The organism is Peribacillus sp. FW305-BF15, from assembly GCF_058783805.1.
In genome coordinates, this window is sequence record NZ_JBYSYV010000016.1 from 1 (window position 1) to 115,343 (window position 115,343).

A 115,343-nucleotide genomic window follows, 5' to 3' on the forward strand; every position below is an offset into this window, starting at 1 on the left:
CTCCTTTTGCCTACAGTCTTTTTTGTTTTAAAATAGAACTATTAAAACTTGAGGTGATGAGGATGCTTTCGAAACATCATTCTATTCAGCGAGATCAACTTGAAATGATTACTTTAGATCAACTGGTGCCGGCGAATCATTTGGTTCGTAAAATGGAGGCTTCCATTGACTTCACTTTCATTTATGATTTGGTGATAGATATGTATTCAGAGGTAGGACGCCCAAGTATTGATCCAGTTATTTTAGTTAAACTGACATTCATTCAATATACCTTCGGTATTCGTTCCATGCGTAAAACGATTGAAGAAGTTGAAACAAATATGGCTTACCGTTGGTTCTTAGGCTATGGTTTCAATGATAAAGTACCCCATTTCTCAACGTTCGGGAAAAATTATGAACGACGATTTAAAGATACAGACCTGTTTGAACAGATTTTCTATCGCATCTTAATGACAGCTGCTGATAGAAAGTTAATAAGTGCTGAACACGTATTCGTCGATTCCACACATGTGAAAGCCAATGCGAATAAGAGCAAATTTGAAAAGAAAATCGTACGCAAAGAAACACGAGCATTTCAAGGACGTCTTCAAGATCGTGAAAACCATGGAAAGAAGCCTTTTCCACCAGATAAATTTGATAAGGAAGAAACCAAAGCAATTAAAGAAAGTACTACGGATCCTGAGAGTGGCTACTATGTGAAAGATGAACGAACAAAACAGTTTGCCTATTCATTCCATGCGGCCGCAGACCGCAACGGTTTTGTATTGGGAACGATTGTAACACCTGGTAATACACATGACAGTCATATTTTGGAGCCACTTGTTGAGCAAGTGATTGAGAAAGTTGGAAAACCAGAAGCAGTTGCCGCAGATGCAGCTTATAAAACACCAGCGATAACAAGCTACCTATTTAACAAAGAAATAACACCTGCTTTACCTTATACACGTCCTCGTACAAAAGAAGGATTCTTTCGCAAACATGACTATGTTTACGATGAACACTTTGATTGTTACCTTTGCCCTTCGGGAGAAACTTTAAAGTACTCAACAACAAATAAAGAGGGCTATCGCGAGTACAAATCGCCAAAACAAATTTGTGCAACATGCTCATTTTTATCACGGTGTACTGAAAGCAAAGACCATCAAAAAGTAGTGACACGGCATATCTGGCAAGCATATGTGGAAGAAGCAGATCATCTGCGTCATCATCAAGAGGTAAAACCTATATATGCGAAACGCAAAGAAACGATTGAGCGTGTATTCGCGGATGCAAAAGAAAAGCATGGTATGCGTTGGACTACTTTAAGGGGACTTAAAAAATTGTCGATGCAAGCGATGCTTACTTTCGCTGCCATTAATTTAAAGAAGATGGCCACTTGGACATGGCAAGGTCCTAAAATGGCTTAACATTGTGGCTCGAAGAGCCCAAATCACTTAATTTTTGGTCAAAATTTCAAAGGAATTTCAAAAGGGGTTCGGAATTTTTTAATTCCGAACCCCTTTTGTCTACAAACTGAGACTTTCTACATTGTTTAAATGTAGGAAGTCTTATCTATTAAAGTGATTTCAAATGTTCAATACGTTTTTCTAATGGTGGGTGTGTAGAAAACAGTCTGGAAAATTTCCCTTTGCCACTAATTTTAAAGGCAGCAATAGACTTTTGGCTGTCATCAACCAAGTTCGTGGTATGTCTTAATGATTCTAAAGCGTGAATCATATTTGCCTTTCCACCTAAATCGGCAGCTAATTTGTCCGCTTTAAATTCACGTTTTCTTGAATGCCAAAAGATAATGGGACTGCTTAAAATACCGAATAGAATCTCGAAAACTATAGAAGATACGAAGTAAACAATACCGGCAACTTCTTCTCTTACAAAACTTGAAACGATTTTTGAAGCAATACGGGAGAAGAAAATAACGAACGTGTTAATCATTCCTTGCAAGAGTGTGGTTGTAACCATATCACCATTCTTAATGTGTGCTATTTCGTGTGCAATAACTCCACTAATCGCATTTCGATCCATTCTTTCTAACATACCGCTTGAAACAGCTACTAAAGAACGTTTTTTGCTCGGTCCAGTAGCAAATGCGTTGACCTCTTGTGAATGATAAATACCAACTTGCGGCATACCTTTCAAACCAGCCGTATGTGCTAATCGGTAGGTTTCTTCCAATACAAAACGTTCGTGATCGCCACGCGGGGAAAGTTCATCAATTAATTGAACACCCATAACCCATTTCGCCATTTTACGGGACATTAACAAAGAAATGAAGGAACCAGCAAAACCGGCGATGACGCTAAAGGCAAGTAGGGAACCGTAACCACCGCCACCAATATAACTTTCTACACCTAGTAACGTGGTGATCGTGGTAATGGTGATCAATACGAGAATATTAACGAAAATAAATAAGGAAATCCGTTTAAACAATTAAGCCCCTCCTAAAATATAATGAACCTTATCTTAATAAGGCGTTCATCAATAATGAAACAAACATTATAAAGCTATATACGAAAAAATAAAAAAAAAGTTTCAATAAAACTTCTCACCACTAAGAACAGAAAAAATTTTAGGCTATGTAACTTCATAGGGGAATTCAATTGCTATTCTTCGCCATTTCTCTTCCTAATTCGCAGCGAGAACCTTAATCCTTTGGATTTTAATGTATTTTTATCTAAAAAAATAAAAAAAAGAAACTTATGGAAATTCAGGTACTTATGTATTAATATAAGTGGAGTAAATAGTTCGTTATAACGAATTTAGGGGGACGTTTTGTGCGTAACAAAGGTATATTGTCATTGGTTTCTGTAGGTCTATTTGCTTCATCATTGTCTGTAGGTTTTGTTAAGGCAGAAGGAAACGATAACGGCTTGGCGAGGAAGGCCTTTGAAAGCCAAGTGGAAAAGCCTCTTGAAAAAGGTATTATTGATTCTAAAATGTTTAATCAACTTGAAAAAAAAATAAATGATTCTCAATCGGTTTCAGTTAAAGATTCTAACAAAATGGGTAGAATGAGTAGTTCTTCCAGTAGTAATTTTATTTTGGAAACTGAGCCCAATAACGACTTTGGTTCAGCAGATAATAGTTCTTATGAAAAATCATCTGTTGGTCAGTTGCTTCCTATGAATGATTTGGATTTACATAAAGTGGTTGTTCCTAGTGATGGAGTATTGTTAGTAGCAGGATTTACGGACTCATACTTTATTGATCTTGGGTTCGGGGCAGTTCAAAAAGATTTTGTTGAAAACAATAACTTAGAATATTTAGGCTATGAGGAAGATGAGGATGGAGTTGAAATACAAGCGTATCAAGCTAAGAAGGGCACATACTATGTGGGTGTCATAGACCTAGATAACGAATATATTGACGATAATACAACAGAAGACATATATGCTATCGGAACTGGATTTGTAGACAATGTTAAACCATCTAAGCCAACAGTTTATAAGATTGATAATAATGACAAAGTATTAACTGGAAAAGCAGAGGCTAGTTCTACTGTTACTGTTAAAAATGTAAGTAAGGTGTTAGGTTCAGCAAAAGCAACATCAAAAGGTACGTTCTCTATTAAAATACCTGTTCAAAAAGCAGGAACTAAATTGACAGTCACAGTTAAAGATAGTGCCGGCAATGTGAGTTCAAGTGTATCGGTAACTGTTGCTGATGTTGTCGCCCCAAGCAAGCCAACAGTAAATAAAGTAGATGATAACGATAAAGTTGTAAAAGGGAAAGCTGAAGCAAACTCAACTGTAACTGTTAAAGTAGGAAGTAAATCCATTGGTTCAGCAAAAGCTAGTTCTAAAGGGGTCTACTCAGTAAACATTAAAGCACAGAAAAAAGGAACGACACTCTCCATAACTGCAAAAGATAAAGCAGGAAATACTAGTTCTAAGAAAACGATTACAGTGGTAAAACATTAAATGGTGTATACACAAGTCGAGGCTAATTCCTCGGCTTTTTCTATAGGTTTTGGAATGATTTTCGCCACGATGGCATCTTAGGTGAATGATGCAGGAAAACAAAATGAATAATATCGTTAATAGCAATTAAATTAATAATTGTTAATAAGACAATGGAAGCAATGTTGGTCGTTTTATCAGAATTGATACCTATCGCACGGTTACATATCGAGCACGAATACCTGAAAAAGGTTGATGTATCTCTTCCGAAAGAAGCTTTTAATACTAGAATTCCGGATTGAAAAAAATTGTATATTTATCTTTATTAACTGTGACCTACCTATTATGAGAAAAGGGTCATACCTATTATATTTCTAATAGATATGACCCTTTTCTTATTTATTGAACTTATTAATTAACCATGATACCAACCTGTTTTATTATCAATAGCTACAAGCTGTTGCCATTTGCCTTTTCCATTGATTTGTATATACATAATGTACTGGCCTAGTCCGCCTTTTTCTAATTTTGTTTTATCTTTTTTTCCTACATAATTTTTCTTAATTTCATTAATAGTTTTTGTATATACTCCTGGTGACCATTGATATGGATCAGCAAAGTGTAATTCGTATGTTTTTACATAGGCATATTTGCCTTTGCCTTTGTATTTGATTTTGGACCAACCATATTGTTTAGCAGAAATCCATTTACCCTGATCCTTACCGATAAGTACACCACCATATACATTTACTATTGTACCTTCTTTAATTGTCCCTAATGTTTTATACGAAGTCCCAGGTGAAGATTTTACGGTAAGAGTTGTTTTAGCATAAGATTTGTCGTAGCTTGGGGCTTGAGATTCAGCCGAGTTGGATGCTACACATAACATCAGCAAACAAGCACCTACAAAAAGCGAAATCATTTTTTTTATTTTCATAGCACCTTATACATAGTCATAATTTACTTATTTTTATGAAAAATATTCCTTTTTAATCATATCATAAGGAGCTATATAAAACTATTATATTAATAAGGACGTGCCCCATCTCAAGGTTGATTTTACCATAATTTATGAATTTCATAAGCAAGCCGGGATGCTGCCCCTAAGCGCAGTGTATTCGTACTGCGTAGTTCGATATTTACACAAACACACTTATTTTTGTTAAAATTAGGTAGTGTTAAATTATATTAAGGGGCAATTGTTGTGCAAAAAATACCAGGACTTATATCTATTCTAATCCCGTCTGTTTTAACATTATTGATCATTAACTTTGTATTTGATATTGTATCCTTGAAAATTCAAGGAATGCCACTCGTACTTCCGTTTATACTGTGTCCAATAGGAGCTATATTGGGATTCGTAGGCTATGAAATGATTCGCCATAAACTTTCGTTAGTTGGAATAATTTTTAACACGTTTTTATTTGTGTTCCCAATCTTATATAACATCGTCGCTATACTTACACAAGGTCCATAATCTTTAGAACAAAAGGGTTGGATTTTTCCAATCCTCCGTTTTAAGAGATATATCGCCCAGTTTGTGTCAACTCTACAATAAGTCTTAAGAAACGAACGGGTGCGTTAGTTCATTACCCAAAAATGATCAATCTTTTTTATAAAAGAATAATCCAATTAAATATTATAAGGGCATGTTTGATTAATCTTTTTTCAAGACATACTCCTTCTATTTATTTATCAAGGTTTCTTGCATTAATTTGACCAAACTTTGTTTCAAAGCTACATCTACTTTCTCTTAAGGAGCTGAGACCTATGATTCTAGGTTCTTCCCAAGTTGTTAAAGGAATATCCGAAACTAGCGATTATGTAACTCCATTCACAGCCTTTGGCCCATGGATTGCCATTCTAATTATGGCTTTTATTGTAGGGTGTCTGTATTTAGGATTTAGAAGAAGATCTAAAAAATAAGTTGTGTTCGAACTTTTGTTTCATTGCCAGAATATTGTCTAAATCATCACTCTACCTTATTGATTTTTTGTAGATTACAGTCTAATATTGTAAGAAGCACCATAACATACTAGAGGAGGAAAATACTGATGAAGAAATTGTTTGTATGTTTATTTGGTTTTGCACTATTATTCACAGCCGCTCAAACTAATGCAAGTGCTGCTGGAGCTGGGGACAAGAACTGTGGAGACTTCTCATCTACTCAAGAGGTAATGAAATTTTGGAAAGATAACGGGTACAGTGCTTCTAATGACCCTCATGACCTTGATAGAGATAGCGATGGCTTACCATGTGAAGTTTCTCAAAGTGAGTATGATAGTTTCGTAGCATCAACAGACGATTCTAAAGAAGAAGATACTTCAGGAACAAAAGAAGATACTTCAGATACAAATGAAGATTCAGATGACAACTCAACAACTGTTACAAACGATGACACAAACAAAGATGACGATGCAAGCAAATCTGATGAGTCAACATCTACAACTTCTGACTCTAAAGAAGGCGAAAAATTACCAGAAACAGCATCTAACGCTGTTACAATGATGGGATTAAGTGCAGTCCTTCTTGCTGCTGGTTCTCTTCTAGTATTCCGTAAGAAACAAACTAACTAATTTATGCAGAGGACGACATAACCTGTCGTCTTCTTTTCCTTTAAGGTGGTAATCATGAGAAAATATCTAGGTTTTTTATTTATCATAATTGGATTAAGCATAGGCACCTATTATTTTATCGAATGGAACACCGGTCGTTCTGCTGCTGAAGAATTGAATGCAAAGGAAATTATTAAATACGAACAAATGGAAGTTAATGCAAAAGAAACCTCAGAACCAAATACGCAGCAGGAAAAAGAGACAACTATGAAAGGACCAGTTCCTCAAACTCCTTCCACCCAAGTAAATCATACAGAGGGAGATAAAATTGCCTATTTAGTGGTTCCTAAGTTCAAACAAAAGTATTCTGTTTTCTGGGGAGCAGATGATAAAGTGCTAAAAAAGGGCGTGGGTATGTTCGTGAGCGAGTTAACCACAGCTCCTGATGGAGGCGGTCATACAGTATTAAGCGGTCATAGAGATACGATTTTTTATAAATTGGATGAGCTAGAGACCGGTGACATGCTCAATGTGGAGTATGACGATAAAGTGTTTTCCTATTCCATCAATAAAATCTTCATAACGGACCCGGATGACCGGACAGTTATCGTAAAAAAAGATGCAGCAACATTAACGTTAACTACCTGTTACCCCTTTAATTACGTAGGTGACGCACCTGAACGATACATTATCCAGGCAGAATTAATCGACAGTGGCACTTAACAAGACAGCATTCAACTAGATGCTGTCTTGTTTTTATGTACGTTTTTCTTTCGAGTTCAGCCATATTAAAGAAAATCTCTTAAAATAGTGAAATTTTTGTCATCTCAAGGTTAATATTTGACCGGATATTTTCCTTGGCAGTTTTAATTTCTAAACTAATATTCTCCATATCTGTAGGCTTAGTAGAAAACTAAAAGTATTGTTCTAGATTATCTGAAAACGCCTCCCTTGGAAAGGGGGGTAGCTCCATCATTCACCCTCGTCAAGAATACATAGGCCGCATCATCGTTTGATCCCCTATAACGTTCCGATCGCACAGCTAGGTAATCTTTTATGTCCTGCATGGACGGGGGAGAGACTGCCACTACATCCTTTTTTCCACCCTTACGTAATACATGTATTTGTTTTTCCTCAAAATCCAAGTCTCGTAGCCTTAAGTTGGATAACTCATTCACCCGGATGCCGCTTTCTAAGAAGAGGGATAAGATCGCAAAGTCACGTTCCTTGTCCCTTTTAAAGTATATGAGTTTCCTGGACTTTTCAGGGAGCTCTCTTTCATAGTCATGCTTCACGAATTCAAGAAACCGAGCATCCTCATCATTGTGGAAAATCTTCGTCGATATTCTGGAAGCACGCGCGCCCAATGTTTCCTTCACTTTATTCACTTCAATTTTCAACATGACATTCCGATAGAAGTAAGGTTCGCCGTCTTCATTTTCCGTCTGGGTCGTTAAATACTTGAAAAGGGAACGTAATGCTGAAATTTTCCGATTGACTGATACCTTTTCCGCTTTTTTTGTTTCCTGCTTATTGATGGGAATATTTCTCCGTTCCAAAAATTTGATAAAGGATTGCGCTTCGAACAACTTCAACTTTTCCAGCACGGACAGGGGGATATCCTTAATATGCTCCTGCTCAGCAATGCCTTCAGCTATCAACCACTCCAAAAATAATTTATAATCAAGAACGTAATTCAAGAGGGTGGAGGGGGACCGGGTATCCAACTTATTGTCAACATATTCAACGATATAGAAAGGCATGGACTTAACCAGCTGTTCCAATTTCTGTTCATGGACTTGATGTTGTCTGGTATTGGCCATTGGTTTACTCCTTTTTAAAGTTTAATTTATGCGTAAAATTCAATTTTTACGCATAAATGGATACCTCTAATCAGAGTGATATTGAAATAGTTAGTTAAAACCTTTCAGAAAACCTTTGACTAACGGTACTTTAGTTCTATACAAAATGAGTGAAGACCACAAATCACAATAATATAAGACGGGGGAAGAATTGCTCGGGGTGATTGAAGAACAGCGAAATAAGTTTATAAAGCCCATCCAACAGGATCTGCTCAATGAAGCAATTTCCGAGGGATTTACATAAGAATAGGTTTTTTCGAGGTCCTCATTTTGAGGGCTTCTTTTGTTGCAAATATAAACACCCAATTAATTCTAGGTATTCTGGGAGTAATGAGCGTATATTGTATTGGATTCGCTTCAAAAGGATTATTTTAAAAATAAGACCATTTTACTAAGTTGGTTTGATATACTAGAAATGGAAAAATTGAGAGGTTCATTTTAATTAGTAGGGAAGTGTAAAAAAATGCTCTGGAAAATTAACTTTTGGCTAATTATAGCTATATCGATAGCTTCAATGTTTGTAGAAGCGGTTCATGGTCCGGTGATAGAAACTACTGATACTGTTATCAGTATTATTTCCACAATTGGATTATTTGGCTATGTATATAACAAACAATGGTTATCAAAGTCATTCTGGAAATTCGTATTTATAATAACTGTAATTGAAGTGCTTGCATACACAATGTTGGATGTGCTTAATGATCCAGAACTTGGAGTAGGGGGAATGATTTTCGTTACAGCTTTCACGCTTATCATAATGTATCCTTTCTTTCTAGGTTTATATAGATATGGATTCCGTAAGCAAAATTTAGCTTAGTGACTTCATAATAGCAGGTGCATTTGTTTGAATAAGGCATTAAAAAAGGAGACCATAAAATATGTTAACAGTCGATAATTATATTGATTCCATTAAAGCTAACCTTGAGGAACATTCAGATTTGTTAGTAGCTAACCTTAAAAATATCATTACATACAACTATTTTTCTGAAATAGATTTGTTGGATTTTACCGCATTTATTGAGCCTACAAATTTTGAAATTTCAATAAGGATGTTCTCTATGGATAGAGAAGCTAACGAAGTTTTCTATGAAGGTAATGACACAACAGTTTTTGCAGGTAGTGTTGATATAGTTCCTGATGTTACATACTATCAGTTAATCGACAATTCATTGGATGATTTTTTTGATAATTTTTACGAAGAAAACTATCCCGCAATATACGAATTAGAACAAAAAGCGTTTACAGATTGGTTTAGTAAATGTTGGAAAAAATCAGGTGGGGATATATTGAATTTACCATCGTTCTTTGTTTTCCACGATGATACTAAATCATATGAGTTAAAAAATAATCAATGGATTGATGATGAAGAAAAATGGTCATAAAAAACGATGAAGAATGCCTATATAAAGGCATTCTTTTTTAGTATCCAAATATCAACATTAACGATTAATATAACTTATATTTAAACATCTCAAATTTGCAACTGCTTTTAATTTGTCTTCGCGACGAGCGCCTAAAACAATTTTAGGTTTTTTTTCGCCAAGTATTTTGCAGTTACTTCTCCAATTCCTGATGAATCGCCAGTGATTAAAACTAATAAGCCCATTCGAGATCACTCTCGAGTAGGCTTATTTATTTTTACAAGCAACACCTTTACTTATGGTTCCCGTAATACATCTATGTCTTTATTTTCCCTTTATCAAACTATTAATATAACAATTCTTGTTTGATACCCTTTTGTTTATTTTTCGGAGGGGTAAGCTCTTTAGGAATTAGGGAGGTATACGTTTCCCCATCGAGTCTTTCAGCTAACTCTTTTTTAGCATTATCAAGTAATTCTGGGTTTTCAAGAGCCGAAATAGCCGTACATGCCATTGCTTTTCCAGCTAATAACATGGCATCATGGGCGTAGCTTTCTTTACCTTGCGTGACAGCCTGCCAAGTATGAAAGGGTGTTCCAAACGCCCAGGTGGAAGTAACACATTGTGCAGTTGGAACATTCCAGCTAACATCGGCAACATCTGTGGACCCTCCCATAAATGTTTCTTTTTCAGAAAAAGGAACGATAAAGTCGGCAATAGGTCGTTCTGCTAATTGAGAAGCTCCTTGTTTCCCAACTTGTAAAGCTGCCGTACGCTTCTCCTCGTCAGTCAACGTTTCATAGATTGTTTTTGCATAGTTTATATCCTGTTGAGTAGCAAGAGGTGCGCCTATTTCCTGCATATATTGGTGCATCACTTTTTCAAGGGTCAGATTTGGAATTAAATTATGGCAGGAACCTTGAATTTCGAAATCAACATTCGTTTGCGTCATAAGTGCCGCACCGCGGGAACAGTTAACTACCCTGTCATAAAGCTCTTTTACTTGATCTGGTTTCGGTGCACGGATTAAGTATGTCACTTCCGCCTCAGCCTGAACGACGTTTGGAGCCAATCCTCCTGTATTGGTTACAGCATAATGAATTCGAGCTTCATCAATCATGTGTTCCCTCAAATAATTGACTCCAACATTCATAAGTTCGACTGCATCTAAGGCACTTCTTCCTAAATGTGGTGATGCAGCGGCATGGGCACTTCTCCCTTTAAATTTAAAGTGTGCATGGATGACAGCGTTGGCAGTGGAGTTCATTACAGCATTCATTGTTGAAGGATGCCATGAGAAGGCAGCATCAACATCTTTAAAAAGACCGTCTCTTGCCATAAAGGTTTTCCCGTATCCACTTTCTTCTGCTGGACAGCCAAAATATTTTACTGTTCCACCAAGCTTATTTTCCATCAAATAATCCTTAACCGTAATAGCTGCCGCTAAGGAACCTACGCCCAGCAAATTATGTCCACAGCCATGGCCATTTCCATTTTTAATAATGGGCTCAGATATACCGATGCGTGCTTGTTGACTTAGCCCTGCCAAGGCATCATATTCCCCGAGAATCGCAATGACCGGATGACCAGATCCATATGAGGCAACAAAACCTGTTTCAAGACTAGCTATTCCCTTTTTTACGGTAAACCCTTCCTTTTCCATTGCTTCGCTAAGCAAATCAGCTGAACGGAATTCCTCAAATCTGGTTTCTGCAAACTCCCATATTTGATCACTTAGCTGTGTAAACAAGGTGCGTTTATTATCGATTAAATTTGTAATTTTTTCTGATAGAGTAGTCAATTTTTCCATCTCCTAAATTGCGTTATTTTTGAAAGAAGGAACCTCTTTCTTAGTGCGAATTAAAAATAAAGATCCCGCACACAATAGAGCAAACATAATCAGCATAATAAAAGCAACTGTATAAGAACCGTCAAAAGCATCGACTAAAAATCCTATTAACATCGGAGTAAGAACCCCAGCGAATTGGGCTCCGGTATTAATGAACCCATTTGCAGTACCTACAACCTCTTCAGACAGCATTTTTAATGGAGCTGAGATGATCAGAATAATATTAAACGACATGAATACAGTAACAACACTTTGATAGACAGCAAACATTGCTATATTTGGTGCATAAGCCATTAAATATAGAAAAACCGCCGTTAATACTGCAAATACAGCTGCAATTACCTTATCTTTCCCTTCAGGTAATTTATCCAAAATATAGCCGCTTACAATCATGGCAATAATTCCTGCAAACGCTGGAATAGCTGAAATATACCCGACTGATGTTAAGTCGAGATGTCGTTCCGCTACTAAATAAGTCGGCATCCACGCCATTAATCCCCATTGCACTGCATAAATGGCAAAATAGGCAATGAACAAATTCCAGATAATCGGAGTTTTTAAAACTTCTCTTAAAGGTGCTTTATTTTTCGAAGGGTTTTCACTTTTTCCTACAGTTGAATCTCTCCGCTCTTTTATGAAAAATACATAGAGGAAGGCAAAGATAATACCAATGGCTCCCGCAATATAAAAGATTGTTCTCCAACCGATACTTTGCATGGACTGGGTACCTATTATTGGTGTTATTACCCCCATAATTGTCCCAGAAGTGAGCATGAAGGACATGGCACGGCTACGTTCATTTTGTGGAAACCAACTCGCAATACCTTTTGACGCAGATGGAAAAAAGCTGCCTTCCCCAAGTCCAAAAAGAAATCGAATGAGGATTAAGGACATGAAGGACCATGCCATTCCTGACAAAATCGTGAAGACGGACCAAGCAAAAACAGCCATGATAATGATTTTTCGGAAACCAAACCGATCTGCGAGCCACCCCCCGGGAATTTGCATTAAGGCATAACCTGCAAAAAAGCTGCTTAAAACAATTCCAGTCTGGGAGGCACTTAAATGTAGATCCTCTGAAATACCTAAAATCGCATAATTCATAAAAAATCGATCAAAGTTTCCAATTGACCATCCTAAGAATAGCAAGATGATAATGACATACTTCCAGTTCTGCGACAATTTAGATACCATATAATTCCTCCTGGCGAAATTAGTTGAATTCTGTATAATTATAAAAAATTCTAACTATTCAAACAATGTTTGGTTCTATATAATAATTACATAAACTATGTGGAGGTCTACATATTCCTATGGAGGTTGTATAAAGTGGAAACATTGATGAAAATCAAACAATTTTTAGTGGGTGACTGTTGCTTTTCACATTTTCAGCTGTGGCAAAGCCTAAATGGATTAGATTTTTCACTTGTTTTATCTCATCATTTTGACAAAGAAACACCCATACCAGAAAGATTTTTCAATGAAAAAATTCGCACCCATGAAAATCACACCGATATTTACTATCATTATGTCAATCATACAACCATTGTCCTTAGGCTCAGCAAATCATCCGTATTAAAAATCGAAAGCAAGCAAAAACTTAAAACGATAATCGATTTACATTACTTGCAAGTAATGCTAGATAGAGAAAAATATATTAGGAACAAAATGATGGAGAGCATCCGTGATATATCAGTACACGAAGATTTAGATGATTTGCTAAAAAAAATATTAGAAAATGCCTTGTCTGTTATACCTGTAGCTAATATGGGAGTTTTATGGATATACGAACCAAGCTTAGAGGTGCTTTTTCCTAAAGCATGGACAGGCGGTCCTAATGAAGAAATTGGAAAAATGAGAATGAGGGTTGGGGAGGGAATTATCGGAAAAACCTTTAAAGATAATAAATCTTTTATTCTTACAAATATAGAGGGAATTCTCTCAGAATCCTCTAATATTTCACCAGGTAATCTTTTTCATTTGTATAACTCTGTCCAATTTGACGATTTACAATCCATTATTTCAGTGCCAATAAAGGTTGAGGAGAGTACTTTATGTGTTTTGATCATCTACCAAAATGGTACTTATCCGCTTTTAACGAAAGATGACCAACAACTGTTAGAAAGTTTTTCCGATCAGGTTTCTATTGTCTTAAGAAATTCGAATCTATACCAAAATCTAAAAAAACAAAATGACCTTTTAATTCAACGAGATACCATACACAATTCTTTAATAAAATTGTCTCTTCAAAGTAAAGGTTTACAAAAAATCGCAAATGAAATAAAAAAGATGATAAACCATCCATTAATGATAGTAGACTTAACAGATGATCAATTATATTCAAGTCCAACCCCATGGAAAGTGGAGCTTCCTTCAGAGCTGATAAAGATAAATACAAAATTACCAACTCAATCTTTTTTTACTGAGTCTTATAATAGTCAGTCATTGTATATTCACCCTATTATTGCTATCGATGTACCCATTGGAATAATGGCCGTAGAAATGGAGGAAGATGACCTTTTTCCTTTAAACAAAATGATTATTGAACAGGCAAGCTCAGTAATTGCATTAGAGATTATCAGAAAACAAACATTAGTTGATTCTTTTTATCAAAAAACAAATGATCTATTTAAAGATTTTATTGAGAGCCAAGAATATAACCTGATACGAAAGAAGGCCAGTGAGCTTAGAATTAATGATCATCCCTATTATATGGCAATCGTAATTCATCTACATCCTCATGCAGATTTCCATTTTGTTAATATGCAAATGCACAAACTTATTGCCCAAATTAAAAAGCAGTTAGGAATATTTGTTTCAATCGTTTTTGGTTATGGAAATAAAGTGACGTTGGTATGCCAATTTAATAACTTTGCAGATCAAGATTATGTTAAAAGGAGATTAGCGCTTATTCATTCCAACTGGATTAATGTGCATGAAGAATCGCTAAAAATAGGGATAGGTACCTGCTATCCAAGTATGGATAATATAGCGAAAAGTTACTCCGAAGCGGATAAAGCCCTTTCCTTTCTAATCTCGAGACAGCTTAAAAGTATCGTGAATTATCAGGATATTGGCATAAATCATCTGTTTATTCACCAACCCATTGATGACTTGAACTCTTTTGTAAATGAAGTTTTTAATCCCCTCCAATCTGATAAAGACGGTACTTTGGATTTAGAACAAACCTTGCTTGCCTATATGGAGAACGACCGTCAGGCTACACAAACAGCCAAAAATTTGCATATCCATGTTAATACTTTATATCAAAGGCTAAAAAGGATCGAAGAAAAGCTTCAAATTTCCTTTTCGAATCCAGAAGACATTTTAAAAGTTCAACTTGCATGTTATTTAAGAAATTCAATCGTCTCACTAGACTCGTAGCCTTAAGTGTATAACTCGTTTACCCGGATCACGCCTCCTAAGAAGAGGGATATTCCTTTTCTGAATTCACACCTTTTTATCCTGTTAATTGATAATATTGGAAGAAATATCGTCTTTTTTATGAGGGTCTTGGGAGTAAAAAAATTGAAAACATTGAAGTTAACATTTCCGGCAAGAAACTCAACGAATGTGTTTATGGATGGGATAAAATAGAGAAAACCAAACAATGCTCTTGAAAAATTTTAAAATGTTAAAATGTAAGTATAATCACATTATTTTCAGTTAATATTTTACACTACCCCTGGTTGCTAGGGGACATTGGTTCTCGTCTACTAACGTAGCAAGGGACCAATTAAACATTTTTAAAAATTTTGTACAAGGGTAAAACCGTTTGTAAAAGGCTTTAATACCTTAAGGAGGAGAAGAAGTGAGTCGAACGAAAAGCATCATTTCACTTAAAAATATTATCTGGAAGCGAAATGGAAAGCTGTTATTGAATGGGGTTTCATGGGAGGTCCAAAAAGGGGAACATTGGGCACTTCTAGGTCTAAATGGATCAGGGAAAACATCTCTTTTAAAAATGATTACAGGTTATCAATGGCCGAATAGTGGTGAAGTGTCCGTTTTAGGGAATCTTTTTGGAAAAACGAATATTCCTGAACTGCGGAAATCCATCGGCTGGGTCAGTTCCTCATTAGATCAGGAATATCAGTCACGCCCAAATGATACAGCACTTGAAGTAGTTTTAAGCGGAAAATTTGCTTCAATTGGATTATATGAGGAAATTACAGAGGATGATGTAAAGAAAGCAAAAGCATTACTTGACCAATTCAGAATCAAATTTTTGTCTAACCAATTTATCCACACACTCTCTCAAGGTGAAAAAAGAAAAGTAATGATTGCAAGGGCCCTCATGTCTTCACCGCAATTATTAATCTTAGATGAGCCTTGCAATGGACTGGATATTTACTCTAAAGAAGAGCTGTTAGCATCTATTGAAGATATGACTGCTGCACCCAACGGCCCGACCATTTTATATGTTACACATCATATTGAAGAAATCGTACCATCTATAACCCATGCTATGTTAATCAATTCGGGGAACGTTATGGGTAAAGGAGAAAAAAGGGACATATTAACCGAATCATTATTGGAAAAGACCTTTTGTGTCCCAGTCAAAGTAGAATGGGAGAATGAGCGTCCCTGGATCCGGATTAAATCCCTGTTATTTTCTGAGAAAAAATAAACCTAGTATGCTGAAGAGTAAAGTTAAGCATTCGTAATGGTAAAACTACAAGATGAATATAGATTGCTTTCCATTGGAGGGCCTAATCAAATAACTTGATTTAGTGAGGCATAATAGTCGTTAGGACATCTTAATTTATCCTAATATGTAGAATGGTAGGTGTCTGTTCTGGCTGTTATCATTTGACAACTCCTAAAGTTAATGTATTTTTATTTTTCTTAAAGGCTTTATTTTTGGTGAAAAGCGATTAAATCTGATAATAACGGAAGCAGGGGAACTGTTAGTATATTGCCCAGAAAATAAGAAGATATTATAATAAAGTAAGTATGCGTCTTTAAATATAATAGTTGTCTACTTTGTTTGTTGTACAATAAGGTAACGTTTAGACTAATATCCATTTATTTTAACAATATTAGATGTAGGGTGAGTAAAAGTAGGATAAAATGAGATGGAACTGTTTTATTTGACAATAAAATTGGATTGTAATTCAAACGTAAGATAAAAAAAATTTAAGAATGGGGTGTTTTCAATTAATTTCAATCCAGTCTCCAGTAAAAAGTTATATGTTCAAATTTATAATCAAATTCTTTCTAGTATACTTTCAGGAGAATTTAAAATAGGTGATAAACTACCAGCGGAGAGAGAATTATGTGAACAATTTGGTGTGAGCCGTGCACCAGTCAGACAAGCTCTTAGTGCTTTGGAACTGAATGGATTTATCTATTCTCGACAAGGCGAAGGTGTTTATATTCAAAGTAATCAACCTCAATCAGAGGATTCTAAATCTGATCACGTTTTAGATTCTATATCACCAGAGGATATTATTGATGCTAGAATGAATATCGAACCACTTATTATAAAATTCGCTGCTGAAAGAGCTACAGATGAAGATATTCAGGAGCTTCATACAATTATTAATAAGATGGAAGAAGAAACAAAAGCGGGTGTATATGTACCCGAAACAGATGAGGCCTTTCACTTTGGGATTGCAAAAGCAACACATAATGAACTATTTATTAAAATCATTTCAGACATTATTAGTTCGATGAAACAGCAAGAAATGTGGCAATTTATTCGTGATCGTACCGTTACTCGACCAGATTATCGAGATGTTAACTTTCGTGAACATCAATTACTGATTAAAGCAATTGAAGAACACAACCAAGAGGAAGCAGTGAAACTCATGACATCTCATATGCAAAATTTATATAACCGATATTGGATTGACTAATTAGATGAAATGTCTTTATGCTAAACCATTATATTTAACCTTAGAAAATTGAATTTCCTTTAAAAAAGAAAAGGCGAAGCCATGCAGTTGTCATTTACCTGCATAGACTTTGCCTTTTTTGTATTTTAGTTCAATTTTATGAATAGCCGATTTTCGTTAATATCAACAGGATTGCCCTATCAAAATGTAAATGGAGGTACTCAATTATATTTTTATTAAAAGTACTTGACGATAACCATAGATTGTAAGTAAACTGTTAATATAAGGTTACTTGTTAGACAAGTAGTAAAGACGCTAAGTAACAAAAAGCACCTTTTAATCAACATATTTAATGATTAGATTGTGTAAACTATAAACATTTAGTATATCCAAGCTTATACCATCTTTTTTAAAAGAAGTGTAAGCGCTTTAGGATTGGATTTTAGTGTTTATGAAAAGTGTTTTACATGTCTATTAAGATACTAAATGATGTTAAAGATAGGAGGGTCTATTTGAGAGCTGCAGTAATTGATAAACCATATTCTGTTGTAGTAAATCAGGTTGACACGCCCAATATCAAACAAAGCCATGAAGTGAAAATTCAAGTGAAGGTGACTGGAATATGTGGTTCAGAAGTACACGCTTATCATGGAACACACCCTTTTCGGGTTCCCCCAGTTATCTCAGGGCATGAACTAGCAGGAATAGTAGTGGATGTAGGGAATGAAGTATCGAGTGTTTCTATAGGTGATCGAGTTACGGTAGAACCCCATTACGGATGTGGTACTTGTAAGCGCTGTCGGTCTGGGGAATATAATATTTGTGAAAACAAAAAAGTATTAGGTACACAAGAATGGACAGGATCGTTCGGTGAATTTATAGTTGTTCCAGAAAGCACGGTCGTACCATTACCGAATAATGTGTCCTTTGAACAAGGTGCTTTGATTGAGCCGCTAGCGGTTGGTATACACGCTGTCAGAAAAGCAAAAGTCGGTCTTGGTGATAAATTGGCCATTTTGGGCGCGGGTCCAATTGGGTTAGGAATTTTATTAGCAGCAAGAAACTCAGGTGCAACAAAAATATTCATTACAGATGCATTAGAATACAACTTGGAAATTGCGAAGAGACTTGGAGCTACCCACCCAATTCAGACATCAAAAGTAGATGCCATTGAAACGATACTAAAAAAAACAAACGGAGACGGAGTCGATCATGTATTTATAGCCGTTGGAATCCAAGCAGTATTGAATGATTCTTTTAGGATAGTAAAAAGGGGAGGCAGGGTCTCCGAAGTAGCTCTATTTGGAAAGAAACCCGAAATTGAAATTTCCTATCTTCAAAATAAAGAAATCCAGATTATCGGCTCCAATATGTATACGAGGGATGATTTTGAAATCGCGGCGGATGCCATTGCAACTGGCATGTTTGATACCTCATTGTTTATTTCAAAGATATTACCCATCGAAGAGGCCAAGACTGGTATGAAGATTGTTGATGAGAAGCTCGAAGATGTGATAAAGGTATTATTAAAATTTTAATGATTCAATCCTTCATAGTTTCTATGAAAATAACAAAAAGTTAAAATTGTTCTACAATAATAAGAAGAATTTTCCTATATAAGAGGTAGATAAAATTGTAAACGTTTACTCCGCTATATTGCTATAACTATGAACAATGTACCATAAATAGTCCGGAACTAAGGAGTTGTTTAGGATGAATGCACATCAATTAGAACAATCTACTACCAAAAAAGTAACAATGAGGTTAATTCCGTTTTTATTCCTGTGCTTTACCATTTCAATTCTAGACCGGGTTAATATAGGGTTTGCAGCACTACAAATGAATCAAGATTTAGGGTTCTCAGATGCTGTTTTCGGTTTAGGAGCAGGAATTTTCTTCCTTGGGTATTTCCTTTTAGAAGTACCTGGAAGCGCTATGATGAGCAAAGTTGGAGCTAGAAAATGGATAAGCCGTATTATGGTCACTTGGGGGATTATAGCGGTCCTTATGGCTTTCATAACAGAACCTTGGCAATTCTATACTGCTCGTTTCTTACTAGGGATTGCTGAAGCTAGTTTCTATCCTTGTATGGTTCACTATTTAAGCGGTTTCTATCAATCTAAGCATCATGCTAAAGCCATTGCTGGATTTATGATTGCAATCCCAGCAGCAAATGCAATTGGTTCACCACTTTCAACCTTTTTTCTAGGTATTGATTGGTTAGGGTTCTCTGGATGGCAATGGTTATTTGTATTAGAAGCAATTCCTGCCATTATTCTAGGTGTTATTTGCTACTTCTATCTTGATGATACAATCGAAAAAGCAAACTGGTTAACAAAAGATGAAAAGAAATGGTTAATTGATGTTACAACTAAAGAACAGTTAGAAAAGCAGGCAGTTAAACACTATACTTTCACGCAAGCGTTAAAAGATCGAGAAGTTTTAATTTTATCTGTTGGATATTTTTTCTGGATGATTGGGTATTATGGAATTGTAATGTTCTTACCAACCATCATGAATGGACTGTCCGAGCAAACAGGCTTAAGCATGCAATCATTGGGCTGGGTAATTGGTGCTATGTACTTTTTCGCGATGATTATGATGTACTTTGTAGGAATCCACTCTGATAAAAAGAACGAAAGACGTTGGCATGTGGCAGCATGTTTATCTATAAGTGCGGTTGCCATGGTATCAGCTACATTTGTTCTAGAAACAAATGTATGGTTAGCATTTGGATTATTAACGATTAGTTTAAGTGGAGCGTTCGGTGCTTACTCCCCATTCTGGGCTATCCCACCTTCTTTCTTAACTGGAGCAGCCGCAGGTGGTGCGATTGCCTTGATTAACAGTATCGGTAACCTTGGTGGTTTCTTTGGTCCATATATTGTAGGTTGGATTAGAGATTTAACAGGTAACTTCCATATAAGTATGATTTTCCTAGGTATAAGCTTAATAGTAAGTGCCATCATCGTCGTTACTTTAGTTAAAGTATCAGGAAAGTCTCTAGTTAAAGGAGAAAATGCGTCTGTTGAAAAAAATATCGCTAACATGTAATCCGATTAGAGTCATCAATACAATTAAGAAACTACGGCGGATTGCTATATAGTTGCTGTATTTTCTTAAATCGAATTTTGATTATAAAAAAGTGAAAAGTTTTTCGTATTGACAGGGAAAACAAATGAGAAGCCTAGAAAATAGTTCTAAAAAAAGTTCTGAAGTGACAAACACTTAATGTAAAAATAAATAATTTGGTAGGAAAAGGGTCATTCATAAGTTGAGCAGTCAACTATGAATGACCCTTTTTATATTCAATCTTACTTATTTATGAATCTGGTAATAATTTATGGAAGTATTCTTATGATCCAAAAACAATATAATATATCAATACCCCAAAGAATGTAAGGGGATTATGGGTAGAGTTGCCGATTTAACAAGTTGTGGTGATGTATCAGGAATGAATGTAGCTATTCGTGCGGTAGTAAGAGGTAATGATTTTATATTTAAATAGTAGTGACATGACACCATAAAAGCGACAATGGACTTATTAGAAAGTCCATTTGTCATGTTTATGGTATGAAAAATTAGTAAATTAAAGTATTTGATATGGGTTGACACTATATAAATATAAAATTATACTTACGATATCTACTTAGTAGACAAGTTTACAATGAAATAGTCCTATAAATTAATATGTCTAGTATCTACAGGTGAAAAGGTTAATAGCTTACATCTTCTAATAAATAAAATGAAAGGGTTATCATCTCGTTGTATAGAGGCATTATGGAGGCTGCTAGGGAAATGATTAATTGTCTAAGTAAGTTTAAATGATTTATTAGAAAAGGGCACTTGAAAACAAACCTAAAAATTAAGGTAAGAGAAGATCATATTGCTGAACACAATGATTAAATGTTAATTGTGAATAACTATATCTGTGTACCATTTTCTCCGTTACTATATTAAAAATTGAAAGCGCTATATATGAAATTAATATCTAGATTCACAAACTAGAATATTTATATTAGAAGAGTATTTTACATAAATTAATAATAACGTGCATTTCTGGAAATGAAAGTTTAATCCTAACAATGAGTGGAATCAATTTAAGTTTAACTGGATGTAAATGAGGAAGAATGTTGAAATGATAGATTTGGAGGGTTATTCATGCCATTATTAATAACAGCTATTGGTGTTTTACTACTACTTATCTTAATAATGAAATTTAAACTAAATACCTTTGTATCCTTAATTATTGTCTCATTTCTTTTGGCTTTGTTCTTGGGAATACCACCGGAATCAATTGCTGCGACAATTGAACACGGTTTAGGAGGGACACTAGGTCATATTGGTCTTATCTTTGGAATTGGTGCTATGCTAGGAAGATTAATTGCTAATGCCGGAGGATCCCATCGTATCGCTGTTACTTTAATAAATAAATTTGGTAAAAAGAAAATACAGTGGGCGGTTGTAACTGCTTCATTTATCGTAGGAATCACATTGTTTTATGAAGTTGCCTTTGTATTGTTAATTCCGATTATCTTTACCATTTCAAAAGAGTTAAATATATCGATTGTCAAGTTAGGTCTCCCAATGGCTGCAACTTTATTAGTCACTCACTCTTTCTTACCGCCACATCCAGGTGCGACTGCTGTTGCAGCAGTATATGGCGCAGATGTAGGTACTGTATTAGTTGTTGGTACTATCATTGCAATTCCAACAGTTATCATTGCTGGGATTTTGTATCCTAGGCTTATTGGAAAACTAATGCCAGAAATATTCAAGAAAAAGAGAGAGCTTTCTCAATTAGGGGAACAAAAACATATTGATTTAGAAGATACACCGGGATTTGGCATTAGTGTTTTTACCGCTACCTTTCCCGTCATATTAATGGCTATTGGAGCTATTGTTAATGCAATTCAAGGAGCAGCAGGTTTAGGAGATAATTTATTTTTTATGGTGATTCGATTTATAGGTAATGCATCCGTAGCGATTTTACTTTCGTTCTTGTTAGCTGTTTATACAATGGGAATCAGAAGAAATATTCCAATTAAGAAGATGATGGATTCATGTGGTTCATCCATAAATGCCTTAGGATTATTACTTTTAATCATTGGTGGTGGCGGAGCCATAAAACAAGTACTTATCGATGGTGGTGTGGGTGATTATATTGCAGAAATATTCTTAGGTTCATCTATTAATCCACTAATTCTTGCATGGTTAGTAGCAGCATTATTACGTGTCGCGTTAGGATCTGGAACAGTTGCTACTTTATCGACTGCTGGTCTAGTTATGCCAATGTTAGCTCAAACTCCCGACGTTAACTTAGTATTAGTTACTCTTGCAACTGGTGCCGGAAGCTGTATGGCATCTCATGTAAATGATGCAGCCTTCTGGATTGTTAAAGAATACATGGGAATGGATATGAAAGAGACATTTGCAACATACAGTGTAATTTCAACTATAACTGCTATTGCTGGATTAATCTTTGTATTAATACTAGATATATTTATGTAAAAGTATGGTATCTAGACAAAGGGAATATAATTCATTTGTCTGGTACTACTATTAGTATATCAATCATTATAGAAAGCGTGATTTTAAATGGACCTGTATTGCAATAATCGTCATTAAGCAATGAAAGAAAATGATTGGATTAAACTTGATTATAATAACAAAATTTCACATTGTACTTGTAGTAGTTTACGTGCAGATAGAATCAAAGACATTGATCTATTAAAAAATATTAAAAATAGATATTTTCCTATTATGTTAGTAAAGCTGGCAAAATAATTGAATTGATAAAACTAATGAAAAGGTTTTCTTAAAATGTATTGACAAGGATAAACAATAGATTTATATTAAACCTGTAAGGTACTTAGTAGACAAGTAGACAACAATATAATAAGACAACTAGGAGAATTCTATAAAAAAACTTCCGAGGTGACAAAAATGAAATTAAGTGTTGAAGAATTAAAGCAAAAAGCCATCGAGCTTAGACAAACAGCACTAACAATGGTTTACGAAGCACAATCGGGACATCCAGGCGGATCCTTATCTGCTGCAGATATCGTTACCACTCTTTACTTTAGAGAAATGAACATCGACCCGCAAAATCCAAAATGGGAAGATCGCGATCGATTTGTTTTATCAAAAGGACATGTTTGTCCAATCCAATATTCTGCACTAGCTTTGCGGGGATTTGTACCATATGAAACGATTCATACCTTAAGACAATACGGTTCCCCTTTCCAAGGACATCCTGATATGAAGAAATGTCCTGGGATCGATATTTCAACAGGATCACTTGGTCAAGGACTATCTTGCGCAGTCGGAATGGCATTAGCTGGAAAGCGTGATGAGAAAGATTACCGCGTATTTGCCATGGTTGGTGATGGAGAAGCTCAAGAAGGTCAAATCTGGGAAGCCGCTCAATCAGCTGCCAAGTATCAACTAGATAACTTAGTTGTATTCGTTGATGACAATGGTCTTCAAATTGATGGTACAACCGAAGAAGTTATGCCAAACCACGATTTAGAAGTTAAATTTGCTGCATTCGGTTTTGAAACTAAGAGAATCGACGGACATTCAATGGAAGAAATCGGAGCTACATTAGATGAGATTAGAGGTTCAAAGAACGGTAGGCCAAAAGCGATTATTGCAAACACAGTAAAAGGCCGCGGCGTTTCATTCATGGAAGATGTTGTTGATTGGCACGGAGTTGCGCCAAACAAAGAACAATATGAACAAGCAATCGCAGAAGTAGCAAGGGGGTTAAGATAATGACAGTTTTAGCAAAAGACATCCAAACAAAAAAAGCTACTAGAGAAGCATTCGGTGATGAAATTGTAGAATTAGGGAAAAATAATAAAGACATTTATGTTGTGGATATTGATATCGGTAAATCATGTAAAACAACTAAATTTGCTAAAGAACTACCAAACCAACACGTAAACGTTGGGATCGCTGAACAAAACGCTGCAGGTTTAGCTGCAGGTCTTGCGGCAACTGGTAAAATTCCATTCATCAGCACATACGCTGTATTCGGTTCATTACGAATGACTGAGCAAATTCGCCAAGAAGCTTGTTATCCAAACTTAAACGTTAAAATCGCTTGCTCTCACGGTGGTTTAACTCCAGCGAATGACGGTGGGAGTCACCAAGCAATCGAAGATATGGGTGTATATAGAACAATTCCGAACATGACGGTGGTTATGGGTGCAGATTATAACTCTACTAGAAAATTAGTCGCTCAAGCTGCAGAAATCCAAGGACCTGTATATCTTCGTTTCACAAGAGACGCCATGCCATTCATCTATGATGAAAGCGAAGAGTTCGTAATTGGAAAAGCAAAAGAAATCCAAAACGGAACTGACGTTGCAATCATCGCAAACGGTGACACTGTTCGTCTTGCATTAGAAGCTACCAGAGAACTAGAAAAAGAAGGCATCTCAGTTAAGCTATTAGACATGCACACTATAAAACCCCTTGATAAAGAAGCTGTGTTAGAGTGCGTAGAAATCGGAAAAATCGTAACAGTAGAAGACCACAACATCCTTAATGGCCTTGGAAGTGCGGTAAGTGAAGTAGTAGCTGAAGCCGGTAAAGGAAAAGTAAAGCGTATCGGTGTTCAAGACCAATTCGGCCAATCAGCGCCTTATGAAAAGTTACTTGAACTAAACGGCATCACAGTAGAAAACATAGTTGCTAATGCAAAAGAACTTTTAAATTGAAACACGGAGACGGTTCTTGAGTTTCCAACAACATCAGAACCCTCTGTTTTACTAAATAAGAGTTTATAAGATTAAAATTGGAAACATGGGAACAGTCCCCATGTTTCCCTAACCTAGGAGGAATACATTAATGTTTGAATTAACTAATCGTGTAGCCATCGTAACAGGAAGTGGATCAGCAAAAGGAATTGGACGTGAAATCGCTTTAACACTTGCTCGTCAAGGTGCAGCAGTGGTTATTGCTGATATTAATATAGAAGGTGTTCAAGATACAGTGGACGTGATTAAAGAAGAAACGGGCGGACAAGTATTAGGTGTTCAGCTTGATGTGACAAGCAAAGAATCTGTAGATGCAATGGTTGAAGTGGTTCTTAAAGAATTTGGACGTCTTGATATCCTAGTGAATAACGCTGGTATTTCACAAAAAGTAACAGTAGAGGATATGACTCTAGATGATATCAAACGTATCTTCAATGTCAATATGTTTGGTTTATTCCTATGTTCTCAAGCAACTGCGAAAGTCATGAAAGAACAAAAGTACGGGAGAATCATCAACCTTTCTTCAGTATCTGGTAAGCGAGGCGGTGGAGTATTCGGTGGTGCTCACTACTCTGCATCAAAAGCTGCCGTTCTTGGTTTCTCTAAAAACATGGCTCGTGAAGTGGCACAAGATGGTATTACAGTAAACTCAGTAGCACCAGGATTAATCAACACTGAAATTTGGAAGTCGCTTCCGAAAGAACAAGCAGACGGCATTATTGCCAATATTCCAGCCGGAAGACCAGGGGAAACAAAAGAAATTGCAGCTACCATCGCTTTCCTAGCATCTGAAGAAGCAGCTTATATCAATGGTGAGGATATCGATATCAACGGTGGACAACATATGGACTAATCGCTTCGAATGATTAGTCGTACAGAAAACGATTGCTTCAAAAGTAGTTAAATATAAATGCAAATATAAATAAGTTTAATCATGAAAAGAGGCTGTTCTATAAGTCGAGGAGTCAACTTATAGAACAGCCTCTTTTACATTCAAGATTAAGGTTTATTACTATTAAAATTTATTATAAGTGGTAGAAATTGTACATTCTTGTGATCAAATAAAGACTTATCCGATTATATCGAATGAAAGAAGGCCGATTATGAGGAAAATTGCGGTTTTAACAAGCGGTGGTGATGCACCAGGCATGAATGCGGCTATTCGTGCGGTAGTAAGAAGAGGAATTTATAAAGGGATGGATGTATTTGGAATTCATAATGGTTATGAGGGTTTATTAGAAGGATATATCACTCCGATGACATTAGGAAGTGTAGGCGATATTATTCACCGCGGCGGCACGATTTTACGGACCTCACGAAGTGAACGATTCAAAACAGAAGAAGGACAAAAAACGGCTATTAATCAATTAAATAAATATGGAATTGATGGTTTGGTTGTCGTTGGTGGTGATGGTTCTTTTATTGGAGCTAGAAAATTAGGTAAAAAAGGTGTTCCAGTAGTTGGAATACCTGGGACAATTGATAATGATATTGCTGGTACAGAGTACTCTATTGGTTTTAATACAGCCGTCAGTACTGCAATTGATGCAATTGATAAAATTCGTGATACTGCCTTTTCACATGAGCGAACCTCCGTTGTAGAAGTTATGGGACGTGGAGCTGGAGACATTGCCTTATGGGCTGGATTATGTTCAGGTGCAGAATCCATTATCATTCCTGAAGCTTCCTATCGAATAGAGGATATTTTTGAAAGAATTACATGTGGGCGTAATCGCGGGAAAATGCATAGTATTATTGTCGTTGCCGAAGGTGTTTGTAGAGCTGAGGATATCAGCGTTGCATTAAGGGACCGATTTAAGTTAGATACAAGGGTTATTGTTTTAGGCTATCTTCAACGCGGAGGAACCCCAACTGCATACGATCGAATGATAGGTAGTCAAATGGGTGCAAAAGCTGTCGATTTGCTAATCGATGGACATGGCGGGAATATGGTAGGTATTAATAGTGGGAAAATTGTCTATAAATCTTTTGAGCAAGCTGAGAAACAAGTTCATGAAATTGATATGTCCTTGTATCAATTAGCACGAACTCTATCTATATAGTGGAAGAAGCAGAAATCTATGTAAATCATGATAAATTAGGAGGAAACATATCCTACCCGGCCGGGAGCGATTAAAGCTACAGTGGGTGAAAAAAATACTCTTTTTGGTTCTCGGAATCAAGCGCAGTAACTTAGGAGGAAGAAAATATGAAAGTAGTCATTGCTTCTGATCACGGTGGTATAAATATTCGTAAAGAGATTATTTCTCTGTTAAAAGAAATGAATATTGAATATGAAGATATGGGCTGTGAGTGCAGTACATCTGTTGACTATCCCGATTATGCCCTGCCAGTAGCTGAAAAGGTTGCAAAAGGAGAAGTGGACCGTGGGATCTTAATTTGCGGAACAGGTATTGGAATGAGCATTGCAGCCAACAAAGTAAAGGGAATACGTTGTGCACTTGTGCATGATATGTTTAGTGCTAAGGCAACGAGAGAACATAACGATACCAACATATTAGCTATGGGAGAGCGTGTGATTGGTCCAGGTCTAGCTCGTGATATTGCAAAAATATGGTTAACAACACCTTTTGAAGGTGGTAGACATAAAAACCGTATCAATAAAATAAGAACATATGAAGCTTAAGTTGAATACTGACATGTACTATGCATAGAATAGTTGCTTATAGAACACTGGCGAATACAATTATCGTATACAAAAAATTGGGATATAAGTTGTAAATAGTATGTATGATTGATTTACATAACGACCCTTACAAAAAATAAAAGGTTTGGGTCTATTATTAAGGGGGATATTAATATGGCTTTAACTTCAATGAAAGAGATGTTAAACAAGGCGTTAGTAGAAGGGTATGCGGTTGGCCAATTCAACATCAATAATTTGGAATGGACACAGGCTATTTTAGCTGCAGCTCAAGAAGAAAAATCTCCAGTTATCCTCGGTGTATCTGAGGGGGCAGCTCGTTATGTAGGTGGATTTAAAGTAGTAACTGCGATGGTAAAAGTTCTTATCGAGGAAATGAATATCACTGTTCCTGTCGCGATTCATTTAGACCACGGTTCTAGTTTTGAAAAATGTAAAGCTGCCATTGAAGCTGGGTTTACATCAGTGATGATTGACGCTTCTCACCATCCATTTAAAGAAAATGTGGAAATCACCAAAATGGTAGTGGAATATGCTCATGAGCGTGGGGTATCTGTTGAAGCTGAGTTAGGTACTGTTGGTGGACAGGAAGATGATGTGATTGCAGAGGGTGTTATCTACGCAGATCCACAAGAATGTGAAGAGTTAGTGAAGCTTACTAGTATTGATTGTTTGGCACCTGCGTTAGGTTCTATTCATGGACCTTACAAGGGGGAACCGAACTTAGGATTTGAAGAGATGAAACGAATTTGTAAAACAACCGGTTTACCTCTTGTTTTACACGGTGGTACAGGTATCCCAACAGATCAAATTCAAAAGTCAATCTCGTTAGGAACAGCTAAAATCAATGTAAATACAGAAAATCAAATTTCATTTACAAAAGTAGTGCGTGAAGTATTAAATGCAGACTCTGATGTGTATGATCCACGTAAATTTATTGGTCCAGGTCGTGAGGCGATTAAAGAAACAGTTATAGGCAAAATTCGTGAATTTGGTTCTTCAAACAAAGCGTACCAGTAACTTTATCGAGATTTACATTCAAAACTAAAAAAGAGAAGACTAGAAAAATCTTCTCTTTTTTCATTCAGTCCTTTTCAAGATAATTTGTTCTTCTCTCTACCATCTGTTTTGCGGCCTTTTTAGACTTCTCCTGCCCAGGGTTTGTATATAGTGCAGCCGTTGTGGTTGAAGTATGACCAAGTTGAGTCATCAACAAATGAATATCTCCTGATTGGTTCATTATATTCGTCCCAAAGGTTTGCCTAATTTTGTGGGAGGACTTGGAATTATTGGACTTAAAGGCTTTCGTGTATTTCTTTACTAAAGCCTAGATGGCGCGGTTGGAAAGAGGGGGACTCCATTATTCACCATAGTCAAGAATACATAGGCCCTATCATCGTTTGATCCCCTATAACGTTCCGTTCGCACAGCTAGGTAATCTGAGGAGTGACGGCCACTACATCCTTTTTTCCACCCTTGCGTAAAACATGTATTTGTTTTTCCTCGAAATCCAAGTCTCGTAGGCTTAAGTTGAATAACTCATTCACCCTGGTGCCACTTCCTAAGAAGAGAGATAAGATTGAAAAATTATGTTCCTTGTCCCTTTTAAAATATATGAGTTTTCTGGACTTTTCAGGTAGCTCCTTTTCATAGTCATGCTTCACGAATTCAAGAAAACGAGCATCCTCATCATAAGGTAATAAGACATCATCAGATAAATTAGCTCTTAAACTTTCAAGAGTTTTAGATGTAAGTATGGAGAAATTTTTTTGAAGAAGAATTAGAGCTAGTCTAAAAAACAGAAGAGTGGAAACTTGTGGGGTAAAAAACTTGGACAGTTTGACACAAGAACTCATAAAACCATAAATCCTATTAAGCTATGTGACAACGGGTTTGGAATAGCAGAACTATTTGCTAGAGGTTTGTTGATTTTATGGCCACCTATTAAAGAGGCTGAAATATAAAAAGAAGGCCCAATTTAATAGAAAGTCTATCAGTTCAAATGTACCAATGAAAAAGGAGTTGACCCCGTTAGGCCAACCCCTTGCAAACTGTTATTTTATTGTAAGCGTTACAGAATTATAGTTTTTCCCATTACTAAGTGGATTGTAGTTTTTCTCAATGTTTCCTGCGGCGTCCACAGTGAAATAATTGATGGTTGTAGTCTTTTCAATTTTTAATGTTTCTGCAAATTCACGGGTGCCGCTTAATTTAATTTTAGCTGATTGGAAGGTTGGGCGGCTGCCGTCAAGCGTATAATAAATCGTGGCTGGCTCACTTGTTTCAATCTTAACATCAACCGGACCTGTGTATTTACCGTTTCCAGGTGTAGCTTTTGAGGAAGGCGGCTGATGGTCTTTTGCACTGTTGTAGGCTACTTTCATTAAGCCAATCAACCCATTGGCAAATTCCATTGCTTCTTCATGACCTTCTACAAAGGCTGGCTGGAATCCAACTGCCTGCCATCTTTTTGTATCCTTATTCCATAAATCTGCCCCTACTTCGAAGTTCCAGGCATAAATCCCCTTTTCATACCATAGGTAGTCCGCAGAGTTACCTGCAGCAGAGTATAGTACGTCAGGAATTGGACCTGTACGGCTAGGTAGAATGACCGTTCCGCGGTGGTCTTGAATATCATTTAAGATGTTATCAGAAGCTGCCCAGTAAAAAGCTTCTTCACCAGCTGATGGGCGTGGCAGTGTTGTACGTTTTGAATCGTAAGCACCAGGGGACCACATGAAGTAGCCGCCATAACTATGAATATTCATTGCAAACTTAATATTTGGGTTTTTGTCAGCAAGCCAGACAAGGTTTCTTCCTTCAGGCTCAGAGTTTTTAGCTGGTCCAGCGTAAGTATCTCCCGTGCAACTTGTACCTCCGCCAATATAGCCATCAAAAACGGAACCAACAGAATGGTTGCGGTTAAGGTCAACTCCCCAATTATTACGGTACCCAGGATCAGAGGCAGTGGGACCACAGTGATTGGTCATATTCTTACGCTGCATATTGTAATCATTTAAGCTGTAATTAGCACCATCAGGGTTTACTGAAGGTACAAGGAATATATCAAGATTATCAACAATCTTTCTTGTCTCACTATCTTGATTATAGTTTCGCAGTAGTCTTTCCGCCGTTTCGATTGTTACGAGTGGGGTCACCCATTCACGGGCATGCTCCTGAGCATATCCAAGAACACCTGGTTTAGAACCGTCACGATGCTTGCCGATTCGGATCGCTTTTACTGTGAAAGGATCACGGGAAACGTCTGCCCCAGCTTTCAAGCCGTCAGTTAATATCGCAGCATTTGTGGTTGGTGCGACAACACCAGCACCAGTATTACCGCGGTATGTAGTCGCAGTGACAAGTTGGCTAGCATTCTCATTCAGTGCTTTAACCACTTGTGCGGCAGTACTTGTTGCCTTTCCTGACGAATCAGTAGCTAAATCTACTAAAATCTTGGTACCATCCACAGTCACTTTTAGTGGTGCATTATTGGTTCCCGGATTCTTGAATTCTACCGATACATCATTCCCGCCTTCATGTCCCCATGCTTTTGAGGAAACAACAACTGCGAGATTGGTCGTGCCGCCGATAGTTGCTTGGGCAAGACGTCTGTAACCATTTGTTTTATTTGGCATATCAATGATTTCTACCAAGTTCGGGAATTCTTTTGAAAGTTTTTCGGCACGTTCGTATAATTCATTTGGTGCCATATAGTGGTCAACAAAATCCGTAACATAATCTGTTTTTGGATGTTTCGGCTCTTTCCCTAACCATTCAGTAATGGTGCTCGTAGCTGTTCCTCCAAGATTACTTTCAATTTTAACAGATGAAGGAATGGCGCTAACTGGTAAAAGTAAATAGTGATATAAATATTCACCGTAATCTACCAATCTAGAAAGTGTAGCAGATTTTTCCTCACCGTTCTCGGTCCAAGTTGCTTTAAGTGCTGTGCTAGCAGTCGCACCGGCGCTTGATTTTACTTCGAGATATAGGAAGGTGCCTGATTGATTGGTAAAATGGTTTGCCCTAAGAACTTTAAGTGTATCCTCGGAAGCTGCCAGACTGGCTTGAAGCTGGACAGTAGATTGCCGCTCTGCCACGCGTGTGCTCCATTGATTTTCGGTGATCAGGGTCTCTTTTACATTGATGCCAAAGGTCTTTAACATGGCAATTTCTGTTGGTGTGACAACGGCATCCACTTCATAGACTCCGTCGTGTGCTTCGATTCTGTGGGTAAGGTCAATTCCAAGCTCAAGAAGCTTGTCCTTTGCCTTATCATTTGGTACGACAAGTTGAACAATTGAGACCGATTCTTTCTTAGGAATCGGCTGGTCAGGTTGTTCGACCGCTGCAACCGGGATACTTAGGCCTGTATAAAATGTAGAGAACCCTAGTCCGGTTATGGCAGTCATCACCACTAAATTCCTTTTCCATTTCTGCTTTTTCTGTTTTGTCAAAAACTGCACCCCCAAAATGCTAAAAATTTTAATACAAGCTTATTGTAAGTTGAATGTACTTAATATCTTGTCGTAAAATCAGGGGCAGTTAAAAATCCGCTCTACAAAAATTTTATTGGGGAAAATAATACTTTATTTTAGAAGATTGAATTTTAGACTGTTTTTCCTATTTAAAAAGTACTGCGCCACTCGAAATCCAGTAATTTCAGGAGTACAAAATTACTGGATTTTATTCCATTATAATTTATATAAACTGTATATTGGTAATCAACTGTTTTTATTGTTTAATATTGTTGCTGTTTGTCTAATTTTGTAAAAGGAAAGTTGTAATATATTTCATGTGAATTGCGGCTCTATTGTTAAAAACCATCAAATGCCTATCAACCTTTGTGCCAGTCCAACATTTAATAAAGAAACAAGAATTATTATGAATAGGAATGATGGGGAATGGCAAAAAGAAACCGAGGAAAATCAATCAGCTACTTGCCTTCAAATGGCAGAGGGAAATGCCCACTGTGTGAAAGAACAGGAGTAAAGCTTCTCTACCCGCACAAAACTGAAACATCCCAAACCATCAAAGTCTGCAAAAACTGCCGCCATAAATAAAAATCTCATAGTAAAAAATCACATTCAGCAAATGACCGTAAAAATTGAAACCATGGAAATGGTGGCTATTACTATGGTAAAAGTGCTACAAGCAAGTAACAACCGCACAGAAGCAGAATCTGCTATTAAAAAACCGAATATAGTCTATTACATGAGAATGCATGAAAATCTATTGAACTCTAGTAGATTACCATATATTCTCTTTTTAAGTATTACCCTGCCCTACCAGGGATTATTACATTTAATGATTGGGCGTGCTATATGACGAAGAATACAACAAATCCAATCCATCACATTAAGGAGGTGAACTATGACACATAGCAAAGAATACGCTGAAATTGGGGATATTGTAATAATTGATCATGGAATCCTTGGTAAGTATGGTTAAAAAGTAATCTACTATGAAGAGGGTTTGGAATTACCCATTGTTCTATTAGAAAGTATGACAGAGGTAGCTGAACAAGAAGGAATCAGTATGAGTAAGTGGAGCAAAAATTATCAGCCATACTTAGACTTTAAATAAAGACCTGATTTGAATGAGTTGTTTTTACCATTCATTATATACAGAGCAACTTCAAAGGCTTCAGTAAATTTGTTAAGGAAGGACGTGCTTTACATTATCATAATGAATGATAAAAATATTTACATTCTTTAATCCAATAGATCCACATAATATCAGTAATTACTTCAGTTTTCCAATCTTATTTCATGGTTTCAATCATAGAACTTTACCTAACAACAAAGTTGTATCAAAAAACCATCTAGCTGAAAAATGCCACAAAAGTCCTTGCAAACAAGTATACAAGGACTTTTATAAATTACATAAAAGAAATAGCACCACTAATAATAGCTAATACTGTTAAGATTAACGTTGTCAAGATGGCCCATTTGTATGCGAATTTCTGATATTCTCCAAGGTCTTTATCAACCATGCCAACTAATAGAATGGTTGATGCAACAAGTGGACTCATTAAATGAGCGGGTTGTCCCAATATAGAAGCACGAGCAATTTCCAATGGGCTAATACCATAGGCTGATGCTGCTTCTGCAAGAATAGGGAGAACTCCAAAATAATAGGCATCATTCGATAAAACAAAAGTGAATGGCATACTTGTAATGCCAACAATGACAGGAAAAAACTGTCCTAATGAAGCAGGTATTATCGCAACCAGTCCATTAGCAATAGCATCAACCATTTTTGTACCGGAAAAGATTCCTGCAAATACACCTGCCGCAAAAACTAATAGAACAACAATTAAAGCGTTTCCAGAATGTGCTAAGATACGTCTTTTTTGCATTTCCAGATTGGGGTAGTTAACCATTAAAGCTATAGCGAAACCGACCAAAAATAAAATGGGGGAAGGAACCAATCCCATAATAAGCATGACCATAATGCCTACCACAATTAATAAGTTAACCCACAAAAAACGAGGACGTTTAATGTCAATATGAGGAAATGTTTCAGTGGCTTCATTTTCAACAGTAGCAGCTATTTCATTTTTGAACTCTTCTATGTGTATTACACCAAGTCGTTTACGTTCTCTTTTCCCTAAAATAAATGCTACGAAAATAACCCAAAGAGCACCACCGATCATGGTAGGAATAAGTGGAACAAAAAATTCGGATGCATCAAGTCCCAATACTGCTATTGCTCGGGTAGCAGGTCCTCCCCAGGGGGTCATACCACTCATAACACTTAAAGCCAGCATGGCTACAGTGGCTAAAACCAATGGATTCATACCGATTCGTTTATAAAGTGGATACATAGCTGAAACAGTAATGATATACGTTGTTGTACCGTCTCCATCTAGGGCCACAAGTAATGCAAGAATTGTGGTACCCATCGAAATTTTGACAGGGTCTCCCTTGACAACTTCTAATAACTTTTTGATAAGTGGGTCAAATAAGCCCGTATCTATCATAATGCCAAAAAACAATATGGCGAATAATAATAGAGCTGCAGAAGGAGCGACTAGCTTAATGCCTTCCATCATCATAGTGCCAATTTTACTTCCAAAACCACCAACTCCTGCAAAAACGATCGGAACTAAAGTTAAAGCAACAATGGGTGATAAACGTTTGGACATAATTAAATAGGTAAAAACGGTAACCATGGAGATGCCTAAAATTGTAAGAAACATTATTAAATCCCCTCCCAAATATTGAATGCGCTTTCAATTGATCTCTGGATGACTAAGAATTAATTTCGTGACTCTTCATAAAAAATTAACTGGTAGATTAATAAGTTTTACATTATGCTTATGCGCTTTTCTTTATTAAAGGTAATACAGGGAGAACAATAAGTTAAATACATATTTTTTTTGTGTTGGTATCAAAATAATTTATTCTTAAAAAAAGATTGGAGGGAGGAGAGCAAAGAAAGCCAAAGGATAAGTGATACAATAAACAAATTTTTAAAAATTTAATGCTATTTTTTTTTAGTATGTAAAAAGAAGGTCATCATCTAAATAATGTGAATGATGACCTTCTTTTCTTTATAAATCAGACTTTTTCAGTGTCCTTGAGCAAAGCTCTCTCCTTTTTTAATTAACATTTAGTTTTAACGTTACTGTTCTTGTCTTTTTTTCTTAAACTTAATTTTAATACCAATCTTAGTAATGGAGGCACTGCGGCATAAATAAAAGCTATCCGAAATAGTTGATAGCTGGTAACAGTAGATACATCAGCATTTACTTCTTGTGCAATGATTCCCATTTGATCCATTCCACCAGGGGCTAAACTTAAAAAACCCGTAATAGTCGATAAATCATAATAATGGGTCAGTAGAAAACTAAAAAACATTGTTGCGCAGATCAAAATCAGTCCGTTCATCAAAGCAAATAATAAGGTTTTTCTTTTGTTGTCAAGTTGTTCCGGTTTTAATAGTAAACCGATATAACCGCCAACCATAAATTGAGATATATCAAGAAGTGAAGGAGGAAGTGGTGGTCCCTGCAAACCTAAAAGACCTATTGCAGCAGTAACAATTACTGGTCCTAAAAAGTAAGGAGCTGGTAATTTGAATATTTTACCTATTCTTGCTGCGAGAAAACAAATAAGCGCGAACAGAAAGATCAGAGGAAATAAATCACTCCACTCTGGAATAACGTTATCCATTATATTAGAGGAATCATTGGTACGATTCGCTGCAAAAATGGGACTGAAAATTAAAAGGGGAACTAAGAAAACAACCATTATCACTCTTGTAACATGGAAAAAGGTTACGGTCGTAATATCAATACCTTTCATTTCTTCTGCAAACACAACAATTTGTGACAAACCTCCAGGTATACTACTCGTTAAGGAGGTAGGATAGTCAATGCCGGAATATTTTGACATAACAAAAGCTGTACATACACACACAAGGACAATTAAGGTTGTAAGGATCAACATTGAGGGAAGGTGACTAATCATGTCAGACAGTGAGCTCCTGGTAAAAGAGATGCCAATTGAATAACCTACAATAATTAATCCAGTATTTCTCATCGAGACGGGCCAAATTAATTTAACGTTTTTGAAACGTGATGCAATTAATAGGGCTGCCATTGGCCCTAGAAGCCAGGGGATTGGCAACCTGATAAGAGAGAAAAGGCTGCCTCCAATAAAAGCAGTTAGAAGTGCAGCTGAAAATTGGATTGTCTTGCTTGCATCATTTAAATCCCACTTTTTCATGTTAATTCTCTTCCTTTGTACTAGTTTTATTTAGATTCGTCTTATTTCTATTGTTTAGAATCATTAAGAAAATCAATAAATGCTTTTACTTGTGCCAAATCCATAGTCACATCTCGGTAAAAAACCCAAGTTTCTCTAAGCAAAAAGCTATTATCGCTTAATACAATGGGGAAAGTATACAGTGGTTCATCATCTTTAATACAGATTTCTGGTAAAATGGCATATCCTAAACCATTAAGAACCAGTTCCTTACATGTTTCAATCCGATCTACCTCCATTGAAATCTTAGGTGGTACCGCAAATGTTTCCTGCCACCAGTTTTCAATAGTATTTCTTAACGATTGGTCTGTCTGATAATTAACTCTAGGAAGAAAAGGAAGTTCTTTTAATTCAATTTTTTTACTGGAGGCAATGCAAATCTTTTCTTCTTGAAACAACACTTTATTTTCCTGCCATTTGTAAGGACCTCTAACGATCCCGAGGTGTGCTTCTTCTTTTTGAAGCATCTGATGAATTTGAGAACTCCATCCAGTTTTCAAACTGATTTCAACCTCTGGATATAGGGTTAGAAATTCTTTTAATAATACTGGTAGTTTATATCGGGCAAACAAGCCAGATACACCCAAGCGTAAAGTTCCTTTTACTTTTTTATCCAAATTTGAAATGTGTTCTTTTGCAGCTCCTAATTGCTTACGCATATTCTTCGAGTATTGAACGAGGTATTCCCCTTCAACTGTAAACTCAACACCTCTTTTGCCTCTAGAGATTAAATTTGTTTTGAATTCTTTCTCCAGCTGTTTTATACGATAGGATAAAGCTGGCTGAGAAATAAATAGTCGTTGTGCCGCCTTGGTTATATTTCTTTCTTCGTAAAGAGTAATTAATATAAGCCAGTCTTTTTCATCCATAAAATTTTTCTCCTTTAACCATAAAAAATATTTATGGGTAATTATAAATAATGATAATTTATTTGATTTCTAAAAGTATAATACAACTATTGAAAAAAGAAATCTATCTTTTTATGTAAAGCAATAGACTCACTATAGTTTTGCGTTTCCAGCATTGCTTCATAAAATTTTTCTATGGCGATTAATAAAAAAACAATATTATTTTTATTCATTATTTTCCCTTATTATTTACATGAAGCGTTATCACTACTTAACAGGAGGGGTAAAGATGTCAAATACACGAAATTATGATGTAGTTGTAGTAGGGGCAGGAAATGCAGCTTTATGTGCCGCAATCTCAGCAAAAGAGGGAGGTGCTAGAGTTCTTGTATTAGAACGAGGACCATTGGAAAAGCGTGGAGGGAACTCTTTCTTCACGGATGGAGCCATTCGTGTTGCATACAATAATTTAGACGCAATCAGAAAAGTAATACCTGAATTAATAGATGAAGAATCCGAGTTAATTGTAATGCCTGAATACACGGAAACCGATTATTACAATGATTTAATGCGAGTAACAGGCGGACAAAGTAATCCTGAGTTAGCAAAACAGCTGGTTTCTAGATCGTATGAAACAATTGCGTGGATGCGTGATCAGGGAATAAAATTTGAATTGAATTATGAAAATCAATCATTCGTACAAGCTGGCAAGCGCAATTTCTGGGGAGGACTGCCGATCAAAACGGAAGATAAAGGCGTTGGCTTAATGAGACAGCTCTTTGCGCGGACAGAAGAAATTGGCATTGACGTTTGGTACGATTCACGTGCTGTGGAGCTCGTATCAAAGAATAACACAATATCCGGTGTCGTTGTTGAGAAGGATCAAACAATGGTAACAGTTCAGACATCCGGTGTGATTTTGGCTTGTGGCGGCTTTGAAGCCAATAAGAAAATGAGATGTGAAAATATTGGTGAAGAATGGGAAGCGGCAATTGTTCGTGGAACCGAGTTCAACACAGGAGACGGCATTTCCATGGCTATGGCAGTCGGGGCTCAAAAATTTGGGCAGTGGTCTGGATGTCATTCGATTGGGACAGATTATAACGCGCCAAAAGTAGGAGATTTCACGAAGCCGGGAGATATTTTTAAAAAGCATTCTTATCCGTACAGCGTAATGCTTAATAATGAAGGAAAACGGTTTGTTGATGAAGGAGCAGATTTGCGAAATTACACTTATGCCAAATACGGCCGTGAGGTATTAAAACAGCCTGGACATGTGGCATATCAAATTTATGATGCACAGGTACGCCCGATGCTGCGTAAAGAATATGACCTTGAAGAAGCGACTATTTATAAAGCAGATACACTTGGAGAGTTGGCTAGTTTACTGCCGGTCAATCAAACACAATTCCTTAAAACGATCGAAGAATATAACAGTGCCGTACAAGATGGCGAGTATAGACCCGCAGAGAAAGATGGCAAAGGAACGAAAGGAATTACCCCTCCTAAATCCAACTGGGCACTTCGAATTGAGCAAGGGCCATTCTATGCTTTCCCTGTAACGTGCGGAATCACCTTCTCGTTCGGCGGTTTGCATGTAGATGTTACGGGACATGTGTTAAACAAAGAAGAACAACCGATTAATGGTCTCTTTGCGGCTGGTGAAATGATTGGAGGGATTTTTTATGAAAACTATCCTGGTGGATCCGGGTTAATGTCTGGAGCAGTCTTTGGAAAATTAGCTGGTTCATCCGCAGCCCACTATATTCAAGAAAAGGTTGAAGCGGTCAATAATCATTGAGTCTTTTCCTTGAATGGTTAATTAGATAAGAATTCGTCCAAAAAATCTAGGGATACATTAAATAGAAGAATGAAAAACAGCCAAGGCTTTAAAAAGTTCTTGGCTGTTTGGTACTTCAAATATTAAAAGTCTTTATGCATTGACTAAAACTCATATCATATAGGGATATGAGTTTTAGAGTATAGCTTTAAGCGTCTTGATGGCCAGACAATATGATTTTTCTTCTATAATAGCTATTCAATTTTAGCACCAGTTGAATGGATCAGCTGGGCACTATCGCGCATGAAGTCAGCGCTGACTTATCAACAGTTACCAGATATCAACTATTTTGTATGATATATATTTATATAGCTGTTCTTCCTATGCTCCGATTGATGCTAAAATTGAGCCTGTGAAAAAGGATACTATTCAATAAATAATGGGTTGGTTTGTGGGTGTTTTTCCCTATAACAAGGATGATAGATAACAATTAGTTTTCTTTTTGGTTAAATACTCCAGTAACCATGAAAATCTGGATTCAGTATATCCTAACTTGTATAAGGGTGAGCGCTCCCCCCCGGAAAATTTTCATCTATTCTCAATCCTATTTTATAATTGAATTTTGTAGGCATCGGTTAGTTGGAGATACATTATAGTCTGGGCTCTATTGAAAACTCACTTATACAAAACAAGGATCATTGAAGTAAACTATTTCGGAAAGAATTTTAGTGCCTTTCATATTTTTGAATAGTTCTTTCGCTTCTTTTTCTGTGTCAAATTCAAAAATTTTAATATTTCCTTTTAAAAAGACAGTGATGACCCACATTGAAAAGCCTCCAAGTTTTAGATGATTTTTTTGCTGTAATTTGTAAATCAATTCAAATCAAGCTAATTGATAGGAAAGCTCGTAATTTTTTTTCGTGTACACGTATCCCTCCAAAATGATTCTTGCTGTGCGTACCACTTTAATAGCACGTATGTGTCCTGCCAAAAAATCAACTTTTGTTTCCATGATCCCTGCCGGGTGGGCTAATCGAAAAATTTCCTGTTTAATGTTCACCATCTCAGATAAAATCGTTTCCTGTAAGTAAGCTCCTGCAGTTGCACAGATGGCTCCTGTAATAGCAAGCGCTTGATGGGGCTTTTGCATCGACATCATTCTGATCATCAAATCCATCTCTGACGCTTTTCTTTCCGATCCGTTTAGGTCGACGTAATCCATAGGAGGAGCAATTAGGGTCATTTTAGGAACAGCAGGAGATTTGACAGTTGCTGATTTCTTATCGGAAAATTGACACATTTCAGCTGCAATCGACCGGATTTCTTCTAGTTCATTTAATTTTTCCTGTGAATAATCAGTGGGCAATTCGCTTCCGTTTAGACCAATATCCTGTGCCTTTACAAAAACAAGTGGATTGGCAACATCAATGATTGAAACTTGAATCAGTCGATCCTTCGTTTTAATCATGTCAATTGGATTTCCTGTAGGGAAAAGTTTTCCTGTAACTGCTCCTTCAGCACGAGTAAAAGAAAGATAGATAGGTGATCCTTTACCAGGCACGCCTGGAATTGAACAGCTGCCTTCTTTTTTCACTTGACCATTTTCAACCTCTACTTCTGCAATTATCAATTTCTGTGTATTCGTGTTAAAAATTCTCACCGTTGTTACAGGTTCTTGTATAGGAACTAATCCTTGATCAATTGCGTAAGGTCCTACAGCAGATGAAATATTCCCACAATTTCCTTTAAAATCAACCATTTGATTATCGATACTGATTTGCGCAAATGTATATTCCACATCGAATTCCGGTGAATCTGATTTTTTGATGATCGCTGCTTTACTTGTCAATGAATTCGCTCCTCCAAGACCATCGATCTGTCTCCGATCCGGACTGCCCATCACGTCAAGTAAGAAATCTTCCCAGAGTGAGCGATTCGAAGGCATATGTTCAAAGTTAAGGAACACACCTTTACTTGTCCCGCCGCGCATTACAACTACAGGTACTTTCATTGTATAACCACCTTTTCTCAAATCAATATTTATAGCACTACCGGTTCCTTTGAAAATATAGTATGATAAGTTCATTCATAAGTAAAATACATATTTTTTTAATAAAAATGATAAAAAAACTTATAATCTAAAAATCGGGGGATGGTTAAGTGGACGAAAAAGATTGGATTGCGATAAGGGTACTATATGAAGAAAAAAACATTAGCCGTGCCGCAGAGCGTTTATATATATCGCAGCCGGCGTTAACGTACCGGCTTAAAAATTTAGAAAAAGAATTTAGCACAAACCTATTTTTCAAAATAAAAGGAGGCATTGAGTTCACTTCAGAAGGGATACATTTAGCGGGTTATGCGGAAGAAATGGTGAAAAAGTTGCAAAAAACGAAAGATTATATGCTGAATATGAAAAATGAGGTAAGAGGAACGTTAAGGCTTGGCGTTTCCAGCAACTTTGCCCAATATAAACTACCAGAAATATTGAAAAAGTTTTCAACACAATATCCTCATGTACAATTTAATGTGAATACAGGCTGGAGTACTGAAATCATGCATCTTCTGGATTCCTCTAGTGTTCAATTAGGCATTCTGCGTGGAAATTATGAATGGTATGGAATCAAATCGTTACTGCATAAAGAAAGACTTTGTTTAATTTCTAAGAAAGAGGTAGACTTGGATAATCTGCCAGAACTTCCATTCATAAATTATAAGACCGACAGTTCTTTAAAAAACTTAATAAATGGCTGGTGGCATGATAGATTCCCAGAGCCACCATTTGTAACCATGGAAACGGATCGGCAGGAGACGTGCAAAGAGATGGTCAAAAATGATCTTGGTGTTTCTATTCTGCCGGAAATATGCCTGCAGCCTTCAGATAATTTGCATACATACGGGTTATCCTACAAAAATGGGAAGCCGGTGTTAAGAAATACTTGGTTAATGTATAATCAGGATTCATTAAAACTCTCTACTGTGAAAAACTTTATTGATTTCTTGAATAAAAATTCCAATCTTTAACGAAAAAGCACAATGAAATTATTGGAAATTTCATTGTGCTTTTTTGGATTTCTTAATTAATATAAAATGGATTATAAGTTTTTTTTTCGGAAAAGTAAAAAAAATATGTATTTCACTTATTTGATGATATGAACTATTCTAAAAATAGAAAATAAAGCAACAGGGAATCAGAATGATATGTAATATTTTTAGCATTTAAACTTCTCATCTGATTTGTAAGCGGTTTCTTTAATAGGAGGGATTCATATTCTTACGTTACTTGGAATTTCAATGGTCGTTGTCTTCACTTATTTAATCATGTCTAAACGGTTATCACCTGTTAATTCTCTAGTGGTCATTCCAATTATCTTTGCATTAATTGGCGGATTTGGTCCAGAGCTCGGAGATATGATGCTCGATGGAATAAAGGTTGTCGCACCTTCAGCCGCTTTGCTATTGTTCGCTATTTTGTTTTTCGGAGTTCTGATTGACGCTGGATTATTTGATCCACTCATTAAAACTATGTTGAAAATCGTAAAAGGGGATCCGGTAAAAATAGCGATAGGTACAGCAATAATCGCAATGACCGTTGCCTTGGATGGTGATGGTACCACGACTCATATGATTACGATTTCCGCTATGCTGCCTCTTTACTTACGCCTTGGTATGAATCCACTTATTCTTGCCACTATTTCTATGCTGGCTGTAAGTATTATGAGTGGGATGACTCCTTGGGGAGGACCTGCAACAAGAGCAATAGCATCTTTAGGTCTCGATGCAAATGAATTCTTTGTTCCGATTATCCCAACACTATTATCAGGAATAGCAGCCATTCTTTTTACCGCTTACGTACTTGGGAAAAAAGAGCGCAAAAGGCTTGGTGTTGTTCATATCAAAGCTGCACCTGAAATGAAAGGAGCTCTAGCTGAAGCAGCGGTAGCTTCCGCCATACAAGACGATTTAAAGCGCCCTAAATTAATATGGGTCAATCTTTTGTTGACGCTCACGGTTATGGTCATTCTTGTAATGGGCTTAGTGCCGGTACCTGTGTTGTTTCTAATCGGATTTGTGCTTGCTTCAATCATTAATTACCCTAATCTAGAACAGCAAAAAGAGCGAATCGTGTCACATGCAGGAAATGCTATTACCGTCGTCACACTAGTATTTGCGGCTGGTATTTTCACAGGGATCTTTTCCGGAACGAAAATGGTAGATGCCATTGCAAATTCATTAGTGGCCATCATTCCGGATTCTTTAGGCTCTTTTTTACCGATGGTCGTTGCGTTCACCAGCATGCCATTTACGTTCGTTTTATCCAATGATGCTTACTACTTTGGTGTTTTGCCAATTCTTGCCGAAGCAGGAGAAGCTTATGGGGTGAGTCCTTTAGAAATTGCCAGAGCTTCCGTACTGGGCCAGCCTGTACATTTCTTAAGTCCACTCGTGGCATCGACTCTTTTACTAGTAGGGATGGTAAAAACGGATATCGGGGAACTACAGCGGTATGCATTTAAATGGGCTCTAATTTGTTCATTAGTCCTTATCATTGTTGCTATCTTGACAGGGGCTATTATTTAAGTACAATGTTATCTAATAAATTCTTCGAACTTAAACAAAGTAGGGCTGTGCCAAAACCAATTATTATTAGTGGTTTTGGCACAGCCCATTCTTTTATTTAATTCCAGAAGTTTCGCCGCTAGCTTGAGTAATTATTTTTACGATTGTTTTCGCAAGGTTCATAACCGTGTATAGCCGAGTATCATTTAAAAATTGCATCGTTGGCAGCGGATCTATATAATTGACCATTCCTGTAATATGATAATCTCCAACTTCCGGCAATACTTTTTTTAAAGCTTTCCCAGGGACAAGAGGTCCATCCTTCAAAAAAACATAACCGACCTGGTTTTGATTCCCTAAACAAGCATCCACACTAAAAATAAGAGGCTTTTTGAATTGTTTTTTAATTTTTTTCAATGTGTCTTTTAAATTAAATGCATGAACGGGATTTTCCAAAGTACCGTAAACACGATAAGGCACCGTATGTTCTTTAAGCATTGTCCCGACTAAAGGGCCTAATGAATCCCCAACTGATCGGTCTGAACCAATGCACAGAAAGATTACATCTTCATTTTGACAACCAGAAGATTGAATAATCTCTTTGACTTTTAATGCTAAGCAGTTTATATCTTCGCCTTTTGTTTCCACAGAACAAATTGCTCCTCTTCTTGTAAATTAGACTCATCTTAATTCCCCTTTGTCCTATTATACGAACAAAAAGGACATCATGCATGTAAATATGAGCATATGCTTGGGAAAGATAGTTAACACTCTGAAAAATGGCAGTAATTCAAAACATCCCTTTTAATTTATTTGGCGAGGAAGTGGGAGATGGTTTACAACTAGAAAACGTAACGACTTAATTTTAAACTACAACCAAGTACACCAATATACAAAGTTAATTAACATAATCAGCGTTCTAGGAATCTATATTATTGATCTAGAGAGTAGGAGGGGAAGGCTCCTTTTTTATTATACGTTTTTTTAGATTACTTATATTATACGCCCTTTGTAAAGACCTATATCCAGGTGAAAGGGAAATGGATGTACCAGTATGGTGCAGTATATTCCGAAGGAAGCACTGAAATCTAATTTTTTTATAAATGGATAACTTTGGTAAAATTAGATTATTAAAATAACCAATGTTCTTAGGGAGGAAACAAATGAAGGTAAAAAAAATACATCATGTCAATAATTTGTTCCGATTATGAAAAATTAGGGTGTGATATCGTGAAGGAGACATATCGGTCAGATAGGCAGTCGTATAAATTGGATTTAATGGTCGGAGGGGAAATTTAGCTTGAATTGTTCTCATTTCCTGATAGCCCAAATCGTCCAGTTATCCTGAAGCAAGAGGGCTTAGACATCTTGCTTTTGAAGTGGAAGATATTAATCGAGCGATTGAAGATTTAGAAAAAGAAAACATTCCAGTCGAACCTATCCGTGTTGATGAGTTAACAGGAAAAAGGTTTACCTTTTTTTGTGATCTGGATGATTTACCTCTTGAAATATATGGAAAGTATTATTTGCAGTAGGGTTATGTATATTTTGATAAGAAAAGTCTTTCATGAAGGTGCCCTAAAACAAAATAGTACTCAAAACAAAAATGGAACTCATTTTGTGATTTCCATTTTTGTTTCTGTATTTTTTATGTCATAAAATCCGTATTATATATTAAGTTTTTTTCAACCTAGTACAATGGAATTTTTAATAACTGGATAAATGTAGGATTTAATATCTTCTCCAATAAATGCTTTCCAAATATTCAATTTTAATATACTTCCTTTTCATTGAGGTTATATAAAAAAATTCATTATTGTTATTGATAGGTTTTGTATTACCTAATCTATATATTCTTAGGCAGCAAGGCTCTTATCTTGTAAATTTTAAAGGAAGTTCTTTCACTCCAAAAACGAACGGACTTGGAATCGCCTCCAGCTCAGTCCCTTTTACACCTTCCAATTTTGCAAATGTACTTAATAGTGTCACGAGAGCTACTTCTGCTTCTAGACGTGCAAGCGGGGCACCTAAACAAAAATGAATACCAAACCCGAAACTCAAATGAGGATTTAATTTCCTTTCTAATGTGAACCGATTAGGCTCTGCAAACTTTTGTTCATCCCGGTTTGCCGAAGCGACCCAGCAAATTACTTGTTCCCCCTTTTGGATTGTTTTGCCCCCAACTTTGACTTGTTCCTTTGTAACACGGCCAATTGCCTGTATTGGAGGATAAAAGCGTAGTGTTTCTTCTACCAATTTTGGTATTAAAGGCAGATTTGTCCTAGCTTGTTCTTGAATGTTTTTATCTTCTGTCATATAGCGTACGGCATTTGTAATCAAATTAGTTGTTGTTTCATTTCCCGCAACTAATAATAAAACACAGAAAGATAGTACCTCTTCTTCTGTTAATTTTTCCCCATCAATTTTTGCTGCTAATAATAGCGAAATTAAATCTTCTTCTGGATTTACTTTTCTCTCTAAAATTATTTTTTTGAAATATTCTTTAAGAAACTCACTTCCTTCCTTACGTTTCTGTGCCATTCTTTGAAAGGCTTCATTTGAATTATCTTTGGCGCCTGCCACGAGAACATCAGAATAGGTTTTAAAAAGATCCCGATCCTTAGCAGGGACCCCCAATAATTCGGCAATTATTATGACAGGCAACGGACCAGCAAGGTTATGAACGATATCCATAGTCCCCTTCTCATTAACTTGATCGAGAAGGTAAAGTGTCACCTCTTCGATTTTATTTTTTAAATCCTTCACTGCTTTAGGAGTGAATGCCTTGTTCACTAAGTTTCTCATTTTTGTGTGTCTAGGAGGGTCCATTGTCAAAATGCTTCCTTGAAGAGTTCCAGACCCTCGTTCCGAAGAAAATAGTTTTGGATTTTTTAGAATATAATGAACGTCCTCATATCGAAACACATCCCAGCAGCTTCGAGCCTCGTCGTACCTTACAGGAGTTTTTTGTCGTAAACTATTAAAGATTGGAAAAGGAAATAATTGATCTGCGTTCGAAGCAATTTCACTCATGGGGATGAGATTAGCATACTGCTCCACTGCGCTTGTTGAGTTACGTACTTGTGTCATGGTTTCATCTCTCCTTTTATTGTGACTAATATTCATACATAAACTAGTCATGAACCGGTTCATTAACTAAGATAACAAACTCATAATTTGGTTTCAATTGACATAAATTGAGATATTTTTCAATAAGAAGAAAGTAATAACTTTGAATATTTGACTCACCACCTATTGAAAAACTCTTTTGAGTTTCATAGCTTCTCGTTTAAGATCATACCGGTACCCCAAATGGTCGGAGGGGAATATCAGCCGGAATTGTTCTCTTTTTTCTTATAGCCCCAATTGTCCAACTTATCCTGAAGCAAGAGGGCTTAGGCATCTTGCCTTTGAAGTGGGTGATAGAATCAAGCGATTGAGGAGTTAGAAAAAGATTATTGACCCTACAATAAAAGGTGGAAAGGGGACAATATTTAAATAGTCATTCACTTCTCCATAATTTTCTTTTGCATTTCCAATAATCCCCCAAGTTCCCAACAAGTCCACTTTATCAAAGTTGGGCTTCTTTTATTTTTCATGTACATAAAAAGGGCTGTTAGTAATCTATTAAGTACTATACAGATTTCCATGAAGCTTCATAGGATATAAAAAAGGAGGTACAAGCTATGAGAGAAAAAATAATTAACCCGGAAAATAACCGTTTCCGCTTAATAACAGGCACATTTCCGGATAAAGAAACTGCCGAAATAATGGCTGAAGAACTGAAAATTCGTTATGGCTGGATTGTGTATATAATTCCAGAACAAAGTGAAAAAGACTGGCAATAAAATTAGTTACCTCGGTGAAATAGGGAAATTAGTAGAGAGGATGACTGAATTGGAATTACAAGATATAAAAGGATCTTATGAAGCAATCATTAGCCTTGGCAGTTGGTGTGGACCTTCCCTTAATTTAAGGCGGTCTTCATTTCCCCTTGATTGGGTTGAATTTAATTCGCTCCCGGATGTAAGCAGGTTATTGAAGAACAGATTTGTCGGTTTTAGTTAAAAATATGAAGCAGGTAGATGGCATCGATTCTTATCTTGATGGTGGAGATGTGGTTTTTTCAGATGAGGGCGGCAAGCAACAAAAAGCGCATTTTATTCAAGATACCTATTATAATGTTATTTCAGTTCATGTTTTCCCTATGATACCTAATCAAGATTGGACTCATCTTTACCCTGCTTGAAAAACTCAATTACCGAATAAATAAGTATATTAAAATAATGTCAAATAGCAATTCCATCTTATTCGTTAGGTGGGGGCAGTTTCCGTTCACGAAGCAGTGGAATTACAATCCGTCTTGTCTTAATATCCTCTTCATTGATCCAATAGCAGGCTTGATAGGATGTTAATGAACAAGGGCATTTGTACAGTGCAAGTACCCAGCGACGGTCCTTATAATGATACAATGGGGGATTATGTGTATAATGGGTAACCTTAATAAAAACATATTCTAGTACTGACTTCGATTCTTATATTGCAATCTTTTTTAAATTGCTGAAGCATTAAGTTTTTCCCTTTATTTCGCAGAAAATTGCATCTCAAGAGTTAAAGGGCACTCATGATTTTAATGAGTGTTTTTTTGTGCAGTAATTTGCTTAATTATCTAAATATTCCAAAATTACAATTGACCCATAAGGGACAGCTGATTTAGAATTGATATGTATATGAAATTATGTTTTGTATATAAAACTAAAATAGAGGAGGAATATAGTTAGTTAGTGAATGAAATGTTAAAAATATTTGATTTAGGGAGGTAAGTAATATGTTTAAGAATAAATTGGCGTTCGTTCTGCTTTGTTTGGTGTTAATAGTATCTGCATGCGGTCCAAGTGACGAAACAACTACAGAAAACAAAGGGAATTCAGGAGGAAAAGCGGTTAAGCTTACTTTTACGGAACCTGCACGATTATTGTCGGTTGCCCCATTGTATGTAGCAATAGAGCAAGGTTTTTTTGAAAAGGAAGGAATTGAAGCTGAGATTGTTTCTGGTGGTGGAGGAGCACAAGTAATCGCTTCTGTATTATCAGGTGAAGCTCAGTTTGCGGTCTCGGGTCCTCGAAGTATGTTTACTCCTCTTGACAAAGGTGAAGATTTATTGGCAATTCAATCTTTAAATTCTGCGCTAACCTATCAAATTACACTCTCTAATCAATATCAAAAGAAAAAGAATGTTTCTAAAGACTCATCACTTGAAGATAGAGTGGCTTCATTGAAAGGCGCAACTATTGGTACAAACCTTGTTGGCGATTCTGGAGACGTATACACCCGTCATTTAATGCAAATGCATGGAGTTGATCCCAATACTCTTAAAACCGTCAAATTAGCAGGAGATGGATCGAAGATTGGCGGTATGCAGGAGGGGATTGTTGACGGGGGAATAGCATCACCCCCAATGGGTTTACAAGCGGAAAGTAAAGATATAGGAGACATTGTAATCAATACAAGTGAAGAGCCAATGTATGGGAATATGGTCTGGGAAGCTGTATTTGCTAAAAAAGAATACTTAGAAGAAAATCATGAAACATCATTGAAAGTAGTTCGGGCAATAGGGAAAGGTATGGAATTCACACGTAATAACCCAAGAGAGGCAGCCGAATCGATCGAATCTTATTTTGATGGAATAGATGTTGATATTCTAGAGGAATCATTAATCGGATTGAAAAACACTTTTAAAGGCTATGGAGAAATGAATCAAGAGGCTTGGGATAATGCCCAGGATCCATTAGTTGAATTTGGCAAGATATCAGGCGTTTCTACTAAACAGGATACAACTGAAGATGTTATTTGGACAAATAGTTATATAGAAGAGGCTTTTAAAAAATAATTAGAATGGAAAGGAGATGATAGGTAAGATGGAAAATGCACAACTGGAAAACTTTAAATTGTCTACTCGTTTTTTAGACGTTACTTACGTAAATAACAAAACTGGTGCAGAAGTGATCGCCCTGCAGAATATAAATTTAAACATTAAAGATGGTGAATTTATATGTATTGTTGGGCCGAGCGGCTGTGGAAAAACCACTTTTTTAAATACTGTAGTTGGATTGCTAAAGCCAAGTAAGGGAGAAATACTATTAGATCAGCAAAAAATTGATGGTCCCGGCAAGGACAGGGCAATGGTTTTTCAAAACCCGAGTCTATTACCTTGGAGAACTGTTTTGGAAAATGTTCTTTATGGAGTTGAACTGTTAAAGCAAATAACCGCAGAGAAAAAGAAAGAGGCCAAAGAATTTATTGAAATGGTCGGTTTAAAAGGTTATGAAAATCATTATCCACATGAATTGTCAGGTGGGATGCAGCAACGGGTAAACTTGGCTCGGGCATTAACGGTAAACCCATCATTAATATTATTGGATGAACCATTTTCGGCATTGGACGCACAAACTAGGGAATTTATGCAAGGTGAGTTACTTAGAATATGGGATGAGACAAAAAAGACAAGTCTTTTCATTACACACCAAATTGATGAAGCGGTATTTTTAGCTGATAGAGTTTTTGTTTTTGGGGCAAGACCAGGACGTGTAGTGGAGGTTGTTGATGTTGATATACCTAGACCAAGAGATCTCCATGTGAAGCGCAGCCCGGAATTTTTAGAGTTTGTAGATCATATTTGGTCCATTATTGAACAGGAGTCTTCTAAACAAGGTTTCGAAGAGAAATAATTAATGTGAAAGGAGAACACTATGACGAAGGGTATGATAGAACTTACACAATCAAAGCAAAAGATAAAAAAGGCGAAGAAAATGAAAAAAGAAAAAAAGTCATTTTTTATCAGTGTTGCTTCTGTTTTACTATTCCTGTTGCTTTGGGAAACTGCCTCTCAAAATGAATGGATTAATCCATTGTTCATAAGCTCACCAATTGAAATTGCACAAGCGGCAGTTTTAATGGTCCAAGAAGTTTCCTTTTGGGAAAATATGAAGGTAAGTGGTTACGAATTTGTTTCAGGCTTTGTTTTAGCCATACTTATTGGAATCCCAATAGGTGTGTTATCAGGTTGGAACTCTACCTTTAATGCAGTGGTTAACCCTTTCATTTCAGGATTATATGTAACTCCTAAAGTCGCCATGTTACCAGTGATCATCATTGCATTCGGAATAGGGCCAGCATCAAAAATTGTTATCGTATTTTTGATGGCTTTCTTTCCAATAGTGATGAGCGCTCAAAAAGCTATGTTAACATTAGATCAAAACTTAATAAAAGCAGCAAGGACATTTAGTGCAAGTGAATTTCAAATTTTTAAAACAATTGCATTGCCTTCGACGGTACCATTCCTTTTAAACGGTATTCGCTTAGGTATAGGTCAAGGATTAATTGCAGTGGTTGTAGGTGAATTATTCGCTTCGACAGCTGGTATCGGATACCAATTGACAAGCAATGGTCAAAATCTACAAACAGATCGCATGTTTGTTGGCGTGTTAGTCATTACGATTACGGGAATCATTCTTACTTCATTATTAGGCATTATTGAAAGACGCTTTTCATCTTGGAAACCTGAAAATAGTTAATTAAATTAATTCTGTATCCAAACTCAATGAAAATCGAGTTTGTCCGCGGTTTGAACGTTGATTTCCATTCCAGGCACTCGCTTTCCGCGGGCGGTCCGGGAGCCTCCTCGGCGCTCTTTGCGCCTGTGGGGTCTCCCTTGGCCTCGCTTTTCCCGCAGGAGTCTCGCACATCCGCTCCAATCAACTTGTTTTGACTATATAACTATTTTGTTTAGTATGCTTTTCAAACCTGATCCTTCTTTTAACAAAGCTCTCAAATCCAATCCCAAATGGAATAGAATTTCTTCAGCGATGGTTACAACTCAGAATGTACTTAAATTCGTTATTTTACTGTGACACTTCACAGCGAGATAGAAATTATATTGAAGTTCTCACGTATCCATGATACCTTCAATTTATAGGGATGGTTGGGAGGAATAGGTTTTGAACACAAAGGCATTTTTATTGGCATCTATAACAGTAATTATTTGGGGCTCTACATTCGCTGCTATTCGTGCAAGCTTGCATGGCGGATATTCAGCCGGTCATTTGGTACTTGTTCGTTATCTTATAGCATCAGGAGTTTTTATCCTTTATGCTCTCTGGCCTGGGGTGAAATTTCGACTCCCGAAAAAAGAGGATTTGTTGAGGATTTCGATCCTTGCATTTATTGGCATTAGTATTTACCATATCGGGGTGACATTCGGGGAACAAACGGTTTCGGCGGGAACGGCTGGAATGCTGATCGGTTCAGCACCTGTCTTCATCGCAATCATTGCTGCGTTCGTTTTGAAAGAGCGCCTCGGACTATACGGATGGATTGGTTTAGGAATTGGATTCACAGGGATCACCTTAATAACATTAGGTACCGCAGGACCTTCCCTGAATATTTCTGAAGGAGCTTTTTTAGTACTGATGTCAGCTATTGCTTCTGCGGTGTTTTTTGTTTTCCAAAAGCCACTGTTTAGCCGTTATAATCCGATTGAATTGACAGCTTACTTCACATGGATCGGTACAATACCCTTTTTTATATTTTTTCCTGGGCTATTTCAAGAAATTCAACATGCTACTTTGGAAGGTCATTTATCAGCGATTTTTGTTGGTATTTTCCCTGCGGCCATCGGTTATGTAACTTGGGCAGTCGCTTTATCATTAGGAAAAGCCAGTTCCGTTTCCAGTTTGTTGTACATTGAACCTGTGATTGCCATTTTCGTCGCTTGGGTTTGGCTGCAGGAAGTACCTAGTACCCTTTCAGTCATTGGCGGCAGTATTGCGATATTGGGGGTCCTTGTCGTTAATGGTTTCGGAAAGTATAAATCAGTGGTGAAAAAAGCAGCATGAAAACTAGAAAAAATAGCAGCATCCCAGATTATCATGAATGAACGTATATCCTTCTTGGACGACTGAGCATATAGGAGGGCAGCCTAATAAAAGGAATTCACCCAGGTTGATGAGGTTAATCAGATACACCTGGGGAATTGGATTTTTCCGCCCTGTTCATTACCTGAAATTAAATCTATGTTTAAAGTCCCATTCCAATTTAAATGAATTATTTTCACCTGTTAAAAATTTATAATCAATATAGGACTTTTCTTTCCTAGTCATTCCGTCAACATATGGGGAATAAGTACGGATTAATAATACATTTTTCTTTTCATCAAATTCTACAAGTCTTAGCCAGCCATTTCCCCCTCGATAATTCGTTTGGTAATTGACCAGCATTTGAATGACATCATTTCCTGCTGAGTTTTGTTTTACCCGATGCGCTATCCCATAAAAATGTCCATTAACCGTCATGAACACTTGATTATGGTTCTTTACAAGTTCATCCCATATCAGCCGGCCATTGGACGAATCGGCGGCAATAGTTTTATCATCTTTAACTTTCGGAAAAATAATATCATGTGAGACGAGGATTGTCGGTTTATCTTTATGCCGTTCCAGAACTTTTTTTGACCATTCCAAGTCCTTATGCAGGTTTTTCATATCCACGATTAAAACTAAGTATTCATAACTCCCTGCCTTAGCGATTGCATATGAGCTATACCCAGAGGGAGCCGACCCCTTATAGTAGTTTTTATTCATAAAACGCTGTGGCCCATAATGTGTTAAAAAAGGATCTCCGGCAGCATAGTCATGATTCCCAGCCGCCATCATATATGGAATTTCCTTTTTATCCAAAAGGGAAATGGCTCTGAGCGAATTCTGCCATTGTTTTTCTGAATCACTATCGACAATGTCACCAACAAATGTACTCATGATAATATTGTTCTTCTTGGTGTTATTGGATATCCAGTTCATTTGGCTATTGAAAATCTCAGGATTTTGGCTTGAATATTTCTGGGTATCTGGAATAAAGAGGAAATTATAATTCTTCTTATTCGTTAGAATGGGGAAGGACTTGTTTGATCCTTCAAAGGGTTCATCGTCACGAGCATCCTGTACTAGCCATTCTTTTTCAGTTAATGCCTTGTTGGCAATTCGTATTTCCTGGATATTCCCTCCGAAAAGCGCATCCAACTTATTTCCCCACTCTGTTGCACCGATATTCCAGCCTTTACCTTTTAATGCTGCAATACCTATTGCCTTTTCTGATTCTCCATAATCACTAACGCCATTTAAAGTTAGAGTCGTTGTGCTACCATCATTAACAACTGCCAAATGGTACCATTCACCAGCATTTAAAGAACGAGACCAATTGCTTACATTATAGTTTAGATTGGATGGATGGCTTGTCCAGTGCAATTTTTGATCACTGGATATAGATAAAGCAGAAAGGATTTTTTTCTCACCTTCCATTTTATTAAGATCTGCCGCCTGTCCTTGTCTTGAAAAAAGCCCCATGGCACTTTTGGGTTTCCTTGGCATCTTAAATACCAATTCAATGGTAAAACCCCTATCGAAATTCTCTGAATTGATAGGTGCATCCCGTATGGTTTTAAAATATCTTCCTGCAGGGGCGTTTTCGTAATTGGCGAATTTCAAGCTATTAACTTTATCTTGAGCATAATAATCTTCTTCAGACCATTTCATCATATTTTTTAATTCGGGTGATGCAGGGTCACCTATCGTCACTAACTCTAAATCATTTCCTTGTTTGGTTGTATCTTCAATAATTAAATTACCTTTATCGATTGAACCGCTTTTAACATGTTGTTTTGTGAATTTCCAATTTGCAACGATACTGCTCCGATCATTTTCAGCAACGGAATTTAAAGAATCGGCTGACTTGGCAATACCAGGAACAATCATACATAAGAGTGAGAGACCTATAAATGCTTTTTTCATTCTCATAATATATTCACCCCTTTAAATTAGATTAAGCAATTTAAGAATAATGGTTAAACATATATTCTTTACTTACTACCTGGGTAATTTTTGAGAAATAAGCCTAGGTAGGGGAGATTCCGTATAAGCTGCAATAAGGTATAGTTTGCTTATCTTCTCGATAACTTATTAAGGATGAGTAAAAAAGACTTATTACTAAAAAAGACATTAGGAGATAAGGCCTAATGCCTACAATTTGAAATCAAGGATAACAACTAATTTGAAGTATTTTGTTCTTTAGGTGGGAGGGTAGGAAAACAAGCAATGTGTTAGTATTAGGACAGTGATCCATCAAGATAATGAGGTGAAAAAAATGGTGAGAAGGAGATAGGTAGCCTCCTGTAATAGATGTGGTATTAATCTTAGGAGGCTATCTTGAATTATAGGAGATGTATGAGTTTTGAAACAAAACAAATATGATGATGCAAATTTCTTTTCTGCGTATGAGCAAATGCCACGATCAGTCAAAGGACTCGAAGCTGCCGGAGAATGGCATGTATTAAAAGAGCTAATGCCAAATCTGCGTAATAAAACGGTACTTGATTTGGGCTGCGGTTTCGGCTGGCATTGCCGATTTGCCCGAGAGCAACAGGCAAGTTCCGTCGTTGGTGTGGATATTTCCGACAATATGCTTCAAAGAGCACGTGAAAAAACGGATGACCCTTGTATTTCATATATTAAAATGCCGATTGAAGATATCGATTTTTCCGGATCTGAATTTGATGTCGTTATCAGTTCATTGGCTTTTCATTACATTAAGTCATATGAGGCAATCTGCAAAAAGGTCCATGATTGTTTAAAGCCTGGAGGCACTTTTGTTTTCTCTGTTGAACATCCAATCTTTACTTCTCGCAACGAACAAGCTTGGTATGACGATGACCACGGCAATCATCTGCATTGGCCAGTTGACAACTATCAGTACGAAGGTGTAAGAGAAACAACCTTCTTAACCGAAAACGTAGTAAAGTATCATCGAACGATTTCAACATATATGAATGACTTGATTGATGCAGGTTTCAGCATAAAGGCAGTAAAGGAACCAATGCCTTCTGATGACATGTTAAAAAGTGTTCCTGAAATGAAAGATGAAAATCGAAGGCCCATGTTTTTAATGATCTCAGCAGTAAAGGAACCGAAAATAATGAAGTGAAAAGCAAGGACTGTCAAAAAGTTGCGACGCGGCATATCTGGCAAACACATGTGGAAGAAGCAGATCATCTGCGTCGTCATTAAGATGCAAAACCAATATATGCAAAACGTAAAGAAACGATTGAGCGTGTATTCGCAGATGCAAAAGAAAAGCATGGTATGCGTTGGACTCCTTTAAAGGGACTTAAAAAATTGTCAATGCAGGCGATGCTTACTTTCGCTGCCATTCATTTAAAGAAGATGGCCAATTGGACATGGCGAGGTCCAAAAATGGCCTAACATAGAGGCTCGTTGAGCCCCAATCTCTTAACTTTAGGCGAAAATTCAAAGGAATTTCAAAAAGGGGTCGGAATTTTTTAATTCCGAACCCCTTTTGTCTACAAACTGAGACAGCCATAAGCTGTCTTTTTTTTCACCATCTACAAATCCAATTCCAACCAAATCCGGGAACCCATACTCTCCTACAGCGTGGAATCCATTGTCCGTGTTCCCAATGACCGCCACCGTGTCCGCCCCATTGACCGCCGCCATGACCGCCACCGTGTCCGCCCCATTGACCGCCGCCATGACCGCCACCGTGTCCGTTCCATTGACCGCCGCCATGACCGCCACCGTGTCCGTCCCATTGGCCGCCGCCATGACCACCACCGTGTCCGTCCCATTGACCGCCGCCATGACCGCCACCGTGTCCGTCCCATTGACCGCCGCCATGACCGCCACCGTGTCCGTCCCATTGACCGCCGCCCGGGCCAGGTATTCGTTCTCCATCTATATAATAATGCACATTATTAGGGTAGTAAGTGTAATTATACATTCAAGAAATCCTCCTTTTTTTGTTTACCCTTTCAGACTATGTACAAAGGGTGGGAAGGGTCCTATATGGACAATGATGGACAACAAAACAGGGCTGCCCATTTATTGTTGTTAAAATAAAAGACAACAATATTAATGGCTGTTTTTTTTTTGCCTCATATTGAATTTTTGTTCAGCATTAAGGTAGTAAAGGAACCGATGCCTTCTGATGACATGTTAAAAATTGTTCCTGAAATGAAAGATGAAAATCGAAGGCCCATGTTTTTAATGATCTCAGCAGTAAAGGAACCGAAAATAATGAAGTAAACGAAAAAAGGCGTTTCTACGAAAGTAGGGACGCCTTTTAGTTATTAACATTAATTTTTAAGCAATAATGCGTTGATTATCGACTTTAATTAGGTAATGATTAAATAGTTAAATATGGAAATGGGAGTTTGGAAGGGGGAAATTGAATGGTGAAGGTATTTCCGGTTATTGAAACCAAACGATTGATATTAAGGGAAGTGACACTGGAAGATGCGGGTGACATGTTCAAATATCTATCTGATACAGATGTGGTGAAGCCAATGGGGTTAGATCCATTCGAGACAGTAAATGATGTATGGGATGAAATTAAGTGGTATGAATCTATTTTCGAAAAAGGTTCGGGAATTAGATGGGGAATTACATTAAAAGATTCCGGTAAGGTTATAGGAAGTTGTGGTTTTCTGAATATGGTAACCAAACACCATCGTGCTGAAATTGGATATGAATTAAGTAAAGACCATTGGGGAAAAGGCATTGCGAGTGAAACATTGGAAGCCGTTGTTATGTATGGTTATCGCCACTTTCACTTGGAAAGGATTGAAGCTTTAATTGAACCTGATAATCACCCATCCCAAAAACTAGTGGAAAAACAAGGATTTAGAAGAGAAGGACTTCTTAGGCATTATGAATTTATCCATGGCAAATTCGATGATTTATACATGTACTCACTCATAAAGGAAGATCTTAACGGCAATTCCTTTTAATTGATTCATTATGAAGATCGTTTAAGAAGCGGTCCCTGTTTGTCGACAAAAGTGGATTTCGGAATGCACTCATTGCGAAGCCCTTTTACGATTTTACTGAGGGAATGATTACCAATTGGGATTTTAGCGGTCTGAAGACAAACTCAATGGAAAACTAGTTTGATTTCAGTTAAAAAAAGTTCAAACCGCAAGCGGCTTTGGTATCTGAAAGTTACTCTCCAAGGGTATGGTGAAATTGTCGAATTTAATAAGTGTTTCACAAAACAGTAAAAATTCATAATGGGAATTAGTCTTGAACATGGTTTTGGATGAACATCCTAAAGTGAAAAAAAATCTAGTTGATTGAAATGGAAGGTACGAGACTCCTGCGGGAAAAGCGCGTCCAAGGGAGACCCCACAGGCGCGAAGAGCGCCGAGGAGGCTCCCGGACCGCCCGCGGAAAGCGAGTGCCTGGAATGGAAATCAACGTTCGAATTTAAAATCCAAAATAGTAGAGCGGTTTTTTTATAACTATATATTCATAAATCTTAGTTTACTCATTTGCTTGTATAATCTCTTTCAACCTTACAAATTCGGGTAGTGTATGACGAGTACCAATCTTTCATACCTTTTTCTTGTGCCTTTTTGTGAGCGGCATTTTCCTTCCAAAGCTTTATGGCATCCAAGGACTTCCAATAGGATACGGTAATTCCTAACCCGTTTTGATCTCTTACGCTTTCGACTCCTAAATAGCCATCTTGTTGAGCGGCAAGTTCATCCATGAATTCTGCGGTTGAATTATAGCTTGCGGCATCCTTATCGCTTCTTTGCGAAGTAAAAATGCAAGCGTAATAGGGCGGTTCGGGAGTATTTGCAAATAACATGAAATGATGCCTCCTTTTAACTTAATATTCAAAATAATACCACATAGGCGAGAATGAGGATAGTTGCCCGGTAAAGAGGTACTCAGCAAAGAAAACAAGGAGGTAAAAAGCAGTATATATCTCTGACACGGCAATTCTGCTAAAGGGATTTTATTCTGATTCACGAATATATATTACTTTGACGGCTTTACAAAAAAAGGAGATGGTCTTGTGTGCGGGATTCGTTAGCAAACATATAGAAAGAGATGCATATTTACCGAAACAACGCGATATTCTTTTGGAAAATGCATTAAAAGATTTATCGGCAGATCCTGATGTTTTGGCTATTTACATTGCTGGTTCATTAGCAAAAGGAAACGATGATCAATACTCCGATATAGATTTGCACACCATTGTTAATCCAAAACGTAAAGCAGAATTTTTAGAGGGAAAAAGGGATAGAGCCAATAATTGGGGAGATGTTTCATTTCACGAAGACTGCAATCCTTATTCACCGTATGTCGTCACTCATTATAATACCTTTGTAAAAGTTGATAGCTGGTATCATGCACCTGAGGAAATTGTTCCCTCCATTTGGTTAAAAGAGGTAGAAGTCATCTATGATCCTTTTAATATTATGAGTCCTATTATAAAAGAATCGGCAGAGAAAGTGTATAAACCTACACCTGATGAAGTTGAGCATTGGAGAGGAAAGCTGCTTGCATTTGTCCATGAAACCTACAGGGCCGTTATGAGAAGAGAAATGCTATATGCACTATCCAATCTTGATAGGATACGGTGGCTGATTGTGTCTGGTTGGTATATGGAAATGGAAGAGCATTTAGATATTCCCTATGGAGTATGGACAAAAATTGAGGGCAATAGAAGTAAGTTAGCTGGAAAGCAGTTATCCCTGTTGGAAAGTTGGGATTGTGGCCGCAATTCAAATGAAATTATTAAAACGTTGAGACGTATGATCCCAGAATTCCTCAGACTAAATGAATACCTATGTACTCAATTGGGTGTCGAAACAAATGAATACCATATCAAAAGAATAATCGATATGGCTATCTGATACCATATGAGGCTAATGAGGTAAAGTACGTGTAAAATGTGTAATTTCTATTGGAGGGATGCTAAGTGGCACAATTGGTATATCATGTAGCCGTTTCACTTGATAATTTCATTGCAGACCAAGCAATGTTGGAAGGGGATATCAATCATTCTTTTTTCTTATTTGAAGGAGATCATGTCCCGGACTTTTTATCCGATATCCAGCAATATGAAGCGGTATTGATGGGAAGTAAAACATATGAATTTGGATTTCAATTCGGAGCCAAACCGGGTGAACCAGGTTATAAGGGTTTGAAACATTATATATTTTCGAGCTCCCTTCAGTTTGAATCGAATGAGGAGGTAGAGCTTATCGAGGGAAACGCCGTTGCGTTTATTGAAAAACTCAAACAGCAAGGTGACGGAAAGCTATGGCTTTGCGGGGGCGGAGAACTGGCTGGATCGTTATTGAAACATAAACTCATTGATCAATTGGTGCTGAAAGTGAATCCAGTCATAATCGGTGAAGGCATCCCTCTTTTCGGCAGTGTTAAGCCAAGTCTAAAATTGGACTTAGTTGAAATGAAACAATATCCAAACGGGGTGATTAAACCGACATATAATATTATTTATGCGTAGGAACTTCATTCCCTAAATAAGTTGTACTTCTACTTAGCTGTGAGGGTTGTGTTACCGCAACCCTTTTCTAATGCAACAAATCTTCTTTCGGAGGGGAATTTGCAGCATAAGGGCTTTTCCTATAATAAAACTACCATAAATATTATTCTATTCAGATAGTTTGCCATATGCAACATAGTTATCTATCTCTTACTTATATAAAGCGATACAAAAAGGTTGCTATAGACCCACCCATTTTTAAGTTGATATGATATTCAGGTACTTAATTGTGGGGGGAAGTTGAAATGGAAGAACAAAAATATAATGACCTCAAATTAGGCGAACGTGGTGCAATCATCAGTATTATTGCTTATATTTGTCTATCAATTATAAAGCTGGCTATCGGATACATAAGCGACTCAGCGGCTTTAAAAGCGGATGGGTTGAACAACACGACTGATATTATCGCGTCCCTTGCCGTATTGATTGGTTTAAGGCTAGCTCAAAGACCCCCCGATAAAGATCATGGTTATGGTCATTGGAAGAGTGAAACGATTGCATCAATGGTAGCTTCATTTATCATGTTTGCCGTTGGTGTACAAGTATTGATAGATGCTGTTGCTTCCATGCTTAAAGGTGGAGAGGAATCACCTGACATTATTGCCGGATATGTAGGTGTTTTATCAGCAATAGCTATGTATTTTGTATACCGATATAATAAAAAGCTTGCTATGAAAATTAACAGTAAAGCCGTTATGGCAGCTTCAAAAGATAATATTTCCGATGCTTGGGTAAGTATAGGAACAGCTATAGGGATTTTCGGATCCCAATTAAATATGCCATGGCTTGATCCCCTTACGGCCATCATTGTTGGATTATTAATATGCAAAACAGCCTGGGATATATTCAGTCAAGCCTCACATGAACTTTCTGACGGTTTTGATGAAAATAAAATTCATCTATATAAGGATGTAATTACAAATGTGGATGGAGTCAAGGGGATAAAAGAAATTAAAGGAAGAAATTACGGGAACAATGAAGTGATTGATGTTGTGATCCTTGTCAATTCTACCTTGGATATTAAAGAAGCACATGATATAGCGACACATGTAGAAAAAGTGATGATGAAAGATCATGGAGTGTATGATGTTCATGTCCATGTAGAGCCCAATTAAGGTCTAAATCTGCTTTACAAACATATGAATGATATGTAATCATTAATTCATTACATTGGAAGGAAAAGGTACCTTATACAATGAAGCAGTAATCTTATCAAATAAACAGTAAATCTGAATCAATTTCAATGGGTGTAATCGGTTAGATATGTTCAATGCAAATGCTCCGTCACTTTGTTTGCTTACCGGATTTATCGGTAAGTAAAGTGAATTCATTTTTTCATTTGAACAAGAATCTTTTTAGATACCCATGTGAGGTTTTTAATGATTATGTTTAGAGATGGGATTCGTCTGTTCGTTTATAGGTACTAATTCATATACAATTACTTTTTCTGATATCCAATCAGATGAGGTATATTTGGTTTATGTATATTAATTTAGTAACAGGCGATCTCTCTCTAGAAAAATGGAGGGGGATTTTTTATGTTATTTTTAAAAGCGAATGATTTAAAGAAAAGCTACGGAAGCCGTGAAGTTCTTTCTGTTGATACACTTCATCTTTACAGTCATGATCGTGTTGGTTTGGTTGGCAGGAATGGAGAAGGTAAAACGACCCTGCTTTCTATACTAGCAGGAGTGAGGGAACCCGATTCCGGTCATATCGAGAGCTATGGAACAGTCAGCTATATCCCGCAGATGGAAGAAACTGAACAAGAAATAAGCGGGGTATTAACGAGTATATGGAAACTGCCCGATGAGAATCAAGAAATCATAAGCGGCGGTGAACGAACCCGAAGAAAAATCGCCGCAGCCCTTTCTTCCAATGCGGATGTATTGATCGCGGATGAACCTACCAGCCATTTGGATATATTCGGAATTGAACAATTGGAAAAAGATTTAAAATCTTTTAATGGCGCTATTTTGCTTACTTCACATGATAAAGCATTCTTGAATCATCTATGTACAACAATATGGGAAGTTGAGCAAGGCAAGGTAACGGTATATGAAGGGAATTACGAAGCGTATATAGAACAAAAGCAGGCAAAAACAGAAAAGGAAAATAAGCAATATGAAGAGTATACCCGCGAAAAGAACCGGTTGAAACAGGCTGCACAAAACCTCCAAGCCAAATCCGATTCAATTAGGAAAGCCCCTAAACGAATGGGTAATTCAGAAGCAAGGCTGCATAAACGGAGCTCCGGGAAACAGAAGGCGAAATTGAACCGTTCTGCTGAAGCGATCGAAACTCGAATCGAAAAATTAGCAAAAAAAGAAAAACCGAGGGAAGATCCCCCCATCATCTTTGATATTTCAGAATTTCCATCTTTGCATAGCAAAAGGGTCATTCGATTTAATGGCTGTTCCCTGAAAGTCGGGTCACGGGTGCTAAAACAACATATTTTTGGAGATGTCCCCTTAGCTTGCAGACTCGCCATCAATGGTCAAAATGGTTCAGGAAAAACGACATTATTGAAAAAGATAGTGGAAAGGCACCCAGATTTATATGTAGCGATGCCAGCAAAGATTGGATTTTTTGCCCAACAACAAGAAAATTTAAATGAAAGTAAAACGGTTCTCGAAAATATATTGGAGGACAGTCCCTACAATCAAGCCTTTATTCGTACACTTTTATCACGATTAGCTTTTAAAGGAAATGACGTTCACAAACAAGTATCACTTTTAAGCGGTGGGGAAAAAGTCAGGGCTTCCCTAGCAAAAGTTTTTTTGGGAAACTATAATGTACTGGTTTTGGATGAACCTACAAATTACCTGGATATTAATACTAAAGAGGCTTTAACAGAAGTGTTAAAAGCATATCCAGGAACGATCGTTTTTGTGACTCATGATCGTTCATTGATCGAATCTCTTGCAACACATTCACTTTCATTTGAAAAAGAACCTCCGAGAGTATGTGCTATAAATAAGGAATCAACAAAATCAGCCACTCGCAAGGATGGCCTTGAAGATAAACAGGCTGAGCTTCTTATGATTGAAGTGCAAATCATCGAGACACTTGGTAAACTGTCCAGTGTTATGAAGGAAGAAGAAAAAGCGGAATTGGATAGGGAATACCTCCAACTCTTGAACAAGAAAAAAGAGCTTGAAGAATAAGTGCAATCCATAAAAGGCGCTTCTCAATCGAGAGGGCCTTTATGATTTAGTTTATTTTACATTTATTAAAAGACCAATAAAAAGGATTAAAGTAAATTCATCCTGATTGGAGATCAAATGAAAATTTGATCATTAAATGGCTATGGGGAGCTAAGATTAAGGCAGCCATCGTTACTGTTGAAAACAAAAATGACTCCAGGCAAAAGTGTTCTATCTAAAAGGTAAGACAAAGTTGATTGGAACGGAAGGTACGAGACTCCTGCGGGAAAAGCGCGTCTAGGGGAGACCCCGCAGGCGAAAGCCGAGGAGGCTCCCCGACCACCCGCGGAAAGCGAGTGCCTGGAGTGGAAATCAACGTCCAAATTGTACAAGGCATAAAAATAGACAAACTCGATTTTCATCGAGTTTGTCTACAGTCTGAAGCCCCTTACTCATATAAGTAGGGGCTTTTTTATGTTTCAAGTACATTCACTTAACAAGTGCATATGATAATTTTAAAAACTGTGAAGGGTTGAGAAAAATGTACTATGCTCCTTATATCCATCCACATCCCTATCAATATCAAAATTCTTATTATGTTAATGAACCAATGTATAACCATTTAAGAAATCCTGATTATTGGAGTGTAAATAATGTTAACCATTTGGGCTATTTACAATCATCAAATGGAAGAAATAATATTGAGGTAAAAGATTATGGACCTAAGCCATTTGTATTGAATATCAATGAGGGTACGAAACAAAACACAACCTACCGTACCGCCTTATGGACAGGAAAACATTTGCAAGTTACATTGATGAGTATTAAAGTTGGTGAAGATATTGGTTTAGAAATTCACCCAAACGTTGACCAATTTTTACGTATTGAACAAGGTCAAGGGGTTGTTCAAATGGGCAATAGAAAGGATAATTTAAACTTTGTAAGAAACGTCTATGATGATTATGCGATAATGATACCTGCTGGCACATGGCATAATGTAGCCAATACAGGTAATATTCCTCTAAAGCTTTACTCGATATATGCTCCTCCTAATCATCCATTTGGTACTGTTCATGTTACCAAAGCAGATGCAGTGACTGCAGAAGAAGTGCAACGATTATGGCAATAGATCGTATATGCTCCAGAAAGTAAATGTATATATAGAGCAAAAGTATGCAGATAGGGTTTTGACAGATTGGCTGACCCTTTTTATTTTGTAAGGTGAACAATATCTCCAAGGTTCCTCCATCTTTCAAAGCCCACCCTTATAGAGGGTCTTTTTTGTTTTTAATGATCAATACAAAAGAATAACGTGGATACCCTGCACCTATTTTTACTGCGAAACATTGAAAAGTCCCTACTTGCATTGATTGGGGATATTTTTTTTGATTCCATAAAGATAATGTAGGTCAACGGCTCAAGATCTTTTTAAATTTACAGGCAACGCTTGATATTTGAGCTACCCGCCATTTTTAATTTTTAGCATTAAATATAGTCTTGGAAAATTAATATTGAATTCTTTTTAATTGTTTCCTAGCACTTTATTTATGAAGAAAATAATTATTTTTAATAAAATATATATTGTACGAATGCCGTCTCACTAACATCCTATGTTAATGAAACTTCGACGGTCTCCAATATAAAGGGGGATTTGTGCCCCTACATAAACAACTGTTATTCGGCAGAGAACCTGTACTTGTTGTAGTGAAGGGTGATTGTATTACGATAAAAAAGGAATGCCAATTATTATGAGCATTCCTTTGCATTCAGATTTTGTTGCTGTTGCTCTCGTTTTCCGGTTTCTTTATGATTGCGTATGCTAGGTATCCTATTAAGCCAATAAATAATCCGGTGCCGCCTACAATATAAATCATTGTAAACACTTTTCCTAATGTTGTCTGCGGTTCAAAGCTGGGATGCCCAACCGTGCTAAGAGTAACAACACAGAAGTAAAGGGAATCAATCACAGTTAGACCTTCCTGCTTAACATAGAAAATCGTGCCGGAAAATAACATAACGAGGACCAAGACGAAAAGAACCTGGAAGTTTTTCAATTTAAAAGCGGACCAGAGCGCTTTTAGAAAACGTTTCAAGGTGAGGATAAATGAAATCATTGGTAATCGAATTTCCTTTCGGTTCATTTCATTTTAAGTAAAGTGAATGAGTAAATCCTGATATTCGAGCTTGATCAGTTAATCATTCTACTATACATGAATTCAGTTTAGATTGACAAAAAAACCTGTTTATTTTGATCTGGCTTGAACTAGAAGCGTTGGTAAACAATAGAAGGAGAAACTAAGTAAGAAGGGGGACAATCATGAAGCCACGTATTACTGTCATTACATTAGGTGTGGATGATTTGGAAAAATCGCTGGAATTCTATCGGGATGGCCTGGGATTTCAGACAGAAGGAATAGTGGGCAAAGAATTTGAGCATGGAGCCGTTGCCTTTTTCGACCTGCAAGGTTGCTTAAAGCTTGCCATATGGAATCGAAGGGATATAGCTCATGAGGCCAAGGTTCCTTTGTCTCCGGCAAGCCCTACTGAATTTACCCTTGGTCACAATGTAGGCAGTAAAGAGGAAGTGGATATTGTGTTGGAAAAAGCAAAAAAAGCTGGAGCGATCATAACCGATCCGGCACATGACACTTTCTGGGGAGGATACTCTGCACACTTTCAAGACCCTGATGGACACCTTTGGGAGGTCGTTTGGAATCCGCAGTGGGATGGTGAATAGAATCATGATTAGAGATCATTTCGATACTCTAGTTTTATTCATTCCATGAAGATCAAAGTCTAGGGGAGACCGCGCAGGTTTAGAGGCGCCGAGGGCTGTCCGCCCGCGAAAAGCGAGTGCCTGGAGTGAAAATCCAACGTTCAAATTATAAAAACCATAAAAAACTGTAGGCAAAATCGATTTTCATCAAGTTTGCCTACAGTATGAAACAAGTACTTTACCTAGGGGTTATGTGCTTGTTTTTTATTTATGAACTCCCTGCTTTTTGCAATCAATTCATTATTCTTTTCAATCGCTTCGTTATTACTGTATTTCACCTGATTAACGGTATCATTATCTTCCATGTATTCAAGCAGCAAGTCTACCGCTTTATCCATCAGTCTTTCGATGGGGATACCTCTTTCTTCAGCCAAATTAGCGAGTCTATTATTCAAGTACGGATTGAGGGTAATGTTTATTGGTTTTCTCGTTTCAGAATTGATAGGCCGTTCCACCTTCAGTCTTTTAATCTATCATATACCTTTAATTGAGGGTTAACAAATATAGTGTAGGGAAATGTATGTAGGCTTTGGTTCATCTTTGCACTCAATTCTGGAAGTGAAAAGTGATTTCAAAAAAGAAAGCAGGAAATTGGCAGTGATCAATTTTCCAGTTTTCTTTTTTTTGTGCACTTGGGGAGTCACGAGAAGGGTTTCCACCTCTTTTATCAACAGCGGATTTATAACTACACTATGTATTCTTGGATTTCAAAGTTAATAACATAAACCATATTTTAAATAAAAATATTGACATAATGAATATAACGTTATAATGTTTATTTATTGTAATTGTGTGTTTTTTCAGACTTTTAATCAAAAGGGGGAAAAGTTATTGAATAATTTTATGGGGATACTCGAAATGAAAGTGCTTCCAGTCGCAAACAAAATTGGTTCACAAAGACATCTGCTGGCAATCAGGCACGGGGTTCTGGCAACACTTCCACTGACGATCATTGGATCATTCTTTGTTATTTTGTTGAATTTTCCAATCAATGGGTATGACGAATGGATTGCACCTTATCGTGCCGCTTTGGATGTTCCGTTTCGGTTTACGGTCGGAGCAATGGCTTTATATGCAGCTTTTGGGGTGGGGTCAGCGCTTGCAGGACATTATAAATTAGATCAGCTCAGTGCAGGCCTTCTATCAGTCTTAGCTTTTCTGATTACATGTGTTGTGCCTACCCAAGTCATGGAATCCGTTCCAGGAGTAATAGAAGCCGGTCGCTGGTTACCTATCAGCTCTTTAAGCGCAGCCTCTTTATTCGGTGCAATAGTAACATCCTTGATTTCAGTTGAGATTTTTCATTTTTTGATTAAACGCGATATAAAAATCAAATTACCGGAAAGCGTTCCGCCAATGGTTTCGAATTCCTTTGCAGCCCTGATTCCAACATTGGTAGTGGTCCTTCTTTTCTGGGGCATTCGATATGGTTTGGGCTTTGACATTAACTCGATCATCACTACTTTGGTGTCACCTCTTAAAAATTTATTGGTTGGCAATAGTTTAATAGGAGGTTTGCTTACAGTCTTTCTCATCGTTTTCTTTTGGTCTCTTGGTATTCATGGACCGGCAATATTGGGTCCGATCATACGGCCGATGTGGGATTCGGCGATTCTCGAGAATATGGATGCATTTGCAAGAACGGGTAATGCGGCGAATTTGCCCAATCTATTTACCGAACAATTCATTCAATGGTTCGTCTGGATTGGCGGGGCGGGATCGACATTATCACTTGTTGTACTATTCCTATTTTCAAAATCGAAGTATTTGAAAGAGCTTGGTAAACTGTCCTTTGTTCCAGGGATTTTTAATATTAACGAACCTATCATTTTTGGAGCGCCGATTGTCATGAACCCCATTTTAATGGTTCCATTCATTGTTGCCCCTTTGGTAAATGTCATCGTCTCATATACATTCTTTCAATTAGGGTTAATACCGATGATAATGGCTAAACTGCCGTTTACGGTCTTTAGTCCAATTGCCGCTGTCATCAGTACAAATTGGACAATCATGGCCGGGGTTCTCGTTTTATTGAATTTTGTCATCTCATTAATGATCTATTTTCCATTTTTCAAGATGTTCGAGAAGCAGCATCTACGTGATGAAAATAAAATAGAAGCTGGACCGGAAGAAAAGAAAGCGGGCATTAAATATGCTTGAAATAATATTCGCCATTCTATCATTTGTCGGGGCGCAAATCATTTTTTCCCGTACTCGGCTAGGTGAAAGTTTAACACCATGGAAATCGGTTGGCCTGTCTATTTTAATCATTAGCTTTTCAATCTTTCTATTTACCGCAATGGGATCGACTTATTATTTGATTGTCATTGTACCAACGATTATTTGTTCTGTAATGGTATCCTCCCGCTACCGTGACTATTTAATGGGATTACAAACTAAGCGGGCTCAATGGAAAGAAAGTAGAAAAGGAGTGAATGATAGCTTATGAGAAGATTAGGTATTTCAATTTATCCGGAACACTCTACACCGGATAAAGACAAGCAATATATTAAACTTGCCCATAGTTATGGTTTTGAACGAATATTCACGTGTTTATTATCGGTTTCAAAACCATATGAAATTGTCATGGAAGAATATAAAAATATTATTTCTTATGCGAAAGCGCTACATATGGAAGTCATACTTGATGTTGCTCCAGCTGTTTTCGATAAGTTTGATATTAGCTATGATGATTTAAGTTTTTTCGCAGAAATGGGAGCTGACGGCGTTCGTCTGGATCTTGGATTCGATGGCTTGAAAGAAGCTAAAATGACCTATAATCCTTATAGATTGAAAATCGAATTGAATATGAGTAATGATGTTGATTATTTATCGAACATTCTGACGCATCAGGGCAATAAAAATCAAATCATTGGCTGTCATAATTTCTATCCCCAAAAATTCACAGGTCTTCCTTACGACTTCTTCATCGCCTGCAGTAAACGGTTTAAAGAACATGGCATTCGTACAGCTGCATTCGTTACTTCACAGACCGGTGATATAGGTCCTTGGAGTATAAATGATGGATTATGCACATTAGAACAGCACCGTGAACTTTCAATTGATGTACAAGCCAAGCATCTATGGGCAACAGGTTTAATTGATGATGTCATCATTGGGAATGCTTACGCTAATGAAGAGGAACTAAGAATGCTGGGGGCCTTACAGCGTGACATGATCGAGTTGAAAGTGGAACTCCATTCGGATGCGTCACCAATTGAGCAAAAAGTTGTACTGGATGAATTACACCTTCGCCGTGGTGATATCAGCGAGTATATGGTCCGTTCAGTGGAGGTCCGAAAAAAATATGCGAATGAAGATTTTGCAGTCCGGGAAAGTATCCCGCAGCGCAAAGGGGCCGTTTTCATCGGCAATGATTCTTTTGGAAAATACAAAGGCGAACTTCAAGTCATCTTAAGGGATATGCCATTGGATGAACGTAAAAATGCAGTCGCCCATGTTGTAAAAGAGGAACTTTTTTTACTGGATTATATTAAACCATGGGGCACATTTAGATTGATTAAATAACCTGACCCTAATTTATAAGGAGGAATAATGATGAATATTTTATTATGCTGTTCTGCAGGTATGTCCACTAGTCTTTTGGTTAATAAGATGGAGAAAGCAGCGGTGGAAGAAGGATTGAGCGTGAAAATCCAGGCTGTTGCCACTATGGAAGTAAGAAACCATATAAATGAGGTGGATGTTATTCTTTTAGGCCCACAAGTTCGGTATCAACTTAATGATATAAAGAAAATAGGGGATGAAAAAGGAATACCTGTAGATACGATAAATCCAATGCATTATGGAACTTGTAATGGCAAGGAAGTATTGCGTACGGCCCTCCAATTAATTTCGAAATAGCATACTATCAAAAGGAGTGGTAAAATGACGAAAACAAAAGAGGATCTATCAGAATTATCATTTCAATTAATTCTCCATAGCGGGAATGCCCGCAGTTGTGCAATGGAGGCCATCGCCTTGCAAAAACAAGGTAAATCAAGCGATGCCCAGGATAAATTAAAGGAAGCGGAACATGAGTTTGTTGCTGCACATAAAATCCAAACCGCATTGATTCAACAAGAAGTGAATGGTGAGAAATTCGATATTCCAATGCTCTTGATCCATGCTCAAGATCACTTGATGACTTCCATGACAACAAAAGATTTAGCGATAGAAATCGTGGAATTACACAAGAAAACACAAAAGAACTAACAATATTCAGGAGGTTGCTGCGGCAGCCTTTTTCTTATGTTCATAACGTGAGAACTTCAACGAGAAGGGGGATATCCTCCTTCATGAACCTAAGTTAAATGAATATGGCAGATAAGGGTCACTCAAGATTAGGATTCTCCGAAAATTTAAATTATACTAGGTTCATGACAGTAGCAATAGATGCTGTCACTGATTAACGAAGGGCAGTCATGATAGAAAAACAAACGACTAATTAGCAAGCGCAATCATTTTTATAAAAGGGGAGAAAAACATGCAAAGAGTCAATCTAACTGAAGATCTTAGTCTTTCACGCATTGTACACGGTATGTGGAGATTGGCAGATTGGAGATTTTCTGCCGAGGATATCCTATCTCTTATTGAACACGGAATGGATCGGGGCGTCACTACATATGATCACGCCGATATATATGGAAGCTATACGTGTGAGGAGATTTTTGGGAACGCACTTTCATTAAAGCCTTCATTACGCGATAAAATGGAGATCGTTACGAAATGTGGCATCGTTCTTCAATCAGAAAACCGTCCTTCCCATAAAAGTCACCATTACGATACTAGTAAAACCCATATCATAAAGTCTGTTGAACAATCCCTTATGAATCTTAAAACGGATTATATTGATTTATTACTTATCCATCGTCCGGATCCCCTGATGGACCCGGCGGAAACGGCTGAGGCGTTTAATCAATTAAAGGAATCAGGAAAGGTCCGGAACTTTGGAGTATCGAACTTCAAAAAACCGCAATGGGATATGCTCCAATCATATCTATACTATCCGCTTGTGACGAATCAGCTAGAGCTTTCGGCATACAATCTTGAAAACTTCGAAGACGGAACCTTGAACTTATGTCAGGAAAAGGGCGTTGCGCCTATGGCATGGTCACCGCTTGCAGGAGGCAGCATCTTTGAGGAATCGAACGAAAAGGCTGTCCGTTTAAGAAAAACGTTAGAAACCGTGAAAGAAGAAATCGGTGCCAATGGAATAGATGAAGTGATGTATGCCTGGCTGTTGAGGCATCCCGCAAAAATCATGCCAATCGTTGGGTCCGGTAAGAAAGAACGGTTGGACAGCGCCATCGATTCACTAAACTTAAGCATGGAAAAAGAGCAATGGTTTAACATTTTAACTAGCTCGATGGGACATGATATTCCGTAATGAATTGTACCTTTGAACAAGAAACCTTGCCTTCATTAATGGGGACCTCCGTAAAGAGGTCCCCATTCTTAAATTTCAAACAGAGACGAGATGGACTTTCACTTTTCAAAGCATGATTTTTGGTGAATTTTTTAAGTGCTAATAAGATTTTGCCATATAATAAAAATACTATTTGATTTTCGAGGTGAAACAACATGAAAATCGGGGTAATAGGAGCAAAGTATTTTGTTGGAATCCATATCAATCCACTTTCCCATGTTTCCCAAACCATTCATTTCCGTTCAATATGATATGTGGAAGAAAGCAGTCTATTAATAGAAAATGCGGGAAAACAAACCGATCTATTACCGTTTTCAGTTTCCATACCTTTTTTATTGATATGAAAAGGTTAAAAGAAGCTTAATAGAAACTATTTATGTCCCATCTTCTGGACTTTCAGATAATTCTTGCTCCATACCTTCTATTTGACTTTCACTAACTGTGGTCTTGGTGAATTATAATAATCGTATTTTGCATCAAAACTCGTGTGACAGCCGTTTTTCCATTTCTGTTATTGAAGGGCGCGCAGGCATTTTCAATGATGGAACCTCCTGATCATTCAAGCCAGTAGCAATGATAATTACTATAATTTCATCTTTTAAGTTTTCATTAATAACAGAACCGAAAATCATATTTAACTCTGAGTCTGCCTCGGAAGTAACAATATTTGCTGCCTCTTGTACTTCATATAGACTTATATTGGCGCCTGTGAGTTTCATTAGCACACCTTGGGCTCCGTCGATGGAAGTGTTAAGTAACGGACTGGAAATGGCTTTCTTTGCAGCTTCCGCAGCGCGATGTTTACCTGTTGCTCTGCCAATGCCTATTAAGGCAGACCCTTTATTGGACATGATTGTTTTCACGTCTGCAAAATCAATGTTGATTAAACCTGGTACAGCAATTAAATCCGATATACCTTGGATACTTTGACGAATAACATTATCCGCTTCAAGAAATGCTTCAAGCATTGGTGTATTTTTATGTAAAATCTCCAATAAGCGATCGTTTGGAATGACAATTAATGTGTCCACTGCTTTTTTCATTAAGGAGATCCCTCCTGCTGCTTGTGTTGCACGCTTATTGCCCTCAAACGCAAACGGAAGTGTTACAACGCCAATGGTTAGTATGTCAAGCTCACGGGCAATTTGAGCAATGACAGGGGCAGCACCCGTTCCTATACCGCCGCCCATTCCGGCTGTAATGAGTACCATGTCTGTACCTTTTAATGCTTCTTGGATCTGCTCTTTGCTTTCTTTAACTGCTTGTTTACCTACCTCTGGATTTGCCCCTGATCCTAAACCTTTTGTCAATGTTGCACCGATTTGTATCTTGCTCTTTGCTTTTGATAAATTAAGAGCTTGTGCATCTGTATTAACAGCTATAAATTCTACACCTTTAACTCCATGTTCGATCATACGGTTAACGGCGTTATTTCCTCCGCCGCCAATACCAATTACTTTAATGTTGACGGATGAGTTTACACTTGTAACAAACTATAGGACCTCCTAGGCATTGAAATTACCTTATTTCAAATTATTCAAATAAATAGCGGAAACAACACTCATTCTTTTATTAGAAATGTATTGTCTTTCATATATTCAGATTTAGTTAAAGAAAAAGGCATTGTCGTTAGCAGTCCCGTAAAGGAGACTTCTACCGACAATGCCTTTCATTGAACCCTTCCATTCTTTGCTAAAGGTGGGTGGGTTCGATATCCTAAAAAGGTAATCTTTGTTTTAATTCTAAGGTAATTCCACTTTTAAATCAATATATACACATTATTATAAACAAATACGTATTCATGAAGATGGCGACGACCATCTCATTAGAAATTATTTACAGTATGTAACCCAATAAGGTTAAAGATAATGATATCTTTAGGAGTTTTAAAAGGTGAAACTAACTGAGTTAAATTACTGTGCTGTATGCCTTTAATTCATGAACTAGTAAAAAAGATAAGCAAAGATGCACCACTACATCTCATCTTTATTTTGTATATTTCCTACCGTCTGCACTCTACACATATAGTATGTGGGAACATAGTTTACACCTTCAATGTTGTGAAAATTCAGGGGTGAAATGATTCTGATTCTTATTTTGAATAAACTAAAACAGACAGGAAAATATTTATCCTGTCTGTTTTTTTTGCCTCTTAAATAACTACGGTGAATCGTACCATAAGTAATATAATGAGGCTTTTACGCATATAAAGAAAAAACACTATGTTCACTTAATAGTCCATACAGCAAATCCTTCCTCCGCTTGTGCTTTTATTGTGAGATTTAAGAAAAATGATAGGTAGAAGGTGACGAAAATGGAAGCAATCGTCCTAGCTGCTGGATATTCCAGCCGAGCGAATGCATTTAAAATGACTTTGCCGATGGGGCAAATGAGCGTGTTGGAGCAAACGATCTCTAAATTTGAAGGATTATGCAGCAGGGTCATCGTCGTAGCTGGATTTCAAGCGGAAATCATCCAAGAGGAAATTGCCAAAATCATCAGTGAAAATGCCTATTCATTTCAGATCGAGTTTGTTTATAATGAAAACTTTGACCAGGGAATGTTTCATTCCATTCAAAAGGGCTGTAACGAAGTGAATGCCCCAACCTTCTTTATAACACCCGGCGATTGTCCGCTTGTAAAAAAAGAGACTGTTCAGCTACTAGCAAAACACAAAGGAAACGTGGTTATTCCCAGCTTTGACTATAAAGGCGGCCATCCCATTAAATTATCGAGCGAAGTGAAACAGAAAATTCTCGAAACCAATCCAGAAAGTAATTTGCGTGTGGTCCTGGACGGTTACGAAAAGCAATACATGAATGTAGATGATGCGGGAGTATTAATGGATGTTGATACACCGGAGGATTACCAAAAAGCCATTGATTATGATAATGCTTTAAATTTCTCGAAGTAAAAATAAAAATAAAAACCACGAAAATCTTGAATAGAAATGAATCATAAAAGATCAAGCTCATTGATAAAATCATTGGAAGAGGTTTCTATTCAGAATATGTCCCATTAAAAAAATGAGTCGAAGGGTGTTGTTGCAATGAATCTCAAAGACATAAGCACCTCAGTGCCCAAAAAGGACCATAAAGGTAAAGTCTCGGGCCAGTTGCCCTATATTAGTGACGTAAAAGTGGAAAATATGGTTTATGGTGTTTTGTATCGATCGCCAATTGCTTATGGGAAAATCATATCCATTCAATTACCTAATCTTCCGGAAGGGTATGAAGCTGTTGGAGCAGAGCATATCCCCGGACCGAATTATGTGAAAATTATCAAAGAAGATCAGCCCATTTTTGCCAATGAGTGGGTCAATTATATTGGTGAGCCAATTCTCATGCTCACGGGCAAAGACCTGGATATCCTGTACAGTTTGTTAAATGAAGTGAAGGTTGAATTTGAAGAACATCAGGCTATCTATACATTGGACGAAGCGATCAAGCAAAAATCAGTATCCTTAGTTTTGGCAAGCTATGAATTTGGGGAAAGCTTAGAAAACATTTCAGCTATCGAGCAGGGAGCCCATCAAATCATCGAAGAAGAATATGATACGGGTTATCAGGAGCATGTCTATCTTGAGCCGCAAGGAATGCTCGCCGTTTATAAGGATGATGAAATTGTCGTCCAGGGATCGATGCAATGTCTTTATTATATAAAAAATGCATTGCTAAGCGCATTAGCCTGTGGTGACGATGAAGTCAGGGTTGTTCAAAGCCCTACCGGCGGAGGTTTTGGCGGCAAAGAAGATTATCCTTCAATGATGGCTTGTCACGTAGCCGTTGCCGCAAGAGCAGTAAAAAAATCGGTAATGCTCGTGTTCGACCGTTCTGAGGATATGCTGGTAACGACGAAAAGGCATCCGGCCAAACTCAAATATCGGACGGCCCTTGATAAGGAAGGAAATATTTTAAGCATGTGTGTTGACCTCTTTCTCGATGGAGGGGCAAATGTTGGATTGAGCTCTGTCGTGCTGCAGCGCGCATTATTAAACAGTGCTGGTGTTTATAAAATTCCGCATTTTCATGCAAAAGGCTATGTCTTAAAAACCAATACCGTTCCGAACGGCGCCTTCAGAGGCTTTGGTGCTCCTCAAAGCTTTGCCGGAATCGAAAGTCATATTGGACATCTTAGTAAACTGGCAAAAATCGACCCGCTTGAATATAAACGAAAATACCTCGTCAAACAAGGAGATCCCACCATCACCAAAGGTAAATTCCGCGACCCGATATTAGTGGAAGATATGATTGAGGACGTACTCAACGTGTCAGAATACTATAAGAAAAAAGAAGACTTTCAGCGCTTAAATCAACAAAATCAGCGCTATAAAAAAGGGATAGGAACTTCGCTGTTCCTCCACGGCTGTGGATTTACTGGCAGTGGCGAAAGAGATCATATTAAAGCAAAGGTGAAACTGGTTAAATCAAAGGACGACCAGGTATCACTAAAAATCTCAAACTCTGATATGGGACAAGGTATTTTGACGACGTTGTGTAAAATTGTCGCCAAAGAACTTAACCTCCCGTTCGAAGATATTTTGTACCCTTATCCCGACACAAAAGAGGTTCCCGACTCGGGTCCGACCGTAGCTTCCAGGACGACGATGATTGTCGGAAAATTGCTTGAACGGGCCGCAAAAAAACTTAAGGATCAGTGGCAAACAGGGGTGGAACAGGAAGTGGTTGAGCACTATGTTCACCGTGAAATGATTCCTTGGGATGAGAAAACCTTCACTGGAGATGCGTACCCGGCTTATTCATGGGGCGTTAATATCGTTGAAGTAGAAGTTGATACGTTAACAGGTAATTTAAAGTTAGAAAAAGTATACGGCAATTATGAAGTTGGGAAGGTCATCGATGAACGGATTATGAAAGGCCAAATTGACGGTGGTTTGGCTCAAGGGCTAGCATACGGTTATCTGGAAAAGATGACGTCAAAACAAGGTAGAATCCAACAAAAAAGCATATCGGATTATGGACCGCCGACTTCCTTGGATATTGTTTCAATTGAAAGCAAGGTCTTTGATAACCCTTATGCTGATGGTCCATACGGGGCGAAGGGCGCAGGTGAATTGACTTTAATCGGAGGCGCTCCAGCAGTCCAAGCTGCGATTGAGGATGCCCTGCACACTTCTTTTCAGCAAATTCCGATTACACCGGAAGTCATTATTGAAAGTCTTTGGATGAAAGAAGGTGAAGAGGGTTGATTACTTTCACACTAAATGGAAGAACGGTAGAAACTGACGCCCCTGCTACAGCAAGATTACTAGATTTATTAAGAGATGAGTTTGAGTTAATCGGAACAAAGGAAGGCTGTGGTGAAGGGGAGTGCGGAGCCTGCAGTGTTTTTGTGAATAACCTCCTGCAAAACAGCTGCCTTATTCCAATTGGCTCGATTGCTGGTGCCGATATTCAAACGATCGAAGGCATCATTGAAACGGAACAATTTAAAATTTTAGATGAAAGCTATTCCATAGCCGGGGGAGTGCAATGCGGCTATTGCATACCGGGAATGATTATGGCAAGTGCAGCTTTGTTATCTGAAAATCCTCATCCTTCAGAGGCTGAAATTCGTGAGGGCATCTCCGGAAATCTGTGCCGCTGTACGGGCTACAATATGATTGTTGATGCGATTAACCTAGCAGCTAAAAAAGGTGATGGCTTATGATAGAGAAAATAACAGCGTATCGCTTCGAGCGTTTAGACGAAACTTTGAGCCAATTGAATAGAGAAGATTGTGCAATCATAGCCGGAGGCACCGATGTTATGGTCCTTCACAAAAGTAGAAGGGGAGTACCTCCAAAAATCCCTAAACCGATTGTTTTCATTAATCATCTTTCCGAATTAAAGCAGGTGTATCAACATCACAAGGATCTCCACATCGGGGCCTGCTGTACCTATAGTGAATTACTTGAAAATCCGTTGATTCCTTTTGCTTTAAAGAATGCAATTAAAAAAATTGCTGCCCCGGCAATTAGAAACCGGGGAACATTAGGCGGTAATATATGCAACGCCTCTCCAGCCGGTGACATGCTTCCTTTGTTATATGTATACAATGCAAAGCTTCTGTTGCGCTCCGTAAATGGTGATCGCATGGTCGCGATTAGCGATTTCATTCAAGGTCCACGACAGGTTCAACGCTTTCACAATGAAATGGTAACGGAGATTATTCTGCCGTTTGTATTAGGAGATTCACATGTCGTTTTCGAGAAAGTCGGCAACCGCAACGCAGATGCCATTGCCAAAGTATCGTTTGCGGGTTTCGTCCGGATAAACAAAGATCGAATCGATGACATTCGATTTGCCTTCGGGGCGGTCGGACCTACGATGGTTCGTTCCATTGATATTGAGAGGAAACTGGTTGGAAAAACGATACCATTAGCCGATGCAGACATCGCTGAAATTGTGGCAGCCTTCGATAAGATCATTAGACCAATCGACGATCAACGCTCCACTGCGGCATACAGAAAAACCGTCGCGTTACATCTTTTACGTTATTTTCTTAGCATGAAGCAATATCAACCGAATTAATGTTTAAAGATAGGGGGGAGCTTTTCATGCAGCTGATGGAAAAAGTGGCCATGCTGACGCGCCAAAACGAAACCTTTGCTTTAGCCATGATTATTGAATCAAAGGGCTCGACTCCCAGGCATGTTGGAAAAATGATTGTCTACCGGGATGGTACCATTGAAGGGACTGTCGGAGGGGGCTTGGCTGAACACTATGTGATCGAAGATAGTGTAAAGGCGATCCAAAATGGACAATCGAAAATCGTTGAATATAAATTGAATAAACATGCAAAAGACGGAATTCAGATGAATTGTGGCGGCACGTTACGGGTCTTTATTGAAGTCTATAAAAGCAGGCCTGAACTCATTCTGGCTGGGGCCGGTCATTTAGGCCATGCGTTGGCAAAGCTTGCTGATTTCCTTGAATATCCTTATTGCATTGTCGATGATCGCGTTGGTTATTGTACAAAGGAACGCTTTCCGAATGCGGCAAACCTTTTTGTGAACGAGGATATTGGAAAGGCTTTGCTCGCAGCCAACCTAAATGAAAAATCATATGTGGTAATTGTTACAAAAGATTGTGATGATATTGTATTAAAAACGGCACTGCAATTTCCGATTGCATATGTTGGGATGGTAGCCAGTAAACGCAAGGTCATAAGCATATTTGAAAAGTTAAAAAGTGAAGGGGTCACGCAAGAACAGTTGGAGCAGGTCCATTCTCCAATCGGTTTGGAAATTGACTCGGAAACATCAGAAGAAATTGCCATCAGTATTATCGGTCAAATCATCAAATTAAGCAAGGAAAAAAAGCCTGTAAAGGTGAAACAATTAAATAGATAAGTAGAAAGGTCAGATAAAGCAAAAATCAAAATGTCTAATAGATAATGGGGTCAGTCCCCACTGTGTTAAAGTATTAACTCAGTGGGACTGACCCTTTTTCTTTGATAAAAGCTAGAAGCAGGCCCTTGCTCTTAGAGTGGGCCTTTTGTCGTTTTGATTCATTCATTAATATGCTAGAAATATTTTACTTTATATGCTACTACTATCATACTATACACAAAGGAAAACTCCTGTATGGGGATATTAGATGGACTTATGGGAAACGGGTTCTGGTGCAAAGATTACATCCATTGGAAAGAGGTTTATAGAATCCTATAGAATCAGCTATTATGCAGTCATTCCTAATAGTGATGAATGAACTTCACTTGATTTTGGACAGACTTGTTCTGTAAAGTAAGCTTCCTTTTTTAATGATTGTATCGTGCATAACATAGTTTGAAATGATAGCTGATAGGCAGTGCAAGTATCCAAAAGCAAATTTAACCTGAAGAAAAGAAGTGAATGAAATGGCTGAGCCTTTAAAGGATTTATATAATGAAATGTTCATTCGTGAATTCGGTGAAAAAGTAAAGGGTGTCCATCCGTCCTTCTCTACTGAATCGTTTAAAGGGGAAGTAATTGATGAGCATTGGGACGAGAGGAAGTTAAAAGAACGAATAAGGCACATTTCCATTACTCTTGGAAAGTATCTTCCAAGTGATTATCAAGAGGCTTTGGATATTTTGTATCGGCTTGATAAGGATTGTGAGGGTTTTAGATATTTATTTTTCCCTGATTTTGTAGAGGTACATGGATTGAATAAGAAAGATTGGCCGTTATCGCTAGATGCGTTGGAGCGTTTTACAGCAAGGTCATCCTCCGAGTTTGCAATCCGTGCTTTTATCTTGCTTGATCCCGTTTTAATGATCGAGAAGATGAAGGGATGGACCAATCATGATGATGAGCATGTCCGCAGGCTGGCTAGTGAGGGATGCAGGCCCAGGTTACCTTGGGGCCAATCTTTACCGATGTTCAAATCCGATCCGGCACCCGTCTTGGAATTACTTGAGAACCTGAAAAACGATCCGTCCCTATATGTTCGCAAAAGTGTGGCCAATAACTTGAATGATATTGCCAAAGATCATCCGAAAACCGTAATAGAAACAGCTAAGCGCTGGTATGAAAGCGGAGAACCCAACACGATTTGGATTATTCGACGGGGATGCAGGACCTTAGTTCGTCAAGCAAATCCAGAAGTCCTTTCTTTATTTGGATACACGGATATATTGAATAATCCGAATATCATTACAAACGCATTTATTAGAAATGAACCAGACTCGATTTTTATTGGGGAAACGAGTGAACTTCATTTCGGTTTTCAAATTCAAGGAAAGAACACTGTGAAACTTCGCATCGAGTATGCCATCGATTTTGTGAAAGCAAATCAGAAAACTTCCCGTAAAATTTTCCTATTGGCAGATAGGGATTTCTCAGATGGTGAAGGAGTTGAAAGAGTGAGGATTCACAATTGGAAAGACCTGACGACACGTCGACATTACATGGGGATCCATCGAATATCACTCCTTGTGAACGGAGTGGAAGTTGCTGAAACGCAAGTCAAACTAAATGATGGATGATAAAGGTTATTGAAAAGCGAGGGAGAACTTAATTAACAGGAATACAGCAATTAAGGTTGACAAAAACGAGGAGTCTGAGCGTTCCTCGTTTATTATTTCATGATAGTGAAACATTGAAAAATTATGCTTTATCCACATTAAAAAGCATTCAAATCCAAAAGGTTGGATAGCTCCGATTGCTGCGCAAATTATTAATTAACAATGCCAGTAAAACGATTATCACGGCACCAGTTAAAACAGGAGTAAATAAATAACTCCAGCCATACTGGCCAAGCATGATTACAAGCGGGTCTGCTCCAGCTGGCGGGTGCGTCGTTTTTGTCAGCATCATCACCGCAATTGCTAATCCGACAGCCAAGCCGATTGCCCAAGGTTCATCGCCAAAAAAATGATAGGAAGCTAAACCTACGAATGTTGAAATAAAATGACCGCCTATAATATTACGCGGTTGTGATAATGGTGCATTCCACAGACCGAACGCCAGCACACAGCTGGCACCAAATGGAGCCATTAACCACACTGCTGATGTTATTTTTGTTAAAAGAATTAAGGCGAATATAGTTAAAAATCCCCCAATCAACCCCGTTATTGCGTCCTTTACATTTATTTGTAAAGGGCTTCTTCCTTTTCCCTTCATCTTCGATAAATAATGAATATGAAATAAGCGTTTTTCATTATGCCTCGCGGCTGAAATACGGTCCAAAGTGAACCCTCCTTTTTTATATAATTAGACTTTACATGAAATGGACTAACCCGTCAAAATAATTTTTAGTGGTTAGTTTAAAAATCCAAAAATAGCAAAAAAAGCCAACTTAGTGTGTTGACAAGAGGAGGTTCAGAATAGTTTCAACCCGAATCATTTTACTGTTTTATGAAATCCTAAATGGATGTGAAGAAATTAACTGGAATCGTTTTATAATGAATAAACTGCAGGCAACAAGCTTACTTCGAAATTTGTATACATTCTGACAAACTTAATAAGGTGTGTATCTTCATTCATCATCAGATTTCCGGTGTTGAAATCTGGCTACCTTTTTCCTATTCCCGCATATTTTCATTGAACACCATTTGCGTCTTCCGCTTTCATCGATAAATAACAGGACGCAATCATCATTCGAGCATCGCTTTAATGATGACAGCTTATTTTTTTCAATTAAAGTTAATGAGTCGAAGGCAATATAAGATTGCAGGATACCTTCCGCTTCTCCAACAGGTATGGGAACCAGTTTTTGATCACTTAATTTATATGTGAAAGGCGATTTTTCGATTTTTTTTTCCAAATAGGCGATAAACCCATCAGGAATCGAATTCCCATCTGCTATTAATTCAAATTGTTTTCTTAAAATAGTACGCATTTCTATAATGCTTGCAAATACTCGTTGAATTCTCTCTTTAATTATTGGGGATAACTGATTATCCAAATATGAGTTATTCCCTTTTATTACAGTAAGCCAGTCCAGCATATCCCGTTCTGATAGTAATAAGTCTTGCCGTTGGCCACGACTGACCAGTTCCGTATTCACTAAATCCAGAGAAAGATTCCCTGATATAAGTGGAAATTTATTAGTTTCAGACATAAGTTCATCTCCCATTTCCCTGCTAAATTCTAACCATTAAAATATAAATTGAGAGGTTATATCTTCATTATACCTTATTTCTGAATTTTTCAGCTACTCGTCTAAAATCACGGGATAATATGAATGCTATCAAAATCCAAATGTGCAAGAACAGAATCGTAAATGAAAGTCCATGATAATCAATTCTTTTAAAGTGGGGGAAAAAATTCTTGACATATCCTGTACGTACAGGATAATATGAAAGCGTATACAGAACCTATACGTACAGGTTATAAAAACAACTATATTTTGCTTTCTAGGGAAAGGAAGTAGTGAAATGGGTAAATACACAGAACCAGCAACGGATTTGCTTCAACATGTCGGAGGGAAAGAAAATATTGCGACGGTTACGCATTGTGCAACAAGAATGCGTTTTGCGTTGAAAGATCCCGCCAAGGCGGATGTAACGAATATCGAATCGATTAAGCTTGTGAAAGGAACTTTTACACAAGCTGGCCAGTTTCAGGTCATAATCGGGAACGAAGTGTCATCGTTTTATAATGAATTCGTTTCCATAGCTGGACTTCAGGAAGCGTCAAAAGAAGATGTGAAAAATGCAGCAAAACAGAATATGAGCTGGCTGCAGCGTATGATTGCTCATCTTGCGGATATTTTCACCCCGCTGATTCCTGCCATAGTCGTTGGCGGACTCATTCTTGGATTCCGCAATATCATCGGGGATATTAAAATGTTCGATGACAGTACAAAGACCCTTGTGGATATTTCACAATTTTGGGGAGGGGTACACGCCTTCCTTTGGCTTATAGGTGAAGCTATTTTTCATTTTCTACCTGTTGGGATTACATGGTCGATCTCGAAGAAAATGGGCACGACTCAAATTCTCGGCATCGTCCTTGGTTTGACCCTGGTTTCCCCACAGCTTCTTAATGCATATGCAGTGGCAAACACAAAGGCAAGTGATATACCTTTTTGGGATTTCGGTTTTGCCCATGTCGATATGATCGGCTACCAGGCTCAAGTCATACCAGCGATACTTGCAGGGTTCGTCTTGGCGTATTTAGAACGGTTCTTGAGAGATAAAGTGCACAATTCCATTTCCATGATCGTCGTTCCATTTTTCGCGTTACTTCCAACTGTAATCATCGCCCATACCATTCTGGGGCCTATAGGCTGGAAAATCGGTTCTGTCATTTCTACGATTGTATATTCCGGGTTGACTTCATCAGTTGGCTGGCTATTTGCTGCCGTTTTCGGCTTTGCCTATGCACCGCTTGTCATCACAGGCCTGCATCACATGACAAACGCAATCGATCTTCAGCTTATGAGTGAACTTGGCGGTACGAACCTATGGCCGATGATCGCGTTATCCAATATTGCACAAGGTACGGCAGTGCTAGCAATGATTTACATCAACAGAAAGGACCAGGAGGAGAGACAGGTTTCCATACCTGCCACGATTTCTTGTTATCTCGGTGTAACCGAGCCAGCCATGTTCGGCATTAACTTGAAATACGGCTTTCCGTTCTTAGCCGGTATGATCGGTTCACTTTTCGCAGGCATCGTTTCAGTCGGATCTGGAGTGATGGCAAACTCAATCGGTGTTGGAGGGATTCCAGGTATCCTATCCATCCAGCCGCAGCATATGGGAATGTTTGCACTTGCGATGCTGGTCGCATTCGTTGTGCCATTCATTTTGACTATAGCATTCTCCAAACGTCCTAATATGAACTTGAAAACTAGAACGAAAACAACGAAATTAAATGCTTGATAACGCGGAGGGAGAAGCATTCTCCCTCTTTTTTACGATACTTACGAAAGATACATCGGGGATCGAAGAGGAGGAATTACAATGAAGGATTTTAAAAAAAGTACCATCTATCAAATTTATCCGAAATCATTTAAGGATTCGAACGGTGACGGCATCGGGGACATAAATGGTGTTATTGAAAAACTTGATTATCTGAATAAACTGGGAGTGGATTATATTTGGCTCACCCCTTTTTATCGTTCACCGCAAAATGATAATGGATATGATGTAGCCGATTATACATCCATTGATCCTGTTTTTGGGACGATGGATGATTTCGAAAGATTGGTGAAAGAGGCGAATTCGCGGGATATCCAAATCATGTTGGATATGGTATTCAACCATACATCAACAGAGCATGAATGGTTCCAAAAAGCATTGGCTGGAGATAAAGAATATAAGGACTATTATATTTTCAAGAAATCGAAAGATGGAGAGCCCCCTACCAATTGGATTTCGAAATTCGGAGGTCCTGCATGGGAATATGTAGCGGAACATGATGAATACTACCTCCATTTGTTCGATCGAACACAAGCTGACCTTAATTGGGAAAATCCCAGAGTGAGGCAGGAAATCTTCAATATAGTAAACTTCTGGCTGGATAAAGGTGTCAAAGGATTCCGTTTGGATGTCATCAATCTTATTTCGAAACCTGACATCTATGAAAATGATAAAGATGGAGATGGACGATGCTTTTATACAGATGGTCCCAAGATTCATCAATTCCTAAAAGAGATGAATGAAGAAACTTTCGGGAAGGATGAAGAGGTGATGACTGTAGGGGAAATGTCATCGACGACCATTGACCATTGCATCAAATATTCAGCTCCAGTTGAAAAGGAGCTGTCCATGGTATTCAGTTTCCATCATTTAAAGGTGGATTATAAGGATGGGGAAAAGTGGTCACTTGCAGATTTTGACTTCAGTCAGTTAAAGGAGATCCTAAGCAGCTGGCAATATGGGATGCAAGAAGGAAATGGATGGAATGCCTTGTTCTGGTGCAACCATGACCAGCCGAGGATTGTATCCAGGTTCGGGAATGATCAAGAGTATCATAACGAATCTGCCAAGATGCTGGCAACAGCCATTCATATGCTTAGGGGAACCCCTTATATTTATCAAGGGGAGGAAATAGGGATGACCAACCCGAAATTCAATGATATTGGACAATACCGGGACGTGGAATCGATTAATTATTACAATATTTTAAAAGAGGCAGGCAAGGATGAAAAGGAAATAATCGAAATCCTTCAAGCTAAATCCCGTGATAACTCGAGAACTCCCATGCAGTGGGAAAATGCGGAGCATGCAGGCTTTACAAAAGGGACTCCATGGATTGCAGTGCCTGATCATGCTAAAAACATCAACGCTGAACACGCACTGATGGATCAGGATTCCATTTTTCATCATTACCAAAAACTTATATTCTTACGCAAGAAACATGATATCATTGCATATGGGGACTATCAGGAAATTCTTGGCGACCATGACGCTTTGTTCGCTTATATACGCAGTTATGAAAACGAGAAACTTTTGGTCATCAATAACTTTTATGCAAAAGAAGCGTCCTTCGAAATACCAAATGATATTGACCTATCCGGGTACAACTCAGAGCTTCTGCTCTCAAACTATATCGATTCGAAAGAACTTGCAGGTGATTTTATCCTCCGTCCCTATGAATCGGTTGTCTATTTGTTGAAAAAGGACGAGTAGCAGACTAAGAAAAATATATTGTGGTGATGAAATGAACAGCAAATATCTATCGCTATATGGTGATATCGTTTCAAAAATTGAAGAGGGAACCTTTCCGATAAATTCAAAGCTTCCTTCCGAAAGCAGCTTCATGGAAGAGTATGACATATCCAGGGATACTGTGAGAAAGTCCTTACAGTTGCTTGAACAAAATGGATATATCCATAAAATCAAAGGCAAGGGTTCATTTGTCTTGGATTTCAGCAAATTTAATTTTCCTGTAGCAGGGTTGATTTCCTATAAAGAAATGGTGGAAAAGTTGAATTTGCATTCCAAAACGATCATTCATAAGTTGGAGCTTGAGACCCCCGACTCAAATATGGCCAAGCTTCTAGACTTAACTGATGATGGTAAAGTATGGAAGGTTTTCCGGATTCGGCAAATCAATGGGAAGAAAATCATCCTGGACAAAGACTATTTCAAAAGCGAGTTCGTAAGCAACCTGTCAAAAGAAATTTGTGAGGATTCGATTTATGGATATATCGAAAAGGAACTTGGGCTCCAGATTGGTTTTTCAAATAAGGAAATTACCGTGGAGCCATGCAGTGAAGAAGATAAACAATTATTGGACATTGAAGACTTCGATATGGTGGCAGTTGTGAAAAGTACGGTCCATTTAATCGATGGAAGCTTGTTTCAGTATAGCGAATCCAGGCATAGACCCGATAAATTCAAGTTCACGGACTTTGCACGGAGAACTTGGTGAAGTCTACTGATATGTTTGAATGAGCGGGGAGAGGAGGAGAGTCAAACTCAGTTTGATTCTCCTTCCGCTTGTTTGGAGGTATGGGAAGCATTTAGTAAAACCACTCCGCCAATTATTAATACTAAGCCGCCTAATGTAGTGATACTGAATGGCTCATTCCATAAAAGTACGCCAATCAATGCTGTTAAAGCTGTGCCTATTCCTGACCAAATGGCGTAAGCTAAGCTTAACGGAATTGTTTTAAGACATACAGATAAACTATAGAATGCTATACCAAATCCTATCATAACCCCAAATGTAGCGGATAAATGAGTGAAGCCTTCAGACAGCTTAAGCATGGTCGTACCAAATACTTCGCTTATGATTGAAATTCCTAAAGCTATGTATCCTTTCATATTGTTACCTCCGATTACTAAATTGTTAAGAAGTGCCTTCACTAGAGAGTTTCAATACAACCACTCCGCCAATGATCAGGACTAAACCTAAAAATTTTTTCAGGTTAAAGCTTTCTTTATAAACGATAACTCCCACTAAAGCAGTTAAAGCTGTGCCTATTCCCGACCAAATGGCATAAGCCGTGCCAAGCGGGATGGTTATTAAAGATAACGATAGGCAATAAAAAGCCAAACCCATCCCAATAACCACACCAATGGAAGGGAATAACCTTTTAAACCCGTTTGATACTTTTAACATCGAACTGCCAAACACTTCACTTAGGATGGCAATTGCCAAAAATGCATAAGGATTCAAGATGAACTCCTCCTATATATATATTACTTACTATTTTTCAATCTCTTCCCCCAAGAATCTTAACATCTAAAGGACTCATATTAAACCCATACCACCTATATTCAGTTACATATTTTCTGTCATGGCAGAAAGTTTCCAGTTACGCTCATTATAAGACTGAAAGTGATACAATAAGCCGCCCCCTCCGACCGAAATCCTTGATAATAGTAAGTTAAGGATATCTTCTAATTCATCGGAATTAGGGAAAATAGAAGAAACGCAAAGCATCAAGTCAATCAGAGGTGAGGCGGGGGGAAGTGTATCACTTGATGGAAGTTTTTTATTGGATGCCTTAAAAGCGATAAAAGAAAACGAGGTAAAGCTAAGTTTTGGCGGTCCAATGAGACCTGTCTTAATCGAGCCAAGCGAAAATTCCTCCTATCGTCATCTTATATCACCAGTGAGAACATACTGAGGAACAAAGCCTAAGAAACGAATAACGGGGGAACGGCAACAGCCTATTACTTCAGGTGGAAGATATGGTAACAGTCAATCACCAAGAAAAAGAGATCCAGTAAAATCTGGACCCATTATATTCATAGAGATAGAAAAAAGGTCTTCATTCTTGGTGTAAGGCCGGCACTTGATTTCGAAGGTAAAGGTAGAACCTTTCATCTAGCCAGATACATCCGTCCATCAATTGAATGGAAAAACCAGTCGACAGTCTGAAGAACCTCTGTAAAGACATGGTTTATTTTAAGATATACCTCGATAGAATATATAATATTCATGTGATCCACCAATAGCAAAATACTCACTATTGGTTTGTTAGTAGGGTGTATTTCTCCTATGTCCAGTTAGGAACGCTCCAAGAAGGAAACCTTGACCGCCAATTGTTTTTCCTATAAACGGGGAGGTTTCACTTATTGGCGCAAGAAGTGGAATTGTACATCCAACTGCTAAAAATTCATATACTATGGCAATAATTCTTTTCCTTTTAGATCTTGAGATAGAGAAGGATCTACTGCTAAACGCAAGTAGGGATTAAGCTGAAGTTTTCCCCGGAAGGAGTAGCGCTTCACGTGTTTTTTTCAGTGTCCCCAGTTGATCTAAAGTAATCATTTCAAGTTGATCTCGCTGAATAGAATCATGTATAGAAAGCATACTCATTAATACTTCTATTTTAAAACAAAAATGAATCTAGGAAAAAGTGTTCTATCAAGGTAAGACAAAGTTGATTGGAACGGGTGTTCGAGACTCCTGCTTAGAAAAGCGCGTCTAGGGGAGACCCCACAGGCGAAAGCCGAGGAGGCTCCCCGACCGCCCGCGGAAAGCGAGTGCCCTACGTTCCAATCAACGTCCAAATTGTAAAAGCCATAAAAATAGACAAACTCGATTTTCATCGAGTTTGTCCACAATCTGAAGGGATCTTCTGTATGAAGACCCCTTTTTACTACTTATTCAACTAAAGACCCTTAAATCAAAGCTTAACAAAAGTCTTTGGTTAATCCGGCATGATTATATGGCTCCGTTTTAAGGTATACCCAACTGTGAAAAAATCAACGGAATATCATCCATATTGGCGTTTAAACAATGTTCCCTAGTGCGAAGTAGGTAACCACTTTTAGCGTGTACTAGCACCCTTATTAAAACACGTATTTCGAATGTCCAAAATCAAACCGTGCAGGAAGGAAAGGGTCGCGCTATTAAGTGGTAAAGCTCATGATCCTTATCCCGCTTTCAAGAAGGAAGGATCGTGTTTTATCGTGCTTGAACTCACATATTCAACTATTACATATGCAGGACATTTAGAATACTTTATCCGTAATATTTTTTTCGCTCATAACCGTTTCCGATACCCTTTTCACTTGGCTGACGTTATCCTATGAAAATAGGATTCCTTATAGTAAGTACAATTCATAGATTGCCTTAAGAAAGCCAGCGGCAGACAAGTTTGGCTTTCGGATAAGCCGTAAGCGTTTCATCAGAAGCTCCATCTGCTTTAATAAGATTAGTGTTCCTTCATTTAGGCAAGTTCTCTAAGATCCATAGCCAGCAGCTTGTGGTGGCGAAGCGATTGAAATAAGGACCTGATTTTTTTGCCTTCCTGAACTAACTTTTCAAATAGTGGCTAGGATTGTTTTTGGAATGTGACGTTGCTTGATTGTAATATAGTATAGGCAGGGGGGATAATTATGTATGTAAGTCAATCCAGGGATCATGAAGTAATTGCAAAATTAAATCGAAATGTTCACAATCTGCATGCAAAACTATATCCTAAGTATTTTAAGGAATATAATTATAATGCAATGAAAGAAACTTTTAAAAATTTGGTTGAAAATGATAATTTTGTTTTTCTAGTTTTAAAAGATCATGAAGTGCCAATTGGTTACGCATGGATTGAAATTAAAAACTATCCTGAAAGTGTTTTTAAAAATGAGTATAAATCAGTATATGTGCATCAGCTTAGTATCATTGAAGGTCAAACCCATAAAGGTTACGGTAAAAAACTAATGAATGAGGTCTATGATATTGCTAAAAAGAATGATATAGATTTAATAGAACTGGATTATTGGTTTGAAAACATGGCAGCAAAGGAGTTTTATAAGAAACAAAATTTTAAAAAGTATAGGGAGTTTGCATTCAGACAGTTGTAAATCCTTTGTAACTCAATGAGTTTGAAGGAATTAATAAAAAACCCCGATTCGGGGTTTTTTTAATTAATATCTTAACATTCTCCTCGAATAACTGGGGGGCTGAGGTACTCCACAAACAAAACTTTGTGAATAACACTCTTTTACGATACTTCGGGTATGCGGTATATAGGTGTTGAAGTGTTTATTCACGGTTGTTGTATGTGTCGGGTGAAAAACCGGAATAACAGTGTTAATGACATTGGTTTTAACATATTGCTTGGTCGGGGAGGTTTGAGATGGATTATATTGAGTGGGCATTCTGTGAGGTGGGCAATATTGTGGTCGACATTGACCGCCTTTCGGATGCCCCCAGGGCTTATTATACATGTAAACACCTCCTGGGGTTTTTTTGAAAGTCATTATAGTTTATGAAAATAAATGATAAAGGGACTGGTATAAATGCCTTTATCAAAAATTACGGGCATATCAGATCCTTCAATCATTTTCAAAAAAAATGAATAAACATTAATTTACCGAATTCGGTTAATCGCTTCACAAACAAATGACTTGTGTCTTTTCCGCCAGATATTTTCCTTGCTTTTTTCCAAGCCCCATTCGGGAAATGTAGATAACCGCAATGCGGCAAATAATTGCCAGAAGGGTAGGTTTGTAAAATTCACCTCTGGCATCATGGATTTATATCGATTGGTGAAGTCATTCATCGCTTGCATTCCAAAATGATATAAAATTTCGAGTTGACTATTGGCAAGGTCAGTCAAAGGGTCCCCTAAACCAGAGTCTTCCCAATCAATTATGGAAACTAGTGTATCCTCTTTCCATAATATATTTCCTGGCCAATAATCACCATGAAGAATCACTTCCTTATTCATGGAGGGTAGCGGCATGGAGGATTTCAGCAGATCTCTAATCAAGCTCAAATTTAATGTTTCGTCAAGGATTACCCTATCTTTATTATTTAACATCTCGACATATGTATTTTCCAGTTTAGGCATGAATGATAAAGATAGATTTGCACAATTAACACGATGGACTTTTGCTAGATTGATTGCCAATTGCAAGATATGATCATTAAGATTTGAGGGGGTGAATTCTGATTTACCCTCAATAAACTCGATAAGTATGCATGGCTTGGAAAATATCTCGCAGGATTGCTCAAAGTAATAGGGCATTGGTACAGGCAAACCGGCAGCTTTCAATATCCCTAAGAGCTTGTGTTCAAATGAAGCAATATTTGGATTCCGTTTCAAGTCATTATCACCATGCTGACGAACGATCATTTTTACGATCCGCCCTGACGATTGTAATATTTCCAGTCCTGTCACATTTGCAGAAATTCCGCCCATTAATTCCCATGCGCGAATTAGCTTGTTTCCTTGATCCAACTTTTTAACTAATTGTTCAAACTTATCATATTCATTTATCATACGATCTCTCCTTTTAGAATCCCTACAATGTAAAAAATTCAAAGAATCCATTTAGCAGTTTTTATAAATGAACACAATAGCTTGTTACACACGTAATTAATCTAAACAAAGTGGGGTGTGCTGACATTGAAATTAGAAAAATATAAAGTGGAAACTACGAAAGGGACACTACAATATAATATTAGTGGAAACAGCAAACCAAAAACCGATAAATTTGTGTTAATGTTGACTTTTTTAATATCCCTCAATCTTCTTGTTCCTTAGATTATAGATGGCTTATTCTCCAAAAATTCCAAATGCGAAAGTAAAAAAATAGAGAAAGTCTTTTTCAAAGAATTCCCCACCATTGGGCGAATGACATCATATAATGCCACTTCACCTTTAGGGGGTGTTTTTTTTTTGAGAACGGCAGAATTTCTTTAATCCGATAGTTATGTGTACAAGCATTTGTTAATACGTAACATAAGATTAATAGAGGTGATAGAAATGGTGAAAGTATTTATTGATCCCGGCCATGGCGGTACGGATTCAGGATCGGTCGGAAATGGATTGAGAGAAAAGGATTTAACTTTAAACATTGCAACCCGAATTAAAGACATCTTATTGATAGAATATAATAACGTTTCTGTGAAAATAAGCAGGACCCAAGATACCTTCCCCACCTTAAACGATCGTACGAATGCAGCGAACGCGTGGGGAGCTGACTTTTTTCTCTCCATCCACATTAATGCAGGCGGCGGAACCGGGTACGAGGATTACATTTATACGTCTACTAACCAGATAACGAAAGAGTATCAAGATCATATTCATTCAGAGGTCATGAAGCTTATCAACATCCAGGACAGAGGACAAAAAACAGGAGATTTACATGTACTCCGTGAAACGGACATGCCTGCACTCCTGACTGAAAATGGATTTATCGATAATGTAAATGACGCAGCAAAGTTGAAAACGTCATCCTTTATCGAATCACTGGCTCGCGGACATGTAAACGGTTTAGTTAAATGCTTCAATCTAACTAAGAAAAGTACAGCTGTATACCACACTGTCGTTAGTGGGGATACAGTATATTCCTTAAGCAATTCTTATGGCAGTACGGTTCAGCAAATTAAAGATTGGAACGGTCTTGACAGTCAGTACACCATTACGGTTAACCAGAAACTGCGGGTGAAATGAATAATTAATAATTATTTATACCTTCCAGAAGCACACCACACAGTAAGCTCTTCTCAAAAAGAGAGGGGCCTTTTTGATTCAGGAATATACATGTAATGAAAAACTCTACATTCTGCCGTCCTGATTCGGTCCTTCCGTATGTAAGGTATGCCTTTTTTTTATGGGCTGACACAAATTTAAATGGATTTTATGTAAAGACAAATAAAAAGACAATACTAAAAAGCACAAACCATGATGGCTTGTACCTAAAATGCAGCAGCAATTAAGTTGATAAACTGAAAGAATTGAATCTATGTATGGCTGCTCATTATTCATTTATTTTACTTTCTTCCCGTAATAAACCCTCGAGTTGGATATTAGTCGTATATTTTAATGGCTTGAACCACTTTTCCTAAAATACGGACTCTATCATTTTTTATGTTATAGGTTTTTTCTTCATAAAAAGGATCCGTGCTGCAGGGAGTGAGTATGATGTTTTCTTCATTGATTCTCACTTTTTTGACCGTAGCATCGTGTCCATTTACCAAGACCACTCCAATTTTCCCGTTATCAAGGTAGGTTGTTTTTTCAACGAGAATCAATGATCCGTCTCTGAATTCTTTATTCATGCTATTGCCATTCACTCTAAGGAAAAAATATTCTTTATCCGATTTAAGCATCGAATTTAATGCCGGCATATACGCTTCTATATATTCGTTGGTGAAATTAGGCTCTCCAGCGGGGATATTTCCGTAGACACCAATTAATCTTACATTTTTTTCATTTAGGAATTCCATTCCAGGATTATTTCTAACGATAGGCGCTCCTTCAATGAGGTGGGATAGCGGTATTTCAAAACAAGTGGACATCATGCTCAATTTATCCATTAAAGGTTTATTCCGTCCGGATTCCCAAGCTGATACTGCCGTAGGAGCTACTTTTAATACTTTTGCCAAATCTTCTTGTGTCATTTTTCTTTCTTTTCTTAACATTTTAATCCGTTCACCAATGTGCATATTTCTTCACCTCTTACTTGAATATACACTATGAGTGAAAGTGAGTAAACGAAAAGTGCGTGAATTTTGCGAAAAAATGTTGGTAACTATACTTCAAGTGTGATATTATTTTTTTAGATAGGGGGTGACAAGATATGACAAGCGTTAAGTTCACACTTAAACAAGCCAGGAAGTATAAAGGATTAACTCAAGATGAAATGGCTAAAGTGCTGAAGATGGCCAAGAGGACTTACATTGACTATGAGCAATATAAGATTCCTTTGCGAATCGATAAGGCTTATTTATTTGCTGAATGTGTAGGATTCTCGATTGACGATATCATTTTTTTTGACCCTGACCTACACTTTAAATGTAGTTAAAACTTCAATTGAACCAGCATTTCCTCAACAGAGTGGCCATTTGAATCCATACAATCCTGACTTCCATAGGACAAGATTCAAGTAACGATGGAAAGGGGGAACAAAGAGGAAAGGGAAAATAATTCTTTTGAAGTTGCATAGGAGCTGCTGACATTAGAACATTTGTAAAATACGTGTATGGAGTTAAAGGTGTACAAATCCAATCTTCTTGTGCAAATATACGATTGTTACTGAGATTCCAATAATGACAGCCAATTGCCGTTAAAGAAAATTATTTACTTAATGTTTAGGGCGGACTTCTGAACACCATGAATAGGAGCAAATGGACAATGGCAAATTCGAAGGAAAAGTTAATCTGGATGAACAAGCCCTTATCCTATGCAGGATAAGGGCTTGTTCTCTATTTTCGTGAATTGGCAGCATTCCGTTTTCTCCAAAGCACGTCTTCATAAAATGAAAAAGACACATACATAAATGAATGGAAGTCAAATCTTCATACTTTTTCTCTATTATAAATGAAACTTCTTCTAGTTTTTTTCTCCCATCTTTATGAAGATAGCAGGTAATGGTATGCAAAAGTACAATTATATACTAATGAAGGCTATGGAAGCTGGGCATTTGTAATTGGATGAGTTCAAAAAAATTCCAGATGATATTGGAGGAGATAACCCTTGAAAAGGAATGTAATCAATTATGTCGTTTTTCTTGTGCTCATTCTAACCATATTATTTATGGCAAAGCCAGACATTTCCTCAGCAGGAAAATTGAAACCGCCCTCCGAAACTTTCAGTCCAGGGGATTGGTTTCTTGGAAGTATTCCTCCCAATCTTGATACAAACAAACCACCGATCGTGTTTGTTCAAGGGAAAAACGGCAGTTCAACCAGCTGGTATGGCGAAACGGATTATCATGGTGTCAATGATATGTATACCAAAGCGTATGAAGCTGGCTACCAAACGGTTTTTGTTCAGCTTCATGATTCAGCTGGAAATGGGTCAGTGAGCCAATATGCCAATGGAAGGCTTTTAGCTCAAATGCTTTCAGAAATCAGTAACCATTTCGGGGGCAAAAAAGTAAATATTATAGCGCACAGCAAAGGGGGCCCAGACACCCAAGCGGCTCTAGTCCACTATGGAGCACATCAATATGTTGGAAGGGTGATCACTTTAGCCTCCCCACATCATGGTTCTCACTTAGCTGATTTGGCTTATAGCTGGTATGCGGGCTGGCTTGGTTCCTTATTAGGTCAAAAAGATGAGGGAACTTATTCTTTACAAGTTGGTAAAATGGCTGAATTTCGTTCTGTCACGGATAACCATATCAACTCTCGTAAAAACTTGTATTTCACTGTGGCAGGTATGAACAGAGGCCCGGTACTATCAGCCTTATCAATGGGGGGACAATATTTATCATCATATGGGGAAAATGATGGACTAGTGAATGTATGGAGTACAAAAATACCCTATGCAACACATTTATTTACGGATCCCAACTTTGATCACGACAATATTCGAGTTGGCTCAGCTGTATTTTCAAGAATTGAACCCTATTTAAAAAGCACATCCACCGCTGGGATTCCTGCATATCATGTCAATTATAAAGAACGAGTTGAAGATGATGTCATTACAACAGCACTCGCTCAAACCGTTCTGGGTGATGTCCTGAAACAAAATGCCTGGGTCGAACAAAGCTTCCATGTAAATGAAGCTGCCCCAGGTAATATAAGCATATATACAGCCTCAAATGATGTCGAGGTTGAATTGATTTCTCCATCCAATAAAAAGTATTCACCTTCCTTAAAGGTTCATTCAGCCAAAAATGAAACTTCCTTTTTTAATGGTGCAACCATCCAATCATTCTACAGAAATAACCTTGAAATTGGTGACTGGAAAGTACGAATGAAGACTAAATCGCCAAAAGACGCCTTCCTGTTCACAGCACAATTTAACGAAAAGAATCCCATTACATTAAGTATGGCCGGTAAAGTTAAGCAAAAAGATGCAAAATTTTTAATAAAGAATCCAATGAATGATAAAAAAAGACCAATCAGTACAACATTTTTGGTTCATCTGATAGATGAAACCGGTAATGAAATTAGTGAAAAAAACTCAATTAAGGCAATGGATACTGAAAATTTTACTGGCACCCTTCCAGAAGTACCTAAGTCAGGTGTTTATAATGTAACAATAGATGTTAAGGAAAAAAATGGGGATGGTACTGAAAGAACCCGGACGCTGATTCGTTCGGTCTATATTGAGAAATAACGAAATGCCTTCTCTTAGTTGAGGAGGCATTATTTTGATGGTACGGGTAAATAGGGAGATGGTAATTCAGCCAATGGAAACAGCCAGGTCGTAATTACTTATTGAAGTATTAATTCAACGGGTCTCTGATGGATATGGTTGGAAGTTTGTTATCGGGGCAAAATAAATATATGTATTTTTTTCCCTGCACCTGCAAATGGTTGTCAACAAGTGCATATTCAACAGTGGAATGACTTGGTCGATCTAAACCTTATTAAAGTGGGGATTTTAAATCCTCTCTTTTTTATTTCAATGAGCTTTTTCCAAAGTATAATATTACGAGAAAGGCGATAGTAACTTTCATCCCTTATAAAGGATGTTTAAATTCGCATGAAACTAGATTCTATTAAAAAATATTTCAATATCTACTCTTCTATATGCATATTGAGAGAATTCTGGACATAAATTAAACAATCAAAAAAAGCGCGGGAAGCGCTTTTAGTGTATTTGCCTATATAAGCCTATTACTTTTCCAAGTATCGAAACATCTCGTAAAATAATTGGTTCCATATTTGAGTTCTCAGGCTGAAGCCTTATGTAATCCGGTTCCTTAAAGAATCGTTTTACAGTGGCTTCATCATCTTCCGTCATCGCCACGACGATATCTCCATTATTGGCACTGCTTTGTTGTTTCACGATGACATAATCTCCATCATGAATTCCTGCTTCTATCATACTTTCACCCATGATTTCCAGCATGAATACATGGTCATCATGTGGAACCATGCTTTCGGGAAGCGGAAAGTATTCTTCAATGTTCTCAATGGCCGTTATCGGCATGCCCGCTGTTACTTTTCCAAGTAACGGCACGTTCACGACATTGACTTTGGGAATATTGTTCGCTTCCTCCAAATTCATTATTTCAATGGCCCTTGGCTTGGTTGGGTCACGTCTAATAAGGCCTTTACTTTCCAGGCGGGATAAATGTCCGTGTACTGTTGAACTTGATGCAAGTCCCACTGCTTCGCCAATCTCCCGTACGGAAGGCGGATACCCTTTTTGGCGGACCTCTTCTTTAATGAAATCAAGAATATCTTGCTGCCTTTTTGATAGTTTTGTCATTTGTGCACCTCTTCCCCAATGTTCTTTGCTACATTATAGCATGGCCCCCATCTCTATACAAACATAAGTTCGAATTTGTTGTTGACTGAAACAAACGTTCGTATTATAATTTGATCATAACATACGAACGAACATTCGCTTTGGAGGGATTATTATGAAAAAATTATACAAAAATTATATTTATACGATTCTATTAGCGGGATCAGTATTCATCTTTTCAATTTTATTCTCTTGTACATTGAACAATGATCAAAAAAAGGATTTCCTTTCTATAGAAGTAGGCGAGGGTGACACCCTATGGGGAATTGCCGAAGAATATGAAGAATCAAATTTGACAAAAAAAGAATTCATTGGTTGGATAGAAGAGAATAATGGAGTCAGTGCGGATTCGATAAAGCCTGGACAAGTCATTGTCATACCGGTTAAAGGGGAAGAACTTGTCCAGAATTTGGCCAGTGAGCAGTAAGTAGTAAAGGTAGGGTATTATGAAGGCGGTAATCTATTGTAGGGTCAGCACCGAAAAAGAGTCACAGGAAACATCATTGGCAAGGCAGGAAGATGAATTAGTCAAATTGGCTGAAAAGATGGATGTGGAAGTTGTCTCCATTATAAAAGAACAGGCAAGTGGTTATGAGTTGAATCGGGATGGCATTTTTGACATGCTCGAACTATTTAAAACCAAAGAAGCTGAAGTGCTTTTAATCCAGGATGAAACAAGACTGGGAAGAGGGAATGCCAAAATAGCCCTTTTCCATGTCATCCTTAAAGAAGATGTGAAAATTTATACTCTCTCACACGATGGAGAGCTGGAGTTATCGGATTCGGATGCCATGGTCATTCAGATAGTGGGCATTGTAGAAGAATATCAAAGGAAACTACATAATCTTAAAATAAAGCGCGGAATGATGAGAGCCGTTGAAAAAGGGTACCGTCCTCAAAAAAATCTTCAGAATCAAAGGAATTCCACTGGAAGGGATCGTATGGAGATTCCTATTGAAGAAATTATTAAACTGCGTGCCAATGGGTTAACATTCTCGGAAATCGCAGCCACATTAAGGGGCTTTGGATACAATGTATCTAAGGCTACTGTGAACAGGCGTTTTCTCGAACATCAAATGAATACAAAGGAAAGTAAATCATAGAACTTGTAATTTCGCTTTTTTTTTAATACCATGACAATATCCGCAGATTATGAAGGAGCGAAATTATGTTATCAAAAGAAAAAATAGCCCGTATAAATGAACTTTCTAAAAAGGCAAAGGGTGAAGGCTTGACGGAAGTTGAAGCGAAAGAGCAAACCCAATTGAGAAGTGAGTATTTGGAAACATTCAGAAAATCCATGTCCGACACGTTGGAGCATGTGAAAGTCGTGGATCCAGAGGGTAATGACGTCACTCCTCAAAAGATAAAAAATATAAAAGAAAAACGAAATTTACATTAATGCTTGGATTCTTCTGATGGAATATTCCATTTGAGGATTCTTTGGCATTTTGGAGTAAAAAGAGAGTGCATTCATGTATGTATTCTCCTATTTAGTTTAATCTAAATAGGTGACTTCTTATTCCTAGAAAATTGTAATATTGGGGCATTAAATAGTGATTTTAGTTGTGATATTATGCTTGTCACTATAATATAAAGAGGTACATTACAGGAAGGGATGTTTTTACAATATGTTAGATAAATTAGATGCACTTTCTATCAATACGATTCGTACATTATCAATTGATGCAATTGAAAAGGCTAATTCCGGCCATCCAGGTATGCCAATGGGGGCTGCGCCAATGGCGTATAAACTATGGACCGAATATATGAACCATAACCCGAAAAATCCAGATTGGTTTAATAGAGATCGCTTTGTTCTTTCAGCTGGACATGGTTCTATGCTGTTATACAGCCTTCTTCATTTATCAGGCTATGGCTTATCTATCGATGATTTGAAAAGCTTCCGTCAATGGGGCAGTAAAACTCCAGGACATCCTGAATTCGGACATACGGCTGGTGTGGATGCAACTACCGGGCCGCTTGGACAAGGTATCGCAATGGCAGTCGGAATGGCAATGGCAGAACGTCACTTGGCAGAAAGCTATAACCGCGATTCTTATAATGTGGTCGATCATTATACATATAGCATTTGTGGGGATGGAGATTTAATGGAAGGTGTTTCTGCAGAAGCCGCTTCATTAGCTGGACATCTACAACTGGGAAGACTTGTTGTTTTATATGATTCTAATGATATTTCCCTTGACGGCGACTTAAGTCAATCATTTAGTGAAAGCGTAGCAGACCGGTTCAAATCTTATGGATGGCAATATATCCGCGTTGAGGATGGCAATGATCTTCAGGAAATTGCTAAAGCGATTGAAGAAGCGAAAACCGACGAAGCACGCCCAACATTAATCGAAGTGAAAACGGTTATCGGTTACGGTTCACCAAATCGTTCAGGTAAATCTGCCGTTCACGGCGCTCCGCTTGGTGCAGATGAGCTTAAATTGACAAAAGAAGCATACAAATGGACATTCGAAAAGGACTTCCATGTACCTGAAGAAGTGTATTCACACTTCAATGAAGCTGTTGTTGATGCAGGAGCTCAAAAAGAAGAAGCTTGGAATGAATTATTTAAAAATTACAAAGAAGCACATCCTGAGTTAGCACAGCAATTAGAGCTTGCAATTAAAGGTGAACTGCCTGCTGAATGGGATCAGGAAATTCCAGTCTATGAAGAAGGTAAGACATTAGCTTCCCGTGCTTCAAGTGGGGAAGTACTGAATGCGATCGCCAAAAAGGTCCCTAGCTTCATTGGGGGTTCTGCGGATTTAGCCGGGTCTAATAATACTGCCATCAAAGGTGAGACAGATCTATTACCTGGTAATTACAGTGGCCGTAATATATGGTTCGGTGTACGTGAATTCGCTATGGGTGCGGCTTTAAATGGAATGGCACTTCATGGTGGCTTAAAAGTATATGGAGGAACATTCTTCGTATTCTCTGATTATCTACGTCCTGCCATAAGAATGGCAGCGCTGATGGGACTGCCTGTTAATTATGTGTTCACCCATGACAGCATTGCTGTAGGGGAAGACGGACCGACTCATGAGCCAATCGAACAATTAGCATCATTGCGTGCAATGCCTAACCTAGGGGTAATCCGTCCAGCTGATGGCAATGAAACGGCAGCAGCCTGGAAAGTGGCTATGGAGTCTACAAATAAACCAACTGCTCTTGTACTGACTCGTCAAGGATTGCCAACAATAAAAGGCACTTCCGAAACTGCGTATGAAGGTGTTTCAAAAGGTGCTTACATCATCTCTGCTTCTAAGAAAGAAGTAGCCGATGCATTACTTCTTGCGACTGGTTCCGAAGTGAACTTGGCTGTGAAAGCACAGGAAGCTTTAGCGAACGAAGGAATTGATGTTGCGGTAATCAGCATGCCATCATGGGACCGATTTGAAACTCAATCAAAAGAATATAAACAAAGCGTAATCAATCCGGCAGTGAAAAAACGTTTAGCTATCGAAGTGGCTTCACCGTTTGGCTGGGATCGTTATGCAGGTGATGAGGGTGAAATATTGGCCATCAATCATTTTGGAGCTTCTGCACCAGGCGGTAAAATCATGGAGGAATTCGGTTTCACTGTAGAAAATGTAGTTGCTCTTGTTAAAGAAATGCTTAAATAACAATAATGCGGAACTGACACCAACTAGATTGGTGTCAGTTTTTTTATCAAAAGAGTCCTATTATATATTGAATGTGCTTCTATACTAAAGGAAATCTTCCATTCGACAAAAAAAGAAGAAAATTTCTCCAGCAAACAACATATCTTTTTTGTTTGTCAATATATAATGAGAATAAATAAATTTCGTTTAAATGTGTCAGTTAAAGGGGAAAGTCATCAATAGTGGAAAATAGTGGACAGGGTGCTGGTGGTTAGATGTTTCGTACCAAAATAGGAAAGCTAGGAGGCATTGGCTGATGAGAACCTATCAAATTTATTTAATCGAAGATGAATTTGCCCATCATTATTATGGAAGAGAAAAGCTATTTTTCAATTTGTTTTTGGAATATATTCAAGCAAGGGGCAGACTAAAGAGTATTTTGCAAAAACAAATCGAATATGTCACCAAAAAAGTCCCGATTATCCAGTTGCAGTTAGCTATTGAACAACGTTTGCAAAAAAAGATGAATTATTGGACTCAAAATGGAAAATACTATTTAGAAAAAACAAACGGATCAAGTAAAGCCGTTTTAATCATTCAGAATGATTCCATTACTCTTGAAGCTGAAGGAGACTATGAAGCGGAAACGGCTTTCTTTGAAAGTATTCGAAAATATGAAGCGAGTTTTCTGGCCATTGATTTTGAACATGAAAAATACGGTTGGTTAAAACCGATAAAAGAAAGAAAATTTGTCTAAATGGGGGACTTTTCGGTAGCGGGTATTGTATAATAACCTTTGGTCTAGTACACTGATGTTAGACAACATGAAGGAGGAAATAGTATGTGGGTTTACATTCTAGTTGGCGTACTGGCATTGATTGCTGGAGTAGTGCTGGGATTTTTCATCGCTCGTAAATACATGATGGATTACTTAAAGAAAAATCCGCCAATTAACGAACAAATGTTGAAAATGATGATGATGCAAATGGGTATGAAACCATCCCAAAAGAAAATTAATCAAATGATGAGCGCCATGAATAAACAACAAACAAAATAAGATAGCATGAAACCTTGATATATCAATGTTCTTGGAAGATTGGATGCAAAATTTTATATAATATCGAAATGGATTTAGTCTAATCCTTCTACCGATTTTATATAAAATTTTGGTTTATCTTTCATTTTTGTTTCTTAAGCCACTTTTTCTGAATGAATGATTCAGAAAAGGTGGTTTTTGTTTTGGAATGGTAATGTAAGTCCTCCATCTATGTGAGGCTTTTTTATTTGGAAAGTAAATTCGCCAAAAAATTATACTTGTCCACACTTTCTATCAAAAGATGCATATATAGTATTAAGGAGGGTGGTTATAATGATAAATGATTTTGTGAAAAAATGTAAGGTGTGTTTTCCTATGTGTGAGCTTAAATTTGAACACAAATGTAAATTTAAAGACAATAAATGGGAATCAAAATTCAAATTGAAATCTAAATGTAAAAAATAATAAAACTTTTCTATTAATCTTTTTATTTAAGCGCTAAACCATTAATGAGTTAGTGATTATAAAAATTGATTAAAGTAATCATCCGAGTAATCGGGTGTTTTTTATTTGAATGTTTGTAAATAGAAAAACCATTCATGAAGAAAGAATGGATTCGTTGTCAATTTAGTGTATCTATAATTAAGGGATAAATATTACCACCAAGTCTTACTTTAAGGCTCATTAACTTGGGCAATATTAAAAGGGTAAAGTGGGGATTTCACTGCAATACTAAATTGATCAAATATAATGGAGGAAGCTGTTGAGGTTTTTGAGTTGACTTTATCAACTGTAAATATTAATATTACAGTAATCTCCTTGAGGAGGATACGTAAAGTGAATAGTGATTTTACAATAGCTGTGCATAGTTTGGTCTATTTAGCTTATCTACCAGATCATATGGCAAGCAGTGAGTCCATCGCAGAAAACGTTTGTACAAACTCGGCTAGGATTCGGAAAATGATGAGCAGCTTAAGAAAAAAAGGATTTGTTAAGACTAAAGAAGGTGTGGGCGGAGGCTATATTCTAGACTGTAACCCTGAAGAGGTAAGTTTGGCGGATATTTATATAGCGGTCTCACATGGAACCCTGAAACCAAAGTGGTGTACAGGCGATCCGGAGAAAAAATGTGTCATATCTTCAAATACCCAGGTAGTCATGGATCAAATATTTGATGAAGCTGAATTATATTTTGAAAAATATTTAGAAGATATAACTCTCAGCACATTTTTGGAAAAAATTAAACAATGTCCGTGATATTGATTTAGTTTTTTCTTTGCACAAAATGTATATTTTATTAATACAGTTAATAACTATAGTTTTAATATTAAATGAACATAAAAGGGGTGCTAAGGAAATGGTTGAAAACAATCTGTTCAAAAATGGGGATTGGGTACAGGGAAAATCAAGAGATGGGGAACTTATCCATGGTTTCGTTGAAAACGTAAGCGATAATCGAGAAATCGTTAAAGTGAATGTAGTTGAAAGTGACAATGAAAAAGCGGTTGGGAAATCGATTTGGATTCCGAGTAAATGGACTGAAAAACTGCCGGATCTAGAAGTCAGTAACGAAGCTCATCTTTTGGCCTTAATTGATTTGGCTTTACTTTCTAAAGATGAAACATGGTTTATGGAGTTATCCGGTAAATTGGAATCCATCAAAATCCACCCGAAAATAACTGCCCGGAAATCAGAGGTTCAAATCCCGGGAAATAGAATCGCAAAACTCGATTTTAAATAGTGTGAGTAAAGATCAGTAATATTTCGGATAATACAAGGAGGAAATGATCATGACAATAGAACATGTTACAGATGATAATTTTGCTAGTGAAATCAAGGAAGGCTTAGTATTGGTTGACTTTTGGGCCCCATGGTGCGGTCCGTGTAAAATGATTGCCCCAGTTCTTAATGAAATAGATGAGGAAATGGGTAATCAGGTTAAGATCGTTAAACTTAATGTGGATGAAAATTCAGATACGACGAGCGAATATGGAGTGATGGGAATTCCAGCTCTTATTCTATTCAAAGATGGAGAAAAGGTAGATCAAGCTATTGGCTTCCAGCCAAAAGAAGCCATTTCGGCATTAATCGCAAAGTATGCATGATTATAATCATAATACGCGGATGATATTTAATTAAGGACTTATACCAACCAACAGGGTGGGTAACTAAATGGAGGATTGCTAAATGAATTCTAAATATACACCATTATTTGAATCGTTCAATTTAGGAAAGAAATTAGAAGTGAAAAATCGATTGGTGATGGCACCTATGACAAATTTCTCTTCTAATCCTGACGGGACTGTAACCGACGCCGAAGTCAACTATTATGAACGTCGGTCAAGCGGGGTCGGCATGGTTATAACGGCATGTACTTACGTGACAGCTAATGGCAAAGGTTTTCACGGGGAATTTGGCGGAGATCAGGATGAATTGATACCTAGTCTAAGTCGTTTGGCATCAGCGATTAAAGCGAAAGGGGCAAAGGCAATTCTCCAAATCTTTCATGGCGGCCGAGAGGTTCCACCCGAATTGGTAAATGGTGATGTTGTCAGTGCAAGTAACATCCCATCGGAAGGTGAAGGGAAAGCAGTTCCACGTCCACTATCTGAAAAGGAAATAGCATCGATCATTCTCGACTTTGGTGAAACCACCAGACGTGCCATTGAAGCGGGATTTGACGGTGTCGAGATTCACGGTGCAAATGGTTACTTGCTACAGCAATTCTTTTCGCCGCATTCGAACCGTCGTGAAGACAAGTGGGGCGGTTCTCTTGAAAAGCGCCTGACTTTTCCATTAGCGGTTGTGGATGAAGTGAAAAAGGCGGTTGCCAACCATGCCAAGGATCCGTTCATCGTAGGTTACCGTTTTTCACCGGAAGAACCGGAAACACCAGGAATCACAATGGATGATACACTTGCATTAATTGATGGGCTTGTAACAAAGGATCTGGATTATCTTCATGTTTCATTAATGGATTTCTGGTCGAAAGCAAGACGGGGAACCGACGTTGACCGACCTCGGATAGAGATCATTAAAGAACGTATCGGAGATCAAGTTCCATTAATTGGTGTTGGTTCCATCTATACAGCAGATGATGCGATCAAAGCACTGCAATCGGGGGTTCCGTTAATTGCATTAGGGCGTGAAATCATAATTGATCCTGAATGGGTACAAAAAGTGGAACAAGGCAGAGAAGCTGAAATCGTGACCAAAATAAACAAAGAAAATCAGCAGCAGCTTGATATTCCAGACCCATTATGGCAAGCGATCATCCACTCTCCAGGATGGTTTCCGGGGATTGAATAAAAGTTCGTAAAAGTACTGTTTGGTTATATAACCCGGTTAAGAAACACATAAAAAAGTGTTCTTATCCGGGTTTTTATGTATGGAAAAGTCATTTATATGAATGAGAATCTAAATAGTGATTTTAAATTGAGTCCGAATGAATAACTGAGCATTCTATTTCTAAGCTGATTCGGAAATAAAACAGGGGAAAGTTTAGAGTTTTTATTGACTAGCAATTAAGCCTCGACCGGCAGATACATTCGGAAATTTTGGGCTTTCTTTACGGAACGCGTGGAAAAGGTAGGAAGGACGCTAGTTAACACCAGAAGAGCAACCATTAATTAATGGTTGCTCTTCTGGTGTTACCTTCTTTTTAACAGAATAGCTAATATTAAAGATATTTGCAGAGAAATGATAAGTAAAAGAGACAACATATAATCACTATCTAAAGATGCATCATAGCTAAAGATAAAAAATAAAATTACTGATATGACTAGAATGAAAATGAAATTAATAATAATTTGCCTCATGGTGCCCCCAATCTAACAACAGATCAATAAGACAGCGTTATGCATATGACCTTGTATCTGTAGTATTATTTGGTGTAATTGATAAACCGGCCGGATAAACTGACACAGAAGGCGTACCAGAAATTTTTTTATGACCATACGTTATTTTTATGTTTATTTTACCATTTTTTGATGTAGGAACATATACGTATTGTCCGATATAGCCTTTATGCTTGGTTTTACTAGTAGAAGCCCTTATATCATATGAACCAGCCACACCAGCACTTGGTTCCCAATTACTTGGAGAATACTTGATTGCATAATCAATCCAACGTCCATTTCCTTGTTGATCTTGAGAATATCTTTGCTGGTGTTGTTTTACTTTCCCTCCACTTGTTGGTAGATATAGTCCTGAACCTGAAGGGAAACCAATTGACATTTTATCCACTAAAGTAAATGAAGGTGTTTTTAGCCATTGAAAGTTACCATATATATAAAATTTATCTTCTTTTGAACGATCACTTTTTACTTTATATACAGTTCCCCCCATTTTTAAAGTTGTTGCAGCAATTGATGCAAAAGTGCTGATTTGCCCTGGTTTAGTAACTTCTGGATCATATATGAACATAAATTCCGATCCAGAATCTATAACTTTAGCCTCCTCTTCAATTAATCGTCTTGAAACTTCAACAGGCAAATCCTCGGATTCTTCTTGAGTATTACCGACTTCATTTACAAGATAATTCAACTCTTCTGGTGTCAGCCTTTCTTTGCTAACGCTTGTACCATTTTCCTCGGCAAATCCTGTTGCAGAAAGACTAAAAGAAAATAAAAATACTGTCACAAAAGATAAAAGCCTCATTTATTTTTCCCCCTTTTTCTTTTTATGATGGATTTTCCTTTTTTCAAGCTTTAAAAATATAAATCAAAAAAACATGAGGTTATGATCATTCTCGTTATTACTGTACTCTATTATTTTTGAAAATGAGTTTTAGTTTTTAGACATGATATTTCAAATTAGGAACTATTGTTTTCAATCCAAGATTTTTTTTTTTTTAGGAACATAAAGAATAGGATTCGATGGTACTCTATAATTTAATGGCATTATTCCAACTCCTTTGTGAAAATTACTGTACAAGAGTGATGCTTAGGTAGTTTGCATTTTAATATTGAAACCATCTAATTTAAATATGGGACAACCAGCTATACTCGAAGAAACTTTCACTCAGTTATAAGCTTTGATAACCACTAGAAAAATCTCTGAATAATGGGGAAAAAGTAAAAACACGGAGTGGTTATAGCCAACTCCGTGTTTTTCATAATATAGGGATTATAAAACCCAAGCTTCCTTAAAATAGAAAGGAATCAAGAGAGTATGGGCCAGCTCCGGTTAGCGCAACGCCAATCGCCACTGCAAGAATGGCAAGATTATATTCATAACCGTTTTGAGTTGCCCAGTAGCCATTTGCTCCATGGACTTTAACGATTGCAACGAGCATTGTAAGTGCAATTAATATACCTGCAAAGGGTGTAAGGAGACCTAAAGCAAATAACGCTCCGCCTATAAGTTCAGATAGACCGGCAAATAGGGCCATGGTAATTCCTGGCTTCATCCCAATTGAATCAAACCAGCCTCCTGTACCTTTCAAGCCGTGACCGCCAAACCACCCAAATAATTTTTGAGCTCCATGTCCAACAAACGATAACCCTATTACTAAGCGTATAACTAATAAACCAATACCAATCATTTATGATTCCTCCTAGAGTTTATTTTGAATTTAGATATCTTTAATTCGAGATTTATGTTTAAAAAAATACAGTGATATTATCTCGAGTTAATTTATCTTTAATTAAAGATAATATTTTTTGGCCGATTTGTCAAACACAATTTTTATCATTTAAATTGCTTTAGAAAAAGGAACGAGGATAGGTGAGGTTTCCAGATTGAATTTGAAAATAAATATATTTAGGTAGAAAAAACCATTCCTTTTATTTGTAAGGGATATCTCTTAAACGAATGCCTCCTGCTACATACATCTTACATATGAATTTCACACTGTTACTCGTGAATTTAGCTGATTTACTCATAAATTTAGCTGTTTCCCTCATGAATTTTGCGTTTATCGCAGATTTAGCTGTTGCCCTCGTAAATATTGCGTTTACTCGTGAATTTACACGATTTACTCGTAAATTCGCTCTATTTACTCGTGAGTTTAGCTGATTTACTCGTGAATTCCGCGCATTTACTCGTGATCATTATATATGGAAATCAATTGAGGCCGCCGACTTGGAAATACCAGTTAAGGAATTGATTAAGAACCGGCCGCCATTACTTAAGGTGTTTAGATAATCGAAAATACTAATATGTGGTGTGTAGGGTGCTGCAACGAGGATTAAATAACGTACACAACCGGGTGTCACATTGGGTTAGGAAGTGGTCCGGACGGTTCTTCCGTCTTTGCTGGATCTCCTGCTGTTCTAGTTGTGACAACCTATCCCCGACATCCCGATGCAAAATGATTCTTATGCATTATTTTAAATGGAAAAACAGGCAATGCCCATGGCGGTTGCCTGTTTTCTTATATTGCAAAGGTCATGCCTAAGTATCCTAATTGAGAAAGAAGGTAAAAAGGGGAGATTGACAGCAAAATAAATCATATAATAACTTATGTGGTTATCAATGGGAGATGTACTGGATTAAAAATTTGTACCGGTTTTATAAAAAAGTTCATTATATTTATTTAGTAACTGATCAAGTTGCTGGCTATATTCAACGGCAACATGAGAGTTTAAACCATCTTTAGCGACAATTTTGATAAGTTCATTTCTCTTTATTTCAATCTGTTCGAGAAATTCATTCTTTTTAGCCATTATATTTCCTTTCTGGCCCCAACATTTATTTCAAGGTACCCTTAATTTATGTGTTCGTTGTAAAATTTGTATGAATATAACAATTATATCGGCTTGGACTAATGAATTCAAATAAGTTAACTTAGCCTGTCGCCCATCCAGTTATAAGCTATTGGTTGTCATGAAATATTCACAGTTCCATAAATGTATTTTTTTATCTTATTTGTTACAATGTTTATAGGTTGACATACATAGGAGTGAGCTTATTTGAATGATATTAATATGTTTTTAGCTTTTGGGGCGGGATTCCTGAGTTTTATTTCGCCTTGCTGCTTACCGCTATATCCGGCCTTTTTATCTTATATCACTGGTATGAGTGTAGGTGAAATTAAATCCGAGAACGCCATGCTCCAAAGAAGAAGCATGCTGCATACTTTATTCTTCCTTCTTGGGTTTTCCCTGGTTTTTATTGCAATTGGTTTTAGCACTTCATACTTAGGTTCTTTTTTCTCGGATTACAAAGAATTAATTCGTCAGATTGGTGCTATCCTGATTATCATTTTTGGTTTATTCATTGTAGGAATCTTTCAGCCGAAATCTTTGATGAAAGACAGTCGTTTTGAATTCAAGAATCGACCTAGCGGATATATAGGTTCCATTCTTATCGGACTGGCCTTCGCCGCTGGATGGACTCCTTGTGCAGGTCCGCTGTTAGGTTCTGTCATTTCATTGGGTGCAACGAATCCAAGTGCTGCCATGAGCTATATGACTGCCTATATTTTAGGATTTGCCATCCCGTTCTTCATATTATCCTTCTTTGTCGGAAAGTTGAAATGGATCAAAAAGTACAGCCAATACATCATGAAGATTGGCGGATATTTAATGATTATAATGGGTGTGGTTTTATTTTTTGATTGGATGACCAAAATAATTGCAGTCCTGTCTAGACTATTCGGTGGCTTTACAGGTTTTTAGTCCATAATAAGTTAATTTTTCAATATTATTCTAATTGAGGCCAGCTATTAGGTCTTATGGTGCCATTTCGTTGATTTTGGGTATAAGATCAGTCACTAAGTGGTTGATGAAGGCGGGATTGGGCGGTAAGCATTGAATATTATATAGAAATTAAATCCTGATCTAAGAAATTAAGAAGGAACTTCAGGCAGCGATGTTCATAATGCAAAAATGGTTGACGAAGTCTATAGAAGCCGGGACCAAGGTTTTATCGACAAGCCTTTTGTCGAGGCGGGAATTGGAAGCATCATCAATAGCGGGCTTAATTAATAAACACCTCCTTGTTTATCTTAAATAGGTACTATATACTTTGTTTATAAATTGAAGTCATATATAATTTTTAATGGTACTTACCTATTATTAGTTAAAAGGGATGGTTAAGAGATGATATATATATCAACAGGTATAGCGATTGTGATGGCTATAGGTGTTTTCATATTACGGATGAAGGAAACGAAAAAACCAGTGAATGAAAAGAAAATCATTTTACCGCCGCTGTTTATGAGTACCGGTGCCTTGATGTTTATTTTCCCGATGTTCAGGGTCACTCGATACGAATTGTTGGAGGCTCTTGTTGCAGGAATGCTATTTTCCATCTTATTGATCAAAACATCTAAATTTGAAGTTAGAGATGAAAAAATTTATATTCTGCGCTCTAAAGCGTTCATATTCATATTGATTGGTCTCATGGTGATTCGACTGGTGGCAAAGCTGATGCTGGGAAGCACGATTGAAATCGGTGTATTGAGCGGAATGTTTTTCTTACTTGCTTTTGCGATGATCGTTCCGTGGAGAATTGCCATGCTTTACCAATATAAGAAAGTTAAAGCAGCCAGTTTCGGCGGAGGCAGTATGGTTTGATAAACAAAGGAATAATCTACAAAACCTGAGTCGTTATTCATGATGACTCGGGTTTTTCATTTGCATGGGAACTTCATTAGAAAAAAATCAATCCAAAAACCTAGTAATTTCATCCGAATTATATTATATTAGTATTATTATTATTTTACTTAAGGAGGAAACGGTACATGTTACAAATGATTTTGTTAGGGATTATTTGTGGTTTACTGCTGGGATTTGTGCTTCAAAGAGGCCGTTTCTGTGTTGTTGGTGCATATCGTGATTTGATTTTAGCTAAAGATGGACGGATGTTTTTGGCTACATTTGTTGTTATAGCGATACAAAGTATTGGTGTTTATGCATTGAATGATGCAGGGGTCATTCAGTTTGGAAATGATGGTTTTCCATGGCTGGGAACCATTGTGGGTGGCTTTATTTTTGGTATTGGTATGGTTCTGGCAGGAGGTTGCGCGACTGGAACATGGTATCGTGCCGGAGAGGGCATGATCGGAAGTTGGGTTGCCCTTTTTGGATATATGCTAGGGGCAGCAATGACGAAATATGGTGTATGGAAAGTGGCAGGGGATAATCTGTTATCTTATCGTACAAATGATACGTATATTCATGAAACGTTAAATGTTTCGCCTTGGGTTCTTGTTATTATTTTGACACTCTTGGTTGGCATATTGGTGATTCGTGAATTGAGAAAACCGAAACTTCCAATCTTTAAAATGAAACCGAAAAAAACCGGATTGGCCCACATCTTATTCGAGAAACGCTGGCATCCTTTTGTGACAGCATTATTGGTCGGCCTTATTGCAATCATGGCTTGGCCGCTGAGTGCAATGACAGGGAGGATGTTCGGACTTGGAATTACAGCGCCTTCCGCGAATATTTTAACTTTCCTTATCACCGGAGATGATGCGTTAATCGATTGGGGGACGTTTTTAGTAGTAGGCATTTTCCTAGGTTCTTTCATCGCTGCCAAAGGGAGCGGGGAATTCCGTTGGCGTTTGCCTGATATGAAAACGTTACGTAATAATGCAATTGGCGGTGTAACCATGGGATTCGGTGCAAGTGTTGCCGGGGGATGCACAATCGGAAATGGCCTGGTGAATTCGGCGTTATTTGCTTGGCAAGGTTGGATTGCGATTGTCTTTTTCTTACTGGGTACATGGGTAGCAACATATTTCACGATTATCCGCAAGCAAAAGCAGGCGGCCGCTGCATCCAAAGCGGCTTAAGATATAAGTCAAAAACTTTTTAATCAAGGAGTGGAAGATTAAATGGCAAAAGTATTAGAAACGACTGGAATGGTATGTCCATTCCCTTTAGTGGAAGCAAAAGAAGCAATCGCGGACATGGCAAAAGGTGAGGAATTGATCATTAATTTCGATTGCACACAAGCAACGGAGAGCATTCCGCGTTGGGCTGCTACAGAAGGTCATGAAATCACCGAGTTCGAGCAAATCGATGACGCTAAATGGCGTATAATCGTTAAAAAGGGAAAGTAAATTGATTTGAAGAAAACGTGCTCAGGTTTCCTGTGCACGTTTTTTCATTTTTTCAAGGTTGAATAATTGGCGCTGAAAGTTTCTAGTGATAATATGTCTTTAACCACTTTATTAAGGAGATGTTGATAATGGTTGACGAGGTCATTTTAAATGATGTTCCGCTGCAAGTTACGGATTTTCTTTTTGAAACTGTAAAGGATTCTGAAGGTAGGGAAATCAGAAAAGTCAGTTTCAATTTCAAGGTCACACATAGTGAATATCATGATATTACTACACTTCTTTATCAGATGGTTTTTGATTTGAAGATTCCACAGTCAAACGAGGAGTTTCGTGCAGAGATTTTTAACTATGCAACTTCGGTCACGAATCTATATGAAGAAAATGCGGTAGGGGATTTTTCGCTCGTCTTGCTGGAAGTGAACGGTCAAGAATGATTGCATTGCCAGTCTTGTAAAGATATGGGTTACTGTCTATAATAATAGTGACGATCATTCTATACATATGAGGTGGTACTTTGCTTAGCGGATGGTTTTTATGGTTCATTCTATTTTGGGTAGCCCTTTTAATTATATTGATGAGCATAGGTGGCTTTTTCATGTTTCGAAAGTTCCTGAAAAGATTTCCAAAAGAAGATGGGAAATCCGATATGGATTGGGAAGAATACTATTTGGATCAAACAAAGCACTTATGGTCAAAGCAGCAAAAGGAATTACTGGAAGATTTAGTGAGTCCTGTGCCAGAACTTTTTCGTGATGTTGCACGTCATAAGATTGCGGGAAAAATCGGGGAGTTGGCGCTAAAGGAAAAAGCGGGCGATATTACGGAAGATTTAGTGATACGCGGCTATATCATTGCCACACCAAAGCGGGACCATAAATTTTTGCAAAAAAAATTAGCTGAAAGAAAGGTGAATATGGGTCCATATGAACATTTATTCAGCTAATGATGAAAAAAGCAGACTCATTTGGAGTCTGCTTCAGTTTGTAGGCAAAAGGGGTTCAGAATAAAAAATTTCGAACCCCTTTTAAAATTCCCTTTGAAATTTTGACCAAAGGTTAAGAGATTTGGGCTCTTCGAGCCACTAGGTTATGCTATTTTAGGTTGCCATGTCCACATGGCCATCTTCTTTAAATTAATGGCAGTAAAAGTAACCATCGCTTTCATCGACAATTTTTTAATTCCCCTTAAAGTAGTCCAACGCATACCTTGCTTTTCTTTTGCATCCCCGAATACACACATAATCGTCGTATGGAACGAATAGCGAAGGTATATTGAATGAATGTCAGTTTAACTAAAATAACTGGATCAATTACTTCGGCGTCCTACCTCTGAATACATATCTTTCACCAAGTCATAAATGAAAGTGAAGTCAATGGAAGCCTCCATTTTACGAACCAAATGGTTCGGCGGCACCAGTTGATTAAAAGTAATCATTTCACGTTATTCTCGTTGAATAGAATGATGTTTCGAAAGCATCCTCATCACCTCAAGTTTTAATAGATTTATTTTAAAACAAAAAAGACTGTAGGCAAAAGGAGTTCTATCCAAATTTTTAAACATAGTTGATTGGAGCGGGTGTGCGAGACTCCTGCGGGAATAGCGAGTGCCTACGTTCCAATCAACGTCAAAATTTGTACAAGCAAAAAAAATGTAGACAAACCCGATTTTCATTGAGTTTGTCTACATTCAGAAGCAGACTCATTTGGAGTCTGCTTTTTTCATTTTGAATCATGCAAAAGAATGGAGCTGTGTGGTAAAAATTAGAACGTTTGTACCCAAACCATGCTATTCGTTAAATTTTTGATATAATAATAGTAAGTAAAATTTAGGACGGAGTGAAACTATGAAATTTATCCATACGGCTGATTGGCATTTAGGTAAAATCGTTCACGGGGTACATATGACAGATGACCAAAGGCATGCGCTCTTGCAATTCATAGAAATTGTCGAAGAGGAAAAACCGGATGCGGTTGTGATTGCCGGTGATTTATATGATCGTTCCGTTCCGCCGACTGAAGCGGTGGAGCTTCTTGATGAAATCCTTTATACGATTAATGTGAAAATGAATACTCCGATCGTTGCGATATCGGGAAACCATGATTCTGCGGAAAGACTCGCATTCGGTTCATCATGGTATCGTCATAGCCAGTTATACATTCATGGGAAATTGACAAAAACATGTGAGCCGGTTCGCATCAAGGGCGTGAACTTTTATTGTGTTCCTTATGCAGAACCTGGGACGGTCCGCCATCTTTTTGAAGATGATAGTATTCATTCCCATCAAGAGGCAATGAAGCGGATAACCGGAACGATAGCCGAGAATTTCAATAGTGATGAGCCGAATGTCTTTGTAGGACATGCTTTTGTATTAGGCGGAAAAACGAGCGATTCGGAAAGGGTCTTGTCGGTAGGTGGTTCTGGCTGTGTCTCATCCGACTTATTCGATGCGTTCGATTATACGGCACTTGGGCATTTGCATAGTCCAGACGCGATACGTCATCCTAAGGTGTTTTACTCTGGATCACTATTAAAATATTCTTTTTCCGAGTCCAAGCAGAATAAGTCGCTTTCCATCGTCGATATGCAAGAAGATGGAAGCTTTGATATTCGCTATCGTTCTTTGGCACCCAAGTTCGATATGAGGGAAATATCCGGGGTTATGGAAGAGTTGCTTGATCCCGCTTTCTATCAATCGCAAAAAAGGGATGACTATTTGAAAATAACACTAAATGATGAGGGTGCACTCATCGATCCTATTAACCGCTTGCGTCAGATTTATCCGAACGTACTTCATCTGGAGCGAAAATGGGATTTGACCGACCTTAGGAGGAAAAATTCCTTCACTTCTGTAAAAGATGAACGGAAATCAGAATTGGACCTGTTTGAAACGTTTTATCAAGAAATGACAGATAGGGACTTTGATTCACAAAAGCAGGATTTGATGGTTTCGGTAATTGAAGCTGTTAAGAAAGAGGAGGCTTTGAAATGAGACCGGATATTTTAACGATGCAGGCATTCGGACCATATGCAGGAAGGGAAACCATTGACTTTAATTCCCTTGGGGAACGGACCATGTTTGTCATCTCTGGAAAGACAGGCGCAGGGAAAACAACGATATTTGATGGGATTAGTTTTGCTATATATGGAAAAGCCAGCGGTGAAGATCGGAGCGGGCAAGATTTACGAAGTCAGTTTGCCGAAGATGATCTGTTGACTGAAGTATCATTACAATTTATCCTGCGTGGAAAAACGTATTTGGTGACCCGGTCGCCACAGCAGGAACGGAAGAAAAAAGCAGGTGAAGGAACAACTACGGTTGGAGCAAAGGCTGAATTATATGAGGTATTGCCTGAAGGAAAAAAATTGCTGGGTGCGAATGTAAGGGAAGTTGAAGAAAAAATAAAAGTACTCATTGGACTTGATGCGAACCAATTCCGGCAAATCCTGATGATTCCACAAAATGAATTCCGAAAACTGTTAACTTCCGACAGCAAGGATAAAGAACAGATTCTCCAGAAATTATTTCATACTGAACTTTATAAACGAATAGAAGAAAAATTAAAAGAAGAGGCTTCCATCCTAAGAAAG

At 37.6% G+C, this 115,343-nt stretch carries 109 protein-coding genes and 4 pseudogenes (1 of these 113 running past the window's edge); 79 read left to right on the top strand and 34 right to left on the bottom strand.

Annotation, left to right across the window (positions count from 1 at the left end; all coding sequences use genetic code 11):
* The first annotated feature begins 62 nt into the window (after positions 1-62).
* Positions 63-1,406, top strand: a complete 1,344-nt coding sequence (locus AC3WLU_RS17240; protein ID WP_492597665.1) for an IS1182 family transposase — start codon at positions 63-65, stop codon at positions 1,404-1,406.
* A gap of 148 nt (positions 1,407-1,554) precedes the next feature.
* Here the strand turns inward: AC3WLU_RS17240 and htpX are convergent, their stop codons facing one another.
* A complete protein-coding gene (htpX, locus tag AC3WLU_RS17245; protein ID WP_492597621.1) occupies positions 1,555-2,427 on the bottom strand; it encodes a protease HtpX in 873 nt (290 codons plus the stop codon).
* 344 nt (positions 2,428-2,771) lie between these two features.
* On the opposite strand from htpX, the gene AC3WLU_RS17250 reads away from it, so the two are divergent.
* Entirely contained in the window at positions 2,772-3,917 is a 1,146-nt protein-coding gene (locus tag AC3WLU_RS17250; RefSeq protein ID WP_492597622.1) for an Ig-like domain-containing protein, read from the top strand.
* Positions 3,918-4,311: 394 nt separating this feature from the next.
* Here AC3WLU_RS17250 and AC3WLU_RS17255 read toward each other — a convergent pair whose 3' ends face one another.
* Positions 4,312-4,833 (bottom strand): SH3 domain-containing protein, encoded by a 522-nt coding sequence (locus AC3WLU_RS17255; RefSeq protein ID WP_492597623.1) that lies wholly within the window; start codon positions 4,831-4,833, stop codon positions 4,312-4,314.
* Between the two features lie 267 nt (positions 4,834-5,100).
* On the opposite strand from AC3WLU_RS17255, the gene AC3WLU_RS17260 reads away from it, so the two are divergent.
* From AC3WLU_RS17260 to srtD, 4 genes are all read left to right on the top strand, one after another.
* Entirely contained in the window at positions 5,101-5,373 is a 273-nt protein-coding gene (locus AC3WLU_RS17260) for a YnaG family membrane protein (RefSeq protein WP_492597624.1), read from the top strand.
* Between the two features lie 293 nt (positions 5,374-5,666).
* Positions 5,667-5,822, top strand: a complete 156-nt coding sequence (locus AC3WLU_RS17265; RefSeq protein WP_241637562.1) for a hypothetical protein — start codon at positions 5,667-5,669, stop codon at positions 5,820-5,822.
* A 128-nt stretch (positions 5,823-5,950) separates the two neighbouring features.
* Positions 5,951-6,472 carry an excalibur calcium-binding domain-containing protein gene (locus tag AC3WLU_RS17270; protein WP_096340549.1) on the top strand — a complete coding sequence of 174 codons (522 nt, stop codon included), beginning with the start codon at positions 5,951-5,953 and terminating at the stop codon, positions 6,470-6,472.
* A 54-nt stretch (positions 6,473-6,526) separates the two neighbouring features.
* Complete coding sequence (gene srtD, locus AC3WLU_RS17275) at positions 6,527-7,174, top strand: class D sortase, LPxTATN-specific (RefSeq protein ID WP_096340548.1); 648 nt, start codon at positions 6,527-6,529, stop codon at positions 7,172-7,174.
* A gap of 209 nt (positions 7,175-7,383) precedes the next feature.
* On the opposite strand, the gene xerS is transcribed toward srtD, so the two are convergent.
* Complete coding sequence (xerS, locus tag AC3WLU_RS17280; protein WP_492597625.1) at positions 7,384-8,274, bottom strand: tyrosine recombinase XerS; 891 nt, start codon at positions 8,272-8,274, stop codon at positions 7,384-7,386.
* A gap of 502 nt (positions 8,275-8,776) precedes the next feature.
* Between xerS and AC3WLU_RS17285 the strand changes: the two genes are divergently transcribed.
* A complete protein-coding gene (locus AC3WLU_RS17285) occupies positions 8,777-9,130 on the top strand; it encodes a hypothetical protein (protein WP_492597626.1) in 354 nt (117 codons plus the stop codon).
* 61 nt (positions 9,131-9,191) lie between these two features.
* Entirely contained in the window at positions 9,192-9,695 is a 504-nt protein-coding gene (locus AC3WLU_RS17290; RefSeq protein ID WP_096340533.1) for a hypothetical protein, read from the top strand.
* Between the two features lie 325 nt (positions 9,696-10,020).
* Here AC3WLU_RS17290 and AC3WLU_RS17295 read toward each other — a convergent pair whose 3' ends face one another.
* Both AC3WLU_RS17295 and AC3WLU_RS17300 read right to left on the bottom strand, forming a co-directional pair.
* Positions 10,021-11,475 (bottom strand): M20 family metallopeptidase, encoded by a 1,455-nt coding sequence (locus AC3WLU_RS17295; RefSeq protein ID WP_492597627.1) that lies wholly within the window; start codon positions 11,473-11,475, stop codon positions 10,021-10,023.
* Between the two features lie 12 nt (positions 11,476-11,487).
* Entirely contained in the window at positions 11,488-12,717 is a 1,230-nt protein-coding gene (locus tag AC3WLU_RS17300) for an MFS transporter (RefSeq protein ID WP_492597628.1), read from the bottom strand.
* Between the two features lie 135 nt (positions 12,718-12,852).
* On the opposite strand from AC3WLU_RS17300, the gene AC3WLU_RS17305 reads away from it, so the two are divergent.
* The 12 genes from AC3WLU_RS17305 (at position 12,853) to AC3WLU_RS17360 (ending at position 28,814) form a co-directional block, all read left to right on the top strand.
* Complete coding sequence (locus AC3WLU_RS17305) at positions 12,853-14,907, top strand: helix-turn-helix domain-containing protein (RefSeq protein WP_492597629.1); 2,055 nt, start codon at positions 12,853-12,855, stop codon at positions 14,905-14,907.
* 427 nt (positions 14,908-15,334) lie between these two features.
* Entirely contained in the window at positions 15,335-16,153 is an 819-nt protein-coding gene (locus AC3WLU_RS17310; RefSeq protein ID WP_492597630.1) for an ABC transporter ATP-binding protein, read from the top strand.
* 520 nt (positions 16,154-16,673) lie between these two features.
* Positions 16,674-17,384: a FadR/GntR family transcriptional regulator gene (locus AC3WLU_RS17315; RefSeq protein ID WP_249595997.1), complete on the top strand. Its 711-nt coding sequence runs from the start codon at positions 16,674-16,676 to the stop codon at positions 17,382-17,384.
* 491 nt (positions 17,385-17,875) lie between these two features.
* On the top strand, positions 17,876-18,901 hold the full coding sequence (locus AC3WLU_RS17320; RefSeq protein WP_492597631.1) for a zinc-dependent alcohol dehydrogenase: 1,026 nt from the start codon (positions 17,876-17,878) through the stop codon (positions 18,899-18,901).
* A 175-nt stretch (positions 18,902-19,076) separates the two neighbouring features.
* Positions 19,077-20,417, top strand: coding sequence for an MFS transporter (locus tag AC3WLU_RS17325; RefSeq protein ID WP_492597632.1), 1,341 nt, complete (start codon positions 19,077-19,079; stop codon positions 20,415-20,417).
* Between the two features lie 1,107 nt (positions 20,418-21,524).
* On the top strand, positions 21,525-22,874 hold the full coding sequence (locus tag AC3WLU_RS17330; RefSeq protein ID WP_492597633.1) for a gluconate:H+ symporter: 1,350 nt from the start codon (positions 21,525-21,527) through the stop codon (positions 22,872-22,874).
* A 435-nt stretch (positions 22,875-23,309) separates the two neighbouring features.
* On the top strand, positions 23,310-24,140 hold the full coding sequence (locus AC3WLU_RS17335) for a transketolase (RefSeq protein ID WP_492597634.1): 831 nt from the start codon (positions 23,310-23,312) through the stop codon (positions 24,138-24,140).
* Positions 24,140-25,090 (top strand): transketolase family protein, encoded by a 951-nt coding sequence (locus tag AC3WLU_RS17340; protein WP_095394096.1) that lies wholly within the window; start codon positions 24,140-24,142, stop codon positions 25,088-25,090. Before AC3WLU_RS17335 ends, AC3WLU_RS17340 begins: the two co-directional genes overlap by 1 nt.
* 130 nt (positions 25,091-25,220) lie before the next feature.
* Complete coding sequence (locus tag AC3WLU_RS17345; protein ID WP_098866202.1) at positions 25,221-25,982, top strand: SDR family NAD(P)-dependent oxidoreductase; 762 nt, start codon at positions 25,221-25,223, stop codon at positions 25,980-25,982.
* 250 nt (positions 25,983-26,232) lie between these two features.
* Positions 26,233-27,192, top strand: a complete 960-nt coding sequence (gene pfkA, locus AC3WLU_RS17350) for a 6-phosphofructokinase (RefSeq protein WP_283930416.1) — start codon at positions 26,233-26,235, stop codon at positions 27,190-27,192.
* Positions 27,193-27,338: 146 nt separating this feature from the next.
* Complete coding sequence (gene rpiB / locus AC3WLU_RS17355) at positions 27,339-27,776, top strand: ribose 5-phosphate isomerase B (RefSeq protein WP_063576714.1); 438 nt, start codon at positions 27,339-27,341, stop codon at positions 27,774-27,776.
* 174 nt (positions 27,777-27,950) lie between these two features.
* Positions 27,951-28,814 (top strand): class II fructose-bisphosphate aldolase, encoded by an 864-nt coding sequence (locus AC3WLU_RS17360; RefSeq protein WP_096340520.1) that lies wholly within the window; start codon positions 27,951-27,953, stop codon positions 28,812-28,814.
* 64 nt (positions 28,815-28,878) lie between these two features.
* On the opposite strand, the pseudogene AC3WLU_RS17365 reads toward AC3WLU_RS17360, so the two are convergent.
* The 3 genes and pseudogenes from AC3WLU_RS17365 to AC3WLU_RS17375 all read right to left on the bottom strand — a co-directional run.
* A pseudogene (locus AC3WLU_RS17365) lies at positions 28,879-29,103 on the bottom strand (tyrosine-type recombinase/integrase); the annotation flags it as partial.
* A 121-nt stretch (positions 29,104-29,224) separates the two neighbouring features.
* Positions 29,225-29,650 (bottom strand): tyrosine-type recombinase/integrase, encoded by a 426-nt coding sequence (locus AC3WLU_RS17370; protein WP_492597635.1) that lies wholly within the window; start codon positions 29,648-29,650, stop codon positions 29,225-29,227.
* Between the two features lie 198 nt (positions 29,651-29,848).
* On the bottom strand, positions 29,849-32,254 hold the full coding sequence (locus tag AC3WLU_RS17375; protein ID WP_492597636.1) for a M14 family metallopeptidase: 2,406 nt from the start codon (positions 32,252-32,254) through the stop codon (positions 29,849-29,851).
* Between the two features lie 447 nt (positions 32,255-32,701).
* Between AC3WLU_RS17375 and AC3WLU_RS17380 the strand changes: the two genes are divergently transcribed.
* Entirely contained in the window at positions 32,702-32,860 is a 159-nt protein-coding gene (locus AC3WLU_RS17380) for a hypothetical protein (protein ID WP_488199392.1), read from the top strand.
* 818 nt (positions 32,861-33,678) lie between these two features.
* Here AC3WLU_RS17380 and AC3WLU_RS17385 read toward each other — a convergent pair.
* The 3 genes from AC3WLU_RS17385 to AC3WLU_RS17395 all read right to left on the bottom strand — a co-directional run bounded on the left by AC3WLU_RS17385 (position 33,679) and on the right by AC3WLU_RS17395 (position 37,440).
* The gene (locus AC3WLU_RS17385; RefSeq protein ID WP_057276171.1) at positions 33,679-35,001 is read right to left on the bottom strand and encodes a CitMHS family transporter; all 1,323 of its coding nucleotides are present in this window, start codon (positions 34,999-35,001) and stop codon (positions 33,679-33,681) included.
* 406 nt (positions 35,002-35,407) lie between these two features.
* Entirely contained in the window at positions 35,408-36,532 is a 1,125-nt protein-coding gene (locus AC3WLU_RS17390) for an AbrB family transcriptional regulator (protein ID WP_492597637.1), read from the bottom strand.
* 47 nt (positions 36,533-36,579) lie between these two features.
* A complete protein-coding gene (locus AC3WLU_RS17395; protein ID WP_063576696.1) occupies positions 36,580-37,440 on the bottom strand; it encodes a LysR family transcriptional regulator in 861 nt (286 codons plus the stop codon).
* 268 nt (positions 37,441-37,708) lie between these two features.
* On the opposite strand from AC3WLU_RS17395, the gene tcuA reads away from it, so the two are divergent.
* The gene (gene tcuA, locus AC3WLU_RS17400; RefSeq protein WP_492597638.1) at positions 37,709-39,220 is read left to right on the top strand and encodes an FAD-dependent tricarballylate dehydrogenase TcuA; all 1,512 of its coding nucleotides are present in this window, start codon (positions 37,709-37,711) and stop codon (positions 39,218-39,220) included.
* 658 nt (positions 39,221-39,878) lie between these two features.
* Here tcuA and AC3WLU_RS17405 read toward each other — a convergent pair.
* Both AC3WLU_RS17405 and AC3WLU_RS17410 read right to left on the bottom strand, forming a co-directional pair.
* Entirely contained in the window at positions 39,879-40,025 is a 147-nt protein-coding gene (locus AC3WLU_RS17405; RefSeq protein ID WP_164468794.1) for a hypothetical protein, read from the bottom strand.
* Between the two features lie 57 nt (positions 40,026-40,082).
* Entirely contained in the window at positions 40,083-41,210 is a 1,128-nt protein-coding gene (locus tag AC3WLU_RS17410) for a 2-methylaconitate cis-trans isomerase PrpF family protein (protein WP_492597639.1), read from the bottom strand.
* A gap of 149 nt (positions 41,211-41,359) precedes the next feature.
* Here AC3WLU_RS17410 and AC3WLU_RS17415 point away from each other — a divergent pair, with 149 nt between their 5' ends.
* Together AC3WLU_RS17415 and AC3WLU_RS17420 are read left to right on the top strand one after the other, a co-directional pair.
* A complete protein-coding gene (locus tag AC3WLU_RS17415; protein ID WP_034313052.1) occupies positions 41,360-42,223 on the top strand; it encodes a LysR family transcriptional regulator in 864 nt (287 codons plus the stop codon).
* Between the two features lie 246 nt (positions 42,224-42,469).
* The gene (locus tag AC3WLU_RS17420; RefSeq protein WP_413010661.1) at positions 42,470-43,780 is read left to right on the top strand and encodes a CitMHS family transporter; all 1,311 of its coding nucleotides are present in this window, start codon (positions 42,470-42,472) and stop codon (positions 43,778-43,780) included.
* 93 nt (positions 43,781-43,873) lie between these two features.
* Here AC3WLU_RS17420 and yyaC read toward each other — a convergent pair whose 3' ends face one another.
* Positions 43,874-44,407 (bottom strand): spore protease YyaC, encoded by a 534-nt coding sequence (gene yyaC / locus AC3WLU_RS17425; protein ID WP_098864185.1) that lies wholly within the window; start codon positions 44,405-44,407, stop codon positions 43,874-43,876.
* A 515-nt stretch (positions 44,408-44,922) separates the two neighbouring features.
* Here yyaC and gloA2 point away from each other — a divergent pair.
* Positions 44,923-45,294 (top strand): annotated as a pseudogene (gloA2, locus tag AC3WLU_RS17430) (SMU1112c/YaeR family gloxylase I-like metalloprotein).
* A 337-nt stretch (positions 45,295-45,631) separates the two neighbouring features.
* Here gloA2 and AC3WLU_RS17435 read toward each other — a convergent pair.
* On the bottom strand, positions 45,632-46,849 hold the full coding sequence (locus AC3WLU_RS17435; RefSeq protein WP_492597640.1) for a cytochrome P450: 1,218 nt from the start codon (positions 46,847-46,849) through the stop codon (positions 45,632-45,634).
* A 596-nt stretch (positions 46,850-47,445) separates the two neighbouring features.
* On the opposite strand from AC3WLU_RS17435, the gene AC3WLU_RS17440 reads away from it, so the two are divergent.
* The 7 genes from AC3WLU_RS17440 (at position 47,446) to AC3WLU_RS17470 (ending at position 52,653) form a co-directional block, all read left to right on the top strand.
* Positions 47,446-47,607, top strand: coding sequence for a hypothetical protein (locus AC3WLU_RS17440; protein WP_170956404.1), 162 nt, complete (start codon positions 47,446-47,448; stop codon positions 47,605-47,607).
* Positions 47,608-47,647: 40 nt separating this feature from the next.
* Positions 47,648-47,827, top strand: a complete 180-nt coding sequence (locus AC3WLU_RS17445) for a DUF1796 family putative cysteine peptidase (RefSeq protein WP_492597641.1) — start codon at positions 47,648-47,650, stop codon at positions 47,825-47,827.
* The gene (locus AC3WLU_RS17450) at positions 47,811-48,008 is read left to right on the top strand and encodes a hypothetical protein (protein WP_492597642.1); all 198 of its coding nucleotides are present in this window, start codon (positions 47,811-47,813) and stop codon (positions 48,006-48,008) included. The genes AC3WLU_RS17445 and AC3WLU_RS17450 overlap by 17 nt, the downstream gene beginning before the upstream one ends.
* A gap of 579 nt (positions 48,009-48,587) precedes the next feature.
* Positions 48,588-49,649: an ABC transporter substrate-binding protein gene (locus tag AC3WLU_RS17455; protein ID WP_492597643.1), complete on the top strand. Its 1,062-nt coding sequence runs from the start codon at positions 48,588-48,590 to the stop codon at positions 49,647-49,649.
* Positions 49,650-49,677: 28 nt separating this feature from the next.
* Positions 49,678-50,487 carry an ABC transporter ATP-binding protein gene (locus tag AC3WLU_RS17460; protein ID WP_492597644.1) on the top strand — a complete coding sequence of 270 codons (810 nt, stop codon included), beginning with the start codon at positions 49,678-49,680 and terminating at the stop codon, positions 50,485-50,487.
* Between the two features lie 21 nt (positions 50,488-50,508).
* Positions 50,509-51,333 carry an ABC transporter permease gene (locus AC3WLU_RS17465; protein WP_492597645.1) on the top strand — a complete coding sequence of 275 codons (825 nt, stop codon included), beginning with the start codon at positions 50,509-50,511 and terminating at the stop codon, positions 51,331-51,333.
* A gap of 423 nt (positions 51,334-51,756) precedes the next feature.
* A complete protein-coding gene (locus AC3WLU_RS17470) occupies positions 51,757-52,653 on the top strand; it encodes a DMT family transporter (protein ID WP_098937077.1) in 897 nt (298 codons plus the stop codon).
* A 159-nt stretch (positions 52,654-52,812) separates the two neighbouring features.
* Here AC3WLU_RS17470 and AC3WLU_RS17475 read toward each other — a convergent pair whose 3' ends face one another.
* Positions 52,813-54,606, bottom strand: a complete 1,794-nt coding sequence (locus AC3WLU_RS17475) for a laminin G domain-containing metallophosphoesterase family protein (protein WP_492597646.1) — start codon at positions 54,604-54,606, stop codon at positions 52,813-52,815.
* Positions 54,607-55,039: 433 nt separating this feature from the next.
* Here AC3WLU_RS17475 and AC3WLU_RS17480 point away from each other — a divergent pair, with 433 nt between their 5' ends.
* Together AC3WLU_RS17480 and AC3WLU_RS17485 are read left to right on the top strand one after the other, a co-directional pair.
* Positions 55,040-55,789 (top strand): class I SAM-dependent methyltransferase, encoded by a 750-nt coding sequence (locus AC3WLU_RS17480; RefSeq protein WP_492597647.1) that lies wholly within the window; start codon positions 55,040-55,042, stop codon positions 55,787-55,789.
* A pseudogene (locus AC3WLU_RS17485) lies at positions 55,789-56,067 on the top strand (transposase); the annotation flags it as partial. The gene AC3WLU_RS17480 and the pseudogene AC3WLU_RS17485, both read left to right, overlap by 1 nt.
* A gap of 133 nt (positions 56,068-56,200) precedes the next feature.
* Here the strand turns inward: AC3WLU_RS17485 and AC3WLU_RS17490 are convergent.
* Positions 56,201-56,602 carry a hypothetical protein gene (locus AC3WLU_RS17490; protein ID WP_492597648.1) on the bottom strand — a complete coding sequence of 134 codons (402 nt, stop codon included), beginning with the start codon at positions 56,600-56,602 and terminating at the stop codon, positions 56,201-56,203.
* 454 nt (positions 56,603-57,056) lie between these two features.
* Between AC3WLU_RS17490 and AC3WLU_RS17495 the strand changes: the two genes are divergently transcribed.
* A complete protein-coding gene (locus AC3WLU_RS17495; protein ID WP_492597666.1) occupies positions 57,057-57,611 on the top strand; it encodes a GNAT family N-acetyltransferase in 555 nt (184 codons plus the stop codon).
* Between the two features lie 536 nt (positions 57,612-58,147).
* On the opposite strand, the gene AC3WLU_RS17500 is transcribed toward AC3WLU_RS17495, so the two are convergent.
* Positions 58,148-58,474, bottom strand: coding sequence for an antibiotic biosynthesis monooxygenase family protein (locus AC3WLU_RS17500; protein WP_063576684.1), 327 nt, complete (start codon positions 58,472-58,474; stop codon positions 58,148-58,150).
* A 208-nt stretch (positions 58,475-58,682) separates the two neighbouring features.
* On the opposite strand from AC3WLU_RS17500, the gene AC3WLU_RS17505 reads away from it, so the two are divergent.
* The 5 genes from AC3WLU_RS17505 (at position 58,683) to AC3WLU_RS17525 (ending at position 64,459) form a co-directional block, all read left to right on the top strand.
* On the top strand, positions 58,683-59,528 hold the full coding sequence (locus AC3WLU_RS17505; RefSeq protein ID WP_492597649.1) for a nucleotidyltransferase domain-containing protein: 846 nt from the start codon (positions 58,683-58,685) through the stop codon (positions 59,526-59,528).
* Between the two features lie 65 nt (positions 59,529-59,593).
* Positions 59,594-60,145 (top strand): dihydrofolate reductase family protein, encoded by a 552-nt coding sequence (locus tag AC3WLU_RS17510; protein WP_057276155.1) that lies wholly within the window; start codon positions 59,594-59,596, stop codon positions 60,143-60,145.
* A gap of 284 nt (positions 60,146-60,429) precedes the next feature.
* The gene (locus AC3WLU_RS17515; protein ID WP_330502457.1) at positions 60,430-61,299 is read left to right on the top strand and encodes a cation diffusion facilitator family transporter; all 870 of its coding nucleotides are present in this window, start codon (positions 60,430-60,432) and stop codon (positions 61,297-61,299) included.
* A gap of 423 nt (positions 61,300-61,722) precedes the next feature.
* Positions 61,723-63,351: a ribosomal protection-like ABC-F family protein gene (gene abc-f / locus AC3WLU_RS17520; RefSeq protein WP_400449820.1), complete on the top strand. Its 1,629-nt coding sequence runs from the start codon at positions 61,723-61,725 to the stop codon at positions 63,349-63,351.
* A 520-nt stretch (positions 63,352-63,871) separates the two neighbouring features.
* Positions 63,872-64,459, top strand: coding sequence for a cupin domain-containing protein (locus AC3WLU_RS17525; protein ID WP_492597650.1), 588 nt, complete (start codon positions 63,872-63,874; stop codon positions 64,457-64,459).
* A 637-nt stretch (positions 64,460-65,096) separates the two neighbouring features.
* On the opposite strand, the gene AC3WLU_RS17530 is transcribed toward AC3WLU_RS17525, so the two are convergent.
* Positions 65,097-65,444, bottom strand: coding sequence for a potassium channel family protein (locus AC3WLU_RS17530; protein WP_413002484.1), 348 nt, complete (start codon positions 65,442-65,444; stop codon positions 65,097-65,099).
* Between the two features lie 203 nt (positions 65,445-65,647).
* Between AC3WLU_RS17530 and AC3WLU_RS17535 the strand changes: the two genes are divergently transcribed.
* Positions 65,648-66,067 (top strand): VOC family protein, encoded by a 420-nt coding sequence (locus AC3WLU_RS17535; protein ID WP_278089212.1) that lies wholly within the window; start codon positions 65,648-65,650, stop codon positions 66,065-66,067.
* A 221-nt stretch (positions 66,068-66,288) separates the two neighbouring features.
* On the opposite strand, the gene AC3WLU_RS17540 is transcribed toward AC3WLU_RS17535, so the two are convergent.
* Positions 66,289-66,561: a ribbon-helix-helix domain-containing protein gene (locus AC3WLU_RS17540; protein ID WP_198426235.1), complete on the bottom strand. Its 273-nt coding sequence runs from the start codon at positions 66,559-66,561 to the stop codon at positions 66,289-66,291.
* A 376-nt stretch (positions 66,562-66,937) separates the two neighbouring features.
* Here AC3WLU_RS17540 and AC3WLU_RS17545 point away from each other — a divergent pair, with 376 nt between their 5' ends.
* The 6 genes from AC3WLU_RS17545 to AC3WLU_RS17570 all read left to right on the top strand — a co-directional run bounded on the left by AC3WLU_RS17545 (position 66,938) and on the right by AC3WLU_RS17570 (position 71,495).
* Positions 66,938-68,266, top strand: coding sequence for a PTS sugar transporter subunit IIC (locus AC3WLU_RS17545; RefSeq protein WP_053534585.1), 1,329 nt, complete (start codon positions 66,938-66,940; stop codon positions 68,264-68,266).
* Positions 68,259-68,555 carry a hypothetical protein gene (locus AC3WLU_RS17550; protein WP_106027878.1) on the top strand — a complete coding sequence of 99 codons (297 nt, stop codon included), beginning with the start codon at positions 68,259-68,261 and terminating at the stop codon, positions 68,553-68,555. The genes AC3WLU_RS17545 and AC3WLU_RS17550 overlap by 8 nt, the downstream gene beginning before the upstream one ends.
* Positions 68,552-69,634 carry a DUF871 domain-containing protein gene (locus tag AC3WLU_RS17555; RefSeq protein WP_413002487.1) on the top strand — a complete coding sequence of 361 codons (1,083 nt, stop codon included), beginning with the start codon at positions 68,552-68,554 and terminating at the stop codon, positions 69,632-69,634. The genes AC3WLU_RS17550 and AC3WLU_RS17555 overlap by 4 nt, the downstream gene beginning before the upstream one ends.
* 30 nt (positions 69,635-69,664) lie before the next feature.
* Positions 69,665-69,970 carry a PTS sugar transporter subunit IIB gene (locus tag AC3WLU_RS17560; RefSeq protein WP_048685915.1) on the top strand — a complete coding sequence of 102 codons (306 nt, stop codon included), beginning with the start codon at positions 69,665-69,667 and terminating at the stop codon, positions 69,968-69,970.
* Between the two features lie 24 nt (positions 69,971-69,994).
* Entirely contained in the window at positions 69,995-70,321 is a 327-nt protein-coding gene (locus AC3WLU_RS17565; RefSeq protein WP_063576673.1) for a PTS sugar transporter subunit IIA, read from the top strand.
* A 271-nt stretch (positions 70,322-70,592) separates the two neighbouring features.
* A complete protein-coding gene (locus tag AC3WLU_RS17570) occupies positions 70,593-71,495 on the top strand; it encodes an aldo/keto reductase (RefSeq protein WP_413002489.1) in 903 nt (300 codons plus the stop codon).
* A gap of 515 nt (positions 71,496-72,010) precedes the next feature.
* Here the strand turns inward: AC3WLU_RS17570 and ftsZ are convergent.
* Positions 72,011-72,997: a cell division protein FtsZ gene (ftsZ, locus tag AC3WLU_RS17575; protein WP_492597667.1), complete on the bottom strand. Its 987-nt coding sequence runs from the start codon at positions 72,995-72,997 to the stop codon at positions 72,011-72,013.
* 851 nt (positions 72,998-73,848) lie between these two features.
* On the opposite strand from ftsZ, the gene AC3WLU_RS17580 reads away from it, so the two are divergent.
* The 6 genes from AC3WLU_RS17580 to AC3WLU_RS17605 all read left to right on the top strand — a co-directional run bounded on the left by AC3WLU_RS17580 (position 73,849) and on the right by AC3WLU_RS17605 (position 80,504).
* Complete coding sequence (locus AC3WLU_RS17580; RefSeq protein WP_413002493.1) at positions 73,849-74,448, top strand: nucleotidyltransferase family protein; 600 nt, start codon at positions 73,849-73,851, stop codon at positions 74,446-74,448.
* A gap of 135 nt (positions 74,449-74,583) precedes the next feature.
* The gene (locus tag AC3WLU_RS17585; RefSeq protein ID WP_413002495.1) at positions 74,584-76,743 is read left to right on the top strand and encodes a xanthine dehydrogenase family protein molybdopterin-binding subunit; all 2,160 of its coding nucleotides are present in this window, start codon (positions 74,584-74,586) and stop codon (positions 76,741-76,743) included.
* Entirely contained in the window at positions 76,740-77,204 is a 465-nt protein-coding gene (locus tag AC3WLU_RS17590) for a (2Fe-2S)-binding protein (RefSeq protein ID WP_063576666.1), read from the top strand. The genes AC3WLU_RS17585 and AC3WLU_RS17590 overlap by 4 nt, the downstream gene beginning before the upstream one ends.
* Positions 77,201-78,067 (top strand): FAD binding domain-containing protein, encoded by an 867-nt coding sequence (locus AC3WLU_RS17595; protein ID WP_492597651.1) that lies wholly within the window; start codon positions 77,201-77,203, stop codon positions 78,065-78,067. Before AC3WLU_RS17590 ends, AC3WLU_RS17595 begins: the two co-directional genes overlap by 4 nt.
* A gap of 26 nt (positions 78,068-78,093) precedes the next feature.
* Positions 78,094-78,888: an XdhC family protein gene (locus AC3WLU_RS17600; RefSeq protein WP_176548577.1), complete on the top strand. Its 795-nt coding sequence runs from the start codon at positions 78,094-78,096 to the stop codon at positions 78,886-78,888.
* 506 nt (positions 78,889-79,394) lie between these two features.
* Positions 79,395-80,504, top strand: a complete 1,110-nt coding sequence (locus AC3WLU_RS17605) for a DNA alkylation repair protein (RefSeq protein ID WP_492597652.1) — start codon at positions 79,395-79,397, stop codon at positions 80,502-80,504.
* 148 nt (positions 80,505-80,652) lie between these two features.
* Here AC3WLU_RS17605 and AC3WLU_RS17610 read toward each other — a convergent pair whose 3' ends face one another.
* Positions 80,653-81,207: an HPP family protein gene (locus tag AC3WLU_RS17610; RefSeq protein ID WP_057276138.1), complete on the bottom strand. Its 555-nt coding sequence runs from the start codon at positions 81,205-81,207 to the stop codon at positions 80,653-80,655.
* Between the two features lie 289 nt (positions 81,208-81,496).
* Positions 81,497-82,081 carry a CGNR zinc finger domain-containing protein gene (locus tag AC3WLU_RS17615; RefSeq protein WP_492597653.1) on the bottom strand — a complete coding sequence of 195 codons (585 nt, stop codon included), beginning with the start codon at positions 82,079-82,081 and terminating at the stop codon, positions 81,497-81,499.
* Positions 82,082-82,397: 316 nt separating this feature from the next.
* On the opposite strand from AC3WLU_RS17615, the gene treP reads away from it, so the two are divergent.
* From treP to treR, 3 genes are all read left to right on the top strand, one after another.
* Positions 82,398-83,849, top strand: a complete 1,452-nt coding sequence (gene treP / locus AC3WLU_RS17620) for a PTS system trehalose-specific EIIBC component (protein WP_063576661.1) — start codon at positions 82,398-82,400, stop codon at positions 83,847-83,849.
* A gap of 81 nt (positions 83,850-83,930) precedes the next feature.
* On the top strand, positions 83,931-85,601 hold the full coding sequence (treC, locus tag AC3WLU_RS17625) for an alpha,alpha-phosphotrehalase (RefSeq protein WP_278089204.1): 1,671 nt from the start codon (positions 83,931-83,933) through the stop codon (positions 85,599-85,601).
* 31 nt (positions 85,602-85,632) lie between these two features.
* Entirely contained in the window at positions 85,633-86,346 is a 714-nt protein-coding gene (treR, locus tag AC3WLU_RS17630) for a trehalose operon repressor (protein ID WP_057276134.1), read from the top strand.
* A gap of 47 nt (positions 86,347-86,393) precedes the next feature.
* Here treR and AC3WLU_RS17635 read toward each other — a convergent pair whose 3' ends face one another.
* Positions 86,394-86,741, bottom strand: coding sequence for a DMT family transporter (locus tag AC3WLU_RS17635; RefSeq protein ID WP_057276133.1), 348 nt, complete (start codon positions 86,739-86,741; stop codon positions 86,394-86,396).
* A 25-nt stretch (positions 86,742-86,766) separates the two neighbouring features.
* Complete coding sequence (locus AC3WLU_RS17640) at positions 86,767-87,096, bottom strand: DMT family transporter (protein ID WP_054396540.1); 330 nt, start codon at positions 87,094-87,096, stop codon at positions 86,767-86,769.
* Positions 87,097-87,289: 193 nt separating this feature from the next.
* Here AC3WLU_RS17640 and AC3WLU_RS17645 point away from each other — a divergent pair, with 193 nt between their 5' ends.
* Together AC3WLU_RS17645 and AC3WLU_RS17650 are read left to right on the top strand one after the other, a co-directional pair.
* Complete coding sequence (locus AC3WLU_RS17645) at positions 87,290-87,550, top strand: beta clamp domain-containing protein (protein WP_098864509.1); 261 nt, start codon at positions 87,290-87,292, stop codon at positions 87,548-87,550.
* Between the two features lie 1,720 nt (positions 87,551-89,270).
* Positions 89,271-89,732 carry a GNAT family N-acetyltransferase gene (locus AC3WLU_RS17650; protein ID WP_106027894.1) on the top strand — a complete coding sequence of 154 codons (462 nt, stop codon included), beginning with the start codon at positions 89,271-89,273 and terminating at the stop codon, positions 89,730-89,732.
* A 63-nt stretch (positions 89,733-89,795) separates the two neighbouring features.
* On the opposite strand, the gene AC3WLU_RS17655 is transcribed toward AC3WLU_RS17650, so the two are convergent.
* Together AC3WLU_RS17655 and AC3WLU_RS17660 are read right to left on the bottom strand one after the other, a co-directional pair.
* Complete coding sequence (locus tag AC3WLU_RS17655) at positions 89,796-90,131, bottom strand: CotD family spore coat protein (RefSeq protein ID WP_413002509.1); 336 nt, start codon at positions 90,129-90,131, stop codon at positions 89,796-89,798.
* A gap of 110 nt (positions 90,132-90,241) precedes the next feature.
* Entirely contained in the window at positions 90,242-91,156 is a 915-nt protein-coding gene (locus AC3WLU_RS17660) for an aminoglycoside phosphotransferase family protein (protein ID WP_492597654.1), read from the bottom strand.
* Between the two features lie 486 nt (positions 91,157-91,642).
* Between AC3WLU_RS17660 and AC3WLU_RS17665 the strand changes: the two genes are divergently transcribed.
* Positions 91,643-92,332 (top strand): N-acetylmuramoyl-L-alanine amidase, encoded by a 690-nt coding sequence (locus AC3WLU_RS17665; protein ID WP_413002513.1) that lies wholly within the window; start codon positions 91,643-91,645, stop codon positions 92,330-92,332.
* Between the two features lie 356 nt (positions 92,333-92,688).
* On the opposite strand, the gene AC3WLU_RS17670 is transcribed toward AC3WLU_RS17665, so the two are convergent.
* Positions 92,689-93,327 (bottom strand): LexA family protein, encoded by a 639-nt coding sequence (locus AC3WLU_RS17670; protein WP_187049242.1) that lies wholly within the window; start codon positions 93,325-93,327, stop codon positions 92,689-92,691.
* A 134-nt stretch (positions 93,328-93,461) separates the two neighbouring features.
* Here AC3WLU_RS17670 and AC3WLU_RS17675 point away from each other — a divergent pair, with 134 nt between their 5' ends.
* Positions 93,462-93,686, top strand: a complete 225-nt coding sequence (locus AC3WLU_RS17675; protein ID WP_034312951.1) for a helix-turn-helix transcriptional regulator — start codon at positions 93,462-93,464, stop codon at positions 93,684-93,686.
* Between the two features lie 731 nt (positions 93,687-94,417).
* Positions 94,418-95,950 carry an esterase/lipase family protein gene (locus tag AC3WLU_RS17680; RefSeq protein WP_283930850.1) on the top strand — a complete coding sequence of 511 codons (1,533 nt, stop codon included), beginning with the start codon at positions 94,418-94,420 and terminating at the stop codon, positions 95,948-95,950.
* 477 nt (positions 95,951-96,427) lie between these two features.
* On the opposite strand, the gene lexA is transcribed toward AC3WLU_RS17680, so the two are convergent.
* Positions 96,428-97,051: a transcriptional repressor LexA gene (gene lexA, locus AC3WLU_RS17685; RefSeq protein ID WP_034312948.1), complete on the bottom strand. Its 624-nt coding sequence runs from the start codon at positions 97,049-97,051 to the stop codon at positions 96,428-96,430.
* A gap of 154 nt (positions 97,052-97,205) precedes the next feature.
* Between lexA and yneA the strand changes: the two genes are divergently transcribed.
* The 10 genes from yneA (at position 97,206) to AC3WLU_RS17735 (ending at position 105,049) form a co-directional block, all read left to right on the top strand.
* Positions 97,206-97,517, top strand: a complete 312-nt coding sequence (gene yneA, locus AC3WLU_RS17690) for a cell division suppressor protein YneA (protein ID WP_082854661.1) — start codon at positions 97,206-97,208, stop codon at positions 97,515-97,517.
* 19 nt (positions 97,518-97,536) lie between these two features.
* The gene (locus AC3WLU_RS17695; RefSeq protein WP_034312943.1) at positions 97,537-98,193 is read left to right on the top strand and encodes a YneB family resolvase-like protein; all 657 of its coding nucleotides are present in this window, start codon (positions 97,537-97,539) and stop codon (positions 98,191-98,193) included.
* A 65-nt stretch (positions 98,194-98,258) separates the two neighbouring features.
* Positions 98,259-98,492, top strand: coding sequence for a DUF896 domain-containing protein (locus tag AC3WLU_RS17700; RefSeq protein ID WP_034312941.1), 234 nt, complete (start codon positions 98,259-98,261; stop codon positions 98,490-98,492).
* A gap of 229 nt (positions 98,493-98,721) precedes the next feature.
* A complete protein-coding gene (tkt, locus tag AC3WLU_RS17705) occupies positions 98,722-100,725 on the top strand; it encodes a transketolase (RefSeq protein ID WP_057276125.1) in 2,004 nt (667 codons plus the stop codon).
* A gap of 295 nt (positions 100,726-101,020) precedes the next feature.
* Positions 101,021-101,461, top strand: coding sequence for a sporulation inhibitor of replication protein SirA (gene sirA / locus AC3WLU_RS17710; RefSeq protein ID WP_034312935.1), 441 nt, complete (start codon positions 101,021-101,023; stop codon positions 101,459-101,461).
* Between the two features lie 84 nt (positions 101,462-101,545).
* A complete protein-coding gene (locus AC3WLU_RS17715; protein WP_034312934.1) occupies positions 101,546-101,761 on the top strand; it encodes a YneF family protein in 216 nt (71 codons plus the stop codon).
* An 816-nt stretch (positions 101,762-102,577) separates the two neighbouring features.
* Entirely contained in the window at positions 102,578-102,997 is a 420-nt protein-coding gene (locus AC3WLU_RS17720; protein WP_034312932.1) for an RrF2 family transcriptional regulator, read from the top strand.
* Between the two features lie 100 nt (positions 102,998-103,097).
* The gene (locus AC3WLU_RS17725) at positions 103,098-103,481 is read left to right on the top strand and encodes an IDEAL domain-containing protein (protein ID WP_057276124.1); all 384 of its coding nucleotides are present in this window, start codon (positions 103,098-103,100) and stop codon (positions 103,479-103,481) included.
* A gap of 49 nt (positions 103,482-103,530) precedes the next feature.
* Complete coding sequence (gene trxA, locus AC3WLU_RS17730) at positions 103,531-103,845, top strand: thioredoxin (protein ID WP_034312928.1); 315 nt, start codon at positions 103,531-103,533, stop codon at positions 103,843-103,845.
* Positions 103,846-103,927: 82 nt separating this feature from the next.
* Positions 103,928-105,049, top strand: coding sequence for an NADH-dependent flavin oxidoreductase (locus AC3WLU_RS17735; protein ID WP_106027899.1), 1,122 nt, complete (start codon positions 103,928-103,930; stop codon positions 105,047-105,049).
* Between the two features lie 546 nt (positions 105,050-105,595).
* Here the strand turns inward: AC3WLU_RS17735 and AC3WLU_RS17740 are convergent.
* The 3 genes from AC3WLU_RS17740 to AC3WLU_RS17750 all read right to left on the bottom strand — a co-directional run bounded on the left by AC3WLU_RS17740 (position 105,596) and on the right by AC3WLU_RS17750 (position 108,408).
* A complete protein-coding gene (locus tag AC3WLU_RS17740; protein WP_492597655.1) occupies positions 105,596-106,399 on the bottom strand; it encodes a hypothetical protein in 804 nt (267 codons plus the stop codon).
* Positions 106,400-106,886: 487 nt separating this feature from the next.
* Positions 106,887-107,285 (bottom strand): DoxX family protein, encoded by a 399-nt coding sequence (locus AC3WLU_RS17745; protein WP_095679715.1) that lies wholly within the window; start codon positions 107,283-107,285, stop codon positions 106,887-106,889.
* Between the two features lie 949 nt (positions 107,286-108,234).
* Positions 108,235-108,408 carry an aspartyl-phosphate phosphatase Spo0E family protein gene (locus AC3WLU_RS17750; protein ID WP_072272814.1) on the bottom strand — a complete coding sequence of 58 codons (174 nt, stop codon included), beginning with the start codon at positions 108,406-108,408 and terminating at the stop codon, positions 108,235-108,237.
* Between the two features lie 246 nt (positions 108,409-108,654).
* On the opposite strand from AC3WLU_RS17750, the gene AC3WLU_RS17755 reads away from it, so the two are divergent.
* The 6 genes from AC3WLU_RS17755 to AC3WLU_RS17780 all read left to right on the top strand — a co-directional run bounded on the left by AC3WLU_RS17755 (position 108,655) and on the right by AC3WLU_RS17780 (position 112,698).
* Positions 108,655-109,362, top strand: a complete 708-nt coding sequence (locus AC3WLU_RS17755; RefSeq protein WP_492597656.1) for a cytochrome c biogenesis protein CcdA — start codon at positions 108,655-108,657, stop codon at positions 109,360-109,362.
* Between the two features lie 423 nt (positions 109,363-109,785).
* Positions 109,786-110,262, top strand: a complete 477-nt coding sequence (locus tag AC3WLU_RS17760) for a CcdC family protein (protein ID WP_034312912.1) — start codon at positions 109,786-109,788, stop codon at positions 110,260-110,262.
* Between the two features lie 167 nt (positions 110,263-110,429).
* Complete coding sequence (locus AC3WLU_RS17765) at positions 110,430-111,485, top strand: YeeE/YedE thiosulfate transporter family protein (RefSeq protein ID WP_492597657.1); 1,056 nt, start codon at positions 110,430-110,432, stop codon at positions 111,483-111,485.
* A 42-nt stretch (positions 111,486-111,527) separates the two neighbouring features.
* The gene (locus AC3WLU_RS17770; RefSeq protein ID WP_034312908.1) at positions 111,528-111,755 is read left to right on the top strand and encodes a sulfurtransferase TusA family protein; all 228 of its coding nucleotides are present in this window, start codon (positions 111,528-111,530) and stop codon (positions 111,753-111,755) included.
* 128 nt (positions 111,756-111,883) lie between these two features.
* Complete coding sequence (locus AC3WLU_RS17775; RefSeq protein WP_492597658.1) at positions 111,884-112,189, top strand: DUF3219 family protein; 306 nt, start codon at positions 111,884-111,886, stop codon at positions 112,187-112,189.
* A gap of 80 nt (positions 112,190-112,269) precedes the next feature.
* Complete coding sequence (locus tag AC3WLU_RS17780) at positions 112,270-112,698, top strand: DUF2621 domain-containing protein (protein WP_034312903.1); 429 nt, start codon at positions 112,270-112,272, stop codon at positions 112,696-112,698.
* Positions 112,699-112,841: 143 nt separating this feature from the next.
* On the opposite strand, the gene AC3WLU_RS17785 is transcribed toward AC3WLU_RS17780, so the two are convergent.
* Both AC3WLU_RS17785 and AC3WLU_RS17790 read right to left on the bottom strand, forming a co-directional pair.
* Complete coding sequence (locus tag AC3WLU_RS17785) at positions 112,842-112,994, bottom strand: transposase (RefSeq protein ID WP_492597659.1); 153 nt, start codon at positions 112,992-112,994, stop codon at positions 112,842-112,844.
* Positions 112,995-112,996: 2 nt separating this feature from the next.
* Positions 112,997-113,189, bottom strand: a pseudogene (locus AC3WLU_RS17790) (transposase); the annotation flags it as partial.
* Between the two features lie 409 nt (positions 113,190-113,598).
* On the opposite strand from AC3WLU_RS17790, the gene AC3WLU_RS17795 reads away from it, so the two are divergent.
* Together AC3WLU_RS17795 and AC3WLU_RS17800 are read left to right on the top strand one after the other, a co-directional pair.
* Entirely contained in the window at positions 113,599-114,744 is a 1,146-nt protein-coding gene (locus tag AC3WLU_RS17795; protein ID WP_063576645.1) for an exonuclease SbcCD subunit D, read from the top strand.
* A protein-coding gene (locus tag AC3WLU_RS17800) for an SbcC/MukB-like Walker B domain-containing protein (RefSeq protein ID WP_492597660.1) crosses the window boundary here: on the top strand, positions 114,741-115,343 show its beginning. Its footprint extends 2,529 nt past the window's final position; the window shows 603 of its 3,132 coding nt (coding positions 1-603); its start codon is at positions 114,741-114,743; its stop codon lies off the right edge, out of view. Before AC3WLU_RS17795 ends, AC3WLU_RS17800 begins: the two co-directional genes overlap by 4 nt.

Bases quoted from the DNA above. Each gene is read 5' to 3' on its own strand.
- AC3WLU_RS17550 (WP_106027878.1), top strand. From the start codon at position 68,259: ATGCTTGAAATAATATTCGCCATTCTATCATTTGTCGGGGCGCAAATC.
- AC3WLU_RS17290 (WP_096340533.1), top strand. From the start codon at position 9,192: ATGTTAACAGTCGATAATTATATTGATTCCATTAAAGCTAACCTTGAG.
- AC3WLU_RS17565 (WP_063576673.1), top strand. From the start codon at position 69,995: ATGACGAAAACAAAAGAGGATCTATCAGAATTATCATTTCAATTAATT.
- AC3WLU_RS17465 (WP_492597645.1), top strand. From the start codon at position 50,509: ATGACGAAGGGTATGATAGAACTTACACAATCAAAGCAAAAGATAAAA.
- sirA (WP_034312935.1), top strand. From the start codon at position 101,021: ATGAGAACCTATCAAATTTATTTAATCGAAGATGAATTTGCCCATCAT.
- AC3WLU_RS17665 (WP_413002513.1), top strand. From the start codon at position 91,643: ATGGTGAAAGTATTTATTGATCCCGGCCATGGCGGTACGGATTCAGGA.
- AC3WLU_RS17570 (WP_413002489.1), top strand. From the start codon at position 70,593: ATGCAAAGAGTCAATCTAACTGAAGATCTTAGTCTTTCACGCATTGTA.
- AC3WLU_RS17595 (WP_492597651.1), top strand. From the start codon at position 77,201: ATGATAGAGAAAATAACAGCGTATCGCTTCGAGCGTTTAGACGAAACT.
- AC3WLU_RS17340 (WP_095394096.1), top strand. From the start codon at position 24,140: ATGACAGTTTTAGCAAAAGACATCCAAACAAAAAAAGCTACTAGAGAA.
- AC3WLU_RS17745 (WP_095679715.1), bottom strand. From the start codon at position 107,285: ATGATTGGTATTGGTTTATTAGTTATACGCTTAGTAATAGGGTTATCG.
- AC3WLU_RS17650 (WP_106027894.1), top strand. From the start codon at position 89,271: ATGTATGTAAGTCAATCCAGGGATCATGAAGTAATTGCAAAATTAAAT.
- AC3WLU_RS17380 (WP_488199392.1), top strand. From the start codon at position 32,702: ATGGCAAAAAGAAACCGAGGAAAATCAATCAGCTACTTGCCTTCAAAT.
- xerS (WP_492597625.1), bottom strand. From the start codon at position 8,274: ATGGCCAATACCAGACAACATCAAGTCCATGAACAGAAATTGGAACAG.
- AC3WLU_RS17700 (WP_034312941.1), top strand. From the start codon at position 98,259: ATGTTATCAAAAGAAAAAATAGCCCGTATAAATGAACTTTCTAAAAAG.
- AC3WLU_RS17600 (WP_176548577.1), top strand. From the start codon at position 78,094: ATGCAGCTGATGGAAAAAGTGGCCATGCTGACGCGCCAAAACGAAACC.
- AC3WLU_RS17605 (WP_492597652.1), top strand. From the start codon at position 79,395: ATGGCTGAGCCTTTAAAGGATTTATATAATGAAATGTTCATTCGTGAA.
- AC3WLU_RS17560 (WP_048685915.1), top strand. From the start codon at position 69,665: ATGAATATTTTATTATGCTGTTCTGCAGGTATGTCCACTAGTCTTTTG.
- AC3WLU_RS17760 (WP_034312912.1), top strand. From the start codon at position 109,786: ATGATATATATATCAACAGGTATAGCGATTGTGATGGCTATAGGTGTT.
- AC3WLU_RS17555 (WP_413002487.1), top strand. From the start codon at position 68,552: ATGAGAAGATTAGGTATTTCAATTTATCCGGAACACTCTACACCGGAT.
- AC3WLU_RS17345 (WP_098866202.1), top strand. From the start codon at position 25,221: ATGTTTGAATTAACTAATCGTGTAGCCATCGTAACAGGAAGTGGATCA.
- AC3WLU_RS17725 (WP_057276124.1), top strand. From the start codon at position 103,098: ATGGTTGAAAACAATCTGTTCAAAAATGGGGATTGGGTACAGGGAAAA.
- AC3WLU_RS17435 (WP_492597640.1), bottom strand. From the start codon at position 46,849: ATGACACAAGTACGTAACTCAACAAGCGCAGTGGAGCAGTATGCTAAT.
- AC3WLU_RS17535 (WP_278089212.1), top strand. From the start codon at position 65,648: ATGAAGCCACGTATTACTGTCATTACATTAGGTGTGGATGATTTGGAA.
- AC3WLU_RS17585 (WP_413002495.1), top strand. From the start codon at position 74,584: ATGAATCTCAAAGACATAAGCACCTCAGTGCCCAAAAAGGACCATAAA.
- AC3WLU_RS17635 (WP_057276133.1), bottom strand. From the start codon at position 86,741: ATGAAAGGATACATAGCTTTAGGAATTTCAATCATAAGCGAAGTATTT.
- AC3WLU_RS17740 (WP_492597655.1), bottom strand. From the start codon at position 106,399: ATGAGGCTTTTATCTTTTGTGACAGTATTTTTATTTTCTTTTAGTCTT.
- tkt (WP_057276125.1), top strand. From the start codon at position 98,722: ATGTTAGATAAATTAGATGCACTTTCTATCAATACGATTCGTACATTA.
- AC3WLU_RS17580 (WP_413002493.1), top strand. From the start codon at position 73,849: ATGGAAGCAATCGTCCTAGCTGCTGGATATTCCAGCCGAGCGAATGCA.
- AC3WLU_RS17490 (WP_492597648.1), bottom strand. From the start codon at position 56,602: ATGTATAATTACACTTACTACCCTAATAATGTGCATTATTATATAGAT.
- AC3WLU_RS17330 (WP_492597633.1), top strand. From the start codon at position 21,525: ATGCCATTATTAATAACAGCTATTGGTGTTTTACTACTACTTATCTTA.
- AC3WLU_RS17530 (WP_413002484.1), bottom strand. From the start codon at position 65,444: ATGATTTCATTTATCCTCACCTTGAAACGTTTTCTAAAAGCGCTCTGG.
- AC3WLU_RS17445 (WP_492597641.1), top strand. From the start codon at position 47,648: ATGACTGAATTGGAATTACAAGATATAAAAGGATCTTATGAAGCAATC.
- tcuA (WP_492597638.1), top strand. From the start codon at position 37,709: ATGTCAAATACACGAAATTATGATGTAGTTGTAGTAGGGGCAGGAAAT.
- treP (WP_063576661.1), top strand. From the start codon at position 82,398: ATGGGTAAATACACAGAACCAGCAACGGATTTGCTTCAACATGTCGGA.
- AC3WLU_RS17475 (WP_492597646.1), bottom strand. From the start codon at position 54,606: ATGAGAATGAAAAAAGCATTTATAGGTCTCTCACTCTTATGTATGATT.
- AC3WLU_RS17660 (WP_492597654.1), bottom strand. From the start codon at position 91,156: ATGATAAATGAATATGATAAGTTTGAACAATTAGTTAAAAAGTTGGAT.
- pfkA (WP_283930416.1), top strand. From the start codon at position 26,233: ATGAGGAAAATTGCGGTTTTAACAAGCGGTGGTGATGCACCAGGCATG.
- srtD (WP_096340548.1), top strand. From the start codon at position 6,527: ATGAGAAAATATCTAGGTTTTTTATTTATCATAATTGGATTAAGCATA.
- AC3WLU_RS17675 (WP_034312951.1), top strand. From the start codon at position 93,462: ATGACAAGCGTTAAGTTCACACTTAAACAAGCCAGGAAGTATAAAGGA.
- AC3WLU_RS17395 (WP_063576696.1), bottom strand. From the start codon at position 37,440: ATGGATGAAAAAGACTGGCTTATATTAATTACTCTTTACGAAGAAAGA.
- AC3WLU_RS17680 (WP_283930850.1), top strand. From the start codon at position 94,418: ATGGCAAAGCCAGACATTTCCTCAGCAGGAAAATTGAAACCGCCCTCC.
- AC3WLU_RS17765 (WP_492597657.1), top strand. From the start codon at position 110,430: ATGTTACAAATGATTTTGTTAGGGATTATTTGTGGTTTACTGCTGGGA.
- AC3WLU_RS17255 (WP_492597623.1), bottom strand. From the start codon at position 4,833: ATGAAAATAAAAAAAATGATTTCGCTTTTTGTAGGTGCTTGTTTGCTG.
- AC3WLU_RS17785 (WP_492597659.1), bottom strand. From the start codon at position 112,994: ATGTGTGTATTCGGGGATGCAAAAGAAAAGCAAGGTATGCGTTGGACT.
- AC3WLU_RS17335 (WP_492597634.1), top strand. From the start codon at position 23,310: ATGAAATTAAGTGTTGAAGAATTAAAGCAAAAAGCCATCGAGCTTAGA.
- AC3WLU_RS17240 (WP_492597665.1), top strand. From the start codon at position 63: ATGCTTTCGAAACATCATTCTATTCAGCGAGATCAACTTGAAATGATT.
- AC3WLU_RS17300 (WP_492597628.1), bottom strand. From the start codon at position 12,717: ATGGTATCTAAATTGTCGCAGAACTGGAAGTATGTCATTATCATCTTG.
- rpiB (WP_063576714.1), top strand. From the start codon at position 27,339: ATGAAAGTAGTCATTGCTTCTGATCACGGTGGTATAAATATTCGTAAA.
- treR (WP_057276134.1), top strand. From the start codon at position 85,633: ATGAACAGCAAATATCTATCGCTATATGGTGATATCGTTTCAAAAATT.
- AC3WLU_RS17615 (WP_492597653.1), bottom strand. From the start codon at position 82,081: ATGTCTGAAACTAATAAATTTCCACTTATATCAGGGAATCTTTCTCTG.
- AC3WLU_RS17795 (WP_063576645.1), top strand. From the start codon at position 113,599: ATGAAATTTATCCATACGGCTGATTGGCATTTAGGTAAAATCGTTCAC.
- AC3WLU_RS17735 (WP_106027899.1), top strand. From the start codon at position 103,928: ATGAATTCTAAATATACACCATTATTTGAATCGTTCAATTTAGGAAAG.
- AC3WLU_RS17360 (WP_096340520.1), top strand. From the start codon at position 27,951: ATGGCTTTAACTTCAATGAAAGAGATGTTAAACAAGGCGTTAGTAGAA.
- AC3WLU_RS17370 (WP_492597635.1), bottom strand. From the start codon at position 29,650: ATGAGTTCTTGTGTCAAACTGTCCAAGTTTTTTACCCCACAAGTTTCC.
- AC3WLU_RS17525 (WP_492597650.1), top strand. From the start codon at position 63,872: ATGTACTATGCTCCTTATATCCATCCACATCCCTATCAATATCAAAAT.
- AC3WLU_RS17715 (WP_034312934.1), top strand. From the start codon at position 101,546: ATGTGGGTTTACATTCTAGTTGGCGTACTGGCATTGATTGCTGGAGTA.
- lexA (WP_034312948.1), bottom strand. From the start codon at position 97,051: ATGACAAAACTATCAAAAAGGCAGCAAGATATTCTTGATTTCATTAAA.
- AC3WLU_RS17325 (WP_492597632.1), top strand. From the start codon at position 19,077: ATGAATGCACATCAATTAGAACAATCTACTACCAAAAAAGTAACAATG.
- AC3WLU_RS17750 (WP_072272814.1), bottom strand. From the start codon at position 108,408: ATGGCTAAAAAGAATGAATTTCTCGAACAGATTGAAATAAAGAGAAAT.
- AC3WLU_RS17500 (WP_063576684.1), bottom strand. From the start codon at position 58,474: ATGTTATTTGCAAATACTCCCGAACCGCCCTATTACGCTTGCATTTTT.
- AC3WLU_RS17265 (WP_241637562.1), top strand. From the start codon at position 5,667: ATGATTCTAGGTTCTTCCCAAGTTGTTAAAGGAATATCCGAAACTAGC.
- abc-f (WP_400449820.1), top strand. From the start codon at position 61,723: ATGTTATTTTTAAAAGCGAATGATTTAAAGAAAAGCTACGGAAGCCGT.
- AC3WLU_RS17410 (WP_492597639.1), bottom strand. From the start codon at position 41,210: ATGAAAGTACCTGTAGTTGTAATGCGCGGCGGGACAAGTAAAGGTGTG.
- AC3WLU_RS17770 (WP_034312908.1), top strand. From the start codon at position 111,528: ATGGCAAAAGTATTAGAAACGACTGGAATGGTATGTCCATTCCCTTTA.
- AC3WLU_RS17670 (WP_187049242.1), bottom strand. From the start codon at position 93,327: ATGCACATTGGTGAACGGATTAAAATGTTAAGAAAAGAAAGAAAAATG.
- AC3WLU_RS17270 (WP_096340549.1), top strand. From the start codon at position 5,951: ATGAAGAAATTGTTTGTATGTTTATTTGGTTTTGCACTATTATTCACA.
- trxA (WP_034312928.1), top strand. From the start codon at position 103,531: ATGACAATAGAACATGTTACAGATGATAATTTTGCTAGTGAAATCAAG.
- AC3WLU_RS17285 (WP_492597626.1), top strand. From the start codon at position 8,777: ATGCTCTGGAAAATTAACTTTTGGCTAATTATAGCTATATCGATAGCT.
- AC3WLU_RS17515 (WP_330502457.1), top strand. From the start codon at position 60,430: ATGGAAGAACAAAAATATAATGACCTCAAATTAGGCGAACGTGGTGCA.
- AC3WLU_RS17405 (WP_164468794.1), bottom strand. From the start codon at position 40,025: ATGTGGGTCATCACTGTCTTTTTAAAAGGAAATATTAAAATTTTTGAA.
- AC3WLU_RS17775 (WP_492597658.1), top strand. From the start codon at position 111,884: ATGGTTGACGAGGTCATTTTAAATGATGTTCCGCTGCAAGTTACGGAT.
- AC3WLU_RS17390 (WP_492597637.1), bottom strand. From the start codon at position 36,532: ATGAAAAAGTGGGATTTAAATGATGCAAGCAAGACAATCCAATTTTCA.
- treC (WP_278089204.1), top strand. From the start codon at position 83,931: ATGAAGGATTTTAAAAAAAGTACCATCTATCAAATTTATCCGAAATCA.
- yneA (WP_082854661.1), top strand. From the start codon at position 97,206: ATGAAAAAATTATACAAAAATTATATTTATACGATTCTATTAGCGGGA.
- AC3WLU_RS17455 (WP_492597643.1), top strand. From the start codon at position 48,588: ATGTTTAAGAATAAATTGGCGTTCGTTCTGCTTTGTTTGGTGTTAATA.
- AC3WLU_RS17440 (WP_170956404.1), top strand. From the start codon at position 47,446: ATGAGAGAAAAAATAATTAACCCGGAAAATAACCGTTTCCGCTTAATA.
- AC3WLU_RS17385 (WP_057276171.1), bottom strand. From the start codon at position 35,001: ATGTTTCTTACAATTTTAGGCATCTCCATGGTTACCGTTTTTACCTAT.
- AC3WLU_RS17655 (WP_413002509.1), bottom strand. From the start codon at position 90,131: ATGACTTTCAAAAAAACCCCAGGAGGTGTTTACATGTATAATAAGCCC.
- AC3WLU_RS17460 (WP_492597644.1), top strand. From the start codon at position 49,678: ATGGAAAATGCACAACTGGAAAACTTTAAATTGTCTACTCGTTTTTTA.
- AC3WLU_RS17695 (WP_034312943.1), top strand. From the start codon at position 97,537: ATGAAGGCGGTAATCTATTGTAGGGTCAGCACCGAAAAAGAGTCACAG.